Consider the following 115343-nt stretch of genomic DNA (forward strand, 5'->3'; position numbering starts at 1 on the left):
CACCGGCCTCGGGTCCCTGGGCGAGTACGGGCGTGACGAGGGCCGACAGGGTGTCGAGGAGCCGGTTGCCGCTGGTGATCCGGAAGCCCGTGGAGGCCCAACCGGGGTGCGCGGTGGTCGCGATGACCGGCGAGCCGGCCGCGCTCAGGCGGCGTTGTAGTTCGGCGGTGAACAGCAGGACCGACAACTTCGACGCACCGTAGGCGCCGAACGGCTTGTAGGGGCGTCGTGCCCATTGCGGGTCGTCGAAGTCGAGCTGCGCGGTGCGGTACGCGGTCGACGAGGTGGATACGACGCGGTCGGTGATCCGGTCCAGCAGCAGGTTCGTCAACGCGAAGGGTGCCAGGTGGTTGACGCCGAACTGGAGTTCGAAACCGTCCGCGGTGTGCTGTAGCGAGTCGGTCATCGTGCCGGCGTTGTTGATGAGCACGTCCACTGTGCTGTCGATGCCGTCCGCGAACTGCCGGACCGATGCCAGGGAGCTGAGGTCGAGCGGACGGACTTCGACCGTGCCGCTCATCTCGGCGGCGGCTGCACGGCCCTTGTCCTGGTCTCGGACAGCGAGGATGAGCCGTGCGCCCTTGGCGGCCAGGGCGGCCGCCGCGGCACGGCCGATACCGCTACCGGCGCCGGTGACGATGACGGTGCGACCGCTCTGATCCGGTATCTGCGAAGGGGAGGTGAGTGTGAGCATGAGGCCAATGTACCCACTGGAAACAATCTGGTCAACGGAAACATTCTTGGTAAACTGCCCGCATGACGCCAGACCGCCCCTACCATCACGGCAATCTGCGCCAGGCCGTGCTGGAGCAAGCCACGCCGGTGGTGCGTGACAGAGGGGCCTCGGAGCTGTCGCTGCGCGAGCTGGCCGCCGCCATCGGCGTTACGCACTCCGCTGTGCGCCGCTACTTTCCCGACCGTCAGCAGCTGCTCGACGCACTGGCCGTAGAAGGGTTCGCTCTGCTCGGCGCCCGGCTACGGGACGCCATCGAATCCGCGCCCGGCTACCGCGCGCAGATCCACTCGATCGCCCGGGCCTACCTCGACTTCGCCACGTCCGAGGCCAACCTGGCCGAGCTGATGTTCGCCCACAAACACGGAGCGGGTGGCGACGCCGTGACCGAGAGTGCCGAGACGGCCTTTGCGCCGATTTTGCCGGTGTTCCAACTCGGCCTGGCCGGCGACCCGCGGAGCACGAGCCCGGAGCGGACCGCACTGATCTTCTTCGCCACTCTTCAAGGGCTGGCCGGGCTCGTCAACTGCGGCATGATCACCGCCGATCAGCTCGGCGGGTTCATCGATGAGGCTGTTGCGCAATTCCCGCAGGGCGAAATGGGCGATGGCGCGGCGGGAAGCAAGTAGCTTTCGCGGGAATCGAAAGACATTCGATAGCTAGCATTTACGCACACCGACGCGGGTCGCAGGCCCTCGCAAGCAACCGGGTAGTCGGGCTCCACCGCATACCGCCTCAGTACAGTGACTTCGCATGACCGGCACCGAGTTGGAGATCACCGCAGACCTGGTGCGCGACCTGCTGCGGGAGCAACATCCCGACCTCGCGGGCTTGAGCATCCGCGAGGTGGCGGGTGGCTGGGGCAACCAGATGTGGCGTCTCGGGGACGAGTTGGCCGTACGCATGCAACGCATGGATCCCACGCCGGAACTCCAGTTCAAGGAGCGGCGGTGGCTCCCTGTGCTGGCCCCGCGCCTGCCGCTGCCGGTGCCGGCCCCGGTGCGATGCGGTGAACCGTCCGAGCGTTTCCCCAAGCACTGGACCGTGATGACGTGGGTTCCCGGCGAGCCGCTCGACCGCGCCGCGATCAGCCGCGGCGCCCATGCGGCCGATACGCTGGCAACCTTCCTGCGGGCGCTCCACGTTCCCGCACCCGCCGAGGCGCCGATCGCCACCGGCCGCGGCACCCACCTCAGGGACTGCACGGACGGCTTCGATGCCTTCTTCCGAGCCGTCGCCCCTGCCGATCTCGCCACCGACGTACGGGTGGTCTGGGACGATGCCGTCGCCGCCGGCGCGTGGCAGGGCCCACCGGTGTGGGTACACGGCGACCTCCATCCCGCCAACGTCGTCGTCTCGGACGGAACGCTCTCGGGCATAGTCGACTTCGGCGACCTGTTCGCCGGTGACCCGGCGTGGGACCTCGCCGCCGCATGGGTGCTGCTACCCGCGGGCACGGCCGCACGGTTCTTCGACAGGTACGCGCACGCGGACGAGGCGGCGATCCGGCGGGCCCGCGGGCTGGCGGCCATGAAGAGTCTGTTTCTGATGCTCATGGGCCGGAACGGAGATCAGGGTCTTCCGGGCGGAAAGCCGCACTGGGGACCCGTAGGCCGGGCGGCACTCGAGCGTGTTCTGAAGGGTGACTGAAAACCGAAACCAGTCCCGACCCTGATCATCATGACCGCCGCCGCAGACATCGCCGAAGTCCTGCGCTGAGCCGGCTACCCGTCACCGGCGACGTCTAGGAGATGAGCTGCCGGCGGAACCACCGCGTCAGGATGTCGTCGACCGCCTTCGCTTCAGGGCCCTGTGGCGCCGGTTCGAGACCCGGTTCGTCGGCGAGCGGGTGCGCGAGATTCGGCACGGAGACCAGTTCGGCGTTGTCCGGCTGTGCGTAGCGGTGTTTCAGGGTGTCGACCAGTGCAGCCGCGTCGGCGCGAAGGTCCGGGTGATCCTCTTCCCCGCTGACGACCAGCAACGGCGGCGCGACGGTGAGTTCGGCGGCACGGGCCACGAAGTCCATTCCGGCTGCGACACGTTCGGCTTCGGCCGTCCATTCGTACGGATGACCGGCGATGCCCTCGGTCAGGGGGACCACCGAGCGGATACGGACGGCCGGGTTCACGAGCGCAACGTTCCGGATCGGGATCGACTCTGTGCACAGCACTCGGAGCGCGGCGGTGCCGCCGAGCGAGGCGCCGAGAATACTGACCGGCCCCTCGTCGACCGGAAGCTGATCGCGAAGTGCCGCCAGGGCTGCGGGGAACTCGTCGGCGGCTTGCTGCGCGAACGGTGCGAGGTACGCGAGTAAGGCGTCCTGGCGGATGAGGTCGAGCACGGCGTCGACGCGGCCGTCGACCATCCGGGCGCCGCACATCGGCATACCCAAGTGAACCCGCCAGGCCGGCACCCCGGCCATCGGCAGGGCTGCGGCGAACGCTGCATCGGTGCGGGGTGCATCCAGCATGTGCCAGGACACAATCAGTGGCGCCGGAGCGTCGACCCTGCCGTCGGGTGGCAACGCCGTGTAGGGGACGCCGGCGGCGGTTCCAGTGATCGTCTCCATGGCGCTCCTTGGTTTGCGTAGCGATCACGATGCGCCGCGATCGGCCGGTGTGGCCGGATCTTTCGCAATCCGAACGCCCGCTGCCGGTCGCGGTCTGCGATCTACGGCAGTTGACCCTACCCTGAGTCAACGTACCTGCACGGCGGGCATGAACGAGAAGGCAAAGACAGTGTCCGACACTGTTACCGGGGGCGAAAAGGGGCGGAAGTGATAGGAAGGTCCTACCGTTCCGCTGGTATTCCGCGCCTGAAATCCGTTGCTCGGCCTCAGGTGCGCGGTCCGTGGACTCCGTATGCGGCCATGAACATGTCGAGGAGTCCATCGATCGCGTTCTCGTCGACGGGGCGGGTCGTGAGCAGCGAGCGATAGTAGAGAGTTCCGCACAGCACCTCGGCGGCATATTCCAGGTTCACGTCGGCGACCAGCTGGCCGTCGCGCTGAGCCCGGGTGATCCGATCGAGGGTTCGTTGTTCGACCGTGGCCAGGAATCGTTCGTGCAGTGTCGCCCTGAGTGCGGGGTCGGCCTGCGCTTCGGCGATGACCGCCCGGTAGATGGGGCCGATGGGCGGGGTGGAGAGTGCCTGACTGGAACGCAAGAACTGCTCGCGCAGATCCGCCCGGACGGGCCCGGACGTGCGGTAGTCGAGATCACTGATCCATACGACGCTGAGCGCGTCGAGGAGCAATTCCGCGATGGACGACCAGCGCCGATAGATGGTGTGCTTGCCGACCCCGGCTCGTGCGGCGATGGCTTCGACGCTCAGCCCCCGATAGCCGACCTCCGTCGCCAGCTCGAGGGTGACGGTGAGCAGCTCTCTGGTGCGTTCGGCGCCGCGGCGTCGGGGTGCGGTGGACGGGTCGGCCATACGCCGAGCCTACCGGCACGGTGCGTGCCGTTGACAGGTGTGCCGAAGCGGCGCAAGATGCACATATCGACACGAACCGTGCCGATAACCGGGCCGTACTACGACCTCGTTACCAGTTCCCACAGGTGAACAGATCGTCATCAGCCGGGAGAAGCTCGGCACCACAGGGCTTGCCGAGCACGATGCGAACGAACACAAGGAGAACACTGTGAAGACCATGACCTGCCGGCAATTAGGTGGTCCGTGCGATGTCGAGCTGAGCGCGGAGACCGCGGACGAGATCATCAAGGCACAGGATCGGCACCTACGCGAAGCCGCTCGCAGTGGCGACCGAGACCACGTGCCGGCCCATGAGGAAATGAAGGGACGCTGGAAGCATCCGTTGAAGGCGATGGGGTGGTACCGCGACACCAAGAAGGCTTTCGCGGCGCTTCCGTGATGTCACCGGCCGGCCGGGCGGTTCGCAAGCTCTCGCCGCGTAGGCTTCCGTGCTGGGTGGAAATTTGAACTGCCGGCGGACATCTGTCGAAAATGCCGACCGATCCCGCCGCGTGAGCTGAAGGAGCGGGGGAGCACGGAAATTGGGGTCTACCTGCGCAGGACGGATAGGCCGGGTAGGCCGGATCATCGGCGAGCACGGTTTCCGGCTTGCTCCGGCCGAGATACCGAAAGTGAGCAGTACACCGGCCGATACGCCATTATGGTCGCAGATCTGATTACTCAGGTCGCTCAATTGTTTCGACTGATCAGGGAACTGCGCGCATATGTTGAAGATATCGACCCGCCCCGTGCTCGGCAGCGTCATTGCCGGGCTGCTCATTGTCGGATCAGGGGGCGTCGCGGCGGCCGAGCCCGCCCCGGCTCCCGCGCCGGTGCAAGCACCCGATGCTCCGGCGTCCGGGGCGGCGGCGCCCGTCGCGGCGTGCATGGCGCCCGGCGACTCCATCGAACTCCGGGCCGGCCTGGGCGCCCTGCTCGGGACCGGGAGCGGCGCGATCGCGGGTCTGCCCGTTTTCTTTGTCGGGGCCATCCCGTTCGGGATCATCGGCGGCGTGATCGGCGCCATGGTCGGCTCGACCACCTACGCGCAGGACGCCTGGCGGGCTCCGCAGAACTGCTGATCGGACGGGGCCGCGGGTTCCTTTACCGGGTAGGCGGCGTCGAGCCATTCGGTGAACGAAGGTCCGCCGATTCGGGCGTGCGGCCGGCCACCGACCCGCGGTCTCCAGCAGCGCCCGATACACACCGCCAGGAGCACCTCGCGGTCGTCGTTGAGCACCAACGTCATCGCGCACGTGGAATCCGGGCCACGTACTGGGTGAACTACGTCCCGTCAGGGAGACGAATCTCCGCGGTCGACAACCTGATGTGCCGGTTCTCGTCGACCATGCATTCACCGAGGATCGCCCACTGGGTATCGCTCGCACTCGAGTTGCGACCGGCGCCGGCTGCGTAGCTGTCGCGAGTATTTCAGTGCTGGATCAAGCCGCCGACCGGAGTGGGCGTGATGTGACCGGTTGCCGGAACGGTCCGCGCCAGAGCCAAGCCGGTATCGACAAGCGATGACCGACGCAGAGAGGTCACTCCGCCGAGCGGAGTCCAGTTCGGCTCGACAGTTTCTCCGTTCGGTTCGGCTCGAAGCCGGCCACCAGTGACGCGGACGCGGTAGTAGACACCGACATTCTGATGCTCGACTCCCGCACGAGCAACGGCGGCGGGGATCACCCTCGAATCCACACCCAGCAGACGCTCGACGACCCCGTCATAGCCGGTCTCCTCGGAGAGTTCCCGGGTCACCGCATCGAAAGGATCCTCCGCATGCTGGACCCCACCTCCTGGAAGTGTCCACGTGGTCTCGCCGTTTCCGGCCACATGACGAGCGAGCAACACGCGGCCCTGTTCGAGGCAGACGGCGTATGCCGCGAGTCTGAAGCTCATCCACTGAACCTAATGTCCGATACGGCGTCGAGCTCGCGCGGGCCGGGGTTCCTCCGCCGGCTGGTTCACGACATCGACGAGCTACCGGCGCGGCCGGCGGCACCAACCTCATGAGACGGCTCAGCTACGCGGGTCAGACCGCACGCACGGCGATCCCCGGGTACTCCAGGACGAGGCCCGCCGCGTCGTAGACCAGGCGGCACGAGAAATCGAAGACGGGCGCCGAGTAGTCGAAGCACCGGAACTGTCCACGGTCGGATGTGCGCGAATACTCCTGCTCCAGCCTTTCGACCGCGAGATCGCCGGCGCGCACATAGGCCGCCGGGGCGGGCGTCCGTGCGCCGATCGGCAACGCCGCGCGGTGCACGGGAAAGGTGTTGGTCATCGCCGAGGACTCCAGGTCCACGTCGAGGCAGCCATCCAGGTGGGGTGCCGGTTCGTCGTTCACCCGCCAGTGTCCGGCACCGTCGGCCTCGAGCAGCACGGTGTGCCGGCCGGTTGTGGAACGGCAGGTCACGCGCGCGGTGCGGGTCTGCCAGCCGGAATCCACGGTGATGTCGTAAGCGACGGACCAGGTGTCGCCGTCCTCGCTCGCGGTTGTGCACCCCTCGATCCGGTGCCCGTGACCGATGGGTTCGAAGTAGGTGACCTCGAACCCCGACCGCGCACCGCGGTGCGTCCATGCGGCGGTTGCGGGCAGGGCGGCGAACATTCCGCCATGGTAAGGCTCCAGACGGTCCTGGAAACGAGAAAGACCCACGCCGCCGACCGAGCGCGGTCGGTGCCGCAGCGCCGGGGTCGCGGATCTGGCCATCGCCGGCCTTTCGTGCGCCTGGATGCCGGACCGCTGCCGATGCTGGACGACGTTCCGCCTTCCGAGCTCGGGGAGCGCAAGTTATTGACCTGGATGATCCAAGTGGTGGCAACCCTGACCGTCTAGGCCGCCCGCGCACGCACCGAGGCCAGCCCTGCCGCACGGGATACGCGGTCCGTTGCGGCGTCGAGTTCCTTCGGCAGCGGCGCACCGTCGAACATGCTGACGACCACCTCGTCGCCTTCCAGTTCCCAGGTGCCCGCGATCCGGCCGTCCACCACGACGATCGGTGCGATCCAGCCCGCGGCCCGGCTGACCAACGCGCGGTGCGCCTTCGGCAGCAGTTCGGTGTCGCCGGTGCCCGGGCCCAGCACGTACTGGTCGAAGGGGCCGAGCAGGTGCACCGAGGTAGCCGGTTCGATGGCGGCGAGCTCGTCGGCGTGTTCGGTGAGTACGTAACCGGTGCGTCCCTCGACCTCCACCGGCGTGAGCGCGTCGCCCAGCTCGGCGAACCAGCCGCGCACGGTGGTCTTGCGCAGACTGTTGCGGCTCAGCCAGGCGTCGAATGTCTCCGGCGTCGCGGGACCGTAGGCGCCGAGATACGCGGTGATGGCGGCCGGAGCTGCGACGTCCGGTTCGGCCGGTCCCGGCCACTCGGGGATCAGCCGCGCGGGACTGGTGAAGGTCACCTTGTTGCCGCGCGCCGGCCCGTGGCAGATCGCGCCCTGCCAGGCCAGCGGCTTGAGCAGCGTGCCCCAGCCCGAGCGTAGTTCCTTGCCCAGTTTGTGAAACGCCTTGTCGGCGAGCAGCGCCTCCACCAATTCCTCGCGGGTGAGTTCGGCGTCGCCGAGTATCCCGCCCACCGCCTCGGTCAATGCGGCCACCTCCACGGGAGTGGCGCCGAAAGTGCGCTGCCACGACGGCTTTTCCCAGGTACGGGCGGACGCTATGAGCGGGAGCACGGCGGCGGCACCCGCAGGTGTCATGGCGTGCAGGGTGCCGCGCATGGCCCAGGTCTTGATCAGCGTGCGGTTCGACAGCGCGCTCACCACGGCACCGTCCTCGGGCGCGGCGCTGCGCAGCGCGACCGCGGTTTCCGCCGCTGAGGTGACCTGCGCTTGCACACCGCACAGGCGTCCGACGAGATCGGGCACGCTCGACGCGGTGGGGGACGCGACGAATTGGCGGGCGAGCCGCCAGCCGAAGACCTGTTCCCACGTGACGCGCACCCAATCCTCCTGTGTCGAACGTCGATCGTGCTCCGGCACGCTACACCGGATGTCTGTGATCCAGGTTTCCTGGACGGAGTGAACGACTTCTCGAAGATTAGAGTCGGATTCGTGAAAGACCGACCTGTCCTCGTCGTGGCCCTGATCGGGGGCTTCATCGGGGCAATGCTGTCGAGTCCGTGCGCCGTGTGCTTCGGCTTCGGCACTCCTGTGCTCGCTGCCGTCATTGTCGGCGTGGGAACCTTGCTGGCCGGAGGCATAATGTTCGGCGGCCTCTGCGCTGCACTGGCGTGGGCCGTCAGGGCTGATCGGCGTAACGGTGGTTACCGCTGTCGCGGTGAGAGCCGGGCATAGCTTTTCGAAGCTACGGTCTGGCGGCGGTACGCAGCAGCCGTAGAGGACGCGGTGATCGGCAATACCGGACGCAGTCAGGTGACCTCGACAGCCATGGCATCAATCATTGGTGGCCGGCCCTTCGTGCCTGGATGCCGGGCCGCTGCCGATGCTGGACGACGTTCCTCCTTCCGAGCTCCGGGAGCGCAAGTTATCGACTTGGATAATCTGAGTGGTGGCTTGCCTGGTCCGGGCTCGGGGGAACAAGTTGTGCAAGGAGGTCCCGGTGGATCGATCACTGCTCGCGCGAGCAGCTCGCTCGAGCCTGCTCGGCGTGTTGGTGCCCTTGCTGCTGGTCGTCGCGGCCGTGATCTGGCTGCTGACCTTCACGAGGATCATGATCAACGAGCTCGGCTGGGGGGTTTTGAGCCCACTGGAATGGATCGCGGAGGTCAGTAGGGCGGCACCCGACGACAAGCAATGGATGGGCGTGCTGTTCGGTGTCCTGACCTGGCTGTTGGTGTCCACGTTCCTGGTGGTGGTCCCGGCCGTGGTCCTGGTCGTGGCGACGCGGCGGATCGTCCGCCGGGTACGCCGCGGGAACGCGCTGCGCCGCTTCGATCCGGATGCCGAACCTGACCTGCTCTTCGTCCGGGCAGATGGGAGCTGGATGGCTTCGCGCGTCGCCGGGAACCCGCTGCGGGTCGCGGTGCCCGGCGTGCTCGAGCAGCTCGCCCCCGACAGCGCTCTGGCCGCCGCGCTCGCCGGCGAGACCCGCGTCGTCCTCCTCGGCGACCGCGCCACGGTGCCGCCCCTCATCTCCGCCCGCCTGGAAGGGTATCTCCTGGACCGCAGCTCGCGGTCCAGCGCGGTCATCGTGGTCGACCGGGCGAACAACCGGTGCTGGCTCATGGGTCGCATCGTGCCGCAGTTCGTGCTCGTTGCCGACCCGTCCGGGCCGCAGTTCTTCCGTTCCCGCGCTGTGGGAGCGGCCTCGCTCGCAACGGGCGGCGGGATCGCCCTGGTCTGGGCCGACGACGCCGGAGGCTGGGAGGGATCCGATGGCGGCTGGGGGGACGGCGGCTCCGACGGTGGTTCGGCCGGTGGAGGTGGCGGTGACGGCGGGGGCGGCGGTGACGGAGGTGACGGAGGTGACGGAGGGGGTGGCGGTGGAGGAGGCGGCGGAGAATGAGCGAGGTCGTGGTCGTTCTCGATGCCGCGCCGGCACTGTAGGAGCGTGCGCTACTGCCGCAGCGGGCCGAGGAGGAAAGGCGGTGAGTAGCTTCTCCGAATGGGATCGCCCGAGTGCTATTGCCGGTGGCCCATTCACGATGCGACGATCAGAGCCGCCAAATCGCTGCCGCGGTCACCAGCAGCGGTAGTCCGATCGCAGGTGGTAGCCGAGGGCTCCGTCATCCGCTTGTGGACAGCGTCATCGGACAAGCATCCTCAGGGGATCGGGTGGATGGTCGATGAACCGGGCAGATAACGCGGCCATCCCGGATCTCCGGTGCGGGCGAAAGTTCCCCACCGGCTGCGGGTCTCGCTGCCGAGCGCACGAATGTCGGCCCGGCACAGCGGTCGCACCATCGCCGCATCCCGCCAGGCGTTGTCGTCGCCGAACAGCAGAGGCAGTTCGAGGCAATGACAGGGGCCGAACGGGTTACTCGGATGCAGTTCATGAACCAGGTAGCGGTAGACGTCGGCGTCGTGGGTGGCGAGCAGATCCGCGAATTCGGCGGTGCCGTCCTCGAAAGCCTTGCGTCCGACCAGCTGCTGGAGCCCGGAAACGATCCGTGGACCGAACGGCAGTCGGCGGATCCGGGAGAACCCCGGATGCGGGCCGCCGTAGAACGCGCCCATCTCGTCGGCCGTTGTCCCGATGATCACCTGCAGGCCGCCGGCTCGCCGCACGACCTCGCGACGCCACAGGAATTCGTCCGGCAGCGGATCGACATCGGCGACCGGCGCGAACGGCGGCGCGGAGTTCAGCCCGCCCGGACCGGACAACGCGCGCACGGCCGCGGCCTGCGCGACCAGTATCTCGGCGGTTGACGCGTCTCGGGGATCGCTGCCGAGCGCGGCGAGGAAACGCTGTGCCGCGCGCTTCGCTTGCGTCGCACTCTGAAATCCGATTCCGAACGGCGCGCTCTGCACGATGGCGCGCCGGAACAGTCCTCGGGTGGATTCGATGCCGAGCATCGCGACGAGGGAATGCGCTCCGGCGGACTGGCCGGCGACGGTGACCCGGGTGGGATCGCCGCCGAACTCGCGAATGTGCTCGCGAACCCACGTCAGCGCGGCGATCTGGTCGAGCAGGCCGAGATTGCCCGGTGCGACGCCCGGCATCCGGAGGTAGCCGAGCACACCGAGTCGATAGTTGATCGACACGACGACGATGCCGGTCTCCCGGACCAGCTCGGTCGGGTCGTACAGATTCCAGGCACCGCCCCCGGCCAGATACGCCCCACCGTGAATCCACACCAGCACGGGACGCCCGGCGGCATCCGGCGTCGTCGCGGGCGCCGTGACCGACAGTTCGAGACAGTCCTCCGACTGCGGCAACGGCACCGGCACGCCCATCACCGGTTCCAGTCGACCTGGCGGTTGCGGCGCAGTGACCGGTTGCCGCCCGCGCTCTGATCCGCCGAGGTAGGGCACCGGTTCGGGCATGCCCCACCGGTCTGCCCGGGCGAATGGGATGCCGCGGACAACCATGACGTCGCTGTCGGTCATCTCGCGCCTCCTGCGATCTATCGCAAGTCATCTTGCGATACCCGCCACGCTAAGCCGGAGCGCTCCACAACGCAAGAGGACTTGCAATAATGGCCGAATGGCCCCGTCTGTCGAGCGCACCCCGCAAATCCGCGGCGCGCGGCTGCGGCGCGCCGTCCTGGATGCGACCCTCACCCACATCGAGACCGACGGCATCGAGGCGGTGCGCGTCGCCGATATCGCCGCCACCGCGGGCGTGCACGAGACCTCGATCTACCGACGCTGGAAAACGCTGCCCCGACTGTTGGTCGACGCACTGCTCTCCCGCATGGAGTCGCAGATCCCCATCCCCGACACCGGATCGGTCCGCTCCGACCTACTCGAATTCATGACGACGCTCGTCGGCTTCGCCCGCACCCCCTCCGGCGCGGCACTGATCCGCTCCACCGTCATCGCCGAAGCCGATGCCGACGCCGAGGCGGCCCGCCGCGAATTCTGGGCCGTGCGACTCGCGGCGTCCGAGGAAATCGTCCGTCGCGGTATCGAGCGCGGCGAAGTCACCGCCGGTGCGGACCCTCGGCTGACCATGCTGACGCTGGGCGGGCTCGTGCACATGTATGCGACGCAGTTCAACAGCGACATACCCGACGGCTTGGCCGAACGGTCGGTCGACCTGCTGATGGCCGGGCTCGATCCGCGCTGAATCGAAGGCGGTCCAGGCGGGTGGCGCCGGCTTCCCCGGCCCTGCTGAACCGCCGGTACGGGTGGATCCCGCACCGGCGGCCGGGCCGTCTACTCGCGAGCCGGCGTTTTGCGGGCGGGTTCGCTCGCGGTGGACAGCAGCACCAGCGCGAGAACGGTGCAGGCGACCGCGAGCGCCGGCAGTGCGCCCGAACCCCACCTGGTCAGCGCGAGACCGCCGAGCAGACCGCCGAGGGAGACACCCAGATACGTGCCGGAGGTGTTGAGCGCCAGCGCCTGTGGGGCGAGCGGGCCGGACAGGAGGGCGAGCCGGGCCTGGATCGCGGGTGAGTTCCAGAAGGCGGCCGCACCCCACACCGCGAGGACAGGCAGCACGGCCGTCATCGGGACCGGGCGCATGCCCCACAGCAGCCACAGGCCGGCCATGGACCCGGCGATGGCGCTCATACCGATCAGCAGGGCACGGTCCGAGCCGTGCCGGTCGGTCATCGCGCCGCCCGCCCACATGCCGAGGGTGCCCGCGATACCGGCCAGTCCGAAGGAGAGGGCGCGGGCGTCGACGGCCGCCCCGGCGACATCGGTGAGGAACGGCGCGAGGTAGGTCAGCATCATCATCGAGCCGGTCATCAGCGACATGTTGGCCAGCAGACCGAAGGTCACCGGCCGCCGTCCCAGGCTGCGTACCTGGGCGCGCCAGTCCGGTGCGGGACCGCCGAATATCCCGCGCGGCACCGTGATCAGCAGACCTGCGAGGGCGAGCAGGCCGCACACCGCCATGGTGGCGAACACCCCGCGCCAGCCGAACACGCCACCGATCCAGGTGCCGCTCGGCACACCGACCGCGATCGACCCGGTGACGCCCAGCGCCACCACCGCGACATATCGGCCGACCTTCGCGGCCGGCGCCCGCTGGACCGCGGTCGCGAACAGCGCCGGGGTCGCGACCGCGGCGGCTGCCGCTGCCACGACGCGCAGGATCAACAGCCCGGTGAACGACGACGTACCCGCCGCGGCCGCATTGGCAGCGACGAACACGCACAGGCTCGCCACCAGCAGCACGCGTCGAGGCGCGCGGGCAAAGACGACGGCGGCGACCGGCGCCACCAGGGCGACGGTCACAGCGAATACGGTGATGAGCTGACCGGTGGCGGCCTGGCTCACGCCCAGATCGCGGGCGATCTCGGGCAGGACACCGGCGATCACATAGTCGTCGGTATAGAACACGAACGAGGCGGCGAACAGCGCCGCCAACCACTTGGGCATAGGGGTACTCCCACTGAGTGCGCAGCGGACGGCACATCCGAGAAAAGGGGATGGCCGCGCGGACGACAGCGGGTCCAACCGGTGGAATTCGGAGCAGCACTGATTACCGCGCCGTCAGGGCGCGATATCGCTGACTCGGGGCAGCCACCGGGGACCGGTGGCTAGAGTCTGTCCGCCTCTGTCGCAGTGGTCACGAATCACACCCTACCGCGCAGACATTCGACGTGAGCCGGGCGTTCAGCGCCCTCGGTCCCGGCTCACCAACAACCTCCGCCTACACCGCAAATAGTTTCCCGAGTCGCACGGGACGAAGCCGAGGCATGGTGGTGCAGAGCCGGGCACAAGCGTGCGCAGCGTGCCAACGTCAAACCACGCGGCCCAGCCCTCTTGACGTAGTCCCGGTGAGAATCTGCGCGAGTACACCTTTCACGTGGGCATTCCTGGTGCGGCTTCCGCTGTGCCAATCCCGCTTCCCGAACGGTGTTACCAGCGAGGTGGCGATCCGGCGTGCCCGCGGGCTGGCGGCTATGAAGGGTTAGTTTCTGATGCTTGTGGGGCAGAGCGGAAATCATGGACACCGCGACGGCGATCCAGTGAGCACATTTTTCACACCGGACGGCTCGGACTACCGCCGGACTTGTCGGGGTCGGCGAGCTCGTAGATTGTTCGCCGGCCCCGTCCACCGATCTGTACCACGACACCCGCGTCCCGCATTGCGCGTAGCGCTTTCCGGATCGTGGACGTGGTCAGCTCGAGCAAAGGTTGGAGCTGTGACGTATCGTGTGGGCCGGTCGCGAGGATTTCGGCGATTCGTCGTTGAGTAAGGGTCAACTCGGCAGTGGCCGGGTTCATTGCCTCGGGCCTTCGATCTACTGCAGGCTGCGCAACGGCCGGTCGCTGTTTCGCTTCGCCCGGAACCTTTCGGGGGGTGGCTGTGGTTCGCAGAACGGCGGTGAACCTGATGCCCATATCACTGTATTGGGCGGGTGGGAGTCCGTTGGTTTCGAGAGCATGAGCGATGGTTGGTATTCCCGTCGCCAGTGCTTCGATAACCCGGCTGCCCGATTCCGGTGAGCGCAGGTATTGGCAGATGTTGACCAGCCACATGTTTCGCGCCGAAGTCACTGTGTCCTTGCCGAGGCGGTCGACGGTCACCCCATAGAGGCCGCCCGGGTTGGTGACGATCAGTCGATCGCGGCGCAGCCGTACTTCCACGGCCATCCCCTGTGACCACTGGTCCAAATCACGGTGCAGCAGTGCGTTGGCGATCAGCTCGCGGAATGCAAGCAGCGGATAGGACGGTACGTCGACTACGGTGCCGTCGGGTCTGCTCACGATGGCGGTGTCGAAGGTCTGTCCGGCCCACTCCAGAGCCGCGTCCAGCATGCGGGGAATAGGGCCGGTCAGCGTGACTTGGTTGCGTGCGCGGGTACCCGGTGGGTCAGTAGGTCCCGGCTCTGCGGCGGCACGGATGACGTACTGGGGAAACCACTGCTGGGGATATGTTCCGAGCGCCAGAAGCCCGGCCAAGGTGGGGACGCCGTCAGGCGTGAGCACACCTGCGCGTCTGAGCAGTTCGTCACCGCTGAACCGGCCGAGACCATGTCGATCCCGCAACCGCACCGTGCGTGCGAAATCTTCGACCAGTGTGTCGTCCAGGTCGTTCCGGGATGCCTCGGTTACGGGCGTCCGATCGAAATGCGGGGCTTGCCGGGCTGCGAGAAAAGCTTGTTCCTCGAGCGTGGACATCCGGAAATCTCCGTCGTACCCGCGCAGGTACGCCGCGCCGGTCGCGCCGACCCGGCAGGGTTTGGCCGACGGTGCGCATTCGTGTACTACCGCCGCGACGACGGGCTTGCCGTCGGCGGTGGCGTCTTCGAAGGTCAACTGCACAGGTGGCGTGAACGACCGGGCTTTCTGCGCGAGGCCCTGTTTCAGCTTCTGAGGGTCTGGCAATCCGGTCGGCCGGAAACCATTCCGCTCGTCCAAGCCGAGGATGATCAACCCGCCGCCCGGAAGGTTCGCCAAGGCCGACAACGTGCTGGTCAACGAGTCCGGAAGTCCGCCGGCCGCGGACTTCACCTCGATGTTCGTACAGTCGCCGCCCTGTGAGCACAGCGAGGCGATCAGGGCAGGTAGGTCGATGGCCACAGCCAAATGGTAATCAAATGGGAATGAAATAGGAAATGGGATCTAAATGGGAACCAACTGGATGAACGCGGTAGCCCGATTGCAATGTTCCAGGGGTCCGGCAGGGGGGCGCGGAGCATCGTGGCGTGGGTCTGCCGGCAACCTGGGTGCTGCGGCCGGTGGCCCGTTCACGACGCGACGATCACGGCCACCAGATCGTCGCCGCGATCACCAGCAACGGCAGTCCGATCGCGATCGCGAAACCGGCGATCACCAGTGCGCTCATGGTGTCACCTGCCGGTGTGTCCAGCGGGCGAAGCTGAGGCGGGGTAGTACGGTCTCGACGTCGGCGATGTCCAGGACCTCGTTGAGTTCGAGGGGGCTCAGGTGGCCGGGTGCAGGCAGGATCAGCAGGTCGGCCTCAGCATTGCGTACCTGATCGACCACCCGAAGCACCGATCGTTCGCAGGGCCACACGAGTCGGTAGCCGAGTTGGTCGGCGAGGCGGCGTATCCGGTCGCGGTCGGATTCCGGTGCGCGGCTGATGTCGTAGTCGATCCAGCCGAACGCGATCGAATGGCTCATCGCGCGATATCGGCGTCGGCCGCGGTTTCCGGGACATCGAGTGTGGCCCGGAGTTCTGTCGCCACTCGTTCCAGCACGGCTGTCTCGACGGTGTATTGGTCGCGCCACATCCGGATGGCCGCGTCGATTGCCTGGTTTCGCGCGGGGCGCTTGGGCAAAGGTGGTCGTTCGCGCACGGGTCCTCCTCATCAGGTTTGATGGCACGCGCCCGGCGCCGGGGAGTGTGACGCGGTCGGCAACTCGTAATGTGCTGTCCAACCGGATGGTTCGACCCGGCGCCGGGGCCGAATCAAGGCTTATCGACCGAGGCGGGTCGTCCCAGGTACAGCAGTGATAGGAAACTGGTGCCTTTCCCCTAGTGCCTCGTCAAGCAACGTTGGGTAGGTAATCGGGGCGGCGGATTGTGGAGTTGACTGCGATGGGCGGCCGAGGTTGCGGGGGGCAGCACCGGGCGATGCAAGCGATGCGTTCACGCGTCGCCCGGTCGAGTTTCCTCGGCCTGCCCCCTTTCCATTTTGGGTCCAGCGCTTCGAACCCCCGTTCGTTGAAATCATGAATTGGCGCACATATGCTTCCGATACCTGCATCAGCCGGGCTATCGCCGGGACGGGTTGATGCTGCGCCGAAGCCATCACCACAATGGCGCGACGGGTCCTGATCGGTTGCTTGCTCGTCTTGGTGATCTTCTGCAAGCGGCGCTCCTCGTCCGGGGTCGCCTCCCGCACGAATACTTCCGGTCGGTGTCCCGGCGTGGTTCCGCCAAAACAGTGGTGATACGGCTCCCGCCTCGGGTTCCTCAGTATGGGAACCAGGCCCCGCCGGATACCGCATATCTGGACCGGATCCCGCTGCGCGGATGCCACCCCCTCTGTGCCGGGCAAGGGTCGCCGAGCGGTGAGGGCGGTCGACAGTACTGCTGCCGGACTCGGCGGGCAATGCGCGGTATCGGTCGTTATGCTCGCCGGGTGAAAGCCCCGTAGTGCGACCGGCAGCGGCCTGGCATTGCACCCGATCCTGTTGGAGTTTCTCCGTTTTGAGCACCCCAAATGCACCGACGAACGACCCGTCGTGTCCGGTTTTCCACGGTTCGCCGTTAGATTCCGACGAGGAGCGGGTGCCGATGTACGCGCAGGGCTTCGTGGCCGACCCGCACCGCGCATATCGCGAAATGCGGCGGGAATTCGGCTCGATGGCACCGGTGGAACTGGCGCCGGGTGTGCCGGCCACGCTGGTGATCGGCTACCACACCGCGCTGCGGGTTCTCAACGATCCCGATCGTTTCCCGGCCGATCCACGTGTCTGGCAGAAGGACATTCCTGCCGACTGCCCGGTACTTCCGCTCATGGAGTGGCGGCCGATCGGGAGCAAGAGCGCCGGTCTGGATTTCATGCGCTACCGCGAGGCGACCTCGGCGAGTATGGCCGAGGTCGATCTGCACGGTCTGTACAACATCGTCGATAAGTTCGCCCTTCCGTTGATCAGAGGCTTCTGTGCCGACGGTTCGGCCGATTTGATGAGTCAGTACATCTTCCCGCTGACGTTCGAGGTCGTCTGCGCCATGGTCGGCTGCCCGCCCGAGATCGGGCGCCGGGTCGCCACCGGGTTCGCGGCAATTTTCGAGGGCATCGAAGCCGAAGAAGGCAACGCGATGATCAGTTCGGCGTTGCAGGATCTGGTAGCCCTCAAACGGGCCGAACCTGGCAACGATGTCGCGACGGTGCTGCTGCGCCACCCGGTCCAGCTCGGCGAGGAGGAACTGATCCACCAGTTGGTGGCCTTCTACGGTGCGGGGATCGAACTTCAGCTGAACTTGGTCGCCAATACCCTGCTGCTGATCCTCACCGACGACAGGTTCGGGGGCACAGTCCTGTCCGGGAGCCTGTCGACGCGCGATGCTCTCGACGAGGTCTTGTTCAATGACCCGCCCATGGCGAACTATCTCATCAGCTATCCTCGCCAGCCGACGCTGGTCGACGATGTCTGGCTGCCCGCGCATCAACCGGTCCTCGTCAGCATGGCCGCGTGCAACAACGATCCCGCCATCCGGTCGGAGAACCTGACCGGCAACCGCTCCCATCTCGCGTGGGGTGCCGGTCAGCGGGCCTGCCCCGCGCAGTCCGCGGCCTATCTGATCGCCGAGGCGACTATTGATCAACTGCTGGACGTGCTGCCCGATTTGAGTCCGGACTTGCCCGGTGGTGAACCGAGCTGGCGCCCGGGCCCCTTCCACCGGGCACTGGCATCCCTCCCGGTCACCTTCCCGGAGACCGATCCGGAAACTGTGCTGTAACCCGCGACGGAAAGCTAGTGCCTCGTCAAGCAACGTTGGGTAGATAATCGGGGCGGCGATTGTGGAGTTGACTGGCGAAGTCTCGTTTGGGTCGGGCGTGCTGGTTGTGCCAGCGGAGGTAGGCGCCGATCGGCGCACTGCCGATGGTGGATATCCGGACACACCGCACCACGCTTTACAACAGCATCTACCGATTCGGCGACTCTCTGCTGGTCAACACTCACAGCTACGGTGCGTACGCAGCGAAATCTCCGGTTCAGCACCTCCAAAAGGTTCCCGGCGGACGACTCTTCGCCTACTACATGGACTCGTTCGAGGCTGTCTGGAAGATAGGCCGCACCGTAACCTGACCTCATGGGACGGCGAATCGACTACCACCAGGACCCACACGCACCGGCCGCGAACAGTGTCCGCCCCAGCGCAGCCGCATTCGTCCAAAGAGGCGGGGAAGTCCTGCTGATTTGCCGGTCTGACAACGGCAACTGGTCGATGCCGGGAGGCGCGCACGACCCAGGTGAATCCCTCAGTCGCACCGCTGTTCGCGAGACTCGAGAAGAGACGGGAGTGGATATCCAGCTAACCGGCATTGTCGGCATCTTCACCGATCCGTCCCACGTCATCCACTACACGAGCAACGCCGAGGTCCGTCAGGAATTCACCGTTGTGTATCGCGGCGAGCCGATCGGTGGCCACCCCACGACGAGCAGCGAGAGCACGCGCGTCGAGTGGGTGCCAGTCGAGCAGATACCCGACTTACCGATGGACCGCAGCCAGCGCAAGCGCATCGACTGGGCGCTGAACGAGAGTGAACCTCATATCGACCCCGATACGCGCTGAAAGGCGGCACGCAGTCGCGGTTCCGCCTTCGTAATCGCGGTGTGAACGGCACTGCCCGGTACGTAGCGCCGCAAGATTTCAGCGAGCCGCTCATCCACCGTGAAATCCTCTCCGTTCGGACCCGTCGACAGGTCCGACCACCACAGGAAATCTGCGGCCTTGTCGAGCCCGGTCACATCCGGGAGCCGGAACTCATCGAATATGTCCGTGCCCAGGCCTCTCACTCCGGCCTCGACCTCCGCTGCCGTGTGGAACGCAACCATATGGCACACGACCGGCGAGTACCTGAGTGACCGCAGCAACCGGGCACCGTCTATAGGGTGAAACCCGAGGTCAGGATGCCCGTAGCCGACGTCGTGCAGGTAAGCAGCTGTCACCGCGTCCCCACGAAGGTCGGCCGGCAGTAACTTCGCTATGGACTCCATCCGCTGCCCCACCGCGACCGAGTGAGTCCGACGCGATTCAGTCAGTGGAGCCAGCAGGTCAGCCACAACCTGATTCACGGCCGCTATGGTACGCCCGGCATCACGGAAGCAAGCTATGGCTTCTTCTCCCCGCGCTCGGATGCCCTATTCGGACATCTCGAGCAGCGCAAACCGGACTAGGCCACGGGGTCGAGGAGGCGGCATCAGCGCTCGATCTCGATGCCACGATATAGTTTCCGAAAGCCTTACGAGGGGGAGGTCCCATGAGTTATCCGTACGGTCAGCCTCCGCACCAACCGGCCTTTCCGGCTCCAGGACCCGGCTATCCGGCCCCGGCATATGCGGCGCCACCAAACCCGTACGGGTACCCGCAGCGCGCGCCCGGCGGTGGTACCGGGATCACCGCCGGGATCTTCGCGCTGCTCGGGGCGCTCGCCAGTGTCCTCCTGGGCATCCTTTTGATGAATCCCTGCATCCTCGTGGCTCCGGCTTTGCTGATCGGCGGGATCATGTTGTTGAAACGAAGCAACGCGGGGAGTGTCCGATTAACGGTGGATCCGATCTCGGCGTTGGTTAGTTACCGGTCGGGGTGATCCGGCCTTCGAAGGTGATCGCGAAGGCGTTCAGCGCGGGTTTCCACCGCATCGCCCACCGTTTCTTACCACGGCCTGTGGGATCCAGGGACCGGGTCACGAGATACAGGCACTTCAACGCGGCTTGCTCGCTGGGGAAGTGCCCACGGGCCCGGACCGCGCGTCGATAGCGGGCATTGAGCGACTCGATCGCGTTCGTCGAGCAGATGACACGTCGAATCTCGACGTCGTAGTCGAGGAACGGAATGAACTCGGTCCAAGAGTTCTCCCACAGCCGCACGATCGCCGGATACTGCCCGCCCCATTTCGCGGTGAACTCGGCGAACCGTTCCTTGGCGGCGGCCTCGGTCGGTGCGGTGTAGACCGGCCGCAGATCTTTGCTCATCTGGTCCCAGTACCGGCGAGAGGCATACCGGAACGAGTTACGCAGCAAATGGATGACACAGGTTTGCACGATCGTGCGTTCCCACACGGTGTTGATCGCTTCCGGCAGCCCTTTGAGCCCGTCACACACGGCGATGCAGACGTCGGCGACGCCGCGGTTCTTGAGCTCGGTCAACACTTGCAGCCAGTATTTGGCGCCTTCACCGCCGTCGCCGGCCCAGAGCCCGAGGATGTCGCGCTCCCCGGCGCAGGTAACGCCGATGACGACATAGATCGGGCGGTTGGCGACCTGGCCATCGCGGATCTTCACATGCACGGCATCGATGAACACCACTGGATAGACCGGTTCCAGTGGCCGGTTGCACCAGTCGGTCATCTCGGTGATCACCTTGTCGGTGATCTTGGAGATCGTGTCCTTCGAGACCGAGGCACCATAGATATCGGCGAAGTGCGCCGCGACTTCACCGGTGGTCAGTCCTTTCGCGGTCAAAGACAGCACGATCTCGTCGATCCCGGTCAACCGGCGCTGCCGTTTCTTGACGATCCGCGGTTCGAACGAGGAATCGGTGTCGCGCGGGACCGCGATCTCGACAGGACCGATCTCGGTCAGCACCGTCTTGGAGCGTGTGCCGTTGCGGGAGTTGCCGGTTCCCCGCCCGTCCGGGTCGTGTTTCTCATAGCCGACGTGCTCGGTCATTTCCGCTTCCAACGCGGTTTCCAGCACGTTCTTGGTCAGCTGGTTCAGCAGCCCGTCCGGGCCGAGCAGCTCGACTCCCTGCTCTTTGGCCTGCGCAAGTAGTTGCTCGGCCAGCTTCTTCTGATCCACCGCATCCACCACGGATTCGAGTGTCTCCGACATCAATCGATCCTTCCTGCCGAGCACACAGGCCCGGCCGTCGGACCGAGATCAGATCCACCGAATTTCAGACAGTCCCGCAACGCGGGCCGGATTACCGTGATCGCGTCCTGCGTCGCGTTTGTCGTCGTGTCGCTGATCCCTGGGCTCGGCCTCATCCCGATCATCGCCGACCTGTTCGCCATCCTGACTCTGGTCCTCGCCGCCGTAGGTTCCACCAAACGGTGGATCGAGGCACCGCGAAACCCCGCTGTGCCCGGCGGCCATACGCCCGTGCCGTACGGCTACTGACTAATGCGCGTCGCTGTGACCGGGCACATGAACATCACCGAGGAAACCGCGGTGTTGGTGCGTGAAGAGATCGCCCGGCGTCTGGCCGAGGTTCCCGATTTGGTGGGCGTGAGCTGTATCGCTCGAGGAGCCGATTCGGTGTTCGCGCAAGCGGTGCTCGAGGCCGGTGGCCGGCTCGAGGTGGTGCTGCCCTCTCGGAACTACCGCGAAGCCAAGGTGAAACCCGATCACGCACCGGTGTTCGATGAGCTGGTGGCGCGTGCAGCCGAGGTTCGGGTGATGGATTTCGAGGAGGCGGGCCGGGAGGCGTATGAAGCGGCGAACGAGGCGCTCCTCGGGGCGGCTGACCGGTTGGTCGCGGTATGGGATGGGAATGGCGGCGAGGCCGGGGGAACCGGCAGCGTGGTGAAGTTGGCGCGTGAGCGTGGGCTGGTTGTGGACGTGGTGTGGCCCGAAGGCGCGGCGCGTTCGTGAGCTCTCATCAACTGGAACAATTTCCCCATGCCTGTTGGAAGGGCAGCCGTCGTGCCGGTACCCGGGACAGTTCAGAAGGAACGGGCGGTGGAAGGGCGATGAGTAGCTTATCCAAATGGGATTGTGAAGGCTATCGCCGCCGTGTGGGCGAAGAGGAGATCGCGCGTCGTCGTCGGTCGATCATGGCCGAGCAGTGGGGTTACCAGCTTGCCGAGGAGCGGAAGCGGCTGGGGTCCACGCAGGCGGGTTCGGCCGAGATCACGGGAGTCAGCCCGGGGCGGGTGTCGCAGATCGAGCATGGCGAGGTCGCGATGGTCGAGGCTCTCGCCGCGTATGTTTCTGCGCTGGGCGGGAAGTTGGAGCTGCCGGCGGACATTGGTGGAGTCTGGTGAAGATGCCGACCGACCCCGCGGCGCGAGGTGACTGCCTCCGGCAGTGGGCTGCACCGTAGCCACTCGGGTGTTGCTCTGCATACCTCAGCGCCAGTGCGGAAGCCGGAGAAGGTTGGTTCTCTCGATGGGTGGAAGTCCGTCGTCGAGGCTACGCAGCCGGGTGTAGATGGTGCGCATGGCGGCCTTGTCGGGGATGTGTTGTCCGGCCGCTGCCTTCTCCAGGATTGTCAGTGTGTTCACCAACCGGATCGTCCCTACGGCGCGACCATTGGACTGGAGTCGTTGCAGGCGGCTGATTTCAGCTGTTGCTGTGCGGGCTCCGGGGCCGTCGTCGATGAGAACCGTGACGGTCTCCCCGGCTTCCGCGGCGACGACTGCGTGCGCGATGACCATGGTCTCGCCCAGGTCTTTCGGGGATTGCACGCGTTGTTTCATGGGTTGGCGGGTGATTCTGTGCACCGCAGCGGCGAGTTCGGGCGTCTGGTCGTCGGAGAGCACCTGGATCCAGGTGGGTGTCAGTTTGCGCCAGACCGTAGCGGCGGCGCGGAACCGTGGATCGTGCCGTGACTTGCGCAAGATCTCGGTTTGGACGGTCTCCGGAGCGCTGATCCGGCCGAGGACGCCGATGAGCATGCGTTCCTTGTTGATGGAGAAGAAGTTCAGGCCGGGCCCGGCGTCGATGATCGGCGGGTGGCTCACCTCGAATCCTTCGCTTCGGCCGCCGGATCATCGGATTCGTCGCCGGGGCCGTCGAGGGCCGCGTCCAGGGCGGCCAGGTCCACTTCGACGTCGGGCAGTTCGGCAGCGTCGGACCAGGCGAGTGGATGTCCGGCGGGCTCGATACCTGCTTCGCGCAGCTCTTCCTGGGCGGCTTCCAGCGTGATACCCCGCAGGGTGGCGATCGCCTGCGCGGACAGTGCTCCTTCTTCGTATGCCTTGATGGCTCGGGCGAGTAGCCGCTGGGGCGCCCGGCGTTGATCGGAGTCGGCTTGTAATGCGCGGTACTGGTCGGACCATCCGTAGCGGGCAGCCAATTGCGGTGCCGTCGACGCCATCCACTCGTGTTTGGTGGCCTCGTCGACGTACCCGGCTTGGTACAGGGCGATCGCCGCGATCGGCGGTGACACCAGGAACCGCTGGACGACCTCGGAGAGGGTGGACCGGGTTGCCGTTTCCCGGTTGCCGAGGAACTCGCGGAGCCCCTCGATCGGTGCGAGCAGGTGGCGGGCGAAGGCGTCGGCGCGAACTTCCGCGGGCTTTCGATGGCTCCAGTTGCGGCCTGTGTGATCGTCTGCCCAGTCCTGGAACAGCACATGGCCGAGCTCGTGGGCGAGCGTGCTGCGTTGCCGCATCGGGTTCCGGGTGCGTGCCACGCCGATGATCACGGCGTTGCGTACCGGGTCGCGCATCGTCAGCCCGTGCTCGTCCGTGCCTGCGTCGAGTACGGCAACGTCGATCGCGGTCGCCTGTTCGATAATCGCGACCAGGTCGCCCAGGGGTTGTATGCCGAGTCGGTGTTCGCGGCGGAACCGGGCGGCGGCGTCGCGTCCTTCTGTCTCGTTGTTCACGTTTCCTACGCTGGGTCGGTGGTGGCGGGGATGGCTTGGTCGTCGAGGTAGTCGTTCAATTCCAGGAAATGCAGCAGCGCTTCCCGCATGCGATCCATCTCGCAATCGTTGGTCGCTCGCGCCGCGCATTGGACCCGCTCGGCCACCGGCGCGGTCCCGGTGAGCTGGGCGACCGTGTGCCCTGTCGCCCAGCCGATCGCCACGATCTCCGGCATCTTCGCCGGCCTGTCCCCAGAGATGATCCGGGACAGGGTCGGCTGCGAGATCCCGGTCGCGTCCGCCAGAGCGCGCTGACTCAACCCCGCGGCAACGCGAGCGCGTTCGATCCGTGCACCGGCTTCGTTCGTCACCGCCATCACCTCTGTCCGTCTTGAATCAAAATTGCCGACTATGATTCAGTCTAGCCCGCCGGAGCGGGTCCGACCAGGGTGGAGTCGGTCCGTTTGCCGCCCATGGCATCGGCCGGTGGCGTGGCGAGAGAGTTGTGGCCGACGTTGTCCGCTGCGAACATCAGGGCCACCAGATCGTCGCCGCGATCACCAGTAGCGGTAGTCCGATCGCGATGGCGAAACCGACCACTACCAGGGCGCTCATGGTGTGTCCTGCGTGGAGGTCCAGCGTGGGAAGCTGAGACGCGGTAGCACGGTTTCCACGTCGCAGATGTCCAGTACGGCGTCGAGTTCGTGCGGGCCGAGGTGGTCGGGTGCCGGCAGGATCACCAGGTCGGCGCCGGCGTTGCGTGCCTGGTCGGCCAGGCGTAGCACCGAGTGTTCGCCGGGCCATACGAGGTGGTAGCCGAGTCGGTCGGCGAGGCGGTGTACGCGGTCGCGGTCGGTCTCGGGTGCTGGGCTGATGTCGTAGTTGATCCAGCCGAACGCGATCGAGTGGGTCATGGCGCGATATCGGCGTCGGCGGTGGGTTCCGGGACATCGCGACTGGCGCGGAGCCCGGCTGCCACTCGTTCCAATGTTGCTGTATCGGTGCAGTATTGGTCGTGCAACAGCCGGACGGTCGCTTCCATTGCCCGGTTTCGCGCCGGTCGTTTGGGCAGAGGTGGTCGTTCGCGCACAGTGCCTCCTGGGTGGGATGTCTTGGCGTGCACCCGGCGCCGGGGATTTCCGCGACCGGTGGCCTCGTAATGTGCGGGCTGTCAACGCGGTTCGACCCGGCGCCGGGGCTGGATCAAGCGTCATCGACCGGCCTTCGCGGTCCCAGGGACAGCAGTAATAGGAAACCGCTACGCTTCCGCTCGGTATGCCGGTGCACAGCAGTGCGCGCCGACCAACAATTGAATGCCGCGTTGCTCCTGGCCGAGAGCCAGGAACCAAGCCGCCGAGTTGGCAGAGTCGCTGGTGCGGCATCTCGACGCCGCTCACGTCGATATCGTCGAGTCCTTGATGCCTTCGGGGCAGGGATTCGTCACCGTCACCGATGCCGATCTGGTCGCACGACCCTGATCGGTAAGGAATTTCGAGGAAGGCCAGGCCGGCACCCACCGGCCGGCCGATTGTGTCGCAGCCCGCTCCTACTCGGACATCTGGAGCAGTGCGGGATATCCGTCTGCGGTGATCCGGACACTGCTGGAGTATTCACCGGGCTGGAGTAGGACGGGGGTGATGTAGGTTGCTCGCGAGATCTGACCGTCTTTCAGGAAGACGAGAATGTTCCCTCGTTGCATGAACGTTTCGTCCATGTCGATCTTCCCCCCGACTTCGCTCTCGAGGTAGTCGCGGGAGACCGGCTGGTGCGACACATAAACCGAGTCCCAGTCGCCGCCGGTCAGCTCATGCAGGCTGACCGATCCGCCGTTCTGGCGCAGTTCGGCCAGTTCGGCCGAAAGTGCCTGGTCTTCCTCCAAAGCAACCCCTCCATCATCTGAACATGCGGTCAGCGCAACAGCGGCGCACACCAGCAACGCGAGTAGGACCTTCTTAGCTGTCATAGGTGCCGTAACTTTCGCCGTCGCTTCCCGGGTTGTATCCGCCCGACGTGAACTCTGTACCGGTCGGTGGAGGTTTGGTGCCCCCTGTTGCCGGTGGCCCGTCAGCGCGGCTGCTCTACTCCGGCGACGTCCACGACAGCCCCTACCGGGTGGCGGGGAAGCAACACACCGCGCTGACAGCCCTGAGTCCGCATCCAGTCACGGCATCACGGCTCGCACTCATGGCGCTGGATCGCCCGAAAAGCCTTGTATCCGTTGAAGGACGGTGATGGGATCGGAGGTTTCCATTCGATGTGACTTCAGCGTTCCAGGGGGGCTTGCGACCACCATTCCCGCAGGAGGTCCTCGGCGGTATGACCCGACCACTTAACACTGATGACGTAGCGCCCGCGGACGGGATCGGTGGGGAAGGAGAAGTATGCGCCGCCGAAGACTGAGGCCGCTGACTGCTGCGGTGGCACGGTCATCTGCGCTGGCGCGTCGAGTTCGGGGTGGGGTGCCGGCTTCGTCTCGGCCGATTGAATGATATCCGGGCCGGAGACGATTTCCCTACCGCGGAATAAGTCCGAGTTCAGGTATTCCTGCGCTGCGCTGGGAGTGGAATGGTCCTCGATCGTGAAGCTGATGCCGGAGTTGTCGTGATGGCGGCAATCGATCTCGTTTCTCTCGGCGTGATAACCGATGTAGCAGGCTACCTGCTTCCATCCCTTCTCGTTCCGGTCTGAAATAAGACGGGGAAATGCGTCTTTGATGTACTGATGATCTTCCCACGCGGGCGGGCTGGGGTTATCCCCGTTCTTCGAGTTCAACAGCAGCAGGGCTACCGTGCCGATGACCACCATCATCGCGAGAGCGATGAGTACCAGACGCGGATAGTTCTTGAGATCGGTAGGCGTGGTCGGTGCTTCGTGCCTGATCGGTTTGCCGAGAGCTGGGGCCGGCACCGCCGAGGAAGCCACTGCCGGATCGTGGGCACTCAGTTGCTGTCGCGGGTCGGGTGGATAGCTCAGTCCGGCCGGTGCCGGATTATGGACTGTCGGTGCGATTCGGGCGAAATCGACAGTGTCGACCGAGCGTCGCCCACCACGTGCGTCGAGGGCCGCCGTCCCGGCCGGCACTGAGTTGTGGACCGTCGGTGCGGTGCGTGCAAGGTTGACGGTTTCGCCGACCTGCTGACCTCCGAAGGCGTCGAGGGCTGCACTGATGAACGCGGAACATGAGGGAAAGCGATCGTCACGTTGCTTGGCCATCGCCTGCTCCACGACCCCATCAAGGGCCCCAGGGAGATCCGGTCGCGTAGCAGTGATCCGGGGAACAGGCTTCGAAAGATGGCCCATCACCACCTGCCCCGGATTCGTGGCTGCGTAGGGCGGTTGCCCCGCGAGTAGCGCGAACAGGGTGCAGGCCAGGGAGTACTGGTCGGAGCGGTGATCCACCGTCTCGCCGGACAACTGCTCAGGTGAGGCATAGGCCAGCGTGGCGGTGAACGTCCCGGTGGCAGTGATCTTGGTGTCGGTGGAGTCGATGACACCGGCGATGCCGAAGTCGGTGATCACGGCCTGGGCATCGCGGAAACCGTCGGCCTCGATGATGAGGATGTTGGCAGGTTTCACGTCACGGTGCAGAATTCCGCGGCTGTGCGCGTAGTCCAACGCCGACGCGACCCCACCGAGCAACCGCACCGCCATCGCTGAAGGATGTGCGTACGCATCCCAAGTCGCGGCGTCGGTGCCACGAACGTAGTGCATCGCGATCCACAGGTGCCCGTCGTCGGCACCTCGATCCAGCACTCCCACGATCCCCGGGTGGTCCAGCCGCGCCACGACGTCGGCTTCCCGTTCGAAACGGCGGATCAACTCCGGATCGGTGGAAACTTCCCGGTTCAGCAGCTTCAATGCGACCTGGCGGGGTAATCGCGGATGCTGTGCGAGGTAGACCGTCCCCATCCCGCCTTGGCCCAGGACCCCTTGGATCTGGTATCCGGCGAAGACCGCACCCACCCCCAACACTGCCGCTCCCTCCATCACTGAACGTGATGACGATACCGCACAGAACTTCCCCGTCTCTCGACGCAATTAGCGTGCCGGAGCCCACGTAACAGCACGATGGACAACATCTTCAACTGCATCGATGCAGTATTGGCGACGCAACAGCTGGACGGTCGCTTCCATTGCCCGGTTTCGCGCCGGTCGCTTGGGCAGAGGTGGTCGTTCGCGCACAGTGCCTCCTGGGTGGGGTGTCATGGCGTGCACCCGGCGCCGAGGAATTCCGTGGTCGGTGGCCTCGTAAGGTGCTGGCCTGCCTGGTGGTTCGACCCGGCGCCGGGGCTGGGTCAAGCCTCATCGACCGGTGTTCGCGGTCCCAGGGACAGCAGTCATAGAGAACCGCTACGCTTCCGCTAAGTGCGCAGCGACAGGGGGTTTCGCGTGATCGTGGAGGTTTGGACAAGGGTCGAGGTGCGGGCGCTGCGTGACGCGGCGTTACGGATGACGCAGGAACAGTTCGCCGAACAGATCGGGTGGTCTGTTGCGACCGTGCGAAAATGGGAACGTGCCACCGAATCGCGGCCGGTGCGCGGGCAACGTGCCGCCGACCTCGATAGTTGGCTCGCCAGGCTGAGCCCGGAGCAGATGCATCGATTCGCTCTCGCCGTATCCGCCCCGCGGGTCGCAGCACAGCGACACTCGCCGTCTGGAGGCGTAGAGGATGAGGCAGACGTGAACCGCCGCGAATTCAGCAAGGCCGCCGCGCTGACCGTCGCGACGTTGCCGCAATGGAATCCGTCCCGGATCGGTATGTCGGATGTAGATCGGCTCAACGCATTCACGGTCGAGCTGGAGGCCGCCCAGCAGAGGGTCGGAGGTGCAGGGCTCCTGCCCACTGCTGTCGATGCATTGGAGCGTAGTCAGGGACTGGTGCACAACTGTGTCTTCGACGATGCGACTGGCCGAGCGTGGATGTCCGCGGTCGGCGAGCTTGCCGTGCAAACCGGCTGGCTCGCTTACGATGCGGAGCGCACCGAACTGGCATGGCGCTGTTACTCCGATGCGCTGTCATTGGCATTCACGGCGGACGACGACGATCTGACCGTCCATGCATGCCTGAACGCTGCCCTGCAGACCACAACCCTGGCCCGTGTCGGCCGAGCGTCTCCGTCGTATGCGCTCGCGCTCACTCGCCGCGCCGAAAGCCTCGTGCGACGGCGGCCGGCGGGACGGATACACGCACTGATCGCCGCACGTGAGGCCGCCGCACACGGAACGGCTGGCGACTGGGGCAGTGTCCAGCGTTCCATGTCGGGGGCCTGGCGTGAGATGGACAATGCCATCGGTCATGAGCCGGTGGACGAGTGTGCTCCATGGCTGCGGTTCGTCAGCCATTCCGAGATCCGATTCCATGAGGCGCGGGCCTGTACCGATAGTGGCCGTGACGAGCGGGCGCTATCCTTGTTCGAGGTCGTCGCGAGTGAACCGGCGAGCACGGGGAACGCTGTGCACAGGGCAGCTTGGAGGTCAGCGGCGCTCGCCCGCACAGGTGACGCGCGGTCGGCGATAGATGCGGCAGCGCCGGTGCTTGATGCGCTTGAGGGCTGGCTGTTGTCTCCCCGCGCACTCAAAGCGCTGGCACCGGTGCGGCACTCGGCCGAGACCTGTTCCGATAGTGAGGAATTCCGGATGCGATTCGACAGGTTAACCACGGCGAAAGGCGCAGTGATTGACTGAGTTCCGTCGACTCGGCCGCCTGGTCGGCCGCGAGATCCGCAACAACGTGCAGGATATGTACGCGCGTGCCTGCGGGATACATCGCAACCGGCGACCTGTTCGAGTCGCTGGAGTGCCATGCGCCGACGCGACGCATAAAGGAACGGTGCACTCAAGCGGGGGAGGTGCCCGCGCGTCACGATGTGTGACCTGGTATTGCGGTATTTCCGGAGACAGCGCGCGCGTCATTGATCGCCATTGCGATTTTTCCCGCGGGGTAGCGCTAAATGGCCTGGCATACTATGGACGGCCTTTCGAGTACTACCGCTGCACTAAGGCACTGCGTGATCGGCACTCAGACTGCATGTCTGTCTGTGTGTCTGAGAGGATCTAGCCATGGTTCGAATCGGATCGTGGGCCCCCGCCGTGCATGAGGATGTGGGAGGCCACCGACTTGTGCATATGAGCGCGTCCGAAGAGACAACTGACGCAGGAATCGCCTGGGCCGCGGCCGCTATCCCGAGGCACTACGCAGCCTCCAGGCCACTCGCTTCGATCCTTAAAGGACTCGGCAAACCGGCTGCCGCGGAGTATTTGGAAGGCAAGTTGCCGACGGGAAAGAATACGCGTTCCGGTGACCTCGGGGAAATCATCGGAACCCAGTATGCCGCGCGAGAGCTCGGCTACCGGATGGTCGCTCGGCTGAGATGGAAGGACCACCGCGAAATGCCGATGCGTGGCGACGATATAATCGGCGTCAGGGCGAAGCAAGCTGGACCGCTCGAGTTCTTGAAAGGAGAAGCGAAGAGTCGCACTAAGCTAACGAATACAACTGTTGCTGAGGCGGACGAGGCATTGCAGCGAGACAACGGACGTCCATCGCCGCATGCACTGTTGTTTTTTGCGGATCGCCTTGAAAGTCAGGGTGAGGTCGATCTGGCGAATAGGATATACGCTGCGCTTCTCTCGGAGAGGATTGCGCAACGGCAGGTCCTTCAGCTCCTATTCACCTTCACAAGTAGCGATCCAAGCGACCTTCTTCGTCGAAATACTGAGACTTACAGCGGAAAAATTACGCGCCGCGTGGTTGGCCTGCGAGTGCCCGGGCTCCAAAATTTTGTAGCCGCTGCATATACAAAGGTAGTGGCCGATGCCAGAAAACCTTGAGGATATCGAGGGTGCGATTCGGGCGGCACTAGCGCCAGGATTCCGAGAAGGTCTTCTCACCCGCGGCGAGGCGCGCGGAATGATTTGGCGAGACGGCTTACTGCCGGAGAACGCACCTACATTTGGTTCGCTATTGGATTACAACCTATTGGCCTATGGTTACGCACTGTTGGCCAACGGATTGCGGCTTATTGAGTCAGAGGGGTCCCGGGAGCTTAGTCGACGGGCATTCGAAAATGCCGCTAGTGCGATCGAGGCTGTCGTTGCGCGGGGGCCGGACACCGATGATCGGGGATTTCACCTGGTCGTAGCTGCGGCAGCATATCACCTGGGCAGCTTCTCCGCTCGCGCGTACTCGCTTCTCTACACCCGACACAATTCAGCGGAGACGACAGCGAGCGAACATTGTCTAGTGCTGCTCATGCTGAGGAATTTCGAAGGCATCCTTGAGTTGATCTCTACTTGGCGGGCAGAAACAAGCGCGTCGGATTCTGAACTACTTGCTGTCCTCCAAGATATTGACGGGAGGGAAGATAGCGAAGGTTTTTCCCAAGACGAAGATGCGAATGATGTCATCGACGTAGTGGATCTGGCGCTCACCGATGGGTTTATGGCAGCGATGAACGTCGCGATTCTTGCCTTTGAGAGAGGAGAATCCGGGCTTATCGAAGACGCCTTGAGTCGATTGAGGACCGGATTGGAGGCCGCCGGAGAACTAAACATGGTTCCCCAGTGGTGGTGTCATAGGCTCGCTATTCACCTGCTCGGCGGGCTTTGGCTGGTCAGCTTCCATACGGTTATTCCTCATGGTCCCGTGGACAGCGGCGGGTGGAAACAGTTGCGCGCAACTTTCATCGCGTCGCTGCTCAGGAGGCGTCGGTCCGAGATTGAGCTGTGGCCATCTCAGCTCGACGCAGCGGCGCGTGTCCTCGATACACACGACAACCTGGTTCTCTCGCTCCCCACGAGCTCAGGAAAAACCAGGATAGCTGAACTTTGCATTCTCGCCACCGTAGCGGAGGGAAAACGAGTCGTAGTCGTGACTCCGTTGCGAGCCCTGTCCGCCCAGACTGAATCGATCCTCGAACGCACATTTATACCGCTGGGAAAGACCGTTTCCTCGCTCTACGGCACGACGGGTCTAAGCGAGGTAGACCAGAATATCCTGGGGAAGCGCGACATAGTCGTGGCCACTCCGGAGAAGCTCGACTTCGCCTTGCGTAACGATCCCGTCCTATTGGACGATGTCGGCCTTGTCGTGCTGGATGAGGGCCACATGATCGGACAGGGCGATCGCGAGGTGCGATACGAAGTCCAAGTGCAACGTCTGCTACGTCGCCCCGATGCCGCAGGCAGAAGAATTATCTGTCTCTCAGCCATACTTCCTGAACGTGAGAAAGTGCAGGATTTTGTAAATTGGGTCACCGATGATCAACCTGACGGCCTGATAGCAAGCTCTTGGCGGCCCACCACCCTAAGGTATGGTGATGTCGTTTGGCAAGGTGAACACGCCCGTTTAACGGTGACCGTTGGTGATCAAAAGCCGTTCATTCCTCGATTCCTTTCGGCATTCGTTCCGCCGCGCGGGCGGCGGAGAAAACCCTTCCCTAGCAACCAACAGGAACTAAGTCTCGGCGCAGCTTGGAAATTCGTGGAAGAAGGGCAGACTGTCTTGATCTTCTGTCCATTGAGGAGATCGGTCAATGCGTTAGCCGCACTGATCGTCAAACTCAATAAACAAGGCGCTCTGAATGGTGTTTTCGAAGGTGACTCAGCTCAGTTGAGCACGGCTTTGACGATCGGTGAGGAGTGGCTGGGACCCGACCATTCGATTCTGAAATGCCTGAAGTTGGGTGTTGCCATCCACCATGGCTCTCTTCCTACTCCATATAGAAAGGAAATCGAGCGGCTTCTCCAGCAGGGCGCCTTGAAGGTCACTGTCTCCTCACCGACTCTCGCCCAAGGGTTGAATCTTTCAGCCAGTGTGCTGATTGTTCACAGCATCTGGAGGAATCGCTCTATAATTGAAGCATCCGAATTTAGAAATATCGTCGGTAGGGCAGGGCGAGCCTTCGTGGATTCCATCGGCTTGGTGCTACACCCATTCTACGAGAATAGTAGTCGAGCGCGAAGAAACTGGAAAGATCTCGTTGAGGACAACGCTCGCCGTGACATGAGTAGTGGGCTGATGCAACTAGTGATCAGCCTGCTCGCCCGCATGCAGCGACGGCTTGGCGTCGAAGATTTCGATACGCTAGTCGAATACGTGGCAGGCAGTGCGGCATGGTCATTTCCTGAGATTTCTGATGAGGACGAGCAAACGACCATCACTGCCAAGAGTTCGTGGCAGGCGTCCCTGTCCAGTCTCGACTGTGCTCTACTCAGTCTCCTGAACGACTCAGCAGTCGAGGAGGCTGGTATCGAAGTTGCCCTAGACAACGCGCTCGCTTCTTCTCTTTGGGCACGGAGTCTGGCACGCCGTGATAGGTCCGTTCAAACGGTGTTGCGTGCGGGTATTGTCGGTCGCGCACGCTTCCTCTGGACCGAATCGACCCCGGCTCAGCGGCGTGGTTACTTTCTTGCCGGCGTTGGTCAAGAAACCGGAAGAAAGCTGGATCAACACGCGGATGCACTTAACCGGAACCTGCACGCCGCCGATCAGAACATAATAGAGGGTGCCGACCAAGAAGCTATCGAAGCTATCACTCGTTTTGCTGACATCGCTCTCACTATTTATCCATTCGCGCCACATAAACTTCCCGAGGATTGGCAGGGCACCCTTGCAGGGTGGCTACAAGGCAGAGCGGTTGCAGAGATCGCCACGGGTGATGCTGTAGATGCGCTTGAGTTTATAGAGGATACACTGGCCTACCGGTTGCCGTGGGCGATGGAAGCTGTCCGCGTTCGAGCGTCTGCCCATAACGATGCGGGCGATTCCGAGTTTCTGGTCGCACCGAATGAGGGCCACGCGGTCGCGGCTGTTGAATCTGGCACTTTAAACCGTTCTGCCGCTCTGCTCATGCGCGCAGGTTTCTCATCAAGGTCAGGAGCGCTGGCAGCCGTCTTGTCCGCGTACGGTCAGTTCACGACGTTGGTCGAGCTTTACCAATGGCTGGACTCGGAGGATGTGCGGCGACGCTCGGATGACATTGATTGGCCCACACCCTCTACACACGAACTTTGGATTGGGTTTGTCAATCGTAATTCGGCCGCCGAGAAGAAGGCGTGGACTCATACTATCGAGTTCGCCACAGTTACTTGGTTCACTGGCCACCAGCCAAAAATAGGGTCACCGTACAGGGCGGTGTCCCGGGCTGGGGAAACCTTCCTCGAAACACCGGATGGCGAACGTATCGGAATGCTCGCTGAGCCGCTCAATCCCGAAAAGCTAGGCCTCCTCGTAGTTACGGGCACTTCCACTGGAGACAGTGTCGAGCTCAGCTACAGGGGGCCATCAGATCTGTATGGGTAGCGCGGGGATATCGGCGATGCGCCTGAAGGACATTGTTGCGGAGCATATGCTCGCAACACACCTGGCCTGTGTTGCCCTGACAGGACCGTCGGCTCAGAGGGTCCTTGGGGCGATAGCAGTGCTAGGCCATGCCTGATGTTGTGCGGGTGAGCTATGTCCGAAGATTCTGCCAGATCAGGTGCCATTTGTGCAGGCAGTAGCACATATTTGTCAGTCCCTTGGGGTACAAATATTACGACGAAAGGGCGACACGATGCGCGACAGGGACGACGAGACGGTACCGAATCCCAACGGTTGTCGATGGTGCGGTGTTGACCGGGAAGAGCATCTCCAGCGCTGGGCGCCGGCCGTCAAATGGCACACGTGGGTCGAGCCCACAACTGCACAGCGAAAGAAGCGGATGCTGGCGCGGCGGGCCAGACATACTCGATCGGTCGATGATCTGTTAGCCAGCTAATGCTCGAAGGTCGGCGAAGATATCCCGCAGCTCGTTTGGCACATCATCCGGATGTTCAAGTCGGATTGCTACCTCCCACAACATCGCAGGCTTACCTGAGGGGTGCTTGTCGCTGTGCTCCCTAAGCATGCGCTCGACCCCCGCGCTGAACTTGCTTTTTCCACGGTGCTCGGCGAAGTGCTCGGGTGTCCAGCCGTCACTCCGCGGCCAAGCTGAATTCGCCGTCCGCGCCCAGGTCTCGTCGTCGAACAGCTCCTCCAGCTCTTCGACGCCTGAACGCTGGCCCAGCATCCGGGTGACTGCGTCGGTGTTGCGGCCGAAGTGTCTGGCGAGGTTGCTTCGATTGAAGCTGCGATTTTTTCTTTCGCTGTCCGCGTCGATCATCAGCATCACACTTCGCCCGTGTTTGTGGAGATAGCTGGCGAGCTGCAGTGCGCCGTCGTTACCGCCGCAGGCCCACAACGCGATCCCTGCGGCCTGTAGCTGTAAGCCCTCTGACAGGCTGAACAGAATCGGGATCACCAACTGTTCGGTCTCGCCTTCGACCGCGAGAAAACAACGTTCATGAAGCAAGACTGAGTTGCGGAGGCCGACTGCGGCTGCTACTGCACCGAGGTGACGGTCGAACTCGGCATGTTCGGCAGTGCCCAAGCGTTGCATCATGGTCCGGCGTGCGCCGTCCAATTTGAGCAGCACCACATCACAGATGTCCACACCGTCGATGAGGTTCATGGAGTGCGTCGCAACGACAACGTTGATGTGCTTCGCTACCCCTTGTCTGCGGATAATTTCCATGACTTCGCGCTGGAAATGATAATCCAGGTGTGTATCGGGTTCGTCGTAGGCAACAATCAACTGAACCTGAGGCTTGACGTCCGGACCCTCCTCGTTGTCGACAGGTCCGGTCAGCAGATCGCTGGTCCCCTCCCACACCGCCATTGAGATGCGACGAGCGCTGCCGCGCCCGGAATGGTCCAACCGCACCTGTTCGCCGGATGCTCGCTCCAAGCGGAGGGCAGTCGAGCGCAAGGCCGGTGTGAAGATTACGTCGGGTTGGACGGTGACGGTGGCGATGTCATTGCAGCGCTCGACAATGTGGTCCGCCAGTGGCTTCGCATCGATACTCAGCCGCTCGCGTGCGTCCGTCTCCAACTCGCGAATACGTCCTTTAAAGCCATCTTCTGCCATGTAGCTCTTGAAACGTGTCGTTAGCACTGAGCGGATCGCGGCCTCTGGATCTGCCGAGTGCCCCTCAAATTCCGCGATTCGCGGAAGTCGGTTCGTCAGGTCAGGAGGTATTCCACTCCAGCCTTCATTGCTGGAATTTTCTCGTCCATAGTCGACCAGCCATTCCAACAGTTGCGGCTTCGCAAACTTCGCCAGATTTGTAGACGGGTGTCCGAGCCTGGACGCCAGAGCCTTGAGTTCAGGCAACCGCTTCTCGCTGAGATCCCGCAGTTCCTCGTTGTCGGGGACCGGCCCCCAGAGATCGTACCGAGGCGTGAGGTCCTCGTCGGCCCAGCGCCGTAGCCGCACACTCGCGGGCAGGCTGAACTTCTGCTGCTCCCACGTGTCCAGATGGAAATCGCCGATTACCTCGGTAATTGCACAGCGGCCGCCGGACTCGCCGGACAGGTAGGTCCGGTCATCGCCTGTCAAGGTGTGGGACCCGAGGAGGAACGCCAGAGCGCTGAGCGCAGCGGACTTTCCGCCGTCGTTGGGGCCGGCGAGGATCGTCGGACTGCCGATCGGAATGTCCGTGACATCTGCGAGTGAACGAAACCCACGCACAGAGTACTTCTGAAGGTGCACTTGCCAACCATCCTGGGCCGATTGTCGTGCAGGTCATTTCCCGACCCATCGCCCAGACCTCACGCGGGCGGTGGTTCACAGAAGATACCAGCAGCAGCGGCGTGTGCAGAATCGGCGTGCGTATCCATCATCGCGCCTGGTGGTCGATATGCGGCAAACAGCGCGCCCCCTGAACTCGTGTGTGCCAGAAGCGTAAACACCAGCCTCAGCCTCGGCTCGACACCATTCCGTAGCGTGGATCCTGTCAGCCTACGTTTGGTCCGGACCTTGAAGTGTCCCCGGCGCCTTCATCGTGCGTCGGACTGGTCCAATGTTGTTCGCGGAGTGTTCGGCGTCGGATTTTTCCGGTCTGTGTCTTAGGCAGTTCTGCAACGATTCTCACCACCCTAGGGCGCTTATAAGGCGCGAGCCTGTCTCGGGCGAACGAAACCAATTCGTCAGTTTGGGCGCTGTGTCCGTCCTTCAGCGATACATAGGCAGCCACAGACTCTCCGCGATATTCATCGGGAAGGCCTATAACCGCTGCTTCGAAGACCGCCGCGTGCTGGTAGAGGATGTCCTCTACCTCGCGCGGCCAAACCTTGTATCCCGAAACGTTGATCTGGTCTTTGATCCGGTCGACCAGGTATACCCAACCCGCTTCGTCTACGATCGCGCTGTCTCCGGTTCGGAGACGACCTTCGGGCAGGGCGGTTTCAGATTCTTTTGTTTTGCGCCAGTATCCGCGGATGACCTGGGAGCCGGTGACGACCAGTTCGCCTTGGCTGCCGCGTGGGAGGGTGTCGCCTTCTGGGTCGACCACCTCGACGTTCACTCCCGGGAGCGGTAGTCCAATGGACAGAGTGCCGCTGTCCGGATCGACCGGGGCGCTCGTTCCCGGCGGGACTGCCGTAACTGCCGAGGAGGTTTCTGTCATGCCGTAGGCGTTGTGGATGTAGTGGCCGAAGCGTTCCTGGAAGCGGGCGACCGTGCTCGGTGGGACCGGGGCGCCCCCGCTGTACAGAGTCTTGACGGTGGAGAAGTGTTCGGCCGTGGCGTAATCCGAGTTCATCATCGCGTTGAAGGCGGTGATGGAGCCGATGGTGTAGGTGACGCCGTGTTCGCGGAGGGCGTCGACGGCTACGTCGGTGGTGAAGCGGCCGGTGAAGACCAGGGAGGTTCGTTCCGTGAGGGCGAGGGCGCCGATGACGACGGCTCCGGTGATGTGGAACAGCGGGGCCAGGGCGTAGACCACGTCGCCGGGGGTGATGCCGGCGAGTTCGGCGAAGCTGGTGGTTACCGCGCGGACGTTGGCGTGCGAGTTCATCGCGCCTTTGGGCGGGCCGGTGGTGCCGGAGGTGTAGGCGAGGAAAGCGAGGTCGTCGCCGTGTACCTGGACCGATGGGGGTTTCCGGCCGGTGTACTCGTGGGCCAAAGTGAGCAGGTCGGCGTTGGGTGCGTCGGCACGATGGTCCGCCGATACCTCGGTGGCAGCAGTGGTTTCGTGCTTGAAGACGCGGGGGTCGTTGCGGGACTGGAGGTCCGACTCCGCGGTGCCGAGTACCCACCCGACTGCGGTGCCCTCGACGTCCTCCCGGACCTGCCGCATATCGCGGTCGGTGGTGATGATCCCGACCGGTTCGGCATCGCTGACCAGTTCGCGGAGTTCGCGGCCGCGATACATCGGGTTGAGCAGTAGGGCGATCGCGCCGAGTTTCCACAGGGCGAGCAGGACGAGCGCGTATTGCGGGATGTTCTGGAGGTGGATGCCCACCCGCTCCCCGTGGCCCACGCCGCGGTCGGCGAAAGCGGCCGCGAGTGCGTCGGCGAGGTCGTCGGTTTCGCGGACGGTGAGGGTGGTGTCGAAGTAGACGAGGGCAGGGGCGTCGGGTTCGTGCTGGACCCGGTCGTTCCAGGCCGCCACGAGTGTGGCGAAGTGTTGGGTTACCTCTCGCGGGCGGGACGCCCCGCCCGCCGCACCCTCATCAAATGCGGCGGACGGGGCTTTCCCGGTGTTACCGGTGGTCATGCAGGGAGTTCCTTGCGGCTGGTTTCGCGGATGGTGGCGACGGTGAGGAGGCCGATGGCGCAGACGCCCATCACCCAGTAGGCGGGCGACATCGCGTTGCCGGTCGATTCGACGAGCTGGGCGGCGACGTAGGGGGCGGTGCCGCCGGCGGCGATGGTGCCGATATTGAAGCCCAGCGAGACGCCGGTGTAGCGGACCGTGCGGGGGAAGAGTTCGGTGAACAGCGGGAACGCGGGGACCTGGACTACGCCGTTCAGCACCATGTAGACGAAGTAGACGAGGCCGATCACGACGATGCTGCTCGTCGCGCCCATGATCATGAAGGCGGGCAGCGCGATCACGACGTAGGCGAGGTAGCCGGCGATGAGGACCGGTTTGCGGCCCCACCTGTCGGTGGCCATACCGCTGAGCGGGAAGGTGGCGCAGGCCAGGGCGATGGCGACGGCGGAGGTCCAGTAGACGGAGTCTTTGGAGAAGCCGAGGTCGTTGATCAGGTAGACGCTGAAGTAGGTGAGGCCGATATAGCCGGAGCCGTTCATGGCGATGGCGACACCGACGACGCGGGCGACGGACCACGGGTTCTTGGTGACGGTGTCGAGCAGCGGGCTCTTGGTGACCTGCTGCTTTTCGGCCATCTCCTCGAATTCGGGGGTGTCCTCGAGCTTCATCCGGACGCGGAGACACACGTAGGCGAGGGGCAGGGCGAGCAGGAACGGGATACGCCAGCCCCAGGATTCCATCTGCTCATCGGTGGTGATGAGGGCTACGACGCCGACGACGGCGGCGGCCACGGCGAAGCCGAGGGTGGAGCCGACGGGTGTGAAGGAGCCGAAGAAACCACGCTTACGCGGTGGTGCCGATTCGGCGATATAGGTGGCCGCGCCGCCGACTTCGCCGCCGGCGGAGAAGCCCTGGGCGAGGCGGACCAGGACCAGCAGGATGGGGGCGAGGATGCCGACGGCGGAGCTGGTGGGCAGCAGGCCGAGGATGCCGCAGGCCACGCCCATGCTGACCACGGTGATGACGAGGGCGTGGCGGCGGCCGCGGCGGTCGCCGAGGCGGCCGAAGAAGATACCGCCGAGGGGGCGGGCCACGTAGGCGACGCCGAAGACGGCGAGGGTCGACAGGATCGACACCGCGGAATTCTCTGAGGGGAAGAAGAGGGGTGCGATGGTGACGGCGAGGAAGCCGTAGACCGCGAAGTCGTAGTACTCGATGAGGGTGCCGACGCCGCCGGCGATGGCGGCGCGGCGGGCTACCGAGTTCGACTTCTTCGCTGCTGTCGCCACCAGCGGTCCGGAGGGGCGGAGGTCACTGGACCCGACGCGAGGTTCTGTGTTCGTCATTGAATCTGTCTTTCGCGTGCGTGCTCGGCGAGCAGGAGTTCATACGAACCACCGGCTTCGATGACCTTGATGGTCCGCGGGCTCGGTGGGGTTCCGACCAGGTCGGTTCCCTCGGGCAGGCGCAGGGTGGCGGTGCGCCAGTCGAGGGCCACGGGGTCGTCGACCTTTACCGAGGTCGAGACGCCGGGGATCGTGATCAACGGCATGCCGTTGAAGGTCTCGCCGCGCCAGAAGCCGGGCGAGAAGGATTCCGCGACGATCGCCGAGATTCCCGCGTTGCGGAGGGCGACCATGGGTGGATAGTGCGGATGACCGTAGCCGAAGTTGCGACCGCCGACGATGATATCGCCGGGGCGGACGCGGTCGGTGAAGGTGGGGTCGTAGGCCTGCATACACACCGAGCGCAGGTGGTCGGGGTCGTAGGACTTGATATTGGAGACGCCGACGACGAGGTCGATATCGAAATCGTCGCCGAAGATCCAGGCGACCTTGCCTTCGATGATGTCGGGCGGTGGGGGATAGGCGCTCACCGGGCCGACTCCTGGATCGTGCCGGCCAGGGCGCTGGCGGCGACGGTGTAGGGGGAGCCCATGTAGATGTTGGCGTCGGGGCTGCCCATCCGGCCGGAGATGTTCAGGACGCCGGTGGAGATGCAGTTCTCGCCGGGTTGCAGGGGTTTCTGGTAGCCGAAGCAGAAATCACAGCTCGATATGTTGATATGTGCACCTGCGGCGCGGAGGACGTCGAGGATGCCTTCTCGCTCGGCCTGCTCGTACACCTTCTGTGAGGTGGGGACGACATTGAGTTCGACGCCGGGGGCTACCTTGCGACCGTCGAGGACCAGGGCGGCGGCGCGCAGGTCTTCGATGCGGCCGCTGGCGCAGGAGCCGATGAAGGCTTTCGTGATGGGGATGCCGGCGAGTTCCTGGGCTGTCTTGGTGTTGACGGCGCGGGCCGAGCCGGGGAGCACGACGCGAGGGGTGAGGGTCGCGAGGTCGATCTCGTAGCGGGCGGCGTAGGTGGCGTCGGTGTCGGGATAGACCGGGTCGAAGCTGCGGCGGGCGACCTTGTTCGCGTAGGCCAGCGACATCTCGTCGGGTTCGAAGATCGCGGAGACGGCGCCGGTGAACATGGCCATTCCGCACAGGCCCTGGCGGTGGTCGATGGCCATCGAGCGGGCGCCGGGGCCGCCGAACTCCATCACCTGATGGGCGCAGCCGTCGGCGCCGACCATATCGATGATGGTGTGCACGAGGTCGCGGCTGTCGACGCCGGGCGGGAACTCGCCGACCAGGTCGAAGCGGGTGGTGGCGGGGATATCGACGAAGACCTGGCCGGTGACCCAGGCTTCGATGAGGTCGCGGCGGATGCCCCAGCCGAGCGCGCCGAAGGCGCCGATACCGCTGATATGGCCGTCGAAGTGGACGAGGAATTCGCCGGGAATGGCCAGGCCGAGTTCGGCGGTGAGCTGGTGGCCGATACCGCGACCTTCGTGCAGTTCGATGCCGTAGAACTCGCACCAGTCGCGGGTGACCTGGTGGACTTCGAGCTCTTTCTCGTTGCCCTTCGTCAGCATGTGGTCGATGAAGACGATGTAGCGGCTCGGGTCTTCCAGCTCGGTGATTCCGAAGTCCTCGCGCATCTGGCGGAACATCACATCGGTGTAGCCGGGGAAGTCGTAGGCGATCATGCGCGCCGGATGCACCGGGTGGTTCTCGCCGGCGCGAACCGTGTCCTGATCCGAGGCGCGGCCCAGGATCTTCTCCGTCATCGTGTAGCCCACGGCGATTACTGCTCCTTCGCGGGTAGGTACTTGTTCTGCATGGCCTCGACCTCGGGGAAGCCGATCAGTTCCACGAATTCGTGGTGCTGGAGCGCATCGGCGCTCACCTTGGCCGGTGCTTCGCCCGCGGCCAGCCGTTTCAAGGTGGCCTGGGCTGCTCCGGCCACCGCCATCAGGACCTGGGTGGGGAGCAGGGCGAGGCGGACGCCGACCTGGTCGAGGATTTCGGGGGTGAAATCGCGTTCGGTCCAGGTGGAGGCTGTAAGGGTAGCCATGAGCGGTACGCCGACCTCCTCGTGGCAGCGCTGCCACTGCTCGACGGTTTCGAAGGTCTTGGTGACCGGCATGATCATGTCCGCGCCGGCCTCGACGTAGGCCTGGGCGCGGCGGAGGGCGTCGTCGCCGCGGGCGTCGGTGCGGGCGATGAGCAGGACGTCGTCGGGGATCGAGTCGCGGACGGCGCGGATCTTGCCGGTGGCCTCGGGGACGGTGATCAGGTCTACGGGGTCGCCTACGCAGATGGGGCAGGACTTGGGGGAGACCTGGTCTTCCATGAACATTCCGCCGACACCGGCGTCGACGAACTTGGTGGCGGTGCGGGCGGCGTTGACCGCATTGCCATAGCCGGTGTCTATATCGGCGACCAGGGGCAGCTTGGAGGATTCGCGGATCGTGCGGACTGCCTGGAGGTTCTCGGTCTGGGTGTAGAGCTCGGCATCGGGGAGGCCGAGGGCTGCCGATACCGCGAAGCCCGAGGCGCACAGGGCGCTGAAACCGGCCTGTTCGGCGAGGCGGGCGGTGAGGCCGTCCCATACGCCGGGGGCGTAGACGAGTCCGTTGGACGTGAGGTCTTTCAAGGTCGGGCTGCGCACCAGTCCACTCTCCGTTTCGCAATGCGGAATGCGTTTCGTTTTCTGCTACGAGGACGGTAAGGTGGTGGGGGTCACAAAGTCAACCCCGATCGGCCGATGTGTTCGTAAGGTGGCGGCATCGATCGCACGAACCGTGGAAGCGAGTGAGAAGCAGTGGCTGTGCCCACCCCGCCGAAGGCGGCTGTGCCCACCGAGTCGGAGCCGACGGCAGGTCGTGACGTGGTGGGCGCTGTTCTCAAGGCGTGCACGCTGCTCGGTCACTTCAGTGCCGAACGGCCCGTCTGGACGCTGAACGACCTCACCACGGCCAGCGGGATGAACAAGACCACGGTCTTCCGCCTGATGGCCACGCTGATCCAGGCGGGGTGGGTGGACCGCACCGACGAGGGTGCCTACCGGGTGGCGATGCCGGTCTTCGAGATCGGGTCCGCGGCGCTGGCGAAACTCGATATCCGTTCGGCGGCAAAGCCGTTCATGTCGGAACTGGCGACCGCTTTCGGGAACACCGCCTACCTGATGGTGCCCGCGGAGCAGGGCGCGGTGTGCATCGATCTGCTCGAGGGCCGCAACTCGCTCGTGGTGGCCGGGATCAACGTCGGATCGGTGATGCCTTACCACGCGGCAGCGGGACCCACGGTGATGCTCGCGCATTCGAAAGCGCTGCAGGACAAATGGTTGACGGACAGTCTGCCGTCGATCACCGACCGCACGATCACCGATGCGGAGCGGCTCGCCGAGCATCTCGCGGAGATCCGGGAAGCCGGCTATTCGCTGAGCCACTCCGACTATTTGCCGGGGGTCGCCGCGGTGGCGGCGCCGATTCTCGGGCGCGACGGGTCGGTGGTCGCGTCGATCAGCGTGGGCGGGCGGGCCGAGGAATTCGAGGGTGAGGCGCTCGCGGCGAAGATCGAGCGGGTATGCGACGCCGGAGCGCGGATCACCAGGATTGTGCAAGCTCTACCGCGGGGTTGAGGGACTGCCGACGATCCGTCGGCGGCGTTTCGTCCTGTCAGCCCCTGCGCGCGTCGATCAAGCCTTGGATATCGATCTTCTTCATCGCGTGGATGGCGGACAAGATCCGTTGGCCCGCTTCCGGATCGGCGTCGGCGAGCAACTCGTTCATCGCTTTCGGCAACACCTGCCAGGTGATTCCGAAACGGTCGGTGAGGGAACCGCCGGGCCCTTCGCTACCGCCGTCGGTCAGGCCCGCCCAGAGAGCGTCGACCTCCTCCTGGGTGTCGCAGTCGGCGTACAGCGAAATGGCCCCGGTGGAGGTGAACCGGGGTCCGCCGTTGTAGGCGATGAAGCGCTGACCCTCGAGTTCGAATACGACCGTGGTGGCCGTGCCGTCCGGGGCCCGCTGAATATCGCGGACGGCGGAGTCGGCGAACAACCCCGTGTAGTGGTCGGCGGCTTCTTCGGCGCGGCCGTCGAACCACAGGAAGGTACACACCTGCATTACTGATCTCCTCGGTTACGAGTCGGTGGGGTCAGAGGGAGAGGGCCGGGTAGTTCTCGAGTTCGACGCTGTGTGCCAGCTTGTCCATGCCACGGGGAACGAACCGCTTCGGCAGGTACGGGAGCAGGCGCACCGATCCGTTGCGCAGCCAGAGCTGGGTACGGGAGTCGGGCATCAGGCCACCGTCGCCTGCGCCGCGGGCGAATTCCTGTGCCCGGTCGGCGAATCCGCGCATTGCGCGTTCGTAGGCGGGATAGGCGAGGCGGTGATCACCGTCGGCGGCGGCGAGTTCGCCGGCCAGGATGTAGGCGCCCACAAGGGCGAGGCTGGTGCCGATACCGGACATGGGGGAGGCGCAATAGCCGGCATCGCCCAGCAGCACCGTCCGGCCGCGTGCCCACGTGTCCAGATGAACCTGGTGCACCCGGTCGAAGTAGAAATCGGGGGCGTCCCAGATGGCCGGCAGGATCCGCGGGATCTCCCAGCCGTCGCCTTCGAAGGTGCGAACCACCAGCCGTTTCTGCTCGTCGATATCGTCGATCGACAGCGGCTCCGAACGCAGGAAGAACCCGGCGACCGCCGTGCCCGGTTCGGCCCGGGGGCGCAGGCCGGCGGTGCGGCCGGGGCGGCCGTTTCCCGCGGGCATCGTGTACATCAATTGCCAGCCGTCGAGGTCGAGTGTCGTCGGCACGGTGAAAAGCGATACATAGCAGCCGAGGTCGTGGAGATAGTCCTCGTCGGGACCGAATACGAGGCGGCGGGCGCTGGACCGCACGCCGTCCGCGCCGATCAGCAGGTCGTAGCGCCCGGTCCGGCCACTGTTGAATTCCACGTGTACGCCGTGCTCGTCCTGCCGGACCGCGCCGATCGAGTCGCCGAAAATGTAGTCGGTGACACCGTGGGTCGTGTCGTAGAGAATGCGGGCCAGATCGGTACGCAGTATCGCCATCTCGGCGACCGGTCCGCCCGAATCACCGAATACGTCGGTGCTCATCGTCGCCACGTGCTTACCGGCGCCGTCGATGAACGCCATCCCGCGGGCCCCGGTATGTGCCCGGCGCACCTGGGCCACGATGCCCATCCGCTCGGCGACCTGCCGGGCGGTGCCACGGATATCGACCGCGTGACCACCCGTGCGCGGCTCGGGGGCGCGCTCCACGACGGTGGGGTGGAAGCCGTACCGGTGTAACCAGTACGCGAGGGTGGGTCCGGCGATACCGGCACCGGATATCAGGATGTTGCGGTTGTGCACAGGTCCTCCTGTGGTCTGGTCGAGGTCGACGACTCGTGTCGGCACGGGGAAGCCGTCCCGGTTTCTCCAGGGAACCCGGGGCGATTGCGGAGATGGGGATTCGCGACGAAGCGGCGCGTACGGTGTATCGGTGCCGCGGTCCAACGGTAGCGTGATGCACTGTCCCGGGCCATTTTCGGCGCCGAATAGTGCACTAGTTCGTCGGTGTTGGTGCTCTAGTACACTTCGGGTTGGTGCGGGGGACTCGACAGATCGGAAACCATGTCCTTGCCGACGCAGCGCCGGGATGCCCGGTATCAGGTGATCGCGGGCGAGATCCGTGCCCGGATCGTGAACGGTGAGCTGCGGCCCGGCGATCGGGTGCCCTCCATCCGGCAGATCGCCGGTCGCTGGGGAGTCGCCATCGCGACCGCGACCAAGGTACTCGCCGCGCTACGCGATGAGGGCCTGGTCGAAGCGCGGGTGGGCGCGGGCACGGTGGTCGCCGCACCCCGCCGGCGGTCCGCCGCCGCGGGTTACGACAGGTTGCCGCTGTCGCCCGCGGACGGGCGGGCCGAACCTCGAAAGCGGTTGCTGGGCAGCGCGATCGCGATCGCGGATACCGAAGGGCTCGACGCGGTCTCGATGCGCCGGCTGGCCGCCGAACTCGGGGTCGGGCCGATGTCGCTGTACCGGTTTGTCGCGAACAAAGACGAACTGCTCACCCAGATGGCCGATGAGGTGTTCGGTGAGCTGCGGCTACCGGAACCGGGGTCGCGGGGGTGGCGCGCCGACCTCGAATGGCTCGCCCGCCGGCAGTGGCAGCTGTGCCGGCGACATCTCTGGCTACCCGAGGTCATCTCGTTCACCCGGCCGCTGCCGGCGCCCAACATGATGGCCCAGACCGAATGGGTGCTGCGCGCCCTCGACGGTCTCGGTCTCTCGCCGGCCGCCCGGATGCACGAGGCGCTCACCCTGCACGGACTGGTCGTCGGCTCGGCGCTGTCGATGGCGGAGGAAGCCGAGGCGGAGCGGGACACCGGCCTCACCCTGGCCGGCTGGCGCGCCGCCCAGCGCGCCCGGCACCACCACCTCCTGGCGACCGGTGAATTCCCCCTGCTGGCCTCGCTGTCGGCAGACGCCGTGACGGATCCGGAAGGCCTGTTCGAATACGGTCTCGCGCGTCACCTGGACGGTTTCGCGGCGCTGGTGTCCCGGTAGCGTGCCGGAATTCCGGTCGCGGGGCCGGTGTTGTCGCAAGTGATCGTGCTTGTGACGGCCGCCCGGGAGGAGAGCCAGGTGAAGATCCGCTTCGGTATCGGGACGGGTTCGGAGACCGATCCGGAGGATCTGCCCGCGCTGGTGGATCGGCTCGAGGAGGCGGGTGTCGATTCGTTGTGGTTCTCCGAACTCGTCTATTCACCCGCCGTCGATCCCGTGGTGGGGATGGCGGTGGCGCTGGCACGTACCGAACGGCTGAAGGTGGGCACCTCGGTGGCGATCCTGCCGGGCCGGCATCCGGTGCTGGTGGCCAAACAGCTGGCGTCGCTGGCGGTGCTCGCGCCCAAGCGGGTGCTGCCGGTATTCGGGCTCCGGCCGGCGGGCGCCGGTGAACTCGATCTGTTCCCGGTGACGGGCCCGCGGGGTGCCGTATTCGACGAATCGCTGCGGTTGCTGCGTGCCGTGCTGCGCGAGGACCGGGTGGATTTCGACGGCGACCATTTCTCGGTGCGCGGAGCCGGAGTGGGGAAGCGACCGGCCCGGCCGCTGGATATCTGGCTCGGTGGCCGGGCGCCGGGAGCCTTCCGGCGCATCGGCCGCTTCGGCGACGGCTGGCTGGGCAGCTTCCTCACCCCGGACGAGGCCGCGGCCGGGGTGGCGGCGATCAATACCGAAGCGGCCGCGGCCGGCCGGGAAATCGAGGACGACCATTTCGGCATCACCCTGCTACTCGCCGAGGACGGCGTGCCGGCGCAGTTGGCGGCAGGGATCCGGCGGCAGCGCCCGGAAACCGACCCCGCGGACCTGGTGGCGGGGAGCTGGCCGGAACTGCACCGGCTGATCGATCGCTATATCGCCGCCGGGCTCAGCAAGTTCGTGGTGGTGCCCGCGGGTGGCGGCCCGGCCGACGGCTTCCTGGACCGGTTCGTCACCGAACTTCTTCCCCGCCAGAACTGACGGTGGCGTGCCGGACGCGCGCCGGAGAACTCGCCGGCCGCACCGGTGTGACCTGCGCGCCACGCCGGAACTGCTCGCCCGGTTGGTCGCCGAACGCGACCGGATAGCGCCGGCCGGCGAAATGGTCGGTGCCGGCAGGTGGGTCGACGCGGTGATCGCCGGTGCCACGACGAATCTGCTCACCGGCCGACCGGTCCTGCCGGAACGAGCCGCCGGACAAGGGGTGACCGGTCCGGCGCCGCGGACGATCGCGCCCCGCGAGCGCGGTGAAGCTGTAGTCCGGTGACGCGAAAATAATTGAGCGACTTATCAATTCACCCGAAACCGGCCTCCCGGCTCGGTGGGGTAGTGGCGGTTTCTGCTGTCCGTGCCAGGTGATCGCGGTACCGCGATGCAACTCATTGCTTGACGTGATGCGGCTCACCGGGCTACGGTCCAAACCGTCAGACGGTTTCTGAAACCGTATAGCGGTGTTGGAGGATTGATGGCTGAGCCTGGGGTGCGCGTGCTGGGTCGCGCGTGCGACGTACTGGATTGCTTCACCGAAGCCGCGCCTCGTCTCGGCGTGGCGGATATCCGCAGTCGTACGGGTCTGCCCGCGACCACCGTGGCGCGGATCGTCTCGACCCTCCAGCAGGAGGGGTTGCTGGTCCGGGAAGGCGACCTGTACCGCGTGGGCCTGCGAGTTCTCGTATGGAGTGCGCCGGCCCGGTCGGGGTCGAGCCTGCTCGGGATCGCGCAGCCGTTCGTCGAGCAATTGCGTGATGTGACGGGAGAGAGCGCGGGGCTGTACGTGCGGCAGGGCGCCACCCGTGTGGTGGTGGTCGGGGTGATGTCGAACCACTCCGTGGTCTATCGCAGCTATGTGGGTCAGGTTCTCCCGCTGCATGCGGGCGCCGCCGGGAAATGTTTCATGGCGTTCGACGACGACGCGCTCGGCGCCGCGCTCGATGCCGGGTTACGGCGCTACACCGATTCCACCGTGGTGGGGCGGGCGGAACTCGACCGGCAGTTGGCGGAGGTGCGCGAACTCGGCTGGGCTTATACCGAGGGCGAACGTGAGGCGGGGCTCAACTCGGTGGCTGCCCCGGTACCCGGTTTCGGCGGCCGGCCCGAGGCCGTGCTGGCGATCGGTGGTCCCTCGTTCCGGCTCGACCGGGCGGCGGCCGAGCGGGTCGGCCCGATCGTCGCGTCGACGGCGCAGGCCATTGCGGCCCGTATGGGGCATGTCCCGGCCGGGGAGCACGCCGATGTCTGACGCGCAGGTGCTCGCCGGCCTCTTGCGGCGTCCGGGTCTGCTCGTCGCGCCCGGTGTCTACGACGGTCTCTCGGCCGCGATCGCCGCGCGGTCCGGCGCGGAGGCGGCCTATGTTTCCGGCGCGGCTGTCTCCGCCGCCGAGGGGCTGCCCGATATCGGGCTCACCACCGTCACGGAGATGGCTCGCGCCATCGCCGTCGCCAAGCGCCACCTGGATGTGCCGGTTATCGCCGATGCCGATACCGGGTTCGGCGACGAGAGCAACACCTTCCGCACCGTGCGAACCTACGAAGAGGCCGGCGCGGCGGCCGTTCAGCTCGAGGACCAGGTGTTCCCGAAGCGGTGCGGGCATCTGGACGACAAGGGCCTCATCGGTGCGGACGAATTCGCGCTCAAGATCGCGGCGGCGGTAGCGGCGCGGCGCCGGGGAACACTGATCGTGGCCCGGACCGACGCGATCGCGGTCGAGGGCTTCGACGCCGCGATCAGCCGGGCGAAGCGGTATGCCGAGGCCGGCGCCGATGTGCTCTTCGTGGAGGCGCCGCAGACGCTCGAGCAGGTCGCGGCGATTCCGCCGGCGATCGAAGTGCCGGTCATCTTCAATATCGTTCCCGGTGGGAAGTCGCCCGAGGTGTCGCGCGAGCAGCTCGCCGAATTCGGGTACGCCGGTGCGATTCTGCCCGGTGCGGCGGTCGGCGCCGCATTCGCCGCCATCACCCGGGCCATGGCCGATATCGGCGCCGGTGGCCTTCCGGCCGGACCGGCCGCTGGACCGCGCGCGCTGTTCGAAGCCGTCGGCCTCGACGAGTGGACCGCCCGGCGCGTTGTGCGGGAGCCGAGCCGTGCCTGACACCGTCATCGAGAAGATCCTCGCCCGCTCGGCAGGTCTGGACCGGGTCGAACCCGGTCAGGTCGTCACCTGCGATGTCGATATGACGGTGGTGATCGATGTCCAGTTCGCCCACGATCGGCTCGCGGATGTCCGCGCGGTGCACGACCCGGACAAGGTCGCGGTGGTACTCGACCACGCGGTCCCGGCGCCCACACCGCGCGACGCCGGCCACGGCGCCAAGGCGCGCGCCTTCGTCGCCGAACACGGTATCGAGCGGTTCTACGATGTGGGCCGCCACGGCATCGTCCACCAGGTGATCGCGGAACAGGGCCTGGTGCTGCCGGGGACCGTCGTGTGCTGCACCGATTCCCACACCTGCGCCGGCGGGGCGCTGAACTCGGCCGCACGCGGGCTGGGTCCACTGGAGATCCTGCAGATGATCTGCACCGGCCGGACCTGGTATCGCGTGCCGCCGACCATCCGGTACGAACTCGTCGGGACGAAACCCGCGCACATCAACGGTAAGGACATCTTCCTGGCGATCTCCGGGAAGTACGGTGACGCCACCGACCATGCGCTGGAATTCGGCGGTCCCGGCCTCGCCTCCGTGCCCATGTCGGATCGCCGGACCATCGCGACCCAGGGCGCCGAAGTCGGCGCGGATTTCACGCTTTTCCCGTGTGACGAGATCACCGAGGAGTTTCTGGCCGAGGTCGCGCCGAATGCGTCCTACCTGCCGAGCAACCCCGATCCCGACGCGGCCTACGCCGAGGTGCGGACCGTCGATCTCGCGGCGATCGAGCCGATGGTGGGCCTGCCGGGCACCGTCATCAACAACGCGGTGCCACTCAGCGGCCTCGCACGGACCCGGATCGACCAGGCGTTCATCGGGTCCTGCGCCAACGGCCAGCTCGCGGACCTGGCGGTCGCGGCGCGCATTGTGGAAGGACGCAGCGTGGCGCCCGGGGTGCGGCTCATCGTCACCCCGGCTTCCCAGCAGGTGTATCTGGAAGCGGTCCGGCGCGGGTATGTCGCCACCCTCGTCGAAGCAGGGGCGGTGGTCACGAACTCCACGTGCGGCGCCTGTTTCGGCTACCACATGGGTGTGCTCGCCCCCGGCGAAGTCTGCGTCACCTCGAGCACCCGCAACTTCCGCGGCCGGATGGGCAGTACCGAGGCCCAGGTCTACATGGCCTCACCGGCCACGGTCGCGGCCTCGGCGCTGACCGGGTATATCGCGGGACCGGACCAACTACCGGAGGTAGCGGCATGAGCGGGTCAGGCCCGGAGGCGGGAGCGGAGCGTAACCACGGAGGGCCCCCGCTCGTGCCCGATGGATACAGCATGAGCGGGTCAGGCCCGGAGGCGGGAGCGGAGCGTAACCACGGAGGGCCCCCGCTCGTGCCCGATGGATACAGCATGAGCGGGTCAGGCCCGGAGGCGGGAGCGGAGCGTAACCACGGAGGGCCCCCGCTCGTGCCCGAGGGATACAGCATGAGCGGGTCGGGGCCGGAGGCGGGAGCGGAGCGTTCGCCCTTGCGGGTTCGGGGGCGGGCGTGGGTTTTCGGGGACGAGATCAATACCGACGATATGTATCCGGGGTTCGCGATGAAACTGTCCGTGCCCGAGGCGGCCCGGTACATGTTCGACGCCACCCGGCCGGGGTGGCCGGAGCTCGTCCGGCCGGGCGACATCGTGGTGGCCGGGAAGAACTTCGGTCTCGGATCCAGCCGCCCGTGTGCCGAACTGTTCACCCATCTGGGCGTCTCGTGTCTGCTTGCGGAGCAGTACAACTCGCTGTTCCACCGCAACGCCCTGAACTACGGGCTGCCGGCGCTCACCGTGCCGGACGCGCGCACCCTGATCACCGAGGGGGATGTCCTCGAGATCGACGCCGTGACGGGCCTGGTGCGCAACGAGACGCGGGGGACCGAGCACCGGATCGAACCGTTGCCCGAATTCGTCGTGGAGCTCATCGCCGGTGGTGGGCTGATCAACCGCCTGGAGGCAGGCGGCTTCCTGGATCGCAACGACGCGACCAGTAGCGCAGGAGAAAGATGATGAAGAGCAGAACAGCTCTGATCGCCGGCGCGGCAGCGGCCGCCCTGGTGCTGAGCGCGTGCGGCGGTAGTGGCGGCGCCACGGACGCGACCGCGTTCGATATTGCGGTCAGCAACGCGTCGGAGCCGTACTCCATCCCGTGGCTGGTCGGTAAAGACCAGGGCTTTTTCGAGAAGCGCGGGGTGAGTATCGGCGAGATCGTCCCGGGCAAGGGCGGCGGTACGACCGTCCGCAATATGCTCAGCGGTGATCTGCCCATCGCCGATGTCGGTTTCACCTCGGTGCTGGAATCCAGCGAGGCGGGCGCGCCCCTGGCGATCGTCGGGGGTGCGACGCAGAGCGTGTACGGCCTGGATTTCTATGCCCTGGACAGCAATACGCGGGTGCGGAGCATCACCGATATCGGGAAGTGGGCCTACACCAACCCGCAGTCGGTGACCCAGGCCCTGACCCATATCCTGCCCGAGGTCGCTGGGGCGACCCAGCCGATCGAGCGGACTTCTTCGGGTGGCGTGGGTGAGGGTGTCGCGCTGCTGGAGGCCGGCGATGTCGATGTCGCTGTGGTCCCGCCTTCGGTCGTGGCGAAAACGGACAAGTTCCGGGTGGTGGTCTCCAGCGCCGACCATTTGAAGAAATTCCAGCAGAGCGTGATCACCACGACCCCCGAATTCGCCGAGCGGAACCCTGACACGGTGAAGGCGGTGGTCGCGGGTTACGCGGACGCGGTCGCGTTCATCCGCGAGAACCCGGACCGGGCCGCGCAACTGTACGCCGATTACATCGATATCGACGTGGCACATGCGGCCGCGATCGTGGACAAGGCGATCCAGTACGACAACTGGAGCGCCGGTTTCGACCCCGCGGCCATCGAACAGGCCGTCGAGGCCCAGCGCATGGTCATGGACCGCACCGACCTCGAATTCTGTGGTCTGTTCCGGAAAGAGTTCCTCCCCGGGAACGTCCCCGCCACACTCCCGGCCGAATGCGAGTGAGCCGATGAACACGCAGACAGCACCACGGCGCGACAGCGCAACCACCACCGCGGTACCGATCGTGCGGGTTTCGGGAGTGGAACAGCATTTCGGCCCGGTCCACGCGCTCGGGCCCGTCGATCTCACCATCGGGCGCGGCGAATTCGTCTCGATCGTCGGACCCAGCGGATGCGGAAAATCGACACTGCTCGAAATCATCGGCGCACTACAGGATCCCGCGCGCGGTTCGGTCGAGGTGGACGGTGCACCGCTGACCGGTCCCCGCCGGCGGACGGCGATCGTATTCCAGGAGTCCGCGACGCTGCCGTGGCGGACGGTCCTCGACAATGTCGCCTTCGCGCTCGAGGTGCGCGGGGTGGGCCGTAAGGAGCGACGGGAACGCGCCCGGGAACTGGTCGAGATCGTCGGACTGGGCGGTTTCGAAGAGCACTACCCGTCGCAACTGTCGGGCGGTATGCGCCAGCGGGTCGCCATGGCGCGCGCGATGTCGACCGACCCGGATCTGATCCTCGCCGACGAACCGTTCGGCGCGCTCGACGAGCAGACCCGCATGCTGATGGCCGAGGAACTGCTGCGCGTGGTCGAGCAGATCGGTTGCGGGGTCCTGTTCATCACGCACAGCATCCAGGAGGCGGTGCTGCTGTCGGACCGGGTACTGGTGATGGGCCGCCGGCCGGGCACATTCATCGACGAGGTGCGCATCGAGCTGCCCCGGCCGCGCGCGCATGCGGCGCTGTCCGAACCGTCGGCGACCGCCGCGCAAGACCGCATCTGGGCGCAGATCCGCAACGAGGCGGAGGCGGCGATGGTGGCGAAGAGGAGCGCGCGATGAGGGCGCGCTCGTCTGTCGTCCCGTCCTATGTGCGGCCGGCGCCACACCGGGTCGCCGGATTACCCTCTCCGGCTTGGACATTCGTATTCGTCGTCGCGGCCGTCGTCGCGATCGAGGTGTACGCGCGGTCCGGGGCCGTCTCGCGGCTCGATCTCATCCCGGTGAGCGATATGGTCGTGCGAGCGGTCGAATTGCTCGGCGATCGTGATTTCGTCGTCGACGCCTTGCTGCGCAGCGTTGCGCTCATCTGCGCGAGTTTCGCCGCCTCGGCGGTCGCCGGGGTGGGCGTGGCCTATGCCATGGCCCGGTCCCGATGGGTGCATCGAGCCGTCACACCGTACGTCAACGTCTTCTACGCGCTGCCGATCTTCGCGCTCTACCCGGTGCTGGTGGTGATGTTCGGGACGGGTGTCGTACCCATCATCCTGCTGGCCACGCTGTTCAGCGTCGTGATCGTCATCTCGCACGCGCTGGTGGGATTCGAGTCGACGCCGCCCATCGTCGGCAAGCTCGCCCGCTCGCTGGAGATGTCGCGGGCACAGCAGTTGCGCAAGATCCTGCTACCGGCGGCACTCCCGGACATCCTGGCCGGGTTGAAACTCGGACTCGGTTACGCGATCATCGCCGTCCTGGCGACGGAGTTCATCCTGGCGACGACGGGGCTCGGTCAGGTGGTCAACCGTGCCTACAACAACTTCGACACTCTCGACATGTACGCCGGCATCGTCTTCGTCAGCGTGTTCGCGCTGCTGGCGAACCTCGCGCTGGGGGCCGCGTTGAGCGCGTTCGATTGGCGGCGGCGATGAGCGCGGGCGCCGCGGCGGCGGCCCGTACGCGTTCGATCCTCCGCGGGGGTCCGGCGTGGATACCGCCCCTGACCTTCGCCATCGTCCTCGTGGTGGGGTGGACGGCGACGGCGGCCGTGGCCGGCAGCGCTGTCTATCCCGGTCCCGGGGAAGCCTTGGCCAGTCTGTGGTCCGATATCCGCGATGCCCGGTTCCTCGGCAGCGTCGCCGATACCGCTCGCGTCCTGCTGTTTTCGTACGCCGCGGCCATTGTGCTGGGGACGATTACCGGTATGCTGCTCGGGCTCAGCGCGTTCTGGTCGCGGGCGGTGCTGCCCGTGGTGTACGCACTCAACAGTGTTCCGAAGATCGTCGTGTATCCGATCTTCCTGCTCTTCCTGGGTATCGGCGATCTCAGCCGCGGGTCCTTCGCCTTCGTTTCGGGTGTGCTCCCGATGTTCCTGATCATGGTCGAGGCCACTGCGGGGGTGAGCCGGCTGCATCTGAAGATGTCGGCGAGCCTGGGCATGTCGCGGGGATCGCTGCTGCGGCGGATCGTAGTGCCGAGCGTGCTGCCGTCGCTGGCCTCTGGGATGCGGTTGTGTTTCGGCCTCACCCTGATCGGGCTGCTGCTCGCCGAGATGTTCTCCGGATCATCCGGGCTGGGTTACGAGCTGCTGCGCAATCTTTCTCTGGCCCGGGTGGAGAACATCATCGGCCAGGTCATCCTGATCGGCGTTCTCGCGCTTGTCCCGACCTTGGCGCTGCAACAGGTCGAGTCCCGTATCCGCAACCGTTACGAGGTGACCGTATGACCACCGCCATGAACGCACCGACCGATCCGGAGGGTGTGACCGGTCGGCTGGCCGGCTGGATCTCGACCCTGCAGTACGATGACATCCCCGAGGTCGTGCGCGAACGCGCCCGGCATCTGCTGCTCGACGGGCTGGTGTGCGCGCTGGTCGGGGCCCGGCTCCCGTGGTCGGCGCGGGCGGTCGAGGCGGTACTCCGGCTCGAGGGCACGGGCGACATCCCGGTGCTCGGGTGGGGAATCACCACCTCGGCCCCGGCCGCGTGCCTGTTGAACGGCACCTTCATCCAGGGCTTCGAACTGGACGACTACCACGTGCGGGCGCCGCTGCACAGCAACTCGCTGATCGTTCCCAGTGCCGTCAGCACTCTTGCGGCACTGGACCGCGCGGTGCCGGGCCGGGAGCTGCTGACCGCGTTGATCGCCGGCTACGAGGTGGGCCCCCGGGTGGGCCTGGCGTTGCACGGTGCCGAAATGCTTTCCCGCGGCTGGCATTCCGGTGCTGTATTCGGCACCCATGCGAGCGCGGCGACCTCGGCGTGGTTGCGCCGGCTCGATCCGGCGCGGGTCGAGGATGCTCTCGGACTGGCCGGCACCCAATCGGCCGGGCTGATGGCCGCCCAGTACGAGGCCATGTCCAAACGGATGCATCACGGTTTCTCGGCCCGCAACGGTCTCTACGCCGCGGCGCTCGCCGAGGCCGGCTACACCGGGATCAAACGCGTCTACGAGCGCGAATACGGTGGGTTCCTCGCCACCTTCGGCGAGGGACACGATCCGCGCGCCGAGTTGATCATCGATGGGCTGGGCGAGGACTGGGTGCTCATGGACACCGGTGTGAAGGCCTATGCCGCGATGGCCGCGACCCACGCGCCCATCGACTGCGCGCTGGCCGCGCGGGCCCGCGGGATCACGGCGGGGGATGTCGAGTCCATTTCGGTGGAGGTCTCGCATGCCGCCTATCACCACGGCTGGTGGAAACCCGAGCCGCCGCTGGAAACGATCGGGGCGCAGATGAATATCGGCTACACCGTTGCGGTGGCGCTGCTCGACGGCCAGGTGCTCGCCGAACAGTTCACCCGCGACCGGATCTCCGCCGCCGATGTCTGGTCGCTGCTCGGCCGGGTCGAGGTGAACCACTGTACGGACTTCGACAACCCCCGCGATCGCTTCCGCACCCGCATGCGGCTGGTACTACGCGGCGGCGACACCGTGGACATCGAAGTCGACGGCCCCCTGGGCGGTCCGACGCGACCGCTACCGAACCCCGACGTGGTGGCGAAAGCACGCCGCCTCGCCGAATCCATCGATATCGCCGACCGGTGGACGCGAATCGAGGACCTCGTGCTGGACCTCGACGCACTGCCGGACACTTCCGTGCTGATCGACGAGCTGGCGCCGGCCGTCCCCGCGCTCGCCGTGACGCTCTGACCCGAGAGGGCCTACTTCATGACGAACCTCGCCGAGCTGCTGAGCTCGACCGCCGCGCGGTATCCCGGCCGCACGGCGCTCGTGCTCGGCGACCGCCGGATGACCTACGACCGGCTCGACGCCGCCGCCAACCAGGTCGCCGGGCTGCTGGCCGCCGAGAACGTGCGCCCCGGGAACAAGGTCGCGCTGTCGTTTCCCAACCTGCCGGAATTCACGATCATCTACTTCGGCATCCTGAAGGCGGGCGCCACCGTGGTGCCGTTGAATGTGCTGCTGAAGTCCCGGGAAATCGCCTACCACCTCCGTGATTCCGGCGCCGTCGCGTATTTCGCCTTCGAGGGCACCACCGAACTCCCGATCGGTGAACAGGCCGTCGAGGCGTTCGAGCAGACCGACGGTTGCCATTCGCTTTTCGTCGTTCCCGCCGGCGGACCACCACAGTGGGACGACCTGCCCGGCGAATTCGAAACGGCCGAAGTGGACGACGACGACACCGCGGTGATCCTCTACACCTCGGGCACCACCGGCCAGCCCAAGGGCGCGCAACTGCGGCACCGCAATATGCGCGCCAACGCCCTGGCCGGCAAGGACCTGTTCGCCGCCGACCCACAGCACCCCGACACCTACCTGGGTGTGCTGCCGCTGTTCCACGCCTTCGGGCAGACCGTCATCCAGAACGGAGCCATCGCCTTCGGCGGCACCGTCGTGCTGCTTCCGCGCTTCGACCCCGCAGCCGCCCTGGCGGTGATGCGCAAGGAGACCGTGACCTTCTTCGCCGGCGTACCGACCATGTACTGGAGCCTGCTCGGCGCCCTCGACGACACCGTGGACGTTTCGGCTCTCGCGGCCGGCCTGCGGATCGCGGTGGCCGGTGGTTCGGCGCTGCCGGGGCAGGTCCACGAAGACTTCCGGACGCGGTTCGGCGTCACGATCCTCGAAGGCTACGGGCTGTCGGAAACCTCGCCGGTTGCGTCGTTCTCGGTGTACGGGCAGCCGCCGCGCGTCGGGTCGATCGGGGTCCCGATCCCGGGTGTCGAGATGCGGCTGATCGCCGACGACTGGTCGGACGTACCCGACAGTCCCGACGCGCTCGGCGAGATCGCGATCAAAGGCCACAACGTCATGAAGGGCTACCACGGCCGGCCGGAGGCGACCGCTGAGGTGCTCCGCGACGGCTGGTTCCGCACCGGCGATCTCGCCCGCAAGGACGCCGACGGCTTCTACTACATCGTCGACCGCGCCAAGGACATGATCATCCGAGGCGGCTTCAACGTGTACCCGCGCGAAATCGAGGAACTGCTGATGACGCACCCGGCGGTCTCGCTGGTCGCGGTCATCGGCGTCCCGCATGATTCGCACGGCGAGGAGATCAAAGCCGTCGTCGTCAAGAACAAGAACCACGACGACCTCACCGAAAGCGATCTCGTCACCTGGGCCAAGGAACGCCTGGCGGCCTACAAGTACCCGCGGCTCGTCGAATTCCGTGACTCCCTGCCGATGACCGCGACCGGCAAGATCCGCAAACGCGAGATCTGAGCGGTGGCGGCTGATTGCGGGCTGTGTGGGCGGCGGTGGACCGATGGGTCCCCGGGTTCACGCAGTTCGCGCCGCCGCCGCGAAGCCCACGCGGTTACAGCGGCCCCCACGTGGTGCCGGTTCCTTCGCGGAAGGCGGTGAAGGAGGCGCCGAGTTCGCCGGTGGCGCTGCACATCACCTGGGTGCGGTTCTCGATATCGAGGGCGTGGCGCAGGCTTGGTGAATCCACGGTCTGCCACATGGTTTCCTTCGTCATCCACACCGCGAGCGGGGAGTGGCGGGCGATTTCCTCGGCTTTGGTGACGGCTCGGTCCAGGAGGTCGCCGGGGCCGGTCACTTCGAGGACCAGACCGATGCGCTCGGCTTCCGCGGCATCGAAAATCCGGCCGGTGAGCAGGAGTTCGGCGGAGCGGGAGGCGCCGACGAGGCGCGGCAGATGGTAGCTGGTGCCCATATCGCAGGCCGAGATGCCGTGGCGGATGAAGACGGCGCCGAATGTCGCTGTGGGGCTTGCGTAGCGGATATCGCAGGCCAGGGCGAGGGCGAAACCACCGCCGACCGCGGCGCCGTTCACCGCGGCGATCACGGGCTGGCGGAGGCGATGGATCTTCTCGAACGCCGAGGCCATCAATTCCTGGGAGGCGTAGATCCGGGCGACCGGTGAGCGGACCGAGCCCAATAGGGCGGCGGCCGGGGAGGCGTCGGTGGCGGTGAAATCCTCGGGCTCCGCCTTCAGATCCGCACCAGCGGAGAAGCCCGCGCCGGCACCGGTGATGACCACAGCGCGGACCTCGGGTTTTCCGTTGATCTCGTCGAGCACGGTGTGCAGTTTCGCGACCGTCTGATTGTCGAGGGCGTTACGCCGGTGCGGGCGGTCGATGGTCAGGACGACGACGCCGGAGGGCAGGTATTCGGTGGCGAGTGCGGGCACGGTTCGAGCCTTTCCGAGCTGGGTCAGCGGGCGACGGTGCCGCCGTCGATCAGGAATGTCTGGCCGGTGATGAAACTGCCGGCGTCCGAACACAGCAGCAGTGCCGCGCCGACCATTTCGTCGGGTTCGGCGAGGCGGCCCAGCAGCGACGCCCCGGCCATCGCCGCGATGAATTCCGGTGGGTTCTTGCGCACCATATCGGTGTCCACCGCGCCCGGTGCCATGGCGTTCACCCGGATACCGTCGGCGGCGAATTCGGCGGCCATGGAACGGGTGAACGACAGCAGCGCGGATTTGCCCGCCGCGTACATCGACAGCGCCGGCGCGAACTGCATTGCCGCGACCGAGCCGAAGTTGAGCACGGCCGCGTGCTTGCTGGCCCGCAGATACGGCAGCGCCGCCTGGACCAGGAACAACGGCCCCTGCACGTTCACCGCGAACGATTTCTCGACCGCCTCCGGCTGCATACTGCGCAAGGGCTGCGCGAGCGCGTTGGCGGCATTGTTGACGACGATATCGATACCGCCGAACTTCGCCACCGTGGTCTCCACCAGGCTGTGCAGGGCACCCACCTCGCCGAGATGGGCCGGGACGCCGATGGCCTCCGCGCCGAGTTCCCGTAACCGGGCCGCGGCCTGCTCGCAGGCCTCCGGCTTCCGGCTCGCCACCACGAGATTCGCGCCCGCGCAGGCGAATCCCTCGGCCAGTGCGAGCCCGATCCCGCGGGTACCGCCGGTGACGATCGCCGTCCGGCCGCTGAGGTCGAACAGTTTCCGGTAGGAGTCCTTGTCCACAGGACCACCCTCTCGATCGGTGGGCGGAGCCGCCCGGGGTCTGACTACAGCCGCAGTCAGTTGTATCAGTACTCGGGCCGCTCGACCCTCGATTCGGCAGGGTCGTCCGGCGGTGGTGGACCCGCTGTATCGCCGGGCAGGTGCCGCGGCCGGTGGGCCCGCCGTCGCCGGCGGATCCGGCTACCGGTTCTCGACCGTTCTGGCGAGGATCCCGAGCGTGGCGCGCAGCCCCGATTCCGGGATGATCGGGAAGATGTTCGCTTCCCGGTAGGGCGCGGCGATCCGGCTCCAGTCGTAGTACGAGGTCACCCGGGTGCCGGTCTCGGTGGGCGCCAGGCGGTAGCCGTAGAGGTGTTCGATCGGCGGCTGGATCGCCCCGGAGATCGTCCATTCGATATGGGCGTCCGGTTCGTAGGCGGTGATGATCACCGTGACGTCGTATTTGCCCATCGGGAAGTCATTGAGCGATTCGCGGTCCATATGCACCAGGAAGGTGTCGCCGACCGCGGTGACGGGTTCACCTTCCGCGGATTGCAGCATGCCCGAGCTGTCGATCGCCACATGCCCGGCGGGCGAGCACAGCACTGCGAAAATATCGGCCGGTGACGCGGCGATTTCGCGGTGGACCTCGAACCGTTCTTCACTCATGGCGATCACCATCGCACAATCGCCGGATATATGCGCTCGCAGCCGTGGCAGGGGATCGCTGCCGCGTCCACGCCGAAAACTGGAACGTGTTCTTGCGAACTTCGGCGTCGTGCTCGATGCTGGAGCGATGGATATCGGGATCGCGCTGCCCACCATGTGCCGAGGTTACGACCGGGCGGCCACCGTCGAATGGTCCCGTCTCGCGGATGAGGGACCGGTCTCCAGTCTCTCGTGTGGTGAACGGATGACCTACCACAACCAGGAGATGTGGACGACGCTGGCGGCCGCCGCCGCGGTGACCGAGCGGGTGCGGATCATCGCGAATGTGGCGGTGGTCCCGGCCCATCCGGTGGCGCTGGTGGCCAAACAGGCCGCGACGATCGACGTGCTGTCCGAGGGGCGCTTCACCCTCGGGGTCGGTGTCGGTGGGCGCGGTGGCGACTACCGCAGTCTCGCGGCCGATTCGGGCCGCCGCCACGAACGGCTGGATCGGGCGGTCGCCGAGCTGCGGTCGCTGTGGGCGGGTAACCCGCCGTTCGACGGTGCCGATCCCGTGGGCCCGCCGTGTGTGCAGCCCGGCGGCCCGCCCGTGCTCGCCGGGGCGCTGGGGCCGAAATCGCTGGCCCGGGCCGCGCGCTGGGCCGACGGTGTGGTGGCGTTCAGCGTGGGCGGGGTGCCGGACGAGATCGCGTGGTCGGCCGGCGCCGCCCGCCGCGCCTGGTCCGATGCGGGCCGCGACGCACCCCGGTTGGTGAGCGGCTGTTTCTACGTCCTCGGTGTGCCGGAACCCCAAACCGTCCTGTGCGATTTCACCGCGGAATACCTGGATTTTCTCGGTTCGAGCAACGCCGCGGCCGCCGCAGCGGCCATGAAGACCTGTGACGCCGACGCGCTGCACCGGACCCTGGACGCGGCGGAAGCGGCGGGTCTCGACGAATTCATCCTGGTACCCGGCTCGGCCGACCGCGCCGTCCTGGACGCGACCCTGGAACTCATCGCCGCGCGCTGACTCCGGGCGGCCGGCGGCCGATGGGGTCAGCGACCGGCGCGGGCCAGGAGGTAGGAGCGTAGGACGAGGCGTAGTTCTTCGGTCAGGGCGGGGCGATCGGATTCCGGGGCTTCGACGATCATCGGCATCATGCCGCGCAGCGTCTGGATGGCGACCGCGGTGGTGCGGGAGCGGTCTTCGGGGGTGAGGCCGGGGAAGATCGTGCCGATGAGGGTTTCCACCTGCTGGTGGATGGCCTGGTGGGCGGGGGCGACGGCGGCGCGCAGGGCGGCGGGCATATCGGTGCGCGCGAACAGTGCCTTGAACCCCGGGTTCGCCAGATTGAATTCGACCAGGGGGCCGAGGACCTGGTCCAGGAGTACGTCCAGATCTGCTGCGCCGGCGCCGGTTTCGAAGGTGCCGCGGAATGCCACGAGCCGGTCCCGGTAGAGCTCGGCGAGGGCGGCGGCCAGTTCGTCCTTGTTGCGGAAGTACTGGTAGAGCGAGCCCGGTGAGATACCCGCGGCGGCGGCGATCGCGTTGGTGGTCGCGTTCTCGTAGCCGCGTTCGGCGAAGACCTCCGCTGCCGCGAGCAGGATCTGCTCGATACGACGACGGCCGCGTTCCTGGCGGCGCACTTCGGTCACACACCCTCCTCTTGATAATGCGAGTAATCGCTCGTATTATCGGCTCAACTTACGAGTACTTACTCGTATAGTCGGAGATTACCAGAGGGACGGCCCATGCTCGGACGGTTGGTCACCCACCATCCCCGCTCACTGATCGCCGCCGCGGTGGCGGCATTCTTCCTGTTGGCAGCGGTCGCAAGCGGTGCGATGAACGCGCTGTCGCTGAACAGATTCGAGGACCCTCGTGCCGAATCGGCCGCTGCCGCCACGGCACTCGCCGACTCGTTCGGCACCGGAACGGCCAATGTCGCGATCCTGGTCACCGCCGCGAGCGGTGATGTGCGTGATCCCGGTGTGGTCGCCGCCGGTTCACGCCTCACCGACGATCTGGCCCGGTACCCGGGCGTGGGTGACGTGTGGTCGTTCTGGCAGTACGGCGCGCCGGACACCTTGGCCAGTACGGACTTCCGGCATGCGCTGGTTCTGGCATGGGTACCCGGCGATGCCGACCACGTGCGTTCGGAGATCCTGCCCGGTATCGAGGCGGAGATCATCGGCACCCTCACCGACCCTGCGGTGACACTCACGCTGGGTGGTGCGGACGAGGTCTTCCGGGATGTCGCCGCCCAGGCGTCGGCGGATTTCCTGCGCGCCGAACTGATCGTGCTGCCCTTGGTGCTCGCGCTGCTGGCATTCGTGCTGCGGCGGATCGCGGCGGCACTGATCATCGTCGGCATCGGGTTGTTCTGCGTGATCGGCACACTGGCCGCGCTGCGGGTGATCACCGGTTTCGCCGAGGTGTCGACGTTCGCGGCGAATATCGCGCTCGTCATGGGCATCGGCCTCGGCGTCGACTACGGCCTGTTCGTGATCTACCGGTTCCGGGAGGAACTGACAGCCGGGCACGACGTGCCCGTGGCGGTGCGCCGCGCGGTGACGCGTGCGGGGCGCACCGTGGTGTTCAGTGCCGCGACCGTGGGCATCAGCCTCGCCGTGCTGTTCGCCTTCCCGTTCCCGTTCCTCTCGTCGTTCGCCTACGCGGGGATCGCGGTCGCGGTGACAGCGGTGCTCGGGGCGGTGGTGATCCTGCCCGCCGCGCTGATGCTGCTGGGGCGTCGCGCGCTGCCGAAGCGCCCCGTACCCGTTCCCGAACAGGGCTTCTGGTTCCGCACGGCCGAGTACGTGATGCGCCGGCCGGTGGCGACCGGCGGTTCGGCGCTGCTGGTTCTGCTCCTGCTCGGCGCGCCCGCGCTCGGTGTGGACTTCGGTCCGCCGGACGACCGGGTGGTCGATTCCGGGCAGTCCGTGCGCGTCATGTACGACACGATCCGCGCCGAGTTCGCCACCGAGGAAGCCGATGCGCTGCATGTGGTGGCCCGGCAGTCCGGAAACGGCGAGATCGATGCCTACGCCGAGCGGTTGTCTACGATTCCCGGTGTGCTGCGGGTGGATTCGGCCGGCGGTACGTTCGGCCCGGGTGCCTCCGCTGCGGAAAGCCCGGACCCTTCCCGGTTCTCGAACGGTGACGCAACGTGGTTGCGCGTGGTGCCGACCGGGGAGCGGCTCGCCCACGACCCCGATGGCCTGGTGCGCGACGTGCGTGCCACCGCGGCGCCTTTCGATGTTCTGGTGGGCGGCTATCCGGCCGAACTCGTCGACTACCGCGACGCTGTCGTGGCGCGGCTCCCGCTGGTCGCCGCGCTCATCATGCTCGTCACCTTCGCCGTACTGTTCCTGATGACCGGCAGCGTGCTCGCGCCGCTGAAGGCCTCGGTGCTGAACCTGCTGTCGATGACGATCATGTTCGGCGTGCTGGTGTGGGGATTCCAGAACGGCGCACTGGCGGGCCTGCTCGGCTTCACCCCGACCGGTGTCATCGAACCGAGTATCCCCATCTTGATGTTCTGTATCGCCTACGGCCTGTCCATGGACTACGAAGTCTTCCTGCTGGCCCGGATCAAAGAGGATTACGACCGCACCGGCGACCCGATCGGTTCCGTCCCTCGCGGTATCGCCCGTTCCGCACCACTGATCACCGCCGCCGCACTGATCCTGGCTGTTTCGTTCGCCGTGTACGCCACGGGTGGTGTCGCTTTTCTCCAGCAGCTCGGTATCGGGATGGCGCTCACTGTCGCCGTCGATGCCACTCTGGTGCGCGGCGTCCTCGCCCCGGCCCTCATGCGTCTCGCGGGTCACGCGAACTGGTGGGCGCCCGGGCCGCTCCGCCGTTTCCACGACCGTTTCGGCCTGCGCGAATGAGTGGCCCGCCGCGGTGGCAGCCGGTCGAGGAACCCGGGCCGGCGCCGGCCGGTGCGAACCTGTCCTGAACTGCGCCGATATCCAACTCGACTGGTCCGCGAACGGTTGACGTATTTGCCGCGGCCGCGAACCGGTGATGTTCTGCGGCGGTGAACTTTTCCTTTCCTCTCCGGCCGGCCCCGCGCAACCGTCGACGGGTGCAGGCCGCGGTGCTGGCAGCGTCCGCGCTGCTGTTCACCGCGTCCTGCGCCACTCGGCCCGATTCTCCCGCGGCGACCGAATCCGTCAGCGCCCCCGCATCCGCTGCGACCCAGGCTTTCGTGGACCTGGAAGCGTCGCACGGTGCCCGGCTGGGTGTTTTCGCCCTCGACACCGGTACCGGACGCAGCGTCGGCCATCGCGCGGACGAGCGGTTTCCGATGGCGTCGACGTTCAAGGGCCTGGCCTGCGGTGCGCTGCTGCACCGGCACCCACTGTCGTCGGGGTTCTTCGAGCAGGTGATCCACTATCCGCGACACGAACTCGTCGAATACTCGCCGGTGACCGAACAGCACGTCGACACCGGGATGACGGTGACCGACCTCTGCCACGCCGCGATCACCGTCTCCGACAACACCGCCGGAAACCAGATCCTGAAACTCCTCGGCGGCCCCGCGGGTTTCACCGCGTTCCTGCGCACGCTCGGCGACAACACCTCACGGCTGGACCGCTGGGAAACCGAGCTGAACACCGCGATACCGGGCGATGAGCGCGATACCGCGACCCCCGCCGCGCTGGCCGCCGACTACCGCGCCCTCGTCTTGGGCGATACGCTCGCGGCCCCCGAACGGGAGCAGTTGCGGTCCTGGCTGATCGCCACCGCCTCCGGCGCGGACCGTATCCGGGCCGGTCTGCCCGCCGAATGGACCGTGGGCCACAAGACCGGTACCCCCGCCTACGGCTCCGCGCTCGACGTCGCCGTCGCCTGGCCGCCCGGCCGGGAGCCGCTGGTCATCGCCGTGCTCAGCACCAAACCGCAGCAGGACGCGCAACCCGACAGTGCCCTGCTCGCCGCCGCCACCCGGGCCGCGGTCGCCGAACTCGGGGCCGGTGCGACCGAATAAGGCGCGCCCGCGTCACGGCGAGCGGTGGCGGGAAACGGTGCGGCGCACTCCGTACAGGAGTGCGCCCGCGGCGACGACCACCGCGCCGGCGAGTACCGAGGCCGGCGGCAAGGTGACCGCCAAGACGAGGCAACCGGCGAATCCGAGTACCGGGATCGCGCGCGGTGGCCGGCTCTCCGCGCGGGTCAGGGTGGCGGCCGCGGCGTTGGCGACGGCGTAGTAGAGCAGCACACCGAACGAGGAGAACCCGATGGCGGCGCGGATATCGGCGGTCGCGGCCACCACGGCGACGACCACTCCGACCGCGACTTCGGCCCGGTGCGGGACCGCGAAACGCGGATGTACGGCGGCCAGCGCATGGGGCAGGTGGCGGTCGCGGGCCATCGCCAGCGTTGTGCGCGAGACCCCGAGGATCAGGGCGAGCAGCGCACCCAGCGCGGCCACCGCGGCCCCGGCACGCACCACCGGCTCCAGCCATCCCGCCCCCGCGGCCTGTACCAGATCCGACAGGGGCGCGGTCGCCGACGCGAGCCGGGACGGACCCAGCACCATGAGGGCGGCCACGGCGACGAGCGTATATGTGCCCAGCGTGACGGCCAGCGCGATCGGTACGGCGCGCGGGATGGTGCGGGCGGGGTCGCGGACTTCCTCACCGAGCGTGGCGATCCGCGCGTACCCGGCGAAGGCGAAGAACAACAACCCCGCCGCCTCCAGCACCCCGGTGACGCTGATATCGGCACCGAGCCCGAGCTGTCCGGCGTCGGCGGTGCCGGACCCGAACGACGCCACCACGATCGCCGCCAGCACAGCCAGGACGATGCCGACGATGATGCGAGTGAGTCCGGCCGATTTCTGGATGCCGGTGTAGTTCACCGCGGTCAGGACGAGCACCGCGCCGACCGCCACCGCGTGCGCGTACTCCGGCCAGATGTAGAGGCCGGCGGTGAGCGCCATCGCCGCGCACGACGCGGTCTTGCCGACCACGAACGCCCATCCGGCGAGATAAGCCCAGAACTCGCCGAGCCGTTCCCGCCCGTACACGTAGGTGCCGCCCGAAGCGGGGTAGCGGGCGGCGAGCCGGGCGGACGAGGTCGCATTGCAATAGGCGACGACCGCCGCGACCGCCAGTCCGAGCAACAGGCCCGACCCGGCCGCATCGGCAGCGGGGGCGAGAGCGGTGAAGATTCCGGCGCCGAGCATCGCACCGAGCCCGACGACGACGGCGTCGGTGAGACCGAGCCCCCGGTGTAATCCGCCGTCCTGCGCGCCGCCGGCTCGGTTGTCCGCGGTCACTGTGGTCTCCTGCCGTGCTGCTGATCCCGACGGCGCCTACTGTCTCACGCTGGGCGCGGCGGCGCTCAGTTCCGGGACGCGGGTTCGGCCAGTTGCGCCAGGTGGCGCAGTGAGTCGATGAGATGATCGGGACGGAACGGCGGGAATTGGAGGTATTCGCGGATGTACTGCGGTACCGCCGACCAGTCGTAGGTGAGCGTGACCTCGGTTTCGGACGGACTCCACGACGTCAGGTCGTAACGCCAGGTCCAGCCGCCGAACTCCAGCCGTCCGCCGTCCTTCTCCTCGCCCGTCCGCCAGCCGATGATGCGCGGCGCCTCGAGCACGTAGACCTGGTTGGCCACCCGATAACCGCCGTTCGGATGGTTCGGGTGGTACATATCCATCCGGAACACCTGCCCGACCTCGGTGAGCGGCGCCGGGTCGACGGCCTCCTGCACCCAGCCGGTGCCGTCGATGGCGGAATGGGTGGTCGGGTCCGCCAGCACCGCGAAGACCCGGTCGATGGGTACGGCGACGGTCAGCGTCGCGCTCACGTTCTCCTCGGCCACGGTGTGTAGCTCCTTGCGTTTCCGGTTTCGGCGTCCCGCCCGCGGGAAGCGTCACTTCTCCCGTTCAGACGATCCGACCCGGCAGAATTCATCGGTGGGTCGGGCCCGCCGGGTGCGCGCGGTGGGTAGAATCCGTTACTCGCAGGTCCGGCGCGGCGGGTGCCGCGTCACTCATGCTTCATTTCCGACCGGTCCATCGAGAATCGGCGAGGGCATCGACCATGACAATTCCGAACTCGGCTTACTCCTACCCTCGGCTGCCGAAAGCGATGCACGCGTGAACACCGCGGCCCGCGCGGCGGATCTCGGGTACGCGGCGGCCTGGCGGCTGGTGCGCCTGCTGCCGCAGCGGTGGGCTCTGCGTGCATTCGAGCTCGTGGCGGATCGCGCGGCCCGCCGTGGTGGACCGGAACAGTTGCGCCGCAACCTTTCTCGTGTTCTCGGCATCGATCCCGATGCGGTCCCCGACGAGCTGATCCGCGACAGTTTGCGCTCCTACGCGCGGTACTGGTGCGAAGCGTTCCGGTTGCCGTCGATGGACCCGGTGCGGCTGGCCGAGATCATCGAATCCTCCGCCACCGGGCTCCACCACGTCCGGCACGCGGCCGCGGCCGGTAAGGGCGCGGTGCTGGCGCTTCCGCACAGCGGCAACTGGGATCTGGCCGGAGTGTGGCTGGTGGAGCGGGTGGGCTCGCCGACGGTCGTGGCCGAGCGGCTCGAGCCGGAATCGCTGTTCCGGCGGTTCGTCCGGTTCCGGGAACGGCTGGGGTTCGAGATCATTCCGCTCACGGGTGGCGCGACTCCACCGTTCGGCCAGTTGATCGCCCGAATCCGCGAGGGCCGCCTGGTATGCCTGCTGGGCGAACGCGACCTGTCCGGGGCCGGTGTTCCGGTCGAGTTCTTCGGCGAACCGGCCACCATGCCCGCCGGCCCGGCCAAACTGGCGATCGACACCGGTGCGCCCCTGCTGCCGGTGCACTGCTGGTTCACCCCGGGCGGCTGGGGATTCGAGGTCGGGGCGCCGATCGACACCACCGGCGGCCTCGCACCCACGACCCAACGTCTTGCCGACCGGTTCGCCGCCGGTATCGCCGCGCACCCGGCCGACTGGCATATGTGGCAGCCGGTGTGGACGGCCGATTTCTCCGCCGAGCGGCTCGCCCGGTGGGAAGCCCGCCGCAACGGAACGGGCTGACCGTCGATCAGCGGGCGCGGCTGCGGGCGAGATTCCAGCTGTTCCAGGTGTCGTCGTCGAGTTGGTGCTCGAGCCGGTTGTACAGGTCGATGCGGAGGGGCACGGGCAGCCGGTCGATGGCGGGGACGATATCGGCCGACAGGCCGGCCAGATAGTCGACGTCGAGGTTTTCGCCGCGCTGCCAGCGGTCGATGTTCTCGCCGGCGACCAGACCCTCGGGGTTGATCGCGGCGAGCACCAGCAGCGCGGCCACGGCGGTCGCGACGGCGGTGCGGGGCAGCCAGGTCGTTTCCAGCCGCAGGACGGCGACGATCACCAGGACGTACACGACACCGAGCCACAGTTCGCAGGTGCCGACCAGCAGCCGCAGCACGGTGAAACCGTAGGCCTGCTGGTAGGTCCACATACGTCCCAGTGCGGAGGCGATCATCACCAGGGTGAGCGCGCTGATCGCGCACAACAGGCCCCGCAACCACAGCCTGTCCGTGGCCGTCTCGCGGGTGGCCCGGTGCAGCACCGGCAGGATGACGGCGAGGGTCAGCACGGTGACGGCGGACAGCTGCCAGAAACCGCCCCGCGCGTATTCGGCGTAGGTCAGGCCGGCGGTGCGCTGCACATAGTCGTCGCCACCGAACAGCGCCACCAGTTGCGCCCCCAGGAACAGCGCGAACACCACGGTCAGTGCGCCTACCGGCAGACCCCATTCGAGCCGCGCCAGAGTTCGGTTCGGGATCGTCGTCTTCTCGCCGGCGGCGGCCGGCGGTCCGGCGAGCAGGTACAGGGCCCCCAATGTCCCGGCACCCGCTGCCCCGAACACGACGATCCAGGCGACCAGGGTGTCACCGCGCATACTCGGCACCAGCCCCTCGACGAGCGCCGCGAACGTGGCGTCGGCGCCGGCCAGCAGCGGCACGAACACCGCCAGCAGCGCCACCGTGACCGCGACCGAGACACCGAGCCGGCGATTGCGTGCCCCCGCGCCGTCCGGGCGTCTACCCAGCGCGGCGTACACCCAGGCGACAGCGCCGGGCGCGGCCAGCGGAACGGCCAGCGCCTCCCGGAATATCCCGCGCTCCGACCGCCGACCGATCACCGCCAGCGATCCGGTCGCGGCGGCCGCCGCCACGCACAGCACGAACAACCACTCCGCGGCGCGGAAAGTACCGACCGCCAGCAGCGCCAGTGCCGCGATCGACCACAGCAGGCGTTCCGGATTCCGGGCCCGCCCCTGTTCCGGACTCGAGGTGCGCCGTGCGCGCCGATGGACCACGCCGACCGCGGCCACAGTCGCGGAACCCGCCAGCAGCCAGCCGATTCCCGGCCGGTCCAGCGGAACCGTGGCCGCCGCGACCAGCCCGGCGATACCGGCCGCGGGCAGAACACCCGCCGGGTAGGCGACCAGCTGCCGGCGCGGCGGGACGACCGCGGTCCGCGGGGCTTCCGGCGCGATCTGCGTAGTGGGCGGCTGCCATTCTGCCCGGCTGCCGGGGCCCCAGAGCGCCGCGTCGCCGGACGACTGCGCGGCGGTTTCCTTACCGGCGGAGGGCGCCGGGTCCGCTGTTCCCGTCGGCGCGGCCGAGACGGCCGAGTCGGCCGCTACCGAAATCCCGGCGGGTTTCTTCGAGTCGGTCGGTATGGCGGGCTCGGAGAATCCAGCCGGCTTCGCGGGGTTCGGGCGTTCCGGGTTGTCGTCGTTCGGTTTCGGTCGTCTGGGCACGGGAGTCCTCCTGGAGGTGTGCGTTATCGACCCGGGGCCGCTCGGCTGCCGGGCTGTTCGGATGGGAATGTCAGGGGGTGGGCGGCGCGGTGGCCGGCAGGGTCACGCGGATCCGGGAGCCGGGATCGGCCACCGCGATGGAACCGCCGTGCAGCTCGATCACCCAGCGCGCGATGGCGAGCCCGAGTCCGGTGCCGCCGCCGTCGGTGCGGCCGCCGCGGGTGAAGCGGTCGAAGATGCGGTCGCGTTGTGCGGGCGGTATGCCGGGACCGTCGTCCTCCACGTCGATCACCAGGTCGCCGTCCACGGTGTGCGCGTGCAGCCGGACCTCGCCCCCGGCCGGACCGTGCCGGGCGGCGTTGTCCAGCAGGTTCAGCAGCACCTGGTGCAGCCGGGCGCGGTCGGCGTACACGGTGGCGGCGCCGGCCGCGCTGCGGAACCGGATTCCCCGGCCCAGCGCGGCCGTCATGACCTCGACCTCGGCCACCACTTCCGCGAAAAGCGGGGCGATGGCGAACTCGTCGCGTTCCAGCCGGATCGCGCCCGCCTCGAGACTGGAGATATCGAGGAGTTCGGACACCAGCCGGCCCAGCCGTTCGGTTTGCGCGAGCGCGGTTTCCAAGGTCTTCGGGTCGGGTTCCGACACCCCGTCCACCAAGTTCTCCAGGACGGCGTTGAGCGCGGTGATCGGGGTGCGCAGTTCGTGTGAGACGTTGGCGATCAGATCGCGGCGCTGCTGGTCGGCGGCGGCGAGGTCGGCCGCCATCCGGTTGAACGCCTCGGCGAGTTGCCCCACTTCGTCCCGTGACGATGCGCGCACCCGGCTCGTGTAGTCACCGCGCGCCATCCGCTGGGCCGCGGCGGTCATCTCGCGCAGCGGCATGGTGATGCCGTGCGCCAGGAACTGCGAGGACACCAGGGCGATCACCATCGCGGTGAGTGTGGTCATCGGCGGCAGCCAGCCGATCTGCAACCGGAAGTAGCCGAAGGCGAGCCCACCGGCGGAGGTCATCAGGACGGCCAGTTTGAGTTTGATCGAACGGATCCGGTCCAGCGGTCGCGGCAGGAGCGCGGCGACCCGGTCCGCGGCCCGCCGCAGGGTGCTCAGCGCGCCCGCCTGCTCGGCGCCCCGCAGCGTGGTCGACGGCTCGCTCATGTGGTCTCCAAGGCGTAGCCCACACCGTGTACCGTCCGGATCAGATCCGCCCCGAGTTTGCGGCGCAGCGCCTTGATATGACTGTCGACCGCCCGGGTGCCGGCGGCATCGGCCCAATCCCACACCTCTTCGAGCAGGCGTTCCCGGGCGAGTACGGCCCGGGGCCGCTGGGCCAGCGCGGCGAGCAGGTCGAATTCCAGCGGGGTGAGCTGGGCTTCGACCCCGCCGCGCCAGACCCGGCGCTGATCGGCATCGATGCGCAGATCGCCGGCCACGGTGATCGCGTCGCCGCGTGCTCCGGCCCGTTCGACCCGCCGCAGCAGGGCGTGCACGCGGGCGGTGAGCACCCGCAGGGAGAACGGTTTGGTCAGGTAGTCGTCGGCGCCGACACCGAGTCCGATGAGCTGATCGGTCTCGTCGGTGCGTGCGGTGAGCATCAGCACGGGTACGGAGCGTTCGGCCTGGATCCGGCGGCACACCTCCAGCCCGTCGTAGCCGGGCAGCATCACGTCGAGGACGACGAGATCCGGCCGGAATGTGCCTGCCGCCGCCACTGCCGCCGGGCCGTCGTGCGCGATATCGACCGTGAACCCTTCGGCCCGTAGCCGTGCCGCCACCGAATCCGCGATCGTGGGCTCGTCGTCCACGACCAGTATCCGCCGCGCGGTGGCTCCCCCGGCCGGTGCCTTCTGTTCCATGCCGGGGAGCCTAGACACCCGGTGTGGAGAGACCAGGTGACAATTGTGGAGATTCCGTGTGACCGCCACCGCGGCGCCGGAACCCACGTTTCCGTCGGTGCTGCGACATATGATGAGAATGGTTGTTTCGCAAGGCATCCGGGGGTTCTCATGCACGAAATGCCACCCGATCCATTCGATCCCCGCTCCGCCGATCGGCTGCCCCACACGCAGCGGCCCCGGTGGCGGGAAGTACTCGGCTCGCCGCGTTTCCGCAGTATCGCGGTGCTGATCGGTATGCCGGTCGTCTTCGTGGTAGTCGCGGCGATCCTGGTGCCGGCCGTCGGTTCCCGCAGCGCCGATTCGCCGGCGGAAGTAGGCGCGTCGGTCACGCCCCCGCTGCGGGAACGCGCGCGGGTCGATCTGTCCAGGCCCTTCGCCGACACGCCCGCCGCGAAGTGGGGAGAGGGGATCATGGTGCCGCCGGCCGTACCGGTCGGGCGGTATTCGGCCGGGGAGGTCGCGACGGCCATGACGGCGGTGCGGCAGCTGATCATCACGGCCCGGCTGGACCGGCACGTGCTGGAGACGCACGACGTGGAGCCGGTACTGGCCCAGCTCGCCCCGCATCAGGCCGCCGAGGTACGCAAGTGGGTGCGGCCGGGAAACGAAGCCGAGACGACGTGGATCAACGTCAAGATCGCGCCCGGCTTCCGGTTGCTGCCGGTGCCGCCGCGAGTGGCCGGGTCGATGACCCCGATCGTCAATCCCGAGGGCGAACTGGTGATCAGGACCAACTACCTCGTCGCCTACGCCTTCCACACCGACCGTCCGGAGGAGCTGGACGGTCCGCTGGACATCATCACGGTCGACCGGTGGGAAGCCGATTACATCTGGGTGTCCGATGCGCGATACGACGCGGGCTCGCAGGGGATCTACTACGGCGAGATGCGCGGTCACACCTACTCCGTGAACTGCGCGCTGCACGACAAGGGATTGCTCGCACCCAACTACAGCAACCCGCCCGTCGCATTCGGTGAACCGGCTGCCCGCGACCCCGAGTACTACTTCGACCCGGCGGCACCGGTGATCGCCGAGCGGGGTTGCTGACCAGGCAAAACGGCCTGCGCCGCCCGTGGGTACGGGCGGCGCAGGCCGTATTCGGTGCCGGTTTCCGGCGGGTGCCGATCGCTCAGAGCGCGAGTACCGCGGGAACCGTCAATACCGCGACGTAGTAGCCCATGAACAACACTCCGGCATGGATCTTGAAGAACCGGCACAGCAAGCCGCCCACCAAGCCGACCGTGAGCGTCACGGCGAGCCCCAAGATCCCGCCTTCCCACACGCTGATCACCACGACGAGCCCGGCGAACGCGGCGATGATGGCTTCGTGGCTCACGTAGCGCACGACGACACTGGCGGCCCGGTGCGCGAAATTCATCGCGAAGGGATAGGCGATGAGTGCCGCCACCACGACGGCGGCGAGCCCGTAGAGCAGGAACTCGGTATTGGTGAGGGCGGTGGACAGATTGTCGATATTGCCGTTTCCGTCGTCGGTGGTGAAAACCGGGGGCGCGTTGAACAACGGCGCGGCGGGTCCCGCGGCGACCGGGCTCAACGGCAGCCCGAACGCGATGAGCGGAATGAGCGCTTCGGCGATATAGGTGGATTCGGTCGTGCCGTTGCGGGCGGCGATCACCGAGGTGAGCCGGCGGTAGCCGTGTTTGACCCGGGACCCGACCAGTTCCCCCATCAGCACCGTCATCGCGACCGGACTGAAGACGAAGGTGGCGCTGGAGACCGTGGCGGTGGCCGCGACGTAGCCGGTCTGCCCGCGGTCGAGGATCCGGAACGGATTGGGGAAATAGCCTTTCCAGGTCTTGACATCGGGTGCGAGCCAGACAGTCGCCGGTTCCGTGCGGGCCATCTCGGCGCGTCCCTGCGGGCCCAGTGACAAGAAGAGGTCGGCGATCAGCGGCCCGACGGCGATACCGAGGAAATAGCTGATGTTGAGTGCGACATCGTAGGACTCCGTGAGCTGTTTGAGACCCAGGATGAGCACCACGAACGGAACGAGTGCCAGCACACCCGCCCATTTACCGGGCGACGCGTAGGCGATACCGATGGCGGCCAGCAGGAACAGCCACGGCGCCGCGGACTGCACGGTATCGGCGACCGGGGCCAGCAGCGTCGCGAACAGTACGGCGGCCGGGACGGCGATCACGGCGGCGATGAGCGCCGCGGAGATCGCCTTGCGCAGCGCGATATGCGGTACACCCAGCGCACGCAGCATCCGGGCTTCGCGCATGAGCGGGACCGCCATCGTGTCCCCGGGTATGCCGAGCAGCGTGGTCGGCGCCGCATGCGTCATATGTTTGGCGACGGCGCCGGCGAGGAAGAAGGTGAACACGGCGGCGGGCGGCGCGCCCAGCAGGATCACCAACAGGGTCAGCGGTGCGATGGTCGCGGTTTCGTCGGTACCCGACACCATGCCGATCAGCGAGAACACGATCGCGCCGATCACGGCGAGGAGGACGGCGAGCGCGATTTCGCTGGTGAGAATCGAACTCATGACACGGCCCCGGTGTTCTCACGTTCGGCGGCGGCGAAGCGCGGGCGCAACCCGAGATCGTCGAGTTCGCGGCGCGTGTGCTCGGGCAGGTCGTCCAGTGATCCCAGGCCCTGCCGTTCTTCGCGCAAGGTGGCGATGACCTCGCCGACGGCCGCATCCTCGGAGGCGTCGGTGACCACGATCCGCTTCGGCCGGAACAGGCGCCCGCAGATCACCCCGGCCACCACACATCCGGCGATACCCACGAGCAGGGCGTAGGCCTCGGCGAGCGATTCGTTCGCCACGAACGAGGAGAACGCCCAGTCGGACAGCAGTAGTGCGGCCAGGCTCACCCCGATGCCGATGACCACGGATACGGCCAGGTGCCGGCCGACGACGGTGTCACCCCAGACCTCCAGGTATTGCGGATGCTCGCCATCCGGGGCGGTCGGCGTGGCGGCGGGCGGGCCGGCCGGCGTCGCCACCGTTGCGGGTGGCGATGTTTCGGCCGGTGCCGTTGCCGCTGCCGGTGGCGGGGTTTCGGTGGACATGGGGTACTCCGTGGGCGTTCGAGGGGTCGGGCAGGTCAGGAGGTCGAGGCGGCGAGTGCGCGGACGACTCGCGAGGGGCCGGGCCGGCCGAGGACGGTGGACATCCACCGGGAGGTCGCGGCGAGCGCGTCCAGATCGATACCGGTGGCGATACCGAGTCCGTGCAGCATCCACACCAGGTCCTCCGTCGCGAGGTTTCCGGTGGCTCCGGCGGCGTACGGGCAGCGGCCCAGGCCGCCGGCCGCACTGTCGAACTCGGTGATCCCGGCGGTCAGGGCGGCGTAGACGTTCGCCAGTGCCTGACCGTAGGTGTCGTGGAAATGGACGGCCAGGGTCTCGGGCCGGATACCCCGCGCGAACAGGGCGTCCAGGAGGTCGTGCACGTGTCCCGGGGTGGCGACCCCGATCGTGTCGCCCAGCGAAATCGAGTTCACGCCCATCTCGATGAGGCGTTCGGCGAGATCGGCGACCGTCGCGGTGCCGACAGCACCCTCCCAGGGATCTCCGAAGCACATCGAGATGTAGGCGCGGGTGGCCAGGCCGTGGGCTGCGGCGCCGTCCACCACGGGCCGGGCGGATTCGAGCGCGCCGTCGACCGTGGTGCCCAGATTCTTACCGGCGAATGTTTCGGTCGCGCTGACGAATACCGCGAGTTCGGTGGCGCCGGCGGCCAGTGCCCGGTCGAGTCCGCGGCGGTTCGGGGCGAGGACTACTCGGCGGATATCGCCGGGCAGGTCGAGTTCGGCGAGCAGTTCCCCGGCATCGGCGAGTTGCGGAACCCATTTCGGGGAGACGAAGCTCGTGAGCTCGACGGCCGTCACCCCCGCGGCGACGAGCCGCCGGCAGAAGTCGGCTTTGACCGCCGTCGGCACCACGGCGGCCTCCGCCTGGAGGCCGTCCCGCGGGCCGACTTCGTAGACCTGGACCGCGGCCGGCAGTCCCGGCCTCGGGTGGGCGTATGGCGCGGGCCGCCGGACAGTATCGGTGTGCGGACTCATCTCAGCTCCGGCTCCGCAGCTCCGCGAGCACCTTCTCGGCGTGCTCGACCCGGATGTTCTTGTCCTGGATGAGTTGCGCGACGACGGTATCGAGTTCGCCGGTGCTCGCTCCGGCGGTCACCGCGACGGTGCGGGCGTGCAGGCTCATATGGCCGCGCTGGATACCCTCGGCGGCGAGTGCGCGGCAGGCGCCGAGGTTCTGCGCCAGCCCGACCGCGACCACGACCTCGGCGAGTTCGCCGGCCGTCTGCACGCCGAGGATTTTTATCGCCGCCTGCGCCACCGGGTGGGCCTTGGTGGCTCCGCCCACCAGCCCCACTGCCATCGGCACCTCGAGGGTGCCGGACAGATGTCCCTCGGCGGTCTTCTCGAAATGCGACAGCGCCGTGTATCGCCCGTCGGGGCCGACGGCGTGCGAATGGCAGCCCGCTTCGACGGCGCGGGTGTCGTTACCCGTGGCCAGTACCGCGGCGGTGATGCCGTTCATGATGCCCTTGTTGTGCGTGGCGGCGCGGTACGGGTCGGCTTCGGCGAGCGCCGAGGCGTGCACGATATCGTCGACGACCTGCTGCCCGCCGAGTAGTTCGCGGTCGAAGACGGCGCGGGCGCGCACGATGCGCCGGTCGGCCTTATTGGTGAGAATTCGCAGCAGGGGCCGCCCACCGGCGATGGCTGCCAGCCGGGGCGCGATCGCTTCGGCCATGGTGTTGACCGCGTTGGCGCCCATCGCGTCGCGCACATCGACCAGCAGGTGCACCACCACATGGGTACCGGTGCGGGTCGGGACCAAGCGGACTCGCAGGTCCCGGGCGCCGCCACCGAAACGGACCAGAGTGGGGTCCTGTTCGTTGGCGAGCTCGACGACAGCCGCGCTGTGTTCCAGGATGCGCAGGCGGGCCGCTTCGGGATCGGCGAGCTCGAGCAACTGGATCTGCGCCTGCATCACCGGCCCGGTACCGGAGGTGAAGAAGCCGCCCTGCGCGCGGGCCATTCGCGCGGCATTGCTCGCGGCGGCGACGACCGACGGCTCCTCGGTCGCCATCGGAACCAGATAGTCCCGGCCGTTGATCCGGAAGTTGGTCGCGATCCCGACCGGTATACCCAGCACGCCGATGACGTTTTCGATCATGTGATCGGCCTGTTCGGTACCCAGGCCGCGGGCGGGTTCGAGGACGTCCAGGTCCGCGACAGCAATCCCGGTCCGTTCGGAAACCACCGCGCGCCGCTGCCCGACGGACGAATCCTTGAATCCGGGAATCCTGCTGTTGACGGTCACTGCACCCTCCATCTCGCGGGCCGCCGCATCCGCGACCCCGTCGAATATTTGCCGGATCCGACGCTACGGTTGCGATGTAACGCAGGACATGTAGGCAAAGCACATAGAACTGGGATCCTTGTGTGCGGAGAACACAGCCGGCTCACGGCTGGGTTACCGAGCGCAACTCGTCCAACCTGGTGGCGAGCGAGATGCGGAACAGCTGTTCGTCCTGCCGCCAATCCGCTCCGAGCAGGACTTTCAGGCGGTCGAGGCGCTGCAGAATGGTGTTGGTGTGATAGTTCAGGGCGCGCGCGGTCTTCGTCGGGCTCGCTTCGTGCCGTACGAAAGTACGCAGGGTGGTGAGCAGATCGGTGCCGTGCCGCGCGTCGTAGTCGACCACCGGCCCGATGGTGAGGTCGAGGAATGATTGCAGCGCCTCCGGATTCGCGCCGAACAGCACCGCGTACGGGGCGTACTCGGCGGTGGTCACCGCGCGATCGTCGATATCGAGCCCGGCCAGCAGGCGCACGGTCTGGCGGGCGGTGCGGAACAGCTGCGGGAGCTCGTCGGGAGAGGTGGCCCGCGGTGCCGCCACCACCAGTACCGGTGCGCCGAGCGCACCGATGAGGTGGGTCCGGAGGTCCCGGGCGAGCATCAGCGGATCGGCGGCCGTTCCGATGACGGCGAGTGTGGCGGAGTACTCGCCCACCAGTCCGCCCGTGCCGAGGAAGTCCGCGGCGCGGCGTTGCGCGATCGCCCGGCGGGCCGGTGGCACCTCGACGATGAGAACGCAGGTCAGTTCCGCGAGTGCGAGGCGCTGATTGCGGGCTCGTTGCTCCAGATCGCGGCGCCGATCCGGTGAGGTGTCCAGCAGATCGGCGATGAGTTCACCGCGCTCCCGCCGGTACGCCTCGGTCACCGCCCGCTGTTGCAAGGCGAGTAGAGCGGCGACCTGGGCGGCCCGCTCGATCGTGCGCCGCTCCACCGCGCCGAGAACCACACTGCCCGGGGAAAGCAGCAGGGCGCCGAAATACAGATCACCGGCCGTCACCGCCGCGACCGCCTCGACCGACCTGTTGTTCTCGACCGACCGGCAGTGCCCACTCGACCGGCTCAGCGAGATCGCGGACCGCACCTGCGGCGACAGGCTCACCGTCACCTGCTCCTGCTCCGCCGGGGCGGAGGTGGCGATCGGGAAGGACTCGGTGTCGACGATCGTCACCCGCCGGTCCAGCGCGGCCGCCAGGGTCCGCGCGACCTGCGGGAACCCGCCGCCGGACAGGACCGCGTGCACGAGTTCCTGGTGCACGGCGCTCGATCGGTCGCGGGCTTCCAGATGCGCGGTCAGCTTCTCCAGCGCGCCGCGGGTGCGCTCCTGCGATTCCTGGAGCTGGGCGAGGATATTCGCCGTCTGCAGGACCACCGAGGCGTGGTCGGCCAGCGCCGAGAGCAGGGCTGTTTCCTCCGGAGTGAACCGGTGCTCCTGCCGGGTCGCGGCGAAGAGCACCCCGAGCACCCGGCCGTCGGAGAGCATGGGTACACCGAGAATCGAGACGATCCCTTCCGCGAAGACGGCGTTGTCGATCGTGTCCTCGTGGGTGCCTTCCACGTACTCGCTGTATCGGGCCACCCACTGGGCCGACCGGGTATCCGCGATCCGGCTCGCCAGGCCGGTGCCGGCCGGCACGTGCAGATTCTGGAACTGCGGGGTCACCGATCCCATCGTCTTGCGGACGTGCAGGTCGCGGGTCGTGGGGTCGAACTCCGACAGGTAGGTCACATCGGTACCCATCATCTCGTGGGCGCGTGCCACCAACCTGGCGAGCAGTGCGTCGATATCGCGGACTTCGGCCAGATCGCGGGCACTGGAGTACAGGGCGGTGAGCTCCTGCTCGCGCCGCCGCAACCGCGCGACCTCGGCCCGATCGCGACCTACCCGGTCGACGATTTCGCCGATCGTCTCGCCGCCCAGCCCCAGCCCGGTGAGCGAGCTCGCCAGCGCGCCGACGTCCGGCTCGCCGCGTGTGACGGTGCGGAGCACCTCCTGCACGATGCGCGCGACGTCACTGCTGTCCATGGGTACAGACTCCCCTGCACGGTGGCCCGGGCGGGAGGCGGGCCCGGACCGGAGGCGGACGTGCGGGGCGCGAGCCCGGGCCGGTCCGGCCCTGGCCCGGACTGCGGTTGCGCCGGCCGGTCGCCTGCGTCGCGATCGCGCCGGATCGTGGTCATCTGCTCGGCGCCGCCCGGCGTCGACCAGCGCGACCGGGAGCTGCCGGGCAGGGTGCCGAGGCGGTCCGCGGGATGCGCGACCGGATCCGCTCCCGCGTGGCAGCGCAGCTCACCGAACCGCGCCCGGCCCGATCGGTATCGCTTCCCGGAGCGGCGGGACCGGGTTCCGGGTTTCCGATCGGAGATAGCTGCGAGTGAGGACCGCGGATCGGAGCCGGCAGAACCCGGCGGCCTCGGCCGGGTCGAGACCGGTCAGCTTCGCGATGCGCTGCAGCCGGTAGTCGACTGTGTTGGTGTGCACGTGCAGTGCGCGGGCGGTGCGCCGGCGATTGAACTCGGTGGCGATATGGCATTCGAGGGTCCGCAGCAGTTCGGGATGCGCGTCGAGCGGGTCCAGTAGTGCCCCCAGCGATTGCCGGGCCGGGCCTCGTCGGGTGAGCTGGAACTCCAGGGCCAGGTCGGCGAAGCGGTGCAGGCCTTGGCGATAGCCGAGGCGGTACACCATGTCCAGTAGATCGCGGGCCTGCTCTGCCACGGCGGGAATACCCGGGCCCGACCCGGTGACAGCGGCGGCGAGGACCGGGATGCCGAGTGCGTCCGAGAGGCGGGCGATCAGCTCTTGCGGTGGGTGGTCTCGTGCCGCGTTCTCCGGCAGCACGATCGTGCCACCGTTGTCGGAGACCTGGGACAACGCCGTGGCGTCGTAGAGCTCGTCGAGGATGTCCCGGACGCGGACGGCATACGTTCCCGGGCGGTGGTGCCCGGGCGACTCCGGACCGTCCGAATCCGGGACCGTCATCAACGACAGCACCGTATAGCCGGCGGTGAGATCGATCCCGATTTCGCGTGCGACCGCGGACGTGCGGCGGCCCGCCAGCAGTGTGGCGGCGAGTGTGAGCGCGCTGCTGCGCTGTTCGTCGACGATCGCCTGTAGTTCGCTGAGATAGGAACGGGACAGTGTCGCCGAGATCGTGCCCAGTGCCTCGAGCAGCGTCCGGGTCGTGCGGCGCAGGCTCTCGAAGGCGTCTTCGGCGGCGGGCAGGTGGTCTGTCGAGGCGATACCGAGCAGGAATCCTCGGCACACAGTGTGATGAACCTCTTCGAGCGACCGGCCGCTGCGCGCGCTCCGGGCGGCGGCTTGCTGCAATCGCGGCAGATCGAGTTCGGGTAGCGCGCCGTCGAGGATGCTCTGGGCGCATTCGATACACATTCGCAGGATCATGGATTACCTACTGGCTGGAGCTTTGTCCCGGAGAGGCAGTTACGCGCGGGTGCATTTCGCGGCGGCCGATTCGATGGACGAGAGCGGAACACCCCTTCGAGAGCTGACGCGTGAATGGAGAGAAGATTGCTCGTTAATTCAGAGAATAACATTCTCGTAACGCGGCAAACATCCTCTCTTGATAAGCCCCGTTGCGCCGGAATTCACCGGTTGGTTGCTCACCCCGTCGCGTTCGGCGGCCTCCACGGGATCCGCAGTCCGACTGGTGTGCGGCCGCCGGCCGTCCGGTGCGGCTCCGTCGGTGCGGCGGCGATCAGTCGGGCAGTCCCGATACCCGTTCCACGACCACGAGCGGGATCTCTCGTTCGGTCTGCTGCTGATGTGCGGCCATATGCGGGAAGCGCTCCTCCAGCATCCGGAACAGCCGCTCGCGCTCGGCCCCGGCGGCGGTATGCGCGGTACCGGTGAACAGGTCGATTCCCGCCGGAGTGGGCCGCTCGATGATGACCTGCGGATTGGCGAGGATATTCCGGTACCACGCCGGATGTTCGGCCGCGGCCATATTCGACGCCCACAGCACGATGCGATCCGCACCGTCGATCAGGTAGCCGAGCGGCACGATATGTTGCCGCCCGCTGCGCCTGCCGACGGTGGTGAGCAGAACGAGATCGGACCCCTTCAGCATCCCTTCCATCGTGATCTCCCCGCCGTTGGCGCGGAAATTCTCCACCACGGATTGATTGAACGCGCGCATATCACTCGGCAACGACATCTGCCGGATACTAGTGCCCGCCGGTGACCGACTGTCGTAGCCGCTCCCTCATGAACGCGGACCGCGGGACCCGGAGCCCGCGGCCGGGCGGCTCAGTGGTCCCGGATCTCGAGATCGATGATCTGCAAATCTTTTTCGATCTGGGCCCGGGTGTCGAGCAGGAGCGGGACGAAGGTCCGGTCCACCAGGCCGGTGAAGCGGGCGGCGTGGCTGGACAGCGATATCGCGCCGATCGCGGCACCGGCGCGATCGTTGATCGCGACCCCGACGGCCGCGACGCCCCGTTCGGTTTCCTCGAAGTTGATGGCGAATCCACGTGCCGAGATCTGCGCGAGAGTTTTCGTCAGGGAACGGAATTCGTCCTCGTCGAGGCCCGGGGTGCCGCCCGGGCCCGAGCGGCGATACAGCTGGCGCAGTTCGTCCTCCGGCAGTGTCGCGAGCAGGGCCTTCCCGCCCGACGCCCGGTGCGCCGGCATCACCACGCCGTCGCGATCGTTGGTGGCGTACACCGATTGGGCGCGGACCGTGCCGAGGAACCGGACGGTATCGCGGACCCGGATCATCAGGTTTGCCGATTCGCCGCTGCGCCGGGACAGGACTTCGAGGTGGGGCTGGCAGAGCGCGCGGAAGGTTTTGGTCCAGGCGAGCCGGGCCGGCGCGGCGTCCAGGGAGGGGCCGGGGAAGTAGACGTGGGATTCGTCCTGTACCGCGAAGCCGCGGTAGGCGAGGGTCTGGAGCAGCCGGTGGGCGCTGGAACGGGAGATGTCCAGATCGGCCGCGGCGTCCATCACCCGCAGGCTGCCGTAGTCGCGCAGCAGTTGCAGCAGGCGGAGTCCGCGGTCGAGGGAGCCTACGGCGCTGGGCGGGCGTTCGGGCAGTGGCGGGTTGCGCATAGCGGAATCTTATTCCGTCCGCCGGGGCGCTGCACTCATGCTTTCCCGCATGATTGAGTGTGACCTGGATAACGGTGTCCTGGTGGTCGGTGGAGGCATCGGCGGTCTCGCGACCGCACTCGGCCTCGTGCGCGCGGGCCGGAAAGTCGTGGTAGTCGAGCAGGCCGGCGAGTTCGGTGAGATCGGCGCCGGTCTGCAGCTCGGTCCGAACGCCACCCGGATCCTGGATTCGTGGGGATTGCTGGACCAGGTGCGGGCGGCCGGTGTGGCGCCGGAGAATATCGCTATGCGGGACGCGATCTCCGGTGCGGAGATCGCCCGGCTTCCGCTGGGACCGGATTTCCGCGCCCGCTACGGCACTCCGTACGTGGTGATCCACCGGACCGACCTGCACGCGATCCTGCTGGACGCCTGCCGCCGGGCCGGCGTCGAACTGCTGACCGATGTGCGCATCGAACGGGTCGACACCACCGATACCGGGACCGTCGCCCACGCCGCCGACGGCCGGACCTTCGCCGCCGCGGCCACCATCGGGGCCGACGGGCTGCATTCGGTGCTGCGACAGGCCATCGTCGGGGACGAACTCCAGCCGTCCGGGTACGTCGCCTACCGCGGCACCGTCCCGGTCGACGAGGTGCCCGCGGGTGATCGCGAACTCGACGATGTGCTGGTCTGGGCCGGGCCCGGCTGCCATCTCGTGCAGTACCGGCTGCGGTCCGGGGAGGTGCTCAACCAGGTCGCGGTGTTCGAATCGCCGGGCTTCCTGCGCGGCGAGGCGGACTTCGGCGGGGTCGACGAACTCGACGCCGCCTTCGCGGAATGCCATCCGCAGGTGCGGGCGGCGATCGCGCATATCGGCAAACAACGCCGGTGGCCGCTCTACGACCGGTTGCCCGCCGACGACTGGGGTCACGACCGCCTGGTCCTGACCGGTGACGCGGCCCATCCCATGCTGCAGTACCTGGCCCAGGGCTGCTGCCAGGCGCTCGAGGATGCGAACACCCTGGAAACGCTGGTCCGCGAACGCGCCGGCGATATCGAATGGCCGGAGGTGATCCGCCGCTTCACCGCGGCCCGGATTCCGCGCACGGCCGAGGTACAGACCAAGGCGCGCATGTTCGGCGAGATCTGCCACGCCCGCGGCGTGCACCGCCACGTGCGCAACGAACTGCTCGAGCGGCTCGATACGGCCGACCTCTACGACCACGCGGATTGGGTCTACCGGGGACCCCTCTTCGCTCCGGTACCCGAACCGGTTCACTCCTGAGTCCGAACTCTCTCTCAGACAAGGTATTTCGCTCATGCGTCTAGCAGTTCTCGACGGCGATCGCGCCGCCGTCGTCTCCGGTGGTGACGTCTACGACGTCACCGAACATCTGCCCACCACGCCCGGCCCCTACGGCGGACCTTGGCTGCCGTGGCTCGAACAGGGCGGCCGCGCGGCGGATCTCGCCGCCGTCGACCTGTCCGCCTGCCCCGTCCAACCGCTCGGCGGCGCCGCGTTACGGGCGCCGATCTCGCGTCCGGGCAAGATCGTGGCGGCGCCGGTGAACTATCTCGATCACAAGGTCGAGATGCACGAGCAGAAGACCATCGCCGAATACGGTGTCTTCCTCAAGGCCAACTCCTCGGTGATCGGCCCTGGGGAGCAGGTCGTGCTCCCGTACAGCGATATGCGGACCGACCAGGAAGGTGAGCTCGCGATCGTCATCGGCCGCACGGCCCGCAATGTGAGCGTCGGCGATGCGCTCGACCACGTCTTCGGTTACACCGGCGTCCTCGATATCACCGTGCGCTCCACCGAGGACCGGTCGACCCGCAAATCGTTCGACACCTTCACCCCGCTCGGGCCGTGGATCGTGACCGCCGACGAGATCGGCGACCCCGACAATCTGCCGCTGCGCTGCTGGGTCGGTGACGAACTGCGCCAGCAGACCGATACCGCCGAGCTCATCTTCTCGGTCGCCGAACTCGTCGCCTACAGCAGTTCGGTGATGACGCTGTATCCCGGCGACATCATCGCGACCGGCACACCCGCCGGTGTGGGCCCGCTGTCCGACGGCACGCGGATCCGCTTGGAGATCGGCGGTATCGGAACCCTGGAGGTCGGGGTCACGGCGCGCGACGCCATCGCCTACGCCGAACGTCCCGGCGCCCGGCACGACGTGCGTGTGGCAAGGGGATAGGACCATGGATATCAAGTCTCGGATCGAATCGTCGCCGATGCGGCCGGTGCAGTATGCCGTGGTCGCGGTATGCGTGCTGCTGAACATGCTCGACGGATTCGATGTGCTGGCACTGGCGTTCAGCGCTTCGCATATCTCCGACGAATGGGAGCTGTCCGGTTCCCAGCTGGGTGCGCTGCTCAGTGCCGCGCTGATCGGTATGGCGGTGGGGTCGATCGTGATCTCGCAGGTCGCCGATATCGTCGGCCGCCGCCGGACTATCGTGGTGTGCGCGTTCGTGGTCGCGGCCGGGATGGCGCTGTCGGCGGTGGCGACCGGTTTCGCGATGCTGCTCGTGGTCCGGGTGCTCACCGGCCTGGCGATCGGCACCCTGCAGGCCTGCCTGAACGTCATGGTGGCCGAATACTCGTCGGCCCGCTCCCGGTCGACCGCGATCAGCGTCTACACGGCCGGTCAGCCGATCGGCGGTACGGTCGGCGGCATCATCGCGGGTGTGCTGCTCGCCCAGTTCGATTGGCGGGCGGTATTCCTGTTCGGCGCCGGAGCGACCCTGGTGACGGCGCTGGTCGCCCTCGCGGTGCTGCCGGAATCGCTCGACTACCTGCTCACCCGGCGCCCCGCGAAGGCGCTCGAACGGGCCAACGCCATCCTGGTGCGGCTCGGTCAGCCGGAACTCGACACCCTGCCGCCGGCGCCGGGGCGGGCCCGGGGTTCCGCCGGACATTGGAAAGAACTCGCCACCGGTGCCAACCCGGTCACGACCCTGCTGCTGGGGTTCAGCTTCTTCGTCCTCATGGCGGGTTTCTATTTCGCCAACTCGTGGACCCCGAAACTCGTCACCAGCAGCGGGTTCACCGACGCCGACGGGGTGCAGGCGGGTGTGCTGTTCAGTGCGGGCGGTATCGCCGGTGCGCTGATCTTCGGACCGCTTGCCGCCCGGTTCGGGGTCCGGCAGACCCTCACCGCGCTGTTCGTCCTGGCAGGCGCCGCCTTCGGGCTGTACGCGGTTTCGGTGGAATCGCTGAACGCGGCCTTCGTGACCGCCGCGCTGCTCGGCCTGGCCACCAGCGCGGTGATGGCCGGCATGTTCTCGATCGGGCCCATGTACTACGGGTCGTCGGTCCGGGCGACGGCGGTCGGCCTGATCATCGGTCTCGGCCGGGTGGGCGCGATCGTATCGCCGATACTCGCCGGTGCGCTGCTCGATATCGACTGGGCGCCGCGCAGTATCTACTTCCTGTTCGTACTGCCCATGCTGGCCGGCGCCGTCGCGATCTACGCCATGCGCACCCGGCGCCCGGTGCTCGCGGAGAACCGGGACAAGGCCGCCGAACCCGGGGCCGACCCGGACGCCGCGGTCGTCGTGCACTGACCGGCGCCCCTGAAACCTGCCCACTCCCTTCTGTCGAGGAGTATTTCGTGACAAGCGAGAACACCACCACCGCGGAACCGACTGCCGAACTCGACCGCCTCTACGCCGATTTCGCGCGCAATTCGACCGCACCGCTGTGGACCCAGACCACCGATCTGATGCCCCCGGCCCCGGCGCCGGCCGCCGTGCCGTACGTGTGGAAATGGTCCGAGCTGCTCGATATTGCCCGGCGCTCGGGCGAATTGGTGCCGGTGGGCCGCGGCGGCGAACGCCGCGCGATCGGATTGGCCAACCCCGGCCTGGCGCCCACCGCGTACGCCACCCCCACACTGTGGTGTGCGATCCAGTGGCTCGGCCCGCGCGAGACCGCGCCGGAACATCGGCACGCCCAGAACGCTTTCCGCTTCGTGATCGAAGGCGAGGGCGTGTGGACGGTCGTCGACGGTGACCCGGTCGCGATGCGGCGGGGTGATCTGCTCATGACGCCGGGCTGGTGCTTCCACGGCCATCACAACGAAACCGACGAGCCGATGGCCTGGATCGACGGACTCGACGTCCCGCTCGCCCACGACCTCGATTTCGGGTTCTTCGAGTTCGGCCCGGAAACGGTGACCGATACCAGCACACCGCCGATCTCGCGGTCCGAGCGGTTGTGGGCCCACCCCGGCCTCACGCCCCTCTCGGCGCAGGACCCCGCCGGTTCGACCCCGATCGCGGCCTACCGCTGGGAACACACCGATCGCGCCCTCACCGAACAGTTGCTCCTGGAACAGGAAGGCCACGCGGCCACCGTCGAACCCGGTCACGCGGCGATCAAATACACCAACCCGGCCACCGGCGGCGATGTGCTGCCGACCATCCGCTGCGAATTCCACCGGCTGCGCGCCGGAGCCACCACCGCGCCGCGCCGCGAGGTCGGTTCCTCGATCTGGCAGGTGTTCCAGGGCGACGGCCGCGTCACCTTGGGCGGCGCGGAAAGGACCCTGACCACGGGCGATCTCTTCGTCGTCCCGTCGTGGGTGCCGTGGTCGCTGGACGCGGAGACGGAACTGGACCTGTTCCGCTTCTCCGACGCACCGGTGGTGGAAAAGCTGCAGTATCACCGGCCACGGTGAGCAAACCGGTTCGATGAGCCGGGCCCGAACAGTTGCGCCCCACCGCCCGATCAGCACGGGCAGTGGGGCGCATTCCGGTGTTCCGGTCAGCGCGACACCTCCGCGCTCACTTCGGTCAGCATCGACCGCAACCATTGGTGGGCGGGGTCGGCGCGATGGGTGGGATGCCACCAGAACGCCTCCACCAACGGCACGACCTCCCAGGGGCAGGGCAGCACCCGGACGTTCGCGGCGGCGGCCAGCCGGTCGGCGAGGCGGCGTTGCAACAGCGCGACGCAGCGGGTGCCGGTGACCATGAACGGCACCGCGAGGAAACTCTGCACCACCACCCGGATATCGGGTTCGATGCCGATCATCCGCAGCTGCCTGGCAGCTGGAGTGAATGCGGTCGGGGCGTGATAGGTGACCACCCAGGGCAATTCGGCGAGCTGTTCGAGCGTGACCGTATACCCGACCTCGGTGTTGTCCGCCGACACGATCAGCACCCAGCTGTCGGTGAACACATCGATGGACGGCATATCGGTGAGGAAGCCGTGCGGCAGGAAGGTGCCGTCGGCGGTGCGCAGCGATTCGGGGGCCTGGTCGACATGGGCGCCGGTCTGCTGGTCCAAGCGCAGTCGTACGCCCGGGGCCCGTTCGGCGAGGACGGTCGCGAGCTGGTCGCAGAACACCGTGGCCGCGTAGTCGGAGACCAGCACGGTGAACTCCCGGCTGGATGTGGCGGGGTCGAACACGGGGACGGCGTCGAAAACCCGCTGGATCCCGACGAGCGCCGCGGCGGCCGGTTCACGGAGTTGCTCGGCCAGCGGGGTGAGTTCGTAGCGGTTGCCGCTGCGGTGCAGGAGTTCGTCGTGGAAATGGCGGCGCAGCCGGCGCAATGCGGCCGAGACCGCGGGCTGGCTCAGGCCCAGGTTCTCGGCGGCCCGGGTGACATTGCGTTCGGTGAGCAGCGCGTCGAGGGTCGTCAAGAGGTTCAGATCCAGATTTCGCAGCGAGCCGGCGGTCATACCTCGAACCATAAACGGTGTGGATGGTGAACATAAGCAATCCGCTCTTCCGTGATGGTGACCTGGGTCGCAAAGTGGTCCCTACCACCTCGCCGGGGAGGACCGGGCGAGGTCACGAGAGCCACTGGAGTCTGTTGTGTCTGCTGTCCGGAATGTGTTGGTGATCGGCGCCGGTTCCGCCGGTACCGCCGCCGCGATCCTGCTCGCCGAGGCCGGGATATCGGTCGATATCGTCGAGGCCAAACCCGATATCGCCGCGCTGGGGTCCGGTATCACCTTGCAGGGCAATGCCTTACGTGTTCTTCGTCGGCTGGGAGTCTGGGACGAAGTGTGTGCGAAGGGTTACGCCTACGACACTCTGGGCCTGCGCGCTCCGGACGCCGCGGGCACCCTGCTGGTCGAACTCGACGAGCTGCGCTCCGGCGGCCCCGACCTGCCGGCCAACATGGGTATGTTCCGGCCCGACCTCGCCCGCATCCTGGTGAACCGGGCCGCCGCGGCGGGCGCGAAGATCCGCTTCGGTCTCGCCCCCACCGGCCTGGCGGCCGACGAGCGGGGCGTGACCATCGACTTCGCCGACGGATCCACCGGCCGCTACGACCTCGTCGTCGGCGCGGACGGTATCCATTCGTGGACGCGGCGCACCCTCGGCATCGATATCGAGCCGCGGCCCACCGGGATGGGTATCTGGCGGCTGTTCGCGCCGCGTCCGGCGTCGATCACCCGCACCGATCTGTACTACGGCGGCCCGGCCTATATCGCCGGCTACTGCCCGACCGGCCCGGACACCCTCTACGCCTACCTGGTGGAAGACGCCCGCGACGATGCCCGCCCGACACCGGAACAGGGCCTGGCCGCGATGCTCGAGCTGGCGGCGGCCTACCACGGACCGTGGGACGAGGTGCGGGCTTCGATGACCGACCCGGAGCGCATCAACTACGCGAAATTCGAAAGCCATGTGATCGACGGTCCGTGGAACCGCGGCCGGGTGGTGCTGATCGGCGACGCCGCGCACAGTTGCCCGCCGACCCTGGCGCAGGGCTGCGCCCAAGCGCTGGAGGACGCGGCCGTGCTGGCCGAGCTGCTGATCGCGCACGACACGGTCACCGAGAACCTGTGGCGGGAGTTCACCGATCGCCGGTTGCCCCGGGCGAAGGATGTCGTCGACTCCTCGGTCCAGCTCGGGCAGTGGCTGCTCGACGGTGAACAGGGCGATGTCGCCGGACTGATGACCCGTATCTCACACATGGTGGCCGAGCCCGCCTGAGCGGCGCGATCTCGGGCACCGGAATCGAAGGGCAGGAAATGAACGAACGACTGATCACCCATTTACGGCATGTCGATCTGGCCGTCCCCGACTACGACAAGCAGTTCGAGTTCTACACGAATATGTGGGGGCTGGAACCGCAGACGACCGAGAACGGCCTCGCCTTCCTCGCCGCGGCGGGCTCGCCCGAACAGTATTCGGTGCGCCTGCGCAAAGCCGAGGAGAAGCGACTGGACCTCATCTCGTTCGGCGCCGCGACCCCGGCCGATGTGGACACCATGGCCGAACGGCTGGCCGCCGACGGAGTGAAGCTGGTCAGCCAACCCGGTGAACTGCAAACCCCCGGTGGCGGTTACGGTTTCCGGTTCTTCGACAACGACGGCCGCACGCTCGAGGTGTCTTCGGACGTGGCCGTGCGACAGCACCGCAAGGTCGAGGAGGGGGAGTCGGTGCCGGTCAAGCTGTCGCATGTCGTGATCAATTCGCCGAATCCCGAAGCGACCGTGGGCTTCTATCAGAAGCATCTGTCCTTCGCCTTGTCCGATACCCTCTTCCACCCGCATATGGGCGAGATGATGTGGTTCCTGCGGACGAACCGGTTCCATCACAGCATCGCCATCGCACGATGCCCGCACGTCTCACTGCATCACGCCTCGTTCGAGATGCGCGGGATCGACGAATACATGCGCGGCACCGGCCGGCTGCTGCGCGGCGGAGTGGAGAAGGTGTGGGGCCCGGGCCGGCATATGGCCGGTAACAACACCTTCAGCTACTTCCTCGACCCGCACGGCAACACCGTCGAATACACCACCGAACTGGAGGAACTCGACGAGGACACCTGGCATCCGCACCTGTACGACTTCTCCGATCCCACGGTGAGCGACCAGTGGGGCACCGCGAATCCGATGGAGGAATTCGTGGCGAAGAAATCGTTCAACGACCCCGACCGCGGCTGCTTCGTCGCGCCTCCGGTCTGATGCGGCTCGCGACCTTCACCGCGCCCGGCCTCGCGGAACCCCGCGTCGGGGTGGTCGACGGTGACACGGTGTACCCGTTCCCTGCCGGGCTGAGCATGCGCGACGTGATCGACGCCGGCTTGCCCGAAGCGCACCGGCTGGCCCGGGACGCCCGCACCCTGGAAACCGGGCGCGGGCTGGACGAGGTGCGGCTGCGGGCCCCGCTGCGGCCGGCGTCCATTCGCGACAGTGTGGCGTTCGAGGAGCACGTCGAAGGCGTGCGGCGCAGTGTGGACGGCAAATCCGGGGTGCCCGACGCCTGGTACGACGCGCCGACGTTCTACTTCACCAACCCGCACGCCGTCCTCGGACCGGACGACGCGGCGCTGTTCCCGGCGACCTGCGCGGTGCGTGATTTCGAACTCGAGGTCGCCGTGGTGCTGGGCCGAGCCGGCCGGTCGCTCACCGAGGAACAGGCGCGGCAGGCGATTTTCGGATACACGATCATGAACGACTGGTCGGCGCGGGATCTGCAGAGCCGGGAGATGCAGGTTTCGCTGGGGCCCGCCAAAGGCAAGGATTTCGCGACGAGCCTGGGGCCCTGGATCGTCACCGCCGACGAACTCGACCCCTACCGCGACGCCGACGGGTTCCTCGACCTCGATTGCGCGGTGACCGTCAACCGTGCCGAAATCGGCCGTGACGTGCTCAGCAACGCGGGCTGGACCTTCGAATCGATGATCGCCTACGCCTCGCGCGACAGCGGGGTCGTACCCGGTGACGTGATCGGTTCGGGCACCGTCGGCAACGGTGGCTGCCTCGGTGAACTCTGGGGCCGGCGCGGCGAACAGGACCCGCCGCCGCTGCAACCGGGTGACGTCGTGACGCTCACCGTCGAGGGCATCGGTGCGCTGAGCGGCCGGGTCGGAGTCGCCGATCCGGCACCCCCGCTGAGCCCCGTGCGGCGCCGCGACCACGGGGCCTTCCGCCGGGACCGGTCATGAGCACGCTCGCCGGACGCACTGTGATCGTCACCGGGGCCGGATCGGGGATCGGGGCCGCGGTGACGGCCGCGGTCACCGCCGCCGGTGGTCACGTGGTAGCGGTCGATCGGGACGCCGGGGACGGTATCCGCCGGCTCGACGTGCGCGACCCGCGGGACTGGTCGGCGCTGGTCGACGACCTCGCCGGCGAACCGGTCCACGGCCTGGTCAACTGCGCGGGTGTCACCTGGCGGGCGCGGCTCGGGGATGTCACCCCCGACGCCCTCGCCGATACGTACGCGGTGAACGTCGGCGGCCCGGTGCAGGCGATCCAGGCGCTCTCGCCGTCGATGCCGGCCGGCGGTTCGATCGTCCTGATCGGTTCGCTCGCCGGCTATCAGGGCCACTATCCGCTGGCCTACACGACCAGCAAATGGGCGGTCCGCGGCCTCACTCACACGGCGGCCCTGGAACTCGGCGCACGCGGAATCCGGGTCAACACCGTGCATCCCGGTTTCATCGAAACCCCGATGACCGCCTCGGCCCCCGCGGAATTCCGGGACGCCTCGATCGCGGCCGCGCCGCTGGGCCGTGCGGGCAGCCCGGAGGAGGTCGCGTCCGTCGTCGTGTTCCTGCTCGGCGACGCTGCCTCCTACGTGACCGGAGCGGAGATCCCGGTCGACGGCGGTGCCGCCTCGCACGCGGGCGCGAAACCCGTCTCCGATGCCCTGCGCCCGCTCTATCAGCCCCCACACCCCACCCACTGAGCAGAGGAAATCATGTTCGAATACTTTCCGGGCAACTACATCTGGAATCTCGGCGTCGTCGCGACACTCAACAGCGGCGGCCTGATCGACGAGGTCGACCGCGCCTGCCGTCCCATCCGAGAACTCGCCGCCCAGGGCGCCGATGTGGGCACCACCGAATTCATGGCCGCCTGGCGCGCCGTCGCCGACCGGCTCGAACAGCAGGCCGTGGAGGCGGAGAAAGCCGGGCATACGCGCACTGCCGGGCAAGCGTATTTCCGTGCGTCGGTGTATGTCGCGCAGGCGGAGCGGATGCAGAGCGCGAAGGATTCGAGTCGTAACGCCGAGTATCAGCGCAGTGTGGATCTACTGCTGAAATCGTGCGCGCTGATCGACCCCGCGACCACCAAGGTCGAGATCCCCTACGAGGGCACCACCCTGCCCGCGTACTTCCACAACGCCTCGGCCGACGGCAGCCCGACGCCGGTGATCATCATGTGGAACGGCCTGGATTCCACCAAGGAGATGATGGTCGGCGCCGGAGTTCACACCGAGCTCGCCGCTCGCGGTATCTCCACCCTCATGGTCGACTGCCCCGGCAGCGGTGAGGCGCTGCGGTTGCAGGGGCTCACCGCCCGGATCGACACCGAGGTATGGGCCGCCGCCTGCGTCGACTGGCTCGAAGCCCGCCCCGATATCCGCACCGACCGGATCGGGCTGGCCGGCTGGTCGCTCGGCGGCTACTACGTTCCGCGCGCCGCGGCATTCGAGAAGCGTCTCGCCCTGTGTGTGGCCTGGGGCGCCAACCACAACTGGGGCGCGGTGCAGAAACGCCGGCTCGACCGCGAGGGCGAGAACCCGGTCCCGCACTACTGGGACCACGTGCTGTGGGTGTGGGGGCAGCCCGATATCCCGACGTTCATCGAGTTCGCCGAGGATATCCACCTCGACGGCGTGGTCGAGCAGATCACCGTGCCGTTCCTGATCGCGCACGGTGAGAAGGACCGGCAGATCCCGCTCGAATACGCGCACCGCTCCTACGACCAAGCGGTCAACAGCCCCAAGCGGGAACTGCGGATCTTCACCCCGGAAGAAGGCGCGACCGAACATATCGGCCTCGACCATCTGCCACACGTCACCACCTTCATCGCCGACTGGGTGCGCGACACCTTCACCGAACTCGACGGAGGCGCGTTCGCATGAACCCCGAAGAACTGGACCGCACCGATCCCGAGGGCACCATCGCCGCCGCGGCCGCACGCGTATCGAATTGGGGCCGTTGGGGTCCCGACGACGTCCTGGGCACCATGAACTTCCTCGACGACGACACCCGCCGCGCCGCGGCCACCGCGATCCGCACCGGCCGTTCCTTCTCCCTGTCCCAGTCCTTCGATATGGACGGCCCGCAGAAGGGCTGGCGCCGGCGCACCAACCCCGTACACACCATGCTCGACACCGGCACCGACGCCGTCGCCGGAATCCAGGGCTTCCCACACGGACTCGGCGGCGCCGACGATGTGATCGCCATGCCCCTGCAATGCTCCACCCAATGGGACGGCCTCGGCCATATCTTCGACCACGGCCACGCCTGGAACGGCCGCCCCGCCGACCGGGTCGTCACCAGCCTCGGCGACCAGGTCACCGGTATCGAAACCGTCGCCGACGTCATCTGCGGCCGCGGCGTCCTGCTCGACGTGGGCCGGGCGATCGGCGAAAACGGCGAACTTCCCGACGGTTTCGCGATCACCCAGGCGCACCTCGAGCAAACCATCGCCGCCCAGGGCCCCACCGCGGAGGTCCGCCGCGGCGATATCGTCGTGGTCCGCACCGGCCGGCTCACCCGCGCCCGCCGCGACGGCTGGGGCGAGTACGCCGGCGGCCCCGCCCCCGGCCTGTCCTTCACCACCGCCGACTGGCTGCACGGTACCGAAATCGCCGCGATCGCCACGGACACCTGGGGTTTCGAAGTCCGCCCGAACGAATTCGACGTCGCCTTCCAGCCACTGCACCAGGTCGCGATCCCGCAGATCGGCCTCTTCATCGGCGAAATGTGGGACCTCGACGCACTGGCCGAAGCCTGTGCCGCCGACGGCAACTACGACTTCTTCCTCACCGCCGCCCCGCTCAAAATCACCGGCGCGGTCGGCTCCCCGGTCAACCCGATAGCGGTGCGATGAACTGACGAACAAACTGTCGGTGCCGCCCAGTAGTTTGCCGAATATGCCTGGGGAACCGTCTAATCCACACGACGCGCTGTTCAGATACGTCATGTCTCGGTCGGTCGATGTCGCCGGAGAATTGCGGGCGGTTCTACCGGCGGCGTTGGTCGCGCGGGTGGACTGGGACAGCCTGGCGCTGGAGCCCGGCAGTTACGTCTCCACAGGACTGCGCTCACGCTACAGCGATGTACTCTTCCGGGCCCGGATCGATGGACGCAACAGCTACATCTATCTCCTCGTTGAGCATCAGAGCCGCCCGGACCGGTTCATGCCGTTGCGCATGATGGAGTACGTGATCCGGATCTGGGACCGGTTCCTGGAAGACAATCCCAAAGCCAAGTTGCTGCCGGCGGTGGTTCCGGTGGTGGTCCACAACAGCCCGGTCGGCCGCCACTGGAACACGCCCACGGAGCTGGTCGAGCTGATCGACGTTCCGGCGGGGCTGGAGTCGGCACTGGGTGATCATCTACCGCGGTTGCGGTTGATCCTGGACGACCTGTCGCGAGTTGACATCAAGGCTCTGCGAGCGCGGGAGTTGACTCCGGCTGCGCGGGTGATGCTGGTGGTGCAGAAGGTCGCACCGGGTAACCCGAACCTCGGTCGCGACCTGTTGCCGCTGGTGGACGATCTGCACGCGCTGGTCGCAGAGCCTAACGGCTTGGATGACCTGCGGTGTGTGGTGACGTATATTTTTCTTGTCGGTGAGACCGGGGAGGATGAGCTGGGCCCGGTGATCGATGAGCTCGGACCCCGAGCCAAGGAGGTCATTGTGACAACAGCTGAGCGGCTGCAGGCCGAAGGGCGCGCCAAAGGACGTGTGGAGGGGCGCGTGGAGGGGCGCGCGGAAGCTTTGGTGGAGACGCTGACCGAGCTGCTGACCATCAAGTTCGGGCCGTTGCCCGCTACCGCTGCGGACCGGATTCGTTCCGCCGGCAACGGGCAGCTGCAGGCATGGACCCGGCGCGTGCTGACCGCGACAAGCCTCGACGAGGTTCTCGATCGCACCTGAGCACACTCCGGCAGCGACTGCTGTGCGGTCAGCGGCGGCGGCCGGCGCAGGGGGCGGTGCGGGCGGTTTTGGCCTGGTCGACCTCGTCGTCGGTGAGGGCGCGGACCGGTAGGTCTTGGCGGGCGACGGTGTCGGCGCGGATGCCGTTGAGGGTGATGGCCAGGTAGCGGCGCCAGATCTCGGGGTTGATCGGTTTGGCGAATTCGGCGAGGCCGTCGACCATGTGGATCAGTGCGAAGAGATCCGAGGGTTCGATATCGGGTTGCAGAACGCCTGCTTCGCGGGCGCGTTGGACGATCGCGGCGACCGCTGGTTTGAGCCGGTCGCGCAGGCGGTGGAATCGTTCGGTCTCCAGGTCGAGTTCGAGAATGACCTCGCTGAAGCCGCGGTTGACGGCCATATGGCGGCAGGCGTAGTCGACGAATTCGACGACCCCGAGCCACGGGTCGGGATTGCGTAGGGCGCCCTCGGCGGCGTCGGCGAATTCGCCGAGATGGTGTTCGAAGACCTCGGAAATGAGTTCGGTTTTGTTCGCGAACCGGCGGTACACCGTGCCGACTCCCACGCCGGCGCGTTCGGCCACATCGTCGAGGGTGATCTCGAGTCCGCGGTCGGCGAACAGTTCACGGGCGGCCTCGACGATGCGTTGCTGATTGCGGACGGCATCGGCGCGCAGGCGCCGGGTGCGCAAGGTCGTGGCGGGTTTCACAGCCGAAGTCTATCAACGACGGGATTAAGTGGAGGCGTGATCTCCGTTATTGTGTTAGCGTTCAGGTAAGCGGAGATGCTTCCTCCATTTAACCAAGACCTTTCAAGGGGCGAGATGACTACCACGTTCGAACGCGGGCCATCCGCGCAGGAAAAACCGGCCAACAGGCGCGGCTCACACGCGCTGCGGTGGTGGGTTCTCGCCGTCCTCGGCGTCGCCCAGCTCATGGTCGTGCTCGACGCGACCGTGGTGAACATCGCACTTCCCGAGGCCCAGCGCGACCTCGGCTTCGACGATGCCAGCAGGCAGTGGGTGATCACCGGCTACGCGCTCGCCTTCGGCAGCCTGCTGCTACTCGGCGGCCGGCTCAGCGATCTGTTCGGCCGGCGCAACACCTTCATCGTCGGGTTGATCGGGTTCTCGGTGGCTTCCGCCATCGGCGGCGCGGCCGCCAACTTCGAGATGCTGGTCGCGGCACGCGTCGGCCAGGGCGTGTTCGGCGCACTGCTCGCGCCCGCGGCGCTCTCCCTGCTCACCGTCACCTTCACCGAACCGTCCGAACGCGCGAAGGCCTTCGGCATCTTCGGCGCCGTCGCCGGTACCGGTGGGGCCATCGGGCTGCTGCTCGGCGGTGCGCTCACCGAATGGGCGTCGTGGCGCTGGGTGATGTTCGTGAACCTGATCTTCGCCGCCGTCGCGCTGGTCGGCGCGGTACTGCTGCTGGCGCGGCATGCCGGCGGCACGCGGCCCAAACTCGATATCCCGGGGACCGCCGTGGTCACCGCGGCACTGTTCGCGATCGTCTACGGTTTCTCGCACGCCGAGAGCGAAGGCTGGACCGATTCGGTGACGCTGGCATTCCTCGTCGGTGGCGCAGCACTGCTCGCACTGTTCGTCTGGCTCGAAACCCGGGTCGCGCATCCGCTGCTGCCGCTGCGGATCGTGCTCGACCGCACCCGCGGCGGCGCCTACCTGGCGGTGTTCGTGATGGGTATCGGGATGTTCGCGATCTTCCTGTTCCTCACCTACTACATGCAGCTGACCCTGGGCTATTCGCCGATCATGACCGGTGTGGCGTTCCTGCCGATGGTCGCGGGCATGGTCGTCTCGTCGACCACGACGCCGTCGCTGCTGCTGCCGAAGGTCGGCCCCAAGGTGGCCGTCAGCGGTGGGTTCGCGATCGCCGCGCTCGGTATGGCCTGGCTGACGCAGATCGGGCTCGACACCGGCTACACCACCCATATCCTGCCCAGCCTGATCCTGCTCGGTCTCGGCCTCGGCGCCGCGATGTCGACGGCGTTCCAGAGTGCCACCGCCGGTGTCCGCCACGACGACGCCGGGGTCGCGTCGGCGATGATCAACACCAGCCAGCAGGTCGGCGGTTCCATCGGTACGGCGCTGCTGAGCACGATCGCGGCCTCGGCCGCCGGTGACTACCTGGCCGGCCGGACGCCGAGCCAGATCACCGTCGCCCAGTCGGCGATCGAGAGCTACACCACCAGCTTCGCCTGGGCTGCGGGTGTTTTCGTGATCGGTGCGGTGGTGCTCGCCGCGCTGCTGCCGAATACGATCCCGGCCCCCGCGGAAGGCGAACCGGTGCTCGCGCACTGACACCACGCAGAACGTGTGCCCGCCTTCGCACTACGCGGAGGCGGGCACAGGTGTTTCGACGGACGGCGTCCGGCCGGGTCAGGATTCCGGCGGCAGGATCGGCGAGCTGAAGACCTCTTCGAGCGGGGTGGGCCCGGTGTAGCGGCGGCAGCCGCAGCGCACCCATTCGCGCAGACCGCTGGTTCCCCGGCGGGAGAATTCGGCGTGGCAGGTACCGGATTCGCGGTCGTGCAACGCCAGATCGTGACCGCAACCGCAGCGTGCGGGAAGTTGTTTCCGGTTCGGCCGGGCGCTGCGGCGATGCCCGAACCGGCCGATGGCCCAGCCGAGCGCGACCAAGCCCGCGCCGATACCGAGGCTGAGAGGATCGAGCATGGTTACAGTATATGTATACGCATAGCCGATTCGGCCAGTAGCGATCGGCCGACGACCGTCCACGGGGCCCGCACAGTCGAACTGCGTACGAATACGGGCCGCACTGTAGTGTCCGGAACGTGCGTGGTGGGAGTAGCAGAATCCGGCGGAACATCGTTGCGGCGGTCTTGTCGGCGGTAACGCTGTCCGGTTGTGGTCATTCGGTATCCGGGACTCCGGTCGCCGCGGAGACCGGTTCCGAATCGGCGGTGCCCGGATCGGCGGCGGTGCCCGAGTTGGCGGCGATCGCCGGTGAATGGGCCGGTTCCTACACCTGCGCGCAGGGCGATACCGGCCTCACCTTGACCGTCGAATCCAGCGGCCGGAGCATCTTCGAGTTCCATCCACTGGGCGCCGACAACGCCGCGGAGTCGGGCAGTTTCGAAATGCTGGCCACGGCCGACGGTGACCAGGTGGAGTTCGACCAGGTCCGCTGGATCGAGCACCCCACCGGCTACCTCATGGTGGACCTCGTCGCCACCGATATCACCGGCGATACGATGCGGGGCAACGTGGACGGCGCCGGTTGCACGACATTCCGGGTCAGCCGGGATCGTTCCTGAACTCCGCCACCCTCGTGATCATCGCGGTGGCCGCACTTCGAGCAATCGGCGTCGGCCACGAGTGATCGGGGTGGTCTCGGGCACCCGGGCCACCGGCGTAACCGGTGAACCGGGTGTCGGGGACAGAGGTCCGCTCAGCCCGCGGGGCGGGTCGCGCGGCGGGGACGGCGGCCGCGCGCGGTATCGGCGCTCGACTGCGCCGATCCGGTGGCCCGCCTCGTGTCCGGCTGGCTCCGTTGTGCCGTACCGGTTCGACGGCTCGACTCATGGCTCGACGCGGCCGCGCGGCCCCCGGCGCGACCCGCCGAACTCCCGCGCCGTCCGCCCGAACCGCGCGCCCCGGCATGTTCGGCGGCACCGGACCTCTCGCCCTGGCGGGATCGGGTGCTCGTCGCTTCGGCCCGGCCGCGTTCGCCGGACCGCTGGTCGGTAGCCGTCGCCGAATCGGCGCGGCCGGAAACGCGTCCGTTCCCGCCGCCGCGGCGGCCGCGGGTGCCCCGGCTGCCGCGCGGGCTACCCTGCGTTTCCCGCGCCCTGCCGGGCTCCGGCGGTACCGGACTCCCGGCCGGGACCACGGGGAGGGTGCCATCCGAGAGGTCGGCGAGGATCGGCGAGTCGAGGGTGACGGGTCGCGGTTGCACGGTGATACCGGCTTTGCGCAACAGCGCCGCGACATCCTTGCGCTGTTCGGGCAGCACCAGCGTGACCACGGTGCCCTCGGTGCCCGCGCGTGCCGTGCGGCCGGAGCGGTGCAGGTAGGCCTTGTGCTCGGCGGGCGGGTCGACATGCACGACCAGTTCGAGATCGTCGACGTGGATACCGCGCGCCGCGATATCGGTCGCGACCATGACGCGGGCGGTGCCCGCGGCGAACGCCGCCAGGTTGCGGTCGCGGGCCGGCTGCGAGAGGTTGCCGTGCAGGTCGACCGCGGCGATGCCCGCGCGCGTCAGTTCACCGGCGAGCCGGCGGGCGTGATGTTTGGTGCGCATGAACAGGATTCGCCGTCCGCTGCCCGCGGCCAGCACCTTGACGATGTCCTTCTTCGCCGCGGCGCCCGCGATCTCGAAGACGTGGTGTTCCATCTTGGGCGGCGGGGCGTCGGCCTCGTCCACCGAATGGGTGACCGGCGCGTGCAGGAAGCGGTCGACCAGTTTCCCGACCCCGTTGTCCAGGGTGGCCGAGAACAGCAGGCGCTGCCCGTTCGCGGGCGTCGCCGCCATGATCCGGGTGACGCCGGGCAGGAAGCCGAGGTCGGCCATATGGTCGGCCTCGTCCAGTACGGTGATCCGCACCTTGTCGAGGGCGACCGCCCGCTGCTTCATCAGGTCCTCGAGCCGGCCCGGGCAGGCGACGACGATATCGATACCTTGTTTCAGGGCTTTGGCCTGGCGGTTCACCGGAACACCGCCGAATACGGTGGTCACTCGCAGCCCGCGCACCTGGGCCAGGGGCGTGAGGGTGGCCGCGATCTGGGTCGCGAGCTCACGGGTGGGGGCGAGGACCAGTCCGGTGGGACGGCCGGGGGCGCGCTCGGCGCCGGCGAGCCGTTCGACCAGCGGAATCGCGAAGGCCAGGGTTTTGCCGCTACCGGTTTTGCCGCGGCCGAGGACATCGCGGCCGGCGAGGCTGTCGGGCAGGGTGGCGGATTGGATGGGGAACGGCGCGGAGATCCCCGCGGCCGTGAGTGAATCGACGACTCCGCTGGAGACGCCGAGAACGGTGAAATTCTGCGCGTCGGCAGTGTGGGCAGACATGAAGTATGGGCGCCTTTCGGCATCGGAGGTGATACCGCGACATCCGATCGGACCGATGTCCGCGCCTCGGGGGGCGGTGTCGCGGGTCCCGACGCGAAAAGCCAGGTATCCCGCGACGGAGGAGTACATGCTTGCTCGCTGGCGCAGGTACTGCAGTCACCCTACAGCACGCTTCCGGCAATTCCGGTATCCACGAACACCGCGGTAGGTCCGGCAGGTATTCCGCTGCCGGGATTTCCGCACGTCTTTCCCGGTATACGGATTCATCCCGAACGCGACCTATATCACTTCGGGCTGTGCTGTGGCGGTGCGCTGCGCGCCCCGCGCCGGGATTCCGGTCACGTAATCGGCGCCGGGTGTCCCGTACCTTCCCGGCGGTACATCGCTACCGCCCGGCAAACGTCCGAACGCTCTGCGCGTAATCGTCCGGCGGCCGGAACGGTCCGGTCCGGTGCTGTGAATTACCAATGCGCACCGCGTTTTTCGCGAACAGTGGAGACAGAGGTATGCCGGTAACATTACGCTGTCACCGGCGGTACAACCAATTGAAGCGCTCCAATTCCATACACCCTCCGGGCGTGGTATATCTCTGCTGCGGCGCCCGTCCGGGCTCCGGCGAGTTCGTTGAAGAAGAGTGTGCGCGTGTCCAATCCAATCGATCCCACCCGCGGGCAGAATCCGAGTCCGCATTCGCCGGCACGTGTCGCGCCGGGCGCCCGTGCCGGTGATCCCGTGCAGCGCGTGACACTCGTCTCAGGGATCGGTTTCGCACTGGCGATCGTCGGTTTGGTCGTGACCATGCTCGTCGCCCCGGCCTCGGGTGAGGCCGATTCGGAGACCGATGTCGCGGCCACTTCCACCGAAAGTCCCGCCACCCCGGCCGCGCCGCCACCGGCCCCGGCCACCACGGTCCCCGTCCAGCAGTACCTGGCCGATCTGCCGCCGGTCGGTAGCACCGCCTATACCGGGGCGATCCCGGTGAACGGCGTGTCCTACCAGCACGCCATCTACCAGCAGTTCAGTGGCTGTGCGACCGAGGTGAGCCACACCTACGACCTGAACGGTGAATGGTCGCGCTTCGCCTCGTCGATCGGCGTGGCCGACGGTGGGAACTCCGCGGCGGTGCTGCGGTTCGAGGTGATCGCCGACGGCGCATCGATCTTCTCTTCCGGCAATATCCGGGTGGGCGAGCCGCCGAAGATCGAGGTCCCGGTGACCGGCGTGCAGGATCTGACGATCGGTTTCACACTGGTGGGCGGGAATACAGGGAGCTGCACCGCGCTGGGCAACGGGGTCTGGGGCGACCCGACTCTCACCAAGTGAGCCCCGGACCACTGCGTCTGTAGCCCCTTCTGGGCGAGCCCGATCCCCGACGGCCGTGACCTCGCCGGGCGACGCCGGGCCCGCACTCCGGTGTGAATTGATTTCTGGTGCGAATGTTTCGGTCGAGCGTCCCTCGACAGCCGGTGGAACCGCTGGGTTCCGGCGGGCATGTTGATCACACCTGGTATTTAGCGGACGATTTCACGAGAAATTATTTGTCGTGCGCCGGCCTTCGCAACTTTCCGATAGCCGGCACCCGGTAGTGCTCTCGATCGTCTCGACGGCGCTACGGACCCGCATACACTTGGATTCGCCGGCAGCGGCTGCGGTGCCGAAAGAGGTAGTGTTTCTGTTCTCGGCGGTGCAAAAGTGAATTCGGTCGGTTCTGCACCCACCCGGTGTAGTCGCAGGCACAGTATTCCGCGCCCCTTCGTCCGATCCGGACGCACAACAGAAGAAGCTCCACAGATGTGAATACCGCAAACGATCTGAAGCTCTTCGAGTTAGGGGAAGCCGATGCGGGTGATGGTTCTGGGTGGGGACGGATTCTGCGGCTGGCCGAGCGCGTTGCATCTCTCGGCGGCCGGCCACGACGTCACGATCGTGGACAGCCTGGTCCGCCGGGAGATCGACTGTGAACTGGGTGTGCGATCGCTGACGCCCATCCACGAGCCCGCCGAGCGGCTGGCCGCGTGGCGCGAGGTGAGCGGCCACGATATCGATCTCGTCGGTCTGGATATCGCCCACGAGTACGACGAGTTCGCCGAACTGCTGGCGGCCGTACGGCCCGATACCGTTGTGCACTTCGCCGAGCAGCGCGCGGCGCCGTATTCGATGAAGTCGCCACGGCACAAGCGCTACACGGTGGACAACAACATCAACGGCACCCACAATCTGCTCACGGCCGTGGTCGCGCTCGGGCTGGATGTCCATATCGTGCACCTCGGCACCATGGGCGTATACGGCTACGAAAGTGTGCCGGTGGATCTGCCCGAGGGGTATCTCACCGTCAGCTATCCGGGGCGTGACGGGAAAATGTATTCCCGCGAGATCCTGTATCCCACCCAGCCGGGCAGCGTTTACCATCTGACGAAATCACTCGATCAATTGCTTTTCCAGTTCTATGCCCGCAACGACGGCGTGCGGATCACCGATCTGCATCAGGGCATCGTCTGGGGAACGCAGACCGGCGAAACCGCGCGCGACCCGCGCCTGATCAACCGTTTCGACTACGACGGCGATTTCGGCACCGTACTCAACCGGTTCCTGGTGGAGGCCGCGATCGGTTTCCCGCTGACCGTGCACGGAACGGGCGGGCAGACCCGGGCTTTCATCAATATCAACGATTCGATCCGCTGTATCAGGATGGCGGTGGAATCGGGCGATACGGTGTGCGGTGCGGTGCGGGTGATGAATCAGATCACCGAAACACATCGGGTCGCGGATCTGGCGCGTCTGGTGGCGGGCGCGCTCGGCGGAGAGGTGCATCCGGTACCCAATCCGCGGCAGGAAGCCGACGAGAATCAGCTCGCGGCCCGCAACGACCGGCTGCTCGCTCTCGGCTTGAAACCGATACCACTGGATTCGTGCCTGCTCACCGCGGAAGCCGACATCGCCCGGAAATACTGTGACCGGGTCGACACCGGCCGGATACCGAGTCGCTCGTATTGGAACGAGACCCGTAAATCGGTGGTCGAGGAGCAGGAGGTTTGAGCGAAGACGACGAAAAGGAACCGGCCGGCGGGCCGCCGGGCGACCGGCCGGAATCCGAGCCCGAACACTTTCGCGGCGAGCGGGGCCGCACCGTCCCGCGCTCCGCCTGGTGGATTCTCGGTATCGCGCTGGTGCTGCTGCTCGCGTTCATCGTCGCCCGCCCGTCGTGGTTCTCCCGCGATTTCGACGACACCAGCTTGCATGTGCCCGCGGAGCGCCATTTCGCCAAAACCCTCGCCGGCCTCGGCTACCCGGACGGTGGTCGTCTGAGCGACCGCAGCCCCTCGATCACCCTGCCCGTCACGCTGCCCGTCGATTCCGAACGGGAGCAGACCCGGCTGCACCTGCGCGGCACCACACAGGTGCCGCAGGACAGTACGGTGTTCCTCGTCGTCGATATGAACGGACAGCAGGTCTACAAGAGCGAGCTGGCCCGCGGCGACAACCCGCTCGATGTGCTGGTGGACGTCCCTCCGAACCTGGCTGCCGACGGACAGCTGCGGGTGCGGGTGCATACCGAGGGCACCGTGAACAACGCCGTGTGCGTGAGCGACCGGTCGGCGGGGATGCAGATCGATCTCGACCCGGAGACGGTGGTGGAGGCCGCGCTCGCCGAGCCGGTCCACACCCTCCGTGATGCGGTCGCCGCATGGGACCGCCGGCTCACGGTGGTACTCGCCGACCGGAGCGAATCGTGGCGGACCACGGCTGCCCAGCTCGGCGTGGAACTGAGCCGGTCCGGATATCAGGTGACCTTCGCCGAGACCCTCCCGGATGCCGGGATACAGAGTTCGATCCTGGTCGGGCCGGCCGCGAGTTCGGCCGAGCTGGCCGGCTGGGACGCCCCCGAGACCGCGGACAACGGGATCGCCCTGGGCACGGTCGACGACACTCCGATCGTGGGCGTGGTCGAACCGGACGGGTATCTCGCCGCCCGATTCCTGACCGCTCCCGCCGCGGCCACCGCCGATTCCGCCGCGAGCACGCCCCGCACGCTGCCGGCACCGCCGCTCACCGGCGACGCGGTAGGCCTGGACGCGCTCGGCGCCGATATGTCGGTCGGGCAGATCGCCGAATCCCGGCGCTGGAATATCGGTTATTCGCTCGCCGACCTCCCCGGCGGGCGAATTCCGCGCGCAATCCGGGTAGACCTGCAACTGCCCGACTCGCCCGACGACCTCACCTGGATGCTCGATACCGAACTCAACGGGCAGCTCCTCGACAGCCGGCGACTCGACCGCAACGCGCGCGAGGTCGTCATCCCGCTGCCCGCCACCGCCCAATCGCTCGGCAACCAGCTCACGTTGACCGTCCAGCGCGATCGCGACCTCGGCGGTTGCGATGTGCGGGTCACCAGCTACCCGATTCAGCTGACTGCGGCCTCGGCGCTGGAACTGGGCGACGAGCCGGGCGTGGGATTCACCGCGCTGCCCCGCGACCTCGCCCCCGGCTTCGCGGTCTACCTGCCCGATCCCGGTACCGATGTCGTCGGCCTGCTCGATGCCACCGTCGCGGTGCTGACCGAATTCGTGCCCGCGCAGTACACCCCCGAATTCCGGTGGAACACCCAGCCGGCACCCGGTGAACCGTTCGTATTGATCGGGCAGAGCCCCGAGGTGCCGGTCCTGGTGCGTATCCAGGACGGACGGCTCATGGCCGGCCCGGGGCCGTCGGCGCTGGACCTCTCCGCGCCCGATGATGCGCTCATCGTGGAACGTGCCATGAGTCGCGGCGGCGCGGCCGGGCTGGTGATTCAGGCCGTCGGTGCGCCGGGAGCGGTGCCGCTGCCCACGTTCGGGCGGGAAAGTGCCCAGGTGATCACGCCGCAGGGCAGTTTCGTCGTCAACGGCGACGGCACGGTGGCCACCGCCGGAACCGGGCGCACGGAACAGCCCAGATGACCGAGCCGCACGAACCCGGCCGGTCGCCGTCGGCGATCAGCGGCTACTTCCGTTCGGTCGACAGCGCGCCCGCCGGGCTGGCGGTGGACCGGCCGGCCGCCGCGGCCAACGGTTTCCTGGTCACCTTCGCCGGTCTGACCATCCTGGCCATGTGCGCGCGCATGTACCTGGTGCATGCGGAATACTTGGTGCAGCCGAACGATCTGGTGCTGTTCGCCAATGACCGCGGCAATGTGGTGGTGCCGACGCGGCTGTTCATTGTCATCTTCTTCGTCACCTACGCCTGCTACGCGTACTCGAACGTCTGGCGCCGGGTTTTCCTGGGGCTGGCGTTACTGGGGAAGTTCGCGGTGTTCTGCGTGGTCGTCGATTCCATCGGCTGGGCGCTGGATCACCTGCACCTGCTCGATATTCCGGTACTCGGCCAGCAGGCCGTATCCGGTCTGATGGCCTTGGCCATCCTGCCGCATACGATTCTGCGGCAGGCGCGGCTGCCGGAACGCGGACCACCCCCGCTGAACCCGCGGACATCGCCCTCGGCGTACGTGAAGCTGTTCGCCTGCCTTATCGTGGCGTGCCTGGGGGCGCTTGCCGCGATGCAGCTCTTCTTCGGCGTGGTCGAAACCATGCGCGCCTGGGCGCTGCTCGGCGGGATCGGGCCCGGTGTCTTCCTGGTCCAGCAGATCTTCGCGGTGGCGACCGCAGTATTCGGCCGGCGCACCCTGCGCCGGTCGCGGCGAGCCGAGTTCGCGCCCCCGGTCGCGGTACTCGTGCCCGCCCACAACGAGGCACACGATATTGCCGCCACCATCGCCTCGGTGGACCGCGCGGCCCGCACCTACACCGGCCGGATCCGTCTCTACATCGTCGACAACGCCTCCACCGACGATACGGCCGCGGTGGCGCGGCAGGCGATCGCCGAATGCACCAACATCACCGGGGAACTGCTCGACTGCCCGACACCAGGAAAGGCGATCGCGCTGAATCTGGGTATCCAGCGGATCACCGAGGAGTTCGTGGTCCGGATCGACGCCGACACGGTGATCGGGCCCGGCTGTCTGCAGACCGCCATGCGGCATTTCGCGAACCCTCGGGTGGGTTCGGTGGGAGGTATGCCGATGCCGATGGCGGAGAAAACCTGGATCGACAAGGTACGGCTGGTGGAAGTGCTGATGCGGCACGGCTTCTTCCAAGTTTCGCTGGATGGTTATCAGGGCGTGCTAGGTGTTCCGGGAATGTTCGCGATCTACCGCCGGAACGTGCTGCGGCAGGTCGGCGGAATGGTGGAGGGGATGAACGGCGAGGACACCGATATCTGTATCCGGCTCACGGCGGCGGGATATCACACCCTCGCCGATCCGAAAGCGATCTATTACAGCGAGACACCGTTGTCCTACGCGCATCTGCGCGAACAGCGGGTGCGCTGGTTCCGCAGCATCTACCACATCACCGCGCACAACCGGTCCATTCTGCTGGACCGACGCTCGATGACCGGCACCTTCGTACTGCCGTTCCAATTGGTGAACGCCGCCCGCCGGGCGATGCTGGCGCCGCTGTTGCTGTTCGCGCTCATCGCCGAATTCGCGTTCCAGACGATCTTCACCGGAATGCGCTGGCAACCCGTGCTCGCCACCGTTCTGGGCATGCCGCTGATCATGACGGTGTTCATCTGCCTGCTGCTGCGCCCGAGCGCCGTACGGTATGTCCCCGCCTATCTGTGCTTCCGGGTACTGCGCAGCTATTTCACGCTGGCGGCCGCGCTGAGCTTGGTGTATCCGCCGATGCATCCGCGGAGGCCGCGCCGCCGGCAGGTACCGTCCCGGCCGGCGACCGACCGATCGCCGGAGCAGCGGAGTGGCGACACGAGGGTTCCGGTCGCCTCCGGATCGGGGCGGGCTGCGAAGGTTTGAACACACGCAAATCGTTGCTGTGTCGTATTTTCGGTACCGGGTCGAATTGTGGACCGTTCCCGGGAATTCATTGCAGAAGTTTCATGGAAAATCCGCTCGGCGGGCACGTGTCCACCAACCGTTGTTCGATTCGACACGCCGCGAAATCGGGCCGTTTATCCAATATTCGTTCTGTTACTGTTCCGCGCATGAAATCCACCTCGAGCAGGCTTATTTCGTGTGCGTTGGGTGTGGTCACCTTGATAGTCGCGCCCATCGTCGCGGCGCCCGCCGGTAACGCCGAAGTGGTGTATCTACCGCCGCACGAGAAGACCTTCCACAGCGAAGGCGGCCCGACCTTCGTCGTGGGACATCGGAACGAAACGATCAACAAGGTGCTGCCGCTGAATGCCTCGGGGACCGTCCGTGAGGTCTTTCTGTCCGGCGAAGCCTACAGTTCGGTCGATTGGGGTGGCGGCGGTGACTTACGAGTCGGCTACCACGTGGGCTGCGCGGTGGAACTCAACAATGCCTCGGCCCACGGGAGCGCCACCTCCACATCGGGCAGTATCTCGGTGGGCATCGGGCCGGGCCAGGTGGCGGATGTCGAACTGATGAAGAAAAAGATCGTCAGCGATGTACCGGGCCGCCTGATCTATCACGACGTCCACCTGGTGGTCAACGGATGTATCGGCCCGGCCGTGATCCGCCAGTACGCCGAGATCCAGATGAAGTCCGACAAGGTGGACGAAGTCGGCGTCGTCTACGGCGATCCGCTCTGGATCTGACTCGGAACGTGGGGAGGTCGTGCGGATCCGCCAGTCCAACGATCGATCCCGGAACCCCGGGTCCCTCGGGCCCGGGGTTCTGCTCTGCCGGTGGCGGTGTACGCACCGTCATTCGGGAATGCGCACCTCGTCCGGGGTCTTGTCCGCCCGCAGGCCGCGCCAGCTCGGGTGACGCAGCCCGTCTCCGGTGTATTCGCGGTATTCGATATCGCCGACGAGTATCGGCTCCACCCAATGCGGGGTGCCGGGCCGGCCGCGGCCGGGTGTCAGCGGGAAGAGGGGATCGCGGCGGGCGAGGTCGTCGAGGCGGGCCCGCAGGGAACGCCGGTCGGCGAAGGTGAATCCGGTGCCGACATTGCCGATGTGGATCAGGTTGCCCGCCGGATCGTGGGCGCCGAGGATGAGCGAACCGAATGTTCCGGTCATCGTGCCGCTGCCCGAGGTCCAGCCGGCGACGATCGCTTCGGTGGTCCGGCGGAACGGCGTTTTGATCCAGTCGGGGGAGCGCCGGCCCGGCCGGTACTGCGAGTCGATCCTTTTCGACACGATCCCCTCGAGCTGGTTGTCCCGGGCCGCGGCCATGACCTGCTCGGCGCCGACCTCCAGCCAGTACGGCGGTGTCTGCACCGGCGTGGTGGTGAACCCGAGATCCTGTAGCCGTTCCCGGCGCTGCAGATACGGTGCGCCGGTGACGGTTTCGCCGTCGGCGGCCAGCACATCGAACAGGAACAGCTGAACCGGTACGGCCCGGACCAGCGCACCGCCCGGCCGCGCGACATGCATCCGGCGTTGCAGCAGCGCGAACGACGGCACCCCGGCCGGTGTCTGCGCGATGATCTCCCCGTCGAGCACCAGGTCACGGTCCCCGGCGCCCGCGGCCAGTGCGGTCACGAGCTCCGGATAGGAGTCGGTGATCTCCCGCCGGTTGCGGCTGTAGAGCCGGCAGGCGCGGTCGCGGCAGACGACGATCGCGCGTACCCCGTCCCATTTCATCTCGATCGCCCATTCCGGGGTATCGGGTGCGCGGCCCGCCACCGCGAGCATCGGCGCCGGCACCGCCGGCCCGGTCAGGACATGGCCCCGTCGTCGCGGACGGGCGGGTCCGGCGCCACCACCCGTGGGCACGCGTAAGCCGGCGTGCGGTAGCCCGGCGCCCGGGGCCGGGAAGGGGTGAGTCTGCGCCACATCATCTCGGCAGCGGTCCGCGAGCCTGCTCCGGATGCCATGACGTCCTCCCGTCGTACGCGGGTAATGCCTGGTCAGCCGCAGAATACGGGGGCGTTCGTGCGCATCTCGAGCAGACACGCGGAGCGCGGCTCGTCCGTAATGTCGGGTCATCCGGGCCCTGGGGCCTGCCGGGGGACAGGGAACTACCCGAGACCTGAACGCGACCGGAATCGCCGGGCCGGTGCTCCCGAGCGGGTCTCGGCCGGCCCGGCGGGTGGGCTACAGGGGTATCTCGAGGTGCACGGTCTGGAACCCTGGATGCGGTCCGCGCGCGTCGTGGATGATCCGCCCGAAGGTGAGCCAGAATTCCAGAGCTCCCGGCGTCCTGGCATCCGTGTGGAGATAGAGCCGGTCGAACTCCGGGGTCGCGCGAACGTGCTCGACCGCGGTGCGGACCAGCCGGGTGGCCAGACCGCGCCGATGGTGTTCGGGTCGCACGTAGACCCGGAACAGTTGGGCGGTGCGGTGGTCGGGGAACTCGTCGGCGAGCCGGGCCGGATGCGGTGGATGACGCGGGCCCTGGGCGCGGATCGCGGTGGTGGCGACGATGCGGCCCCCGTGTTCGGCGACCCAGAGCCGGTTGAGCGGGTGGCGGAGATACGCCGTTTCCGGGTCGATCACGTCTTGATGGTGTTCGGGCAGGTAACCGATACCGAACACTTCGTAGAAGGTGTCGAGCATAACGCTGCGTGCGCCGGGAAGGTCCTCGGCGCGAGCGGTGCGCAACCGGTAGGCGGTGGCCGCGGGCGCGCTCATCGCTGCGCCTCGAGTTCACGGTCCAGCACTTCGAGTCCTTCGACGGCGACCGGGCCGGGCCCGGTGTAGCCGAACGGCACCGCGATGATCCGGTTCGTGCGGACCGCGCGCAAGCCGGCCAATTCGGGGCGCGCCCGCAAGGCCGCTCGGGCCGATTCGGGTGTCTGGCTGCCCTGGGTCAGCAGGATGATCACCTCCGGGTCGCGCTGGATGAGGGTTTCGGTGTTGGCGTCGAAATTGCGTTTCGCGACATCGCCGAAAATGTTGTCCAGGCCGAGGATTCGCATCTGGGTGGCAACGGTGCTGGTGCTGCCGTAAGCGCTGAGTTTGGTTCCGTCGCGGGAGATGATCAGTGCCGCCGCCGAGGTGGCAGGGTGATCGGCGGGGTGCCGGTCCGCAATGGCCGCGACCCGCTGTTTCAGTGCGGTGACCTCGGCATTCGCCGCCGCCGAGGTGCCGAACAGCCGGCCGTACAACTCGATATCGGAGAAAATATCCTCGAAACTGCCCGCGGCGTCGCGGCAGTATCCGCGGGTTACCAGCAGCGGGATGTTCACGCGCGCCAGATCGTCCGGTGTCACCGCGGCGCCCTCGAAACTCACCACGAGGTCCGGGGTGCGGTTGATGATCTCCTCCCGCGCGAGTTCCCCGGTGGGTGCGGTGACCTCGATATCCTTCAGCGCCTCCTCGTACCGGCCGGGGAACGGCGCGGTTTCGAAGGTCCGGGTGACGATGCGATCGGCCGCGCCCGCGGCCGCGATCAGTGGGGCCGCGACGGACCCGACCGTCACCACCCGCTGCGGCGCGGTAGCGAAGGTGACGTCGCGGCCGCAACTGGAGATTGTCATCGGAAACCCTTCCGCCGCCGCGGCGGGTGCGGGGCCGGAACCGCCGCAGCCGGTGAGCAGCGCCGCGGCGAGCAACGCGACCGGTAACGGCGCGAATCTGGTGAGACCTGTGGACACAATGATCGGTGTTCCTTTCCTGGACAACGGTTCAGTGGAGTGGTTGCCGGAACCGGCGGATCAGTACCAGCAGCAGCGGCGCCCCGACGACGGCGGTGACGATGCCGAGTGGTAGTTCGCGAGGTGCGAAAACAACCCGGGCCGCTATATCGGCGATCACCAGGAACAGCGCCCCGATCACCGCCGCCAGCGGAATCAGCCGCCGATGCGTCCCGCCTCCGCACAACCGGGCGATATGCGGCACGATCAGCCCGACGAAACCGATCGCGCCCGCGACCGCGACCACGGCCCCGATGGCGAGCGCGACGATGCCCAAGGCGAGCATGCGCAGCCGGACGGGGGACAGGCCCAGCGCGCGGGCGGTGTCCTCACCGGCCGCGAGCACATCCAGCCGCGCCGCCAGCAACAACAGCGACCCGACCGTCGCCGCCGTGACCAGCGCGGTGGTGGCCACCGACGACCAGCCGGCCGAACTGAGCGAGCCGAGCAGCCAGAACAGCACCGTCCGGGCGCCTTCCTGGTTGTCGGAGGCGAAGATCAGGAAACTGGTGGCCGCGGAGAACAGATAGCCGATGGTGACCCCGCCCAGCAGCAGCCGCAGGGACGTCATCTGCCCGTTGATCCTGGCGATGGCGAACAGCAGGGCCGTCGCGGCCAGCGCACCGGCGAACGCGCTGCCCGCCAAGGCGCCGGCGGAGGCGGCGGTGACGCCGAACAGCAGGGATACCGCCGCGCCGGTGGAGGCGCCGGAGGTGACGCCGAGGATATGCGGATCGGCGAGCACATTGCGCACCAGCGTTTGCAGCACCGCACCCGCAACCGCCAGCGCCGCGCCGACCATGGCGCCGAGCAGGACCCGCGGAACCCGCACCAGCCAGACGATCGAATCCTGGGCCGGTGTCCAGTCCGCTACCGCCGGTACCCCGGCGAGATGGTGGCCGACGATCCGCGCGACGGTGCCGGGCGGCACCCAGACCGGGCCGAGGCCGATGGCGAGGAGCAGAACCACGACCAGTGCGGCGCCGAGCCCGCCCAGCCAGAGCACGGTGGTGGTGCGGTGCCGCGCATGCTCCAGATCGTCGGCGTCCTCGGCCTGGGGCAGAGTCGCGGTCATCGCACGGCCGCCTTTCCGGAATCGGTGGCTGCCGCGGGTGTTTCCGTCTCGCGTGGCCCGAACAGCAGTTGGGTCGCGCCGAACGCGGAGGACATCTGGACAGCGACGTGGTAAACGGGTTCGAGGACACCCGGGGTGAGCACCTCACGGACCGGCCCCGCCGCGGCGACCCGGCCCCCGGACAGCAACACCAGCCGGTCGCAATAGCGGGCCGCCAGGTTGAGGTCGTGCAGCACCACGAGCGTGGTCGTGGTCGCCAGCTCGCGGATCAGCCCGAGCAACTCGTGCTGGTAGCCGATATCGAGATGATTGGTGGGTTCGTCGAGCAGCAGATGGTCGGCCTGCTGGGCGAGCGCCCGGGCGATCAGTACCCGCTGCCGCTCACCGCCGGAGAGCGCCGTGTAGGGGCGATCGGCCAGGTGCCGGGCACCGACCCGGGCCAGCGCCGCCGCGGCGGCGATCCGGTCGGCACGTGAATAGCCGTGCAGCGCACCGGCCCACGGGGCGCGGCCGAGCAGCACCGTTTCGGCGACGGTGATCGGGGTTTCGGCGGGTGACTCCTGTGCGACCACCGCCAGCCGCGCCGCCAGCGCCCGGCCGCGCAGTGCTTCGACCGGAATATCGTCGATCGCCACCACTCCCGACCGCGGCCGCAGCGCCCGGTAGAGCAGCCGCAACAGCGTCGATTTGCCCGAGCCGTTGGGCCCGATCAGGCCGACGGTGGTGCCGGGTTCGGCGACCAGTCCCACACCGTCGAGCACCACCTGGCCGCCGTAGGAGAAGGTCACGTCGTCGACCGTGATCATCCGCGCACCACCTCCGCGCCGGGCCGGGCCGCCGGTGCCCAATCCGGCGGTGCGGGCCGCCACGTCCGGTGCACGGTGACCGTCTCGGCGAAGCCGGCGCAGACCCGGCGGGCCGCCGCGATTTTCACCGGTAGCACCGGATCGGCCTCGTCCAGCAGGATGCCGGTGATAGTGCCGCTGTGCGCGACGACCACTCCCGCCGCGCCCAGGTCGCGGGCGGCGCTGATGGTCGCATCCAGATGCGGGCGCGCCCGCTGCCCGGTGCTCAGTTCCGCGCTGCGGGTCGCCACCGCGCCGATGGCGAGCACGTCGCGCCGGGCGACCGCGGCGGTGAGTTCGGCGAGCAACCCGCTGTATTCGCGTTTGGCGGCCGCGGTGCAACCGGTGGCGCGACGGTTGAAATCGACGGTATCGACACGGCCGCCTTCGTCACCGGTGACAACCGTCAGCGCCGGGAGCGCGCCGAGTGCTGCCAGCAACCGGACGTCCCGGTGGTAGAAGGCCACCGCGCCCGGATACATCACGCCGTCGGAGGGTTCGATGCGCCGCAGTTCGGTTTCGATTTCGGCGGCGCCGATCTCGCGGCCCTCCGCGTCGGCCACGGCGCGGGCGGTGGCGACCAGATCCGCGGTGGAGCTCGCCAGACCTTTGCCCTCGGGCAGATCACCGAGCAGCGTGAGCACACCGCCCCGCAGGACCGCCGAACGCGCCAGCAGCGCCCGGGCCAGCATGCGGGATTTGGTCTTGTGGGCGGGAATCACCGTGACCGCGTGCCGGTGCGGGTCCGGTTCGAACACCGCGACCGAGCCGCGGGCGATGGGCAGGGTCACCAGGAAATGGCGGTCGTGCTCGGCGGTGACGCCTTGCAGCAGCTCCCCGCAACTGCCGAATGCACTGCCGACACCGACCCGCGGTGCGCCGGTCACTGCGGGCCTCCACCGGTATGGCGGGCGACCACGTGCAACCGGTCGCCGTCCAGCCGTTCGGAGAGCACCCCGTCGGCGGGCCAGCCCGGTGTGGTGAGCGGTCCCGGCGCGTCGAACAGCGCGAGCACCTCGAAACCCGCGCCGGACAGCAGATAGCGCAGCTCTTGTGGGAACAGTAGTCGCCACGCGGTGTGCTGGGTGACCGGTTCGGGGCAGCCCGGCCACGTCCAGACCCGCTGCCTGCGCAGCAGTTGCGCCGGGAGGTCCAGGGCGAGCGAGGTCCGGGAGGTGTAGGCGATACCTTCCCAATCGACCTGCCGGACCAGTTGCTCGTCGAGCAGCTCCCGCCGCCCGCGATCGGTGAGCAGGAACGCGCCGTTGCGCATTTCGAGGATCAGCAGACCGCCCGGACGCAGGCAGTCGGCGAAACGGCCGAGCGCGGTGGCCAGATCGGCGGTGTCGTGCAGGTGCAGCAGCGTGCTGCCGAGGCACGTGAGGGCATCCACGGGCGTATCCGACCGCAGCGTCCGGGCGTCGCCGGTACGGAATTCGATTGCCGGATACCGTGTCCGGGCGTAGTCGACCATCCGCGGGGAGATGTCCACCCCGCGCACCCGGAACCCCAGCTCGGTGAGGCGGGCGGCATCCCGGCCGGTGCCGGACCCCACGTCCAGCATGTCCGTGAACCGGCCCGCGCCGAAACGTGCCAGCAGATCGGCGACGAAGCGCGCGTTGCGTTCGCCGGTATCGGGGAAGGTGCGCTCGTAGAGCGCGGGGTTGTCGGTCAGCAGATTTTCGCTGAGCAGGACCGGGCCCTGATCGTGAACAGTCATCGGGCGGAATCGCCTTTCGCTGTGCGATTCGAGATCGCTTCGGTCGTCGGGGATTTCGAGGGAGGTGGCTCGGGGAGACTGCGTCGCCGGCGCAACAGCAGTACCGCGCCGGCGGAGCAGATTCCGATGCCGGCGCAGAGCAGGGCGGGCGGCCAGGTCAGCGGGCCGCCCGCATGGTCGACCGCGCTGCCCGCGAGGGTGGTGGAGGCCACCGTGAACACCCCGGAGGCCAGGTAGAACGCGCCGAAATAGGTGCCGGTCAGGTCGGGCCCACTGAACCGCGGTATCGCCTCGTTGACGAACGGCTGCACGGCCATCACCCCGAGCGCGAGCACCACCGCGGCCAGCACCACCGGCGCGACCCGCACCGCGATTGCGACCGGCCCGTCGCCGTCCGGTGCCGGAAAGATGCCCGCGGCGGGTGGGATGAGAAACGCTGCCCCGGCAACGGCCATCCCCAGCGCCATCGCCGCCCCACGGTCGGTGCGCCGGGACAGCACCCCGGTGATCCGCACCTGCAATGCCACCACGGCGACCGTCTCCACGAGGAACAGCGCCGCCACCGCCGCCGGGCCCGCCACGGGTCCGGCGAGATCCTGCACCTGCAACGTGAACAGGAAATAGATCTGGCTCTGCAGCGCGAACATGCCCATGAGCGCGAACGCGAAAGCCCAGAACCGGCGATCGGCGAACACCCGCGCGAAATCGCTGCGCAGCGCCGTATCCCGGGGCGGTGCGGGCCGGCGGGGCAGCAGGAGCATTTGTGCGACGGTCAATCCCGCGAATACGGCGGCCGCGGCCACCGCCGTCAACTGGAAAC

108 protein-coding genes (2 of these 108 cut by a window edge) are annotated in these 115343 nt (G+C 67.2%); 52 read left to right on the top strand and 56 right to left on the bottom strand.

Going from position 1 to position 115343, the window contains the following annotated elements:
* On the bottom strand, positions 1–694 hold the 5' portion of the coding sequence (locus ACQEVO_RS02685; protein ID WP_432908536.1) for an oxidoreductase. 230 nt of this gene lie to the left of the window's left edge; only the first 694 of its 924 coding nucleotides appear in the window; its start codon is at positions 692–694; the stop codon falls past the left edge of the window.
* 62 nt (positions 695–756) lie between these two features.
* On the opposite strand from ACQEVO_RS02685, the gene ACQEVO_RS02690 reads away from it, so the two are divergent.
* Together ACQEVO_RS02690 and ACQEVO_RS02695 are read left to right on the top strand one after the other, a co-directional pair.
* Complete coding sequence (locus tag ACQEVO_RS02690; protein ID WP_432908537.1) at positions 757–1362, top strand: TetR/AcrR family transcriptional regulator; 606 nt, start codon at positions 757–759, stop codon at positions 1360–1362.
* Between the two features lie 124 nt (positions 1363–1486).
* A complete protein-coding gene (locus tag ACQEVO_RS02695) occupies positions 1487–2383 on the top strand; it encodes an aminoglycoside phosphotransferase family protein (RefSeq protein WP_432908539.1) in 897 nt (298 codons plus the stop codon).
* Positions 2384–2477: 94 nt separating this feature from the next.
* On the opposite strand, the gene ACQEVO_RS02700 is transcribed toward ACQEVO_RS02695, so the two are convergent.
* Entirely contained in the window at positions 2478–3302 is an 825-nt protein-coding gene (locus ACQEVO_RS02700; protein WP_432908541.1) for an alpha/beta hydrolase family protein, read from the bottom strand.
* Positions 3303–3568: 266 nt separating this feature from the next.
* Positions 3569–4168 (bottom strand): TetR/AcrR family transcriptional regulator, encoded by a 600-nt coding sequence (locus tag ACQEVO_RS02705; protein ID WP_432908543.1) that lies wholly within the window; start codon positions 4166–4168, stop codon positions 3569–3571.
* 217 nt (positions 4169–4385) lie between these two features.
* Between ACQEVO_RS02705 and ACQEVO_RS02710 the strand changes: the two genes are divergently transcribed.
* Together ACQEVO_RS02710 and ACQEVO_RS02715 are read left to right on the top strand one after the other, a co-directional pair.
* Complete coding sequence (locus tag ACQEVO_RS02710; protein WP_432922288.1) at positions 4386–4607, top strand: hypothetical protein; 222 nt, start codon at positions 4386–4388, stop codon at positions 4605–4607.
* Positions 4608–4932: 325 nt separating this feature from the next.
* Positions 4933–5289, top strand: coding sequence for a hypothetical protein (locus ACQEVO_RS02715; protein ID WP_432908545.1), 357 nt, complete (start codon positions 4933–4935; stop codon positions 5287–5289).
* Between the two features lie 349 nt (positions 5290–5638).
* Here ACQEVO_RS02715 and ACQEVO_RS02720 read toward each other — a convergent pair whose 3' ends face one another.
* The 3 genes from ACQEVO_RS02720 to ACQEVO_RS02730 form a co-directional block, all read right to left on the bottom strand.
* Positions 5639–6106, bottom strand: a complete 468-nt coding sequence (locus ACQEVO_RS02720) for an NUDIX hydrolase (protein ID WP_432908547.1) — start codon at positions 6104–6106, stop codon at positions 5639–5641.
* 133 nt (positions 6107–6239) lie between these two features.
* On the bottom strand, positions 6240–6818 hold the full coding sequence (locus tag ACQEVO_RS02725) for a putative glycolipid-binding domain-containing protein (RefSeq protein WP_432908549.1): 579 nt from the start codon (positions 6816–6818) through the stop codon (positions 6240–6242).
* A 224-nt stretch (positions 6819–7042) separates the two neighbouring features.
* Positions 7043–8149 (bottom strand): winged helix DNA-binding domain-containing protein, encoded by a 1107-nt coding sequence (locus tag ACQEVO_RS02730; protein ID WP_432908551.1) that lies wholly within the window; start codon positions 8147–8149, stop codon positions 7043–7045.
* 619 nt (positions 8150–8768) lie between these two features.
* On the opposite strand from ACQEVO_RS02730, the gene ACQEVO_RS02735 reads away from it, so the two are divergent.
* Positions 8769–9674, top strand: coding sequence for a hypothetical protein (locus tag ACQEVO_RS02735; protein WP_432908552.1), 906 nt, complete (start codon positions 8769–8771; stop codon positions 9672–9674).
* 257 nt (positions 9675–9931) lie between these two features.
* On the opposite strand, the gene ACQEVO_RS02740 is transcribed toward ACQEVO_RS02735, so the two are convergent.
* Complete coding sequence (locus tag ACQEVO_RS02740; RefSeq protein ID WP_432908554.1) at positions 9932–11218, bottom strand: carboxylesterase family protein; 1287 nt, start codon at positions 11216–11218, stop codon at positions 9932–9934.
* A 97-nt stretch (positions 11219–11315) separates the two neighbouring features.
* On the opposite strand from ACQEVO_RS02740, the gene ACQEVO_RS02745 reads away from it, so the two are divergent.
* On the top strand, positions 11316–11900 hold the full coding sequence (locus ACQEVO_RS02745) for a TetR/AcrR family transcriptional regulator C-terminal ligand-binding domain-containing protein (RefSeq protein WP_432908556.1): 585 nt from the start codon (positions 11316–11318) through the stop codon (positions 11898–11900).
* A gap of 89 nt (positions 11901–11989) precedes the next feature.
* Here ACQEVO_RS02745 and ACQEVO_RS02750 read toward each other — a convergent pair whose 3' ends face one another.
* A complete protein-coding gene (locus tag ACQEVO_RS02750) occupies positions 11990–13162 on the bottom strand; it encodes an MFS transporter (protein ID WP_432908558.1) in 1173 nt (390 codons plus the stop codon).
* Positions 13163–13768: 606 nt separating this feature from the next.
* Positions 13769–15313, bottom strand: coding sequence for an ATP-binding protein (locus ACQEVO_RS02755; RefSeq protein ID WP_432908559.1), 1545 nt, complete (start codon positions 15311–15313; stop codon positions 13769–13771).
* Between the two features lie 125 nt (positions 15314–15438).
* Here ACQEVO_RS02755 and ACQEVO_RS02760 point away from each other — a divergent pair, with 125 nt between their 5' ends.
* Positions 15439–15615: a hypothetical protein gene (locus ACQEVO_RS02760; RefSeq protein ID WP_432908561.1), complete on the top strand. Its 177-nt coding sequence runs from the start codon at positions 15439–15441 to the stop codon at positions 15613–15615.
* Here the strand turns inward: ACQEVO_RS02760 and ACQEVO_RS02765 are convergent.
* Together ACQEVO_RS02765 and ACQEVO_RS02770 are read right to left on the bottom strand one after the other, a co-directional pair.
* Entirely contained in the window at positions 15575–15877 is a 303-nt protein-coding gene (locus ACQEVO_RS02765) for a hypothetical protein (RefSeq protein ID WP_432908563.1), read from the bottom strand. The two genes, ACQEVO_RS02760 and ACQEVO_RS02765, sit on opposite strands and share 41 nt — an antisense overlap.
* On the bottom strand, positions 15874–16053 hold the full coding sequence (locus tag ACQEVO_RS02770) for a hypothetical protein (RefSeq protein ID WP_432908565.1): 180 nt from the start codon (positions 16051–16053) through the stop codon (positions 15874–15876). The genes ACQEVO_RS02765 and ACQEVO_RS02770 overlap by 4 nt, the downstream gene beginning before the upstream one ends.
* An 857-nt stretch (positions 16054–16910) precedes the next feature.
* On the opposite strand from ACQEVO_RS02770, the gene ACQEVO_RS02775 reads away from it, so the two are divergent.
* Both ACQEVO_RS02775 and ACQEVO_RS02780 read left to right on the top strand, forming a co-directional pair.
* Entirely contained in the window at positions 16911–18167 is a 1257-nt protein-coding gene (locus ACQEVO_RS02775; RefSeq protein WP_432908567.1) for a cytochrome P450, read from the top strand.
* A 354-nt stretch (positions 18168–18521) separates the two neighbouring features.
* Positions 18522–19004 carry an NUDIX hydrolase gene (locus ACQEVO_RS02780; protein ID WP_432908568.1) on the top strand — a complete coding sequence of 161 codons (483 nt, stop codon included), beginning with the start codon at positions 18522–18524 and terminating at the stop codon, positions 19002–19004.
* Here ACQEVO_RS02780 and ACQEVO_RS02785 read toward each other — a convergent pair.
* Together ACQEVO_RS02785 and ACQEVO_RS02790 are read right to left on the bottom strand one after the other, a co-directional pair.
* Positions 18980–19507, bottom strand: coding sequence for an HD domain-containing protein (locus ACQEVO_RS02785; RefSeq protein ID WP_432908570.1), 528 nt, complete (start codon positions 19505–19507; stop codon positions 18980–18982). The two genes, ACQEVO_RS02780 and ACQEVO_RS02785, sit on opposite strands and share 25 nt — an antisense overlap.
* Positions 19508–20002: 495 nt before the next feature.
* Positions 20003–21265: an IS256 family transposase gene (locus ACQEVO_RS02790; protein ID WP_432908572.1), complete on the bottom strand. Its 1263-nt coding sequence runs from the start codon at positions 21263–21265 to the stop codon at positions 20003–20005.
* A gap of 96 nt (positions 21266–21361) precedes the next feature.
* On the opposite strand from ACQEVO_RS02790, the gene ACQEVO_RS02795 reads away from it, so the two are divergent.
* The 3 genes from ACQEVO_RS02795 (at position 21362) to ACQEVO_RS02805 (ending at position 22419) form a co-directional block, all read left to right on the top strand.
* Positions 21362–21553: a hypothetical protein gene (locus ACQEVO_RS02795; RefSeq protein WP_432908574.1), complete on the top strand. Its 192-nt coding sequence runs from the start codon at positions 21362–21364 to the stop codon at positions 21551–21553.
* A gap of 27 nt (positions 21554–21580) precedes the next feature.
* Positions 21581–22027 (top strand): hypothetical protein, encoded by a 447-nt coding sequence (locus tag ACQEVO_RS02800; RefSeq protein WP_432908576.1) that lies wholly within the window; start codon positions 21581–21583, stop codon positions 22025–22027.
* Between the two features lie 143 nt (positions 22028–22170).
* A complete protein-coding gene (locus ACQEVO_RS02805; protein ID WP_432908578.1) occupies positions 22171–22419 on the top strand; it encodes a helix-turn-helix domain-containing protein in 249 nt (82 codons plus the stop codon).
* Between the two features lie 84 nt (positions 22420–22503).
* Here the strand turns inward: ACQEVO_RS02805 and ACQEVO_RS02810 are convergent, their stop codons facing one another.
* The 6 genes from ACQEVO_RS02810 to ACQEVO_RS02835 all read right to left on the bottom strand — a co-directional run bounded on the left by ACQEVO_RS02810 (position 22504) and on the right by ACQEVO_RS02835 (position 27953).
* Complete coding sequence (locus tag ACQEVO_RS02810; protein WP_432908580.1) at positions 22504–23118, bottom strand: hypothetical protein; 615 nt, start codon at positions 23116–23118, stop codon at positions 22504–22506.
* The gene (locus ACQEVO_RS02815; RefSeq protein ID WP_432908581.1) at positions 23115–23987 is read right to left on the bottom strand and encodes an ImmA/IrrE family metallo-endopeptidase; all 873 of its coding nucleotides are present in this window, start codon (positions 23985–23987) and stop codon (positions 23115–23117) included. Before ACQEVO_RS02815 ends, ACQEVO_RS02810 begins: the two co-directional genes overlap by 4 nt.
* Positions 23988–23992: 5 nt before the next feature.
* Positions 23993–24337: a helix-turn-helix domain-containing protein gene (locus ACQEVO_RS02820; RefSeq protein WP_432908583.1), complete on the bottom strand. Its 345-nt coding sequence runs from the start codon at positions 24335–24337 to the stop codon at positions 23993–23995.
* A gap of 240 nt (positions 24338–24577) precedes the next feature.
* Positions 24578–24880 carry a hypothetical protein gene (locus ACQEVO_RS02825; protein ID WP_432908585.1) on the bottom strand — a complete coding sequence of 101 codons (303 nt, stop codon included), beginning with the start codon at positions 24878–24880 and terminating at the stop codon, positions 24578–24580.
* Positions 24881–25512: 632 nt separating this feature from the next.
* Positions 25513–25929 (bottom strand): hypothetical protein, encoded by a 417-nt coding sequence (locus ACQEVO_RS02830; protein ID WP_432908587.1) that lies wholly within the window; start codon positions 25927–25929, stop codon positions 25513–25515.
* A 299-nt stretch (positions 25930–26228) separates the two neighbouring features.
* Positions 26229–27953: a serine/threonine-protein kinase gene (locus ACQEVO_RS02835; RefSeq protein ID WP_432922291.1), complete on the bottom strand. Its 1725-nt coding sequence runs from the start codon at positions 27951–27953 to the stop codon at positions 26229–26231.
* 378 nt (positions 27954–28331) lie between these two features.
* On the opposite strand from ACQEVO_RS02835, the gene ACQEVO_RS02840 reads away from it, so the two are divergent.
* The 3 genes from ACQEVO_RS02840 to ACQEVO_RS02850 all read left to right on the top strand — a co-directional run bounded on the left by ACQEVO_RS02840 (position 28332) and on the right by ACQEVO_RS02850 (position 34269).
* On the top strand, positions 28332–29651 hold the full coding sequence (locus ACQEVO_RS02840) for a helix-turn-helix domain-containing protein (RefSeq protein ID WP_432908589.1): 1320 nt from the start codon (positions 28332–28334) through the stop codon (positions 29649–29651).
* A 441-nt stretch (positions 29652–30092) separates the two neighbouring features.
* Positions 30093–30797, top strand: coding sequence for a Hachiman antiphage defense system protein HamA (locus ACQEVO_RS02845; RefSeq protein WP_432908591.1), 705 nt, complete (start codon positions 30093–30095; stop codon positions 30795–30797).
* Between the two features lie 421 nt (positions 30798–31218).
* Positions 31219–34269, top strand: coding sequence for a DEAD/DEAH box helicase (locus ACQEVO_RS02850; RefSeq protein ID WP_432922294.1), 3051 nt, complete (start codon positions 31219–31221; stop codon positions 34267–34269).
* A gap of 445 nt (positions 34270–34714) precedes the next feature.
* Here ACQEVO_RS02850 and ACQEVO_RS02855 read toward each other — a convergent pair whose 3' ends face one another.
* The 6 genes from ACQEVO_RS02855 to ACQEVO_RS02880 form a co-directional block, all read right to left on the bottom strand.
* Positions 34715–36538, bottom strand: coding sequence for an ATP-dependent nuclease (locus ACQEVO_RS02855; protein ID WP_432908593.1), 1824 nt, complete (start codon positions 36536–36538; stop codon positions 34715–34717).
* A gap of 244 nt (positions 36539–36782) precedes the next feature.
* Positions 36783–38546, bottom strand: a complete 1764-nt coding sequence (locus ACQEVO_RS02860; protein ID WP_432908595.1) for a class I adenylate-forming enzyme family protein — start codon at positions 38544–38546, stop codon at positions 36783–36785.
* Positions 38543–39892: an MFS transporter gene (locus tag ACQEVO_RS02865; protein WP_432908597.1), complete on the bottom strand. Its 1350-nt coding sequence runs from the start codon at positions 39890–39892 to the stop codon at positions 38543–38545. The genes ACQEVO_RS02860 and ACQEVO_RS02865 overlap by 4 nt, the downstream gene beginning before the upstream one ends.
* Complete coding sequence (locus ACQEVO_RS02870; RefSeq protein ID WP_432908599.1) at positions 39889–40422, bottom strand: 3-isopropylmalate dehydratase; 534 nt, start codon at positions 40420–40422, stop codon at positions 39889–39891. Before ACQEVO_RS02870 ends, ACQEVO_RS02865 begins: the two co-directional genes overlap by 4 nt.
* Complete coding sequence (locus tag ACQEVO_RS02875) at positions 40419–41663, bottom strand: 3-isopropylmalate dehydratase large subunit (protein ID WP_432922297.1); 1245 nt, start codon at positions 41661–41663, stop codon at positions 40419–40421. Before ACQEVO_RS02875 ends, ACQEVO_RS02870 begins: the two co-directional genes overlap by 4 nt.
* A 17-nt stretch (positions 41664–41680) precedes the next feature.
* A complete protein-coding gene (locus ACQEVO_RS02880; protein ID WP_432908601.1) occupies positions 41681–42547 on the bottom strand; it encodes an isocitrate lyase/PEP mutase family protein in 867 nt (288 codons plus the stop codon).
* 183 nt (positions 42548–42730) lie between these two features.
* On the opposite strand from ACQEVO_RS02880, the gene ACQEVO_RS02885 reads away from it, so the two are divergent.
* Positions 42731–43519, top strand: coding sequence for an IclR family transcriptional regulator (locus ACQEVO_RS02885; RefSeq protein WP_432908603.1), 789 nt, complete (start codon positions 42731–42733; stop codon positions 43517–43519).
* 37 nt (positions 43520–43556) lie between these two features.
* On the opposite strand, the gene ACQEVO_RS02890 is transcribed toward ACQEVO_RS02885, so the two are convergent.
* Positions 43557–44006, bottom strand: coding sequence for a VOC family protein (locus ACQEVO_RS02890; RefSeq protein WP_432908605.1), 450 nt, complete (start codon positions 44004–44006; stop codon positions 43557–43559).
* Between the two features lie 31 nt (positions 44007–44037).
* Complete coding sequence (locus ACQEVO_RS02895) at positions 44038–45258, bottom strand: FAD-dependent monooxygenase (protein WP_432908607.1); 1221 nt, start codon at positions 45256–45258, stop codon at positions 44038–44040.
* 261 nt (positions 45259–45519) lie between these two features.
* Between ACQEVO_RS02895 and ACQEVO_RS02900 the strand changes: the two genes are divergently transcribed.
* The 13 genes from ACQEVO_RS02900 to ACQEVO_RS02960 all read left to right on the top strand — a co-directional run bounded on the left by ACQEVO_RS02900 (position 45520) and on the right by ACQEVO_RS02960 (position 57953).
* The gene (locus ACQEVO_RS02900; RefSeq protein ID WP_432908609.1) at positions 45520–46458 is read left to right on the top strand and encodes a TetR/AcrR family transcriptional regulator C-terminal domain-containing protein; all 939 of its coding nucleotides are present in this window, start codon (positions 45520–45522) and stop codon (positions 46456–46458) included.
* Positions 46459–46536: 78 nt separating this feature from the next.
* Positions 46537–47415: a TIGR03854 family LLM class F420-dependent oxidoreductase gene (locus ACQEVO_RS02905; protein ID WP_432908611.1), complete on the top strand. Its 879-nt coding sequence runs from the start codon at positions 46537–46539 to the stop codon at positions 47413–47415.
* Between the two features lie 7 nt (positions 47416–47422).
* Positions 47423–47701, top strand: coding sequence for a hypothetical protein (locus ACQEVO_RS02910; RefSeq protein ID WP_432908612.1), 279 nt, complete (start codon positions 47423–47425; stop codon positions 47699–47701).
* A 198-nt stretch (positions 47702–47899) separates the two neighbouring features.
* The gene (locus tag ACQEVO_RS02915; protein WP_432908614.1) at positions 47900–48673 is read left to right on the top strand and encodes an IclR family transcriptional regulator; all 774 of its coding nucleotides are present in this window, start codon (positions 47900–47902) and stop codon (positions 48671–48673) included.
* On the top strand, positions 48666–49523 hold the full coding sequence (locus tag ACQEVO_RS02920; protein ID WP_432908616.1) for an isocitrate lyase/PEP mutase family protein: 858 nt from the start codon (positions 48666–48668) through the stop codon (positions 49521–49523). Before ACQEVO_RS02915 ends, ACQEVO_RS02920 begins: the two co-directional genes overlap by 8 nt.
* Positions 49516–50778 (top strand): 3-isopropylmalate dehydratase large subunit, encoded by a 1263-nt coding sequence (locus ACQEVO_RS02925; protein ID WP_432908618.1) that lies wholly within the window; start codon positions 49516–49518, stop codon positions 50776–50778. The genes ACQEVO_RS02920 and ACQEVO_RS02925 overlap by 8 nt, the downstream gene beginning before the upstream one ends.
* Before the next feature lie 221 nt (positions 50779–50999).
* The gene (locus ACQEVO_RS02930; RefSeq protein WP_432908620.1) at positions 51000–51566 is read left to right on the top strand and encodes a 3-isopropylmalate dehydratase; all 567 of its coding nucleotides are present in this window, start codon (positions 51000–51002) and stop codon (positions 51564–51566) included.
* On the top strand, positions 51563–52558 hold the full coding sequence (locus ACQEVO_RS02935; RefSeq protein WP_432908622.1) for an ABC transporter substrate-binding protein: 996 nt from the start codon (positions 51563–51565) through the stop codon (positions 52556–52558). Before ACQEVO_RS02930 ends, ACQEVO_RS02935 begins: the two co-directional genes overlap by 4 nt.
* Positions 52559–52562: 4 nt before the next feature.
* A complete protein-coding gene (locus ACQEVO_RS02940) occupies positions 52563–53390 on the top strand; it encodes an ABC transporter ATP-binding protein (RefSeq protein ID WP_432908624.1) in 828 nt (275 codons plus the stop codon).
* Positions 53387–54196, top strand: a complete 810-nt coding sequence (locus ACQEVO_RS02945) for an ABC transporter permease (RefSeq protein WP_432908626.1) — start codon at positions 53387–53389, stop codon at positions 54194–54196. The genes ACQEVO_RS02940 and ACQEVO_RS02945 overlap by 4 nt, the downstream gene beginning before the upstream one ends.
* A complete protein-coding gene (locus ACQEVO_RS02950; protein WP_432908628.1) occupies positions 54193–54990 on the top strand; it encodes an ABC transporter permease in 798 nt (265 codons plus the stop codon). Before ACQEVO_RS02945 ends, ACQEVO_RS02950 begins: the two co-directional genes overlap by 4 nt.
* Positions 54987–56417 carry an MmgE/PrpD family protein gene (locus tag ACQEVO_RS02955; protein WP_432908630.1) on the top strand — a complete coding sequence of 477 codons (1431 nt, stop codon included), beginning with the start codon at positions 54987–54989 and terminating at the stop codon, positions 56415–56417. The genes ACQEVO_RS02950 and ACQEVO_RS02955 overlap by 4 nt, the downstream gene beginning before the upstream one ends.
* Before the next feature lie 18 nt (positions 56418–56435).
* Complete coding sequence (locus tag ACQEVO_RS02960; protein WP_432908631.1) at positions 56436–57953, top strand: long-chain-fatty-acid--CoA ligase; 1518 nt, start codon at positions 56436–56438, stop codon at positions 57951–57953.
* Between the two features lie 94 nt (positions 57954–58047).
* Here ACQEVO_RS02960 and ACQEVO_RS02965 read toward each other — a convergent pair whose 3' ends face one another.
* From ACQEVO_RS02965 to ACQEVO_RS02975, 3 genes are all read right to left on the bottom strand, one after another.
* Positions 58048–58884, bottom strand: a complete 837-nt coding sequence (locus ACQEVO_RS02965; RefSeq protein WP_432908633.1) for an enoyl-CoA hydratase/isomerase family protein — start codon at positions 58882–58884, stop codon at positions 58048–58050.
* 23 nt (positions 58885–58907) lie between these two features.
* Positions 58908–59678 carry an SDR family NAD(P)-dependent oxidoreductase gene (locus ACQEVO_RS02970; protein ID WP_432908635.1) on the bottom strand — a complete coding sequence of 257 codons (771 nt, stop codon included), beginning with the start codon at positions 59676–59678 and terminating at the stop codon, positions 58908–58910.
* A gap of 180 nt (positions 59679–59858) precedes the next feature.
* Complete coding sequence (locus tag ACQEVO_RS02975) at positions 59859–60326, bottom strand: SRPBCC family protein (protein WP_432908637.1); 468 nt, start codon at positions 60324–60326, stop codon at positions 59859–59861.
* A 127-nt stretch (positions 60327–60453) separates the two neighbouring features.
* Between ACQEVO_RS02975 and ACQEVO_RS02980 the strand changes: the two genes are divergently transcribed.
* Positions 60454–61335: an LLM class flavin-dependent oxidoreductase gene (locus tag ACQEVO_RS02980; RefSeq protein WP_432908639.1), complete on the top strand. Its 882-nt coding sequence runs from the start codon at positions 60454–60456 to the stop codon at positions 61333–61335.
* 26 nt (positions 61336–61361) lie between these two features.
* On the opposite strand, the gene ACQEVO_RS02985 is transcribed toward ACQEVO_RS02980, so the two are convergent.
* Positions 61362–61961 carry a TetR/AcrR family transcriptional regulator gene (locus ACQEVO_RS02985; RefSeq protein WP_432908641.1) on the bottom strand — a complete coding sequence of 200 codons (600 nt, stop codon included), beginning with the start codon at positions 61959–61961 and terminating at the stop codon, positions 61362–61364.
* Positions 61962–62057: 96 nt separating this feature from the next.
* Here ACQEVO_RS02985 and ACQEVO_RS02990 point away from each other — a divergent pair, with 96 nt between their 5' ends.
* Positions 62058–64202: an MMPL family transporter gene (locus ACQEVO_RS02990; RefSeq protein ID WP_432908642.1), complete on the top strand. Its 2145-nt coding sequence runs from the start codon at positions 62058–62060 to the stop codon at positions 64200–64202.
* Between the two features lie 197 nt (positions 64203–64399).
* Positions 64400–65305 (top strand): class A beta-lactamase, encoded by a 906-nt coding sequence (gene bla, locus ACQEVO_RS02995; RefSeq protein ID WP_432908644.1) that lies wholly within the window; start codon positions 64400–64402, stop codon positions 65303–65305.
* A 12-nt stretch (positions 65306–65317) separates the two neighbouring features.
* Here bla and ACQEVO_RS03000 read toward each other — a convergent pair whose 3' ends face one another.
* Both ACQEVO_RS03000 and ACQEVO_RS03005 read right to left on the bottom strand, forming a co-directional pair.
* Positions 65318–66598 carry an APC family permease gene (locus tag ACQEVO_RS03000; protein ID WP_432908646.1) on the bottom strand — a complete coding sequence of 427 codons (1281 nt, stop codon included), beginning with the start codon at positions 66596–66598 and terminating at the stop codon, positions 65318–65320.
* 65 nt (positions 66599–66663) lie between these two features.
* Positions 66664–67149, bottom strand: coding sequence for a polyketide cyclase (locus ACQEVO_RS03005; RefSeq protein WP_432908647.1), 486 nt, complete (start codon positions 67147–67149; stop codon positions 66664–66666).
* 277 nt (positions 67150–67426) lie between these two features.
* Here ACQEVO_RS03005 and ACQEVO_RS03010 point away from each other — a divergent pair, with 277 nt between their 5' ends.
* A complete protein-coding gene (locus ACQEVO_RS03010) occupies positions 67427–68344 on the top strand; it encodes a phosphatidylinositol mannoside acyltransferase (protein ID WP_432908649.1) in 918 nt (305 codons plus the stop codon).
* A gap of 7 nt (positions 68345–68351) precedes the next feature.
* On the opposite strand, the gene ACQEVO_RS03015 is transcribed toward ACQEVO_RS03010, so the two are convergent.
* The 3 genes from ACQEVO_RS03015 to ACQEVO_RS03025 form a co-directional block, all read right to left on the bottom strand.
* Positions 68352–70061, bottom strand: coding sequence for a DUF4153 domain-containing protein (locus tag ACQEVO_RS03015; protein ID WP_432908650.1), 1710 nt, complete (start codon positions 70059–70061; stop codon positions 68352–68354).
* A gap of 70 nt (positions 70062–70131) precedes the next feature.
* Positions 70132–71073, bottom strand: coding sequence for a HAMP domain-containing sensor histidine kinase (locus tag ACQEVO_RS03020; protein WP_432922300.1), 942 nt, complete (start codon positions 71071–71073; stop codon positions 70132–70134).
* A 140-nt stretch (positions 71074–71213) separates the two neighbouring features.
* Positions 71214–71915, bottom strand: a complete 702-nt coding sequence (locus ACQEVO_RS03025; RefSeq protein WP_432908651.1) for a response regulator — start codon at positions 71913–71915, stop codon at positions 71214–71216.
* A 159-nt stretch (positions 71916–72074) separates the two neighbouring features.
* Here ACQEVO_RS03025 and ACQEVO_RS03030 point away from each other — a divergent pair, with 159 nt between their 5' ends.
* Entirely contained in the window at positions 72075–73004 is a 930-nt protein-coding gene (locus tag ACQEVO_RS03030; RefSeq protein WP_432908653.1) for a hypothetical protein, read from the top strand.
* A gap of 82 nt (positions 73005–73086) precedes the next feature.
* On the opposite strand, the gene ACQEVO_RS03035 is transcribed toward ACQEVO_RS03030, so the two are convergent.
* The 8 genes from ACQEVO_RS03035 to ACQEVO_RS03070 all read right to left on the bottom strand — a co-directional run bounded on the left by ACQEVO_RS03035 (position 73087) and on the right by ACQEVO_RS03070 (position 82371).
* Positions 73087–74466 carry a tripartite tricarboxylate transporter permease gene (locus ACQEVO_RS03035; protein WP_432908655.1) on the bottom strand — a complete coding sequence of 460 codons (1380 nt, stop codon included), beginning with the start codon at positions 74464–74466 and terminating at the stop codon, positions 73087–73089.
* Positions 74463–74996, bottom strand: a complete 534-nt coding sequence (locus ACQEVO_RS03040; RefSeq protein ID WP_432908657.1) for a hypothetical protein — start codon at positions 74994–74996, stop codon at positions 74463–74465. The genes ACQEVO_RS03035 and ACQEVO_RS03040 overlap by 4 nt, the downstream gene beginning before the upstream one ends.
* 35 nt (positions 74997–75031) lie before the next feature.
* Positions 75032–75994 (bottom strand): hydroxymethylglutaryl-CoA lyase, encoded by a 963-nt coding sequence (locus ACQEVO_RS03045; RefSeq protein ID WP_432908659.1) that lies wholly within the window; start codon positions 75992–75994, stop codon positions 75032–75034.
* 1 nt (position 75995) lies between these two features.
* Positions 75996–77270, bottom strand: a complete 1275-nt coding sequence (locus ACQEVO_RS03050) for a hydroxymethylglutaryl-CoA reductase, degradative (protein ID WP_432908661.1) — start codon at positions 77268–77270, stop codon at positions 75996–75998.
* Positions 77271–77412: 142 nt separating this feature from the next.
* A complete protein-coding gene (locus tag ACQEVO_RS03055; RefSeq protein WP_432908662.1) occupies positions 77413–79329 on the bottom strand; it encodes a helix-turn-helix domain-containing protein in 1917 nt (638 codons plus the stop codon).
* A gap of 264 nt (positions 79330–79593) precedes the next feature.
* A complete protein-coding gene (locus ACQEVO_RS03060) occupies positions 79594–80706 on the bottom strand; it encodes a PucR family transcriptional regulator (protein ID WP_432908664.1) in 1113 nt (370 codons plus the stop codon).
* 313 nt (positions 80707–81019) lie between these two features.
* Positions 81020–81478, bottom strand: a complete 459-nt coding sequence (locus ACQEVO_RS03065) for a nitroreductase/quinone reductase family protein (RefSeq protein ID WP_432908666.1) — start codon at positions 81476–81478, stop codon at positions 81020–81022.
* A 92-nt stretch (positions 81479–81570) separates the two neighbouring features.
* Positions 81571–82371, bottom strand: coding sequence for an IclR family transcriptional regulator (locus ACQEVO_RS03070; RefSeq protein ID WP_432908668.1), 801 nt, complete (start codon positions 82369–82371; stop codon positions 81571–81573).
* Positions 82372–82420: 49 nt separating this feature from the next.
* On the opposite strand from ACQEVO_RS03070, the gene ACQEVO_RS03075 reads away from it, so the two are divergent.
* Genes ACQEVO_RS03075 through ACQEVO_RS03090 form a run of 4 tightly spaced genes read left to right on the top strand, consistent with a single transcriptional unit; the run spans position 82421 to position 87044 of the window.
* The gene (locus ACQEVO_RS03075) at positions 82421–83638 is read left to right on the top strand and encodes an FAD-dependent monooxygenase (RefSeq protein WP_432908669.1); all 1218 of its coding nucleotides are present in this window, start codon (positions 82421–82423) and stop codon (positions 83636–83638) included.
* A gap of 34 nt (positions 83639–83672) precedes the next feature.
* Entirely contained in the window at positions 83673–84557 is an 885-nt protein-coding gene (locus tag ACQEVO_RS03080) for a fumarylacetoacetate hydrolase family protein (RefSeq protein WP_432908671.1), read from the top strand.
* A 4-nt stretch (positions 84558–84561) separates the two neighbouring features.
* Positions 84562–85929 (top strand): MFS transporter, encoded by a 1368-nt coding sequence (locus ACQEVO_RS03085; RefSeq protein ID WP_432908673.1) that lies wholly within the window; start codon positions 84562–84564, stop codon positions 85927–85929.
* A 47-nt stretch (positions 85930–85976) separates the two neighbouring features.
* Complete coding sequence (locus ACQEVO_RS03090; RefSeq protein ID WP_432908675.1) at positions 85977–87044, top strand: cupin domain-containing protein; 1068 nt, start codon at positions 85977–85979, stop codon at positions 87042–87044.
* Positions 87045–87130: 86 nt separating this feature from the next.
* Here ACQEVO_RS03090 and ACQEVO_RS03095 read toward each other — a convergent pair whose 3' ends face one another.
* Positions 87131–88051, bottom strand: coding sequence for a LysR family transcriptional regulator (locus tag ACQEVO_RS03095; protein WP_432908677.1), 921 nt, complete (start codon positions 88049–88051; stop codon positions 87131–87133).
* A 136-nt stretch (positions 88052–88187) separates the two neighbouring features.
* On the opposite strand from ACQEVO_RS03095, the gene ACQEVO_RS03100 reads away from it, so the two are divergent.
* The 7 genes from ACQEVO_RS03100 to ACQEVO_RS03130 are packed head-to-tail and all read left to right on the top strand — an operon-like array spanning position 88188 to position 95231.
* Entirely contained in the window at positions 88188–89318 is a 1131-nt protein-coding gene (locus ACQEVO_RS03100; protein WP_432908679.1) for an FAD-dependent monooxygenase, read from the top strand.
* A 38-nt stretch (positions 89319–89356) separates the two neighbouring features.
* Positions 89357–90295 (top strand): VOC family protein, encoded by a 939-nt coding sequence (locus ACQEVO_RS03105; protein ID WP_432908681.1) that lies wholly within the window; start codon positions 89357–89359, stop codon positions 90293–90295.
* Positions 90295–91278, top strand: a complete 984-nt coding sequence (locus tag ACQEVO_RS03110) for a fumarylacetoacetate hydrolase family protein (protein WP_432908683.1) — start codon at positions 90295–90297, stop codon at positions 91276–91278. The genes ACQEVO_RS03105 and ACQEVO_RS03110 overlap by 1 nt, the downstream gene beginning before the upstream one ends.
* Positions 91275–92024: an SDR family NAD(P)-dependent oxidoreductase gene (locus ACQEVO_RS03115; RefSeq protein ID WP_432908685.1), complete on the top strand. Its 750-nt coding sequence runs from the start codon at positions 91275–91277 to the stop codon at positions 92022–92024. The genes ACQEVO_RS03110 and ACQEVO_RS03115 overlap by 4 nt, the downstream gene beginning before the upstream one ends.
* 12 nt (positions 92025–92036) lie before the next feature.
* On the top strand, positions 92037–93206 hold the full coding sequence (locus ACQEVO_RS03120; RefSeq protein ID WP_432908687.1) for an alpha/beta hydrolase family protein: 1170 nt from the start codon (positions 92037–92039) through the stop codon (positions 93204–93206).
* Positions 93203–94180, top strand: coding sequence for a cyclase family protein (locus ACQEVO_RS03125; RefSeq protein ID WP_432908689.1), 978 nt, complete (start codon positions 93203–93205; stop codon positions 94178–94180). Before ACQEVO_RS03120 ends, ACQEVO_RS03125 begins: the two co-directional genes overlap by 4 nt.
* Positions 94181–94223: 43 nt before the next feature.
* Positions 94224–95231: an Rpn family recombination-promoting nuclease/putative transposase gene (locus tag ACQEVO_RS03130; RefSeq protein ID WP_432908691.1), complete on the top strand. Its 1008-nt coding sequence runs from the start codon at positions 94224–94226 to the stop codon at positions 95229–95231.
* A 28-nt stretch (positions 95232–95259) separates the two neighbouring features.
* Here ACQEVO_RS03130 and ACQEVO_RS03135 read toward each other — a convergent pair whose 3' ends face one another.
* Positions 95260–95940, bottom strand: coding sequence for a TetR/AcrR family transcriptional regulator (locus tag ACQEVO_RS03135; protein WP_432908693.1), 681 nt, complete (start codon positions 95938–95940; stop codon positions 95260–95262).
* Positions 95941–96054: 114 nt separating this feature from the next.
* Here ACQEVO_RS03135 and ACQEVO_RS03140 point away from each other — a divergent pair, with 114 nt between their 5' ends.
* Entirely contained in the window at positions 96055–97551 is a 1497-nt protein-coding gene (locus ACQEVO_RS03140; RefSeq protein WP_432908695.1) for an MFS transporter, read from the top strand.
* Between the two features lie 78 nt (positions 97552–97629).
* Here the strand turns inward: ACQEVO_RS03140 and ACQEVO_RS03145 are convergent, their stop codons facing one another.
* Positions 97630–97926, bottom strand: coding sequence for a hypothetical protein (locus ACQEVO_RS03145; RefSeq protein WP_432908697.1), 297 nt, complete (start codon positions 97924–97926; stop codon positions 97630–97632).
* Between the two features lie 266 nt (positions 97927–98192).
* Between ACQEVO_RS03145 and ACQEVO_RS03150 the strand changes: the two genes are divergently transcribed.
* Positions 98193–98528, top strand: a complete 336-nt coding sequence (locus ACQEVO_RS03150; protein ID WP_432908699.1) for a hypothetical protein — start codon at positions 98193–98195, stop codon at positions 98526–98528.
* Between the two features lie 134 nt (positions 98529–98662).
* Here the strand turns inward: ACQEVO_RS03150 and ACQEVO_RS03155 are convergent, their stop codons facing one another.
* The gene (locus ACQEVO_RS03155; RefSeq protein ID WP_432908701.1) at positions 98663–100282 is read right to left on the bottom strand and encodes a DEAD/DEAH box helicase; all 1620 of its coding nucleotides are present in this window, start codon (positions 100280–100282) and stop codon (positions 98663–98665) included.
* Positions 100283–100924: 642 nt separating this feature from the next.
* On the opposite strand from ACQEVO_RS03155, the gene ACQEVO_RS03160 reads away from it, so the two are divergent.
* The 5 genes from ACQEVO_RS03160 to ACQEVO_RS03180 all read left to right on the top strand — a co-directional run bounded on the left by ACQEVO_RS03160 (position 100925) and on the right by ACQEVO_RS03180 (position 107896).
* Positions 100925–101605, top strand: coding sequence for an NPCBM/NEW2 domain-containing protein (locus ACQEVO_RS03160; protein ID WP_432908703.1), 681 nt, complete (start codon positions 100925–100927; stop codon positions 101603–101605).
* A 516-nt stretch (positions 101606–102121) separates the two neighbouring features.
* A complete protein-coding gene (locus ACQEVO_RS03165) occupies positions 102122–103318 on the top strand; it encodes an NAD-dependent epimerase/dehydratase family protein (protein WP_432908705.1) in 1197 nt (398 codons plus the stop codon).
* Positions 103315–105219 (top strand): hypothetical protein, encoded by a 1905-nt coding sequence (locus ACQEVO_RS03170; RefSeq protein ID WP_432908707.1) that lies wholly within the window; start codon positions 103315–103317, stop codon positions 105217–105219. Before ACQEVO_RS03165 ends, ACQEVO_RS03170 begins: the two co-directional genes overlap by 4 nt.
* Positions 105216–107129: a glycosyltransferase gene (locus tag ACQEVO_RS03175; protein ID WP_432908709.1), complete on the top strand. Its 1914-nt coding sequence runs from the start codon at positions 105216–105218 to the stop codon at positions 107127–107129. The genes ACQEVO_RS03170 and ACQEVO_RS03175 overlap by 4 nt, the downstream gene beginning before the upstream one ends.
* A gap of 83 nt (positions 107130–107212) precedes the next feature.
* Positions 107213–107896 carry an MspA family porin gene (locus ACQEVO_RS03180; protein WP_432908711.1) on the top strand — a complete coding sequence of 228 codons (684 nt, stop codon included), beginning with the start codon at positions 107213–107215 and terminating at the stop codon, positions 107894–107896.
* Positions 107897–108004: 108 nt separating this feature from the next.
* On the opposite strand, the gene ligD is transcribed toward ACQEVO_RS03180, so the two are convergent.
* From ligD to ACQEVO_RS03220, 8 genes are all read right to left on the bottom strand, one after another.
* Positions 108005–108940 (bottom strand): non-homologous end-joining DNA ligase, encoded by a 936-nt coding sequence (gene ligD / locus ACQEVO_RS03185; RefSeq protein ID WP_432908713.1) that lies wholly within the window; start codon positions 108938–108940, stop codon positions 108005–108007.
* 402 nt (positions 108941–109342) lie between these two features.
* Positions 109343–109879, bottom strand: coding sequence for a GNAT family N-acetyltransferase (locus ACQEVO_RS03190; protein ID WP_432908715.1), 537 nt, complete (start codon positions 109877–109879; stop codon positions 109343–109345).
* Complete coding sequence (locus ACQEVO_RS03195) at positions 109876–110844, bottom strand: ABC transporter substrate-binding protein (protein ID WP_432908718.1); 969 nt, start codon at positions 110842–110844, stop codon at positions 109876–109878. Before ACQEVO_RS03195 ends, ACQEVO_RS03190 begins: the two co-directional genes overlap by 4 nt.
* Positions 110845–110875: 31 nt before the next feature.
* Positions 110876–111958, bottom strand: coding sequence for a FecCD family ABC transporter permease (locus tag ACQEVO_RS03200; RefSeq protein WP_432908720.1), 1083 nt, complete (start codon positions 111956–111958; stop codon positions 110876–110878).
* On the bottom strand, positions 111955–112764 hold the full coding sequence (locus tag ACQEVO_RS03205) for an ABC transporter ATP-binding protein (protein ID WP_432908722.1): 810 nt from the start codon (positions 112762–112764) through the stop codon (positions 111955–111957). The genes ACQEVO_RS03200 and ACQEVO_RS03205 overlap by 4 nt, the downstream gene beginning before the upstream one ends.
* Entirely contained in the window at positions 112761–113690 is a 930-nt protein-coding gene (locus ACQEVO_RS03210; RefSeq protein WP_432908724.1) for a hypothetical protein, read from the bottom strand. Before ACQEVO_RS03210 ends, ACQEVO_RS03205 begins: the two co-directional genes overlap by 4 nt.
* Positions 113687–114523 (bottom strand): class I SAM-dependent DNA methyltransferase, encoded by an 837-nt coding sequence (locus tag ACQEVO_RS03215; RefSeq protein ID WP_432908726.1) that lies wholly within the window; start codon positions 114521–114523, stop codon positions 113687–113689. The genes ACQEVO_RS03210 and ACQEVO_RS03215 overlap by 4 nt, the downstream gene beginning before the upstream one ends.
* Positions 114520–115343: the 3' portion of an MFS transporter gene (locus ACQEVO_RS03220; RefSeq protein ID WP_432908727.1), read on the bottom strand. Its footprint extends 487 nt past the window's final position; the window shows 824 of its 1311 coding nt (coding positions 488–1311); its start codon lies off the right edge, out of view; its stop codon occupies positions 114520–114522. The genes ACQEVO_RS03215 and ACQEVO_RS03220 overlap by 4 nt, the downstream gene beginning before the upstream one ends.

It is taken from the genome of Nocardia sp. CA-290969, assembly GCF_050936135.1.
Classification (GTDB): domain Bacteria; phylum Actinomycetota; class Actinomycetes; order Mycobacteriales; family Mycobacteriaceae; genus Nocardia.

Bases quoted from the DNA above. Each gene is read 5' to 3' on its own strand.
- ACQEVO_RS02750 (WP_432908558.1), bottom strand. From the start codon at position 13,162: ATGCCCAAGTGGTTGGCGGCGCTGTTCGCCGCCTCGTTCGTGTTCTAT.
- ACQEVO_RS02915 (WP_432908614.1), top strand. From the start codon at position 47,900: ATGGCTGAGCCTGGGGTGCGCGTGCTGGGTCGCGCGTGCGACGTACTG.
- ACQEVO_RS02715 (WP_432908545.1), top strand. From the start codon at position 4,933: ATGTTGAAGATATCGACCCGCCCCGTGCTCGGCAGCGTCATTGCCGGG.
- ACQEVO_RS02835 (WP_432922291.1), bottom strand. From the start codon at position 27,953: ATGGAGGGAGCGGCAGTGTTGGGGGTGGGTGCGGTCTTCGCCGGATAC.
- ACQEVO_RS02765 (WP_432908563.1), bottom strand. From the start codon at position 15,877: ATGAGCCATTCGATCGCGTTCGGCTGGATCGACTACGACATCAGCCGC.
- ACQEVO_RS02690 (WP_432908537.1), top strand. From the start codon at position 757: ATGACGCCAGACCGCCCCTACCATCACGGCAATCTGCGCCAGGCCGTG.
- ACQEVO_RS03065 (WP_432908666.1), bottom strand. From the start codon at position 81,478: ATGTCGTTGCCGAGTGATATGCGCGCGTTCAATCAATCCGTGGTGGAG.
- ACQEVO_RS02710 (WP_432922288.1), top strand. From the start codon at position 4,386: ATGACCTGCCGGCAATTAGGTGGTCCGTGCGATGTCGAGCTGAGCGCG.
- ACQEVO_RS02860 (WP_432908595.1), bottom strand. From the start codon at position 38,546: ATGACCACCGGTAACACCGGGAAAGCCCCGTCCGCCGCATTTGATGAG.
- ACQEVO_RS02720 (WP_432908547.1), bottom strand. From the start codon at position 6,106: ATGAGCTTCAGACTCGCGGCATACGCCGTCTGCCTCGAACAGGGCCGC.
- ACQEVO_RS02950 (WP_432908628.1), top strand. From the start codon at position 54,193: ATGAGCGCGGGCGCCGCGGCGGCGGCCCGTACGCGTTCGATCCTCCGC.
- ACQEVO_RS03075 (WP_432908669.1), top strand. From the start codon at position 82,421: ATGATTGAGTGTGACCTGGATAACGGTGTCCTGGTGGTCGGTGGAGGC.
- ACQEVO_RS03085 (WP_432908673.1), top strand. From the start codon at position 84,562: ATGGATATCAAGTCTCGGATCGAATCGTCGCCGATGCGGCCGGTGCAG.
- ACQEVO_RS03040 (WP_432908657.1), bottom strand. From the start codon at position 74,996: ATGTCCACCGAAACCCCGCCACCGGCAGCGGCAACGGCACCGGCCGAA.
- ACQEVO_RS02790 (WP_432908572.1), bottom strand. From the start codon at position 21,265: ATGTCGGAGACACTCGAATCCGTGGTGGATGCGGTGGATCAGAAGAAG.
- ACQEVO_RS03140 (WP_432908695.1), top strand. From the start codon at position 96,055: ATGACTACCACGTTCGAACGCGGGCCATCCGCGCAGGAAAAACCGGCC.
- ACQEVO_RS03110 (WP_432908683.1), top strand. From the start codon at position 90,295: ATGCGGCTCGCGACCTTCACCGCGCCCGGCCTCGCGGAACCCCGCGTC.
- ligD (WP_432908713.1), bottom strand. From the start codon at position 108,940: ATGCTCGCGGTGGCGGGCCGCGCACCCGATACCCCGGAATGGGCGATC.
- ACQEVO_RS02700 (WP_432908541.1), bottom strand. From the start codon at position 3,302: ATGGAGACGATCACTGGAACCGCCGCCGGCGTCCCCTACACGGCGTTG.
- ACQEVO_RS03155 (WP_432908701.1), bottom strand. From the start codon at position 100,282: ATGTCTGCCCACACTGCCGACGCGCAGAATTTCACCGTTCTCGGCGTC.
- ACQEVO_RS03115 (WP_432908685.1), top strand. From the start codon at position 91,275: ATGAGCACGCTCGCCGGACGCACTGTGATCGTCACCGGGGCCGGATCG.
- ACQEVO_RS02900 (WP_432908609.1), top strand. From the start codon at position 45,520: ATGTCCTTGCCGACGCAGCGCCGGGATGCCCGGTATCAGGTGATCGCG.
- ACQEVO_RS02865 (WP_432908597.1), bottom strand. From the start codon at position 39,892: ATGACGAACACAGAACCTCGCGTCGGGTCCAGTGACCTCCGCCCCTCC.
- ACQEVO_RS02830 (WP_432908587.1), bottom strand. From the start codon at position 25,929: ATGACAGCTAAGAAGGTCCTACTCGCGTTGCTGGTGTGCGCCGCTGTT.
- ACQEVO_RS03175 (WP_432908709.1), top strand. From the start codon at position 105,216: ATGACCGAGCCGCACGAACCCGGCCGGTCGCCGTCGGCGATCAGCGGC.
- ACQEVO_RS03060 (WP_432908664.1), bottom strand. From the start codon at position 80,706: ATGATCCTGCGAATGTGTATCGAATGCGCCCAGAGCATCCTCGACGGC.
- ACQEVO_RS02850 (WP_432922294.1), top strand. From the start codon at position 31,219: ATGCTGAGGAATTTCGAAGGCATCCTTGAGTTGATCTCTACTTGGCGG.
- ACQEVO_RS02940 (WP_432908624.1), top strand. From the start codon at position 52,563: ATGAACACGCAGACAGCACCACGGCGCGACAGCGCAACCACCACCGCG.
- ACQEVO_RS02725 (WP_432908549.1), bottom strand. From the start codon at position 6,818: ATGTTCGCCGCCCTGCCCGCAACCGCCGCATGGACGCACCGCGGTGCG.
- ACQEVO_RS03070 (WP_432908668.1), bottom strand. From the start codon at position 82,371: ATGCGCAACCCGCCACTGCCCGAACGCCCGCCCAGCGCCGTAGGCTCC.
- ACQEVO_RS03105 (WP_432908681.1), top strand. From the start codon at position 89,357: ATGAACGAACGACTGATCACCCATTTACGGCATGTCGATCTGGCCGTC.
- ACQEVO_RS02990 (WP_432908642.1), top strand. From the start codon at position 62,058: ATGCTCGGACGGTTGGTCACCCACCATCCCCGCTCACTGATCGCCGCC.
- ACQEVO_RS03020 (WP_432922300.1), bottom strand. From the start codon at position 71,073: ATGACCTCCGCCGGTGGGCTCGCCTTCGGCTACTTCCGGTTGCAGATC.
- ACQEVO_RS03190 (WP_432908715.1), bottom strand. From the start codon at position 109,879: ATGAGCGCGCCCGCGGCCACCGCCTACCGGTTGCGCACCGCTCGCGCC.
- ACQEVO_RS03200 (WP_432908720.1), bottom strand. From the start codon at position 111,958: ATGACCGCGACTCTGCCCCAGGCCGAGGACGCCGACGATCTGGAGCAT.
- ACQEVO_RS02960 (WP_432908631.1), top strand. From the start codon at position 56,436: ATGACGAACCTCGCCGAGCTGCTGAGCTCGACCGCCGCGCGGTATCCC.
- ACQEVO_RS03035 (WP_432908655.1), bottom strand. From the start codon at position 74,466: ATGAGTTCGATTCTCACCAGCGAAATCGCGCTCGCCGTCCTCCTCGCC.
- ACQEVO_RS03030 (WP_432908653.1), top strand. From the start codon at position 72,075: ATGCCACCCGATCCATTCGATCCCCGCTCCGCCGATCGGCTGCCCCAC.
- ACQEVO_RS02705 (WP_432908543.1), bottom strand. From the start codon at position 4,168: ATGGCCGACCCGTCCACCGCACCCCGACGCCGCGGCGCCGAACGCACC.
- ACQEVO_RS03215 (WP_432908726.1), bottom strand. From the start codon at position 114,523: ATGACTGTTCACGATCAGGGCCCGGTCCTGCTCAGCGAAAATCTGCTG.
- ACQEVO_RS02890 (WP_432908605.1), bottom strand. From the start codon at position 44,006: ATGCAGGTGTGTACCTTCCTGTGGTTCGACGGCCGCGCCGAAGAAGCC.
- ACQEVO_RS02695 (WP_432908539.1), top strand. From the start codon at position 1,487: ATGACCGGCACCGAGTTGGAGATCACCGCAGACCTGGTGCGCGACCTG.
- ACQEVO_RS02745 (WP_432908556.1), top strand. From the start codon at position 11,316: ATGGCCCCGTCTGTCGAGCGCACCCCGCAAATCCGCGGCGCGCGGCTG.
- ACQEVO_RS03165 (WP_432908705.1), top strand. From the start codon at position 102,122: ATGCGGGTGATGGTTCTGGGTGGGGACGGATTCTGCGGCTGGCCGAGC.
- ACQEVO_RS02955 (WP_432908630.1), top strand. From the start codon at position 54,987: ATGACCACCGCCATGAACGCACCGACCGATCCGGAGGGTGTGACCGGT.
- ACQEVO_RS03045 (WP_432908659.1), bottom strand. From the start codon at position 75,994: ATGAGTCCGCACACCGATACTGTCCGGCGGCCCGCGCCATACGCCCAC.
- ACQEVO_RS03055 (WP_432908662.1), bottom strand. From the start codon at position 79,329: ATGGACAGCAGTGACGTCGCGCGCATCGTGCAGGAGGTGCTCCGCACC.
- ACQEVO_RS03120 (WP_432908687.1), top strand. From the start codon at position 92,037: ATGTTCGAATACTTTCCGGGCAACTACATCTGGAATCTCGGCGTCGTC.
- ACQEVO_RS02845 (WP_432908591.1), top strand. From the start codon at position 30,093: ATGAGCGCGTCCGAAGAGACAACTGACGCAGGAATCGCCTGGGCCGCG.
- ACQEVO_RS02975 (WP_432908637.1), bottom strand. From the start codon at position 60,326: ATGAGTGAAGAACGGTTCGAGGTCCACCGCGAAATCGCCGCGTCACCG.
- ACQEVO_RS02920 (WP_432908616.1), top strand. From the start codon at position 48,666: ATGTCTGACGCGCAGGTGCTCGCCGGCCTCTTGCGGCGTCCGGGTCTG.
- ACQEVO_RS02800 (WP_432908576.1), top strand. From the start codon at position 21,581: ATGAACATCACCGAGGAAACCGCGGTGTTGGTGCGTGAAGAGATCGCC.
- ACQEVO_RS03180 (WP_432908711.1), top strand. From the start codon at position 107,213: ATGGAAAATCCGCTCGGCGGGCACGTGTCCACCAACCGTTGTTCGATT.
- ACQEVO_RS02945 (WP_432908626.1), top strand. From the start codon at position 53,387: ATGAGGGCGCGCTCGTCTGTCGTCCCGTCCTATGTGCGGCCGGCGCCA.
- ACQEVO_RS02875 (WP_432922297.1), bottom strand. From the start codon at position 41,663: ATGACGGAGAAGATCCTGGGCCGCGCCTCGGATCAGGACACGGTTCGC.
- ACQEVO_RS03080 (WP_432908671.1), top strand. From the start codon at position 83,673: ATGCGTCTAGCAGTTCTCGACGGCGATCGCGCCGCCGTCGTCTCCGGT.
- ACQEVO_RS02780 (WP_432908568.1), top strand. From the start codon at position 18,522: ATGGGACGGCGAATCGACTACCACCAGGACCCACACGCACCGGCCGCG.
- ACQEVO_RS03205 (WP_432908722.1), bottom strand. From the start codon at position 112,764: ATGATCACGGTCGACGACGTGACCTTCTCCTACGGCGGCCAGGTGGTG.
- ACQEVO_RS02935 (WP_432908622.1), top strand. From the start codon at position 51,563: ATGATGAAGAGCAGAACAGCTCTGATCGCCGGCGCGGCAGCGGCCGCC.
- ACQEVO_RS02980 (WP_432908639.1), top strand. From the start codon at position 60,454: ATGGATATCGGGATCGCGCTGCCCACCATGTGCCGAGGTTACGACCGG.
- ACQEVO_RS03025 (WP_432908651.1), bottom strand. From the start codon at position 71,915: ATGGAACAGAAGGCACCGGCCGGGGGAGCCACCGCGCGGCGGATACTG.
- ACQEVO_RS02930 (WP_432908620.1), top strand. From the start codon at position 51,000: ATGAGCGGGTCGGGGCCGGAGGCGGGAGCGGAGCGTTCGCCCTTGCGG.
- ACQEVO_RS03125 (WP_432908689.1), top strand. From the start codon at position 93,203: ATGAACCCCGAAGAACTGGACCGCACCGATCCCGAGGGCACCATCGCC.
- ACQEVO_RS03130 (WP_432908691.1), top strand. From the start codon at position 94,224: ATGCCTGGGGAACCGTCTAATCCACACGACGCGCTGTTCAGATACGTC.
- ACQEVO_RS02740 (WP_432908554.1), bottom strand. From the start codon at position 11,218: ATGACCGACAGCGACGTCATGGTTGTCCGCGGCATCCCATTCGCCCGG.
- ACQEVO_RS02825 (WP_432908585.1), bottom strand. From the start codon at position 24,880: ATGACCCACTCGATCGCGTTCGGCTGGATCAACTACGACATCAGCCCA.
- ACQEVO_RS03095 (WP_432908677.1), bottom strand. From the start codon at position 88,051: ATGACCGCCGGCTCGCTGCGAAATCTGGATCTGAACCTCTTGACGACC.
- ACQEVO_RS03145 (WP_432908697.1), bottom strand. From the start codon at position 97,926: ATGCTCGATCCTCTCAGCCTCGGTATCGGCGCGGGCTTGGTCGCGCTC.